This window comes from Lysinibacillus sp. NPDC096382, from assembly GCF_044762845.1.
Taxonomy (GTDB): domain Bacteria; phylum Bacillota; class Bacilli; order Bacillales_A; family Planococcaceae; genus Lysinibacillus.
On sequence record NZ_JBIWFC010000010.1, the window covers coordinates 53,678 to 166,390 of the forward strand.

Genomic DNA, 112,713 nt, shown 5'->3' on the forward strand with positions numbered 1-112,713 from the left:
CGGGCGGACGAATTAGTTCATTTTCACGCAAAACACCTTCACGTGTACCAGCTACATACGCTGTACTAAAATACATATAGCGTCTTAAGTTCGGCAGTGTTCGAACAAAATCATTGACCATCGTCGTACCATGCACATTTACCTTCCATGCTAGATCGCGTGGTACCGCTAAATCATAAATAGCAGCTAAATGCCAGAGCACCTCAATTTGAGGTACAATGTCCTGTACTGCTTGATTTTCAAGACCGAGATTCGGTAATGTAATATCTCCCTCTACAATACGAATAGAACAGTTTGGAAACTCCGCTACTATTTTTTCTCTTTCTAAATTTGCTTTTACAAATTCACCAGCTAAAACAATAGCGATGACTTCCTGTGATTGTTTTTTTCGTAATAACGCTCGTATTAATTGACTTGAAATAAAACCTGGGAAACCTGTAAAAAAATGAACCCCCATCTTTCATCCCCCCTGAACTTACCGCATCTTCCTAGTTTCTTTATCCATTAAGCTATAAATAATCGGTACAATATATAATGTCAACAAAGTTGATGTCACAAGTCCTCCAATTACTACAATCCCCATCGGTTGATTCATCTCTGTTCCTTCACCAATACCAAGAGCAAGTGGTAGCAATCCTAAGATTGTTGTTAGTGCAGTCATTAAAATTGGTCGAAATCGATCTTGGGTAGCCAGTAAAATCGCATCATACGTCGCCATTCCCCTAGCTTTTTGTTGATTAATATAATCGACAAGTACAATCCCGTTATTCACGACAATTCCAACTAGCACTAAGATGCCTATAACAGATGTCACACCAACTAACGTGTTCGTAGCAAACATTGCAATGGCAACGCCAATAATCATTAATGGTACTGTGAACATGATAACGAATGGATATTTGAATGATTCAAATTGAGCAGCCATTACGATATATACAAGGACTATTGCTAATGCCACGGCTAAAAGCATATCATTAATCGCACTATCGTAAAGCTCACGATCTCCACTAAAGACAACTTGAGTTTCAGTTGGTAATTTCGCTTTTTCTAATACTTTGTCCACTTTTGCTGAGATGCCTCCGAGCGATTCCATCGTTTCATACTCGACAAAAAATGCAACCGCTGCCGCCTGATCAGAACGTCTTATCGATACTGGTCCCTCTTGGACAGAAACTGTAGCAATATCCTCTAGCTTTACAAATAAACCTGCAGGGGAACGAAGCTGCATCGATTTTAATGACTCGATACTATCATTAAACACTTGTCCAAAGCCTGTATAAACAGGCAATACAGCACCATCCTCTGCCATTATTTGCGTAGTTAGCTGACCCTTCGTCATTTGATTGACCGTTTGAGCAATTTGTGCGGGTACAAATCCGTAGTCCTTCGCCTTTTCTCGGTCTACTTCGACTTGAATTTCTTTTACAGTAATATCTAAATCCGTAGATACTTTTGTGATGGCTTTTACCTTTAATAGCTCCTGCTGTAATTTATCAACAGAGCTTTGAAGTCTTTGCTCATCAGAGTCTGTTAACCTGAACGTTAATGTATTTGGTGACGATCCTGTTGTCGTTGAGACATTAAAGTTGATTTCAACTTGCTCACCTAGCTCTTTATGCAAATCTCGCTCAACCTCTTCTACAAATTCAAAAATTGAACGCTTCCTATCTGCTAGAGGAACAAGCTTTACATATAGTTCTGCTTGGTTTGCACTTGTTTGTCTCCGTGCTTGTGCCTGTTGCGTACCACCGATTAGGCTAACATATACGTCAACATCTTTCTCCTGTTTTAGGCGTTCTTCAATTTTCGCTACAACTTTTTCTGTTTCTGATACTGCTACCCCTTTTTCTAGATTTACACTAATGGAGGCAAACCCTTCATCCGTTGGCGGTAAAAACTCAGTACCAATTTTCATAAGCCCAAACAACGCAAGCCCAAAACAGACAACTGCTGACATTAGTACAAGCATACGGTGACGCAATACCCAAATAATTGATGTTTTGTAGCGCTTGTAAAAAGATGACTCAATACGTTTTTCGTAAATATTCGTAGATTTCATTTTTAAAAGACGACTTGCAAGCATTGGGACAACCGTTAACGCAACGACTAAAGAAGCAATTAAGCTAAAGGAAATAGTTAATGCAAATTCTGTGAAAATTTGTCCTATTAAACCTTCAATAAACATTACAGGAATGAATACTGCAATAGTTGTTAGAGTGGAAGCAGTAATCGCAAGTGCCACTTCCTTTGTCCCTTCTTTCGCTGCTGTTTTCGGATCCTTGCCAAGTCCTAAATGTCGTTCAATGTTTTCAATAACAACGATGGCATTGTCAACCAACATACCGATGCCAAGTGCTAACGCCCCTAACGTCATAATATTGAGTGAAAAATTTGCAAAAAACATTAAAACAAATGTAACAATCACTGAATATGGTATCGCAATGCCAATGATAATAGGGCTTTTCACACTACGTAGAAAGACAAACAATACGAACATTGCAAATAATCCACCTAGAAGTAAAGAAGATCCGATATTACTAATGGCTAAATCCACGTAGTTCCCTTGGTCCACTAGTACGTCTGCAACGATTCCTTGATATTGCTTCTTTGTTAATAATTCATTTAAAGCTTCTTTAAAAGCTTTTGAAACCTCTGCTGTATTAGCACCCGATTCCTGTAATACAGACATTAATACCGCAGGATGTTCATTTGCTCGTGTAGTAGTTACAGATTTTTGTTCCACACGTTCAACAGTCGCTACTTCTCCTACTGTTAATGCTTTACCATCTAGTGGATTTACTGAAATGATTAAATCAGCAATGCTTTCAAGCGAATTTATAGTGCTTAAAATACGTGTCGTTAACATCTTCCCGTCTGCCGTTAACACTGGTTCACCAGGAAGAGAAACATTGTTCGATTGAATAATTTGAATAATATCTGCTTGCGATAATCCTTTTTCAACTAGCATCGATTCATCTAAAGTTATTTGAACTTCTTCCATCAGCTTGCCAGAAATATTGACACTTGCGACACCTGCTGTTCGACGAAGTTCTTTTTCCAAGGCTTCCGCCAATAAACGTACATCTATATTGTCATTTTCCGCACGTAGTGAAAGTTGTATTATAGGAAATTGTGATGGATCAAATTTTAAAAAGTTAGGTTTCTCTGCATCATTCGGTAAAGGGGTCATATCGATGCGTTGTAAAATATCGAGCTGAGCATCATCAATATTGGTTGACCAATCAAACTCGAGTATAATTAAATTGGACCCTTCTTGAGAGGTAGACTGTAGTTTTTTTATCCCTGGTAAGGTGGCGAGTGTTGTTTCTAAGGGCTTCGTTATTTTCTCATTAACCTCTGTTGGACTTGCACCAGGATAATTGGTAACAACGATGCCTATAGGTGGACGTAATTCTGGAATAAGCGTAATAGGTATTTTCAATAATGAAACGCCACCTAATATAATGACTAACAACATCGTAACTATTGTAAAAACAGGCCTTTTAATAGAAAAATTACTAATGTTCATTATTACAAGCTCCTTTTAATCTCTTCCTTTCTATAATACCCGAACAGGAGGATATTTTATAAATTTGGTAACCTCTCCATGTATTATAGGTTTAATATATAGCACAACGCGAAAATTAGGAGATGCAATTTGTTTACTGAACCTTATATTTCCTAATACTGTATATATTCTACATAAAGCTCTAATTTCCCTTGTAAAAAAACACGAATCGCAACATGTCGATTCGTGTTTTTCATTATAAAAGGCTATACAGTTTAATGTCTTCGTTTTTATCAGCGAACCAACGCATAGCAAACTCATTTTCAAATAGGAAAACAAGATTATCAAAACGGTCTTTGACAAGCATTGAACGACCTGAAGACATCGATTCTTTAACATCCTCTTCGTTTTCAATCCATCTTGCAATTTTCGAACCAATTGGCTCCATCTTCACTTCAACATTATATTCGTTTTTCATACGATGCTCAAAAACTTCAAATTGTAATTGACCAACTGCTCCAAGAATAACTTCTTCTGTATGCAACGTTTTATAATATTGAATAGCGCCTTCTTGCACTAGTTGTAAAATCCCCTTATGGAATTGCTTTGATTTCATAACATTTTTCGCAGTGACACGAACAAATAACTCTGGCGTGAACTGTGGCAATTTTTCAAATTGGAATGTCTTTTTACTACCTACAACTGTGTCACCAATCTGATAAGTGCCTGTGTCATATAAACCGATAATATCACCAGCAACTGCTTCATCAACTGTTTCGCGGTCGTCAGCAAGGAATTGTGTAGATTGTGTCACTTTGAATGATTTACCTGTACGAGATAAAGTCATGTTCATGCCACGTTCAAATTTACCCGATACGATACGCACAAAGGCAATACGGTCACGGTGTGCAGGATTCATGTTTGCTTGAATTTTGAAAATGAAGCCCGAAAACTCCTCATGATCAACTGGATCAATAAATTGTTCATCCTCAGTAATTCGAGGCTGTGGTGTTGGCGCAAATTGTAAATATGTTTCAAGGAATGTTTGCACACCAAAGTTTGTTAAAGCCGAACCAAAGAAAACAGGTGTCAATTCACCACGACGAATTTTTTCTTCAGAATATTCATTCCCCGCTTCGTCAAGCAACATGATGTCATCCATTGCTTGTGAATAATAAGAAGTCACCTTCATAGGATGCTCGACTGCAAGTTCCCCATTATCATCAATTGGTAAGAAACGTTCTTCTTCCTCAGTACGGAATTGCTCGACACGTTTATTATAACGATCATAAATACCTAGAAACTCTTTACCCATACCGATTGGCCAGTTCATTGGGTAAGCATTAATGCCAAGTACCTCCTCAAGCTCTTCAATCAGCTCAAGTGGCTCTTTCCCTTGACGGTCTAGTTTATTGATAAAAGTAAAAATTGGAATACCACGCATTTTACAAACTTTGAATAGCTTTAAAGTTTGTGCTTCAATACCTTTGGCAGCATCTACGATCATGACAGCACTATCCACTGCCATTAACGTACGATACGTATCCTCCGAGAAATCTTGGTGACCTGGAGTATCTAAAATATTAACACGTGAGCCGTTATAATCGAATTGCATAACTGAAGAAGTTACAGAAATCCCACGTTGTTTTTCAATTTCCATCCAGTCAGATGTTGCAAACTTACCTGTTTTCTTTCCTTTTACTGTACCGGCATCACGAATCGCACCACCAAATAGTAAAAGCTTTTCTGTAATCGTCGTTTTCCCAGCATCAGGGTGACTAATAATGGCAAAAGTTCGACGCGATAATATATCTTTTTCTAAATTTGAATTCATCTCGTTATTCTCCTTTTTTCATACTTAATAATAATAAAAGAAGACTTGCCTCACTTACAACCTTTTTACATGATTTCCCCAAAAAAGAGGTTTTCATTTTGGCGAGGGACAATGTATAGTTTTCTCAAACATTTCGATGACTACCCTTTCTGTCCATCTACTCACTCGTTTGCTAACATTGTGACATTCACCAAAAGTACCCAAAAAGAAAACCCTTTAGTACGAACTAAAAGGGTTCTCTAAGTATGGTGAACTTACCGCATTTTTGCATGCTTTCCCGTTCACCCTATCAAGTACGCTCTAACATCCTCATTGGAGATCATATATTATACAAATTTTAAGTGGCCAGCTTCTATTGCAATATCTGCATCACTATGCGGATATTTCGTATTCTCAATAATTTGATAATCTTCATGGCCTTTACCAGCAAAAATAATCATATCCCCTGGTTCAGCAACCTCAATCGCATGACGCACCGCATCAGCACGGTCTCCTATACATGCATAATTTTCATGAAGCATCCCTTTAGCAAGATCACCTGTAATACTATCATAGTCCTCATAGCGTGGGTCATCTGTCGTTAAAATAACGTAATCAGCGGCTGATGCTTTTTCTGCCATTGCTGGACGTTTTGATTTATCACGATTGCCACCTGTACCAACTAGGAAAATAAGCTTCCCTTTTTTATATGGTTCTGCTGAAGAAATTGCCTTTTCAATGGCATCAGGTGTATGTGCATAATCAACAAAAATCTGCACTGGTAAATCTGAACAAACTTTCTCCATGCGGCCCTTCACTGGTGGTAATTGCTCAATTTGCTCAATGATTGTTTCCATTGAATAACCACGGCCATAAAAAGCTACCATAGCGGCAAGCACATTGTAGATATTAAATTCCCCGAGCAAATGCATTTTTACATGGTATATTCCCTCTGGCATTTCAACGTCAAAAGATGTCATGAAATCATGATACTCACAGTTAATAGCTCGGAAATCAGCTGTTTCATTTTTCAAACCATATGTCCATACAGGAAATGGTGTCATCGCTGCATAGCGCTCTGACCAAGCATCATCAGCATTTAACACTACAAATTTATTCTTTTCTAAGTCTTGTCCAAGTTGAGAGAACATTAAGCCCTTCGCATGGCCATATTCCTCCATCGTACCATGGAAATCAAGATGATCATGTGTAAGATTTGTAAAAATAGCTACATCATATTCTACCCCAGCTAGACGTCCAAGTGCTAAACCGTGTGAAGATACCTCCATAGTCATTAATCTGCAGCCTTCCATTTTTGCACGGAATATCATTTGTTGAGTCGATAATGCATCGCTCGTAGTATTTGCAGATTCATATAAAATACCATTTAAATTAAAGCCGATTGTTCCTGATAATGCCGATTTCTCACCCATACCATGCATTATATTTTGAATAATACCCGTTACTGATGTTTTTCCGTTTGTCCCTGTTACGCCAATCATTGCCATATCTTTCGACGGATAGTCAAAAAACTTTGCAGCTAACAAGCCAACTGCACGATCCGAATCTTTCACAATGACTTGTGCAATATTTTCTGCTAATGGTAATTTTCGTTCTGTTACAACAATTGTTGCGCCACCTTCAACAGCTTTCTGTGCATAGTCATGACCATCAACTGTAAAACCTTTTATACAAACAAACATACTATTTGGTTGCACACTTCGTGAATCAATTACAATATCACTTACTTGGTCAGGTAGCACTCCAATTATTTTTTTCAAAGGTAATGCATTCAACAATTCCTCTGCATACATTTCATAGTCCTCCAATCAATCTCTACATTCATTTCATCATTTATTGCTTATTCGACAAAAAATGACAAGATGAATACCCCCACATTCTAATGATCTTATTTTACTACTTATTCACCGATAAATAAAATGCCTGTACGAACGTTTTTAAAATGAAAACGCTATCATTTTAATATATTTTTAATATTTCACCGTAATTTACCTAACATATCAAAAAACGGCATTTATCGACAAGCACAATGGGAAATATACGTTGGAGAGCAGATCAATTTTGCCTCGGCAACATTTGTTGCTGTCGCTTCGCTTTCGCACAGAAAACATTTGTTGCTGTCGCTTCGCTTTCGCACAAATAAAGTGCCACAGGATGTGGGGTTCTTAGACTGAGTTCCCCTATTTCTGCGGGTGTCAAAAAAAGTGAGATGTCATGCCCGACACCTCCTTTTACTATTTCATGATAGTTCGCACAAGCTTAACCTTTTGTTTATATGGCGGAAAGAGAACATTCGTCTCTAACTTCGATGATTTTTTTAAAATAGATTTTGGATGGGTGAAGTTTTCAAAACTTGCCTTCCCGTGATATGCTTTTACTCCTGATGGGCCGACACCGCCAAATGGCAAATGTAAATTTCCTACATGTGTAATCGTATCATTAATACACCCTCCACCAAATGGTAATTCCTCCAAAAAGTACTGGGTAGCTTTTTCATGCTCTGAGAAAAAATAAGCTGCTAAAGGCTTTGGTAACTGACGAATCTGGTGAATAGCCAGCGGTAAATCATCATACATCATCACGGGTAAAATCGGTCCAAATAGTTCATCCTGCATCGAAGGACTTGACCATTTCACATAACCAATAATTGTAGGCTCAATATACAAATCATCACGATCTGTTCTACCACCAAATGTAATTGCGTCACGTTCTTCCACGATAATTTGCTGTAAGCGATCAAATTGTCTTAAATTCACAATACGACCATAGTCAGGGCTTTTTAATGCATTTTTACCATAGAAGGAACGAATCGTTGCTTTCAATATTTTCATAAATCGGTCATAGACATCTTTATGAACAAGAACATAATCTGGTGCCACACAAGTTTGACCAGTATTTGTAAATTTCCCCCAAGCGATTCTTTTCGCCGCTACTTCTAAATTGGCTGTTTGATCAATAATTGCGGGACTTTTCCCACCAAGTTCTAGGGCAATTGGTGTTAAGCGTTCCGCTGCTGCCTTTGCAACAACTTTTCCGACTGCCACACTCCCTGTAAAAAATATATAGTCAAAAGATGCATGAATAAGTGCAGTCACTTCCTCTTTTTCTCCCTCTACAACCCGAACATAAGAAGGACTAAACGTTTCTTCAATTATTTTTTTAACGATCGCTGCTGTATGCACAGATGTTTCTGATGGTTTTACAATAGCCGTATTACCACCAACAATTGCTCCAATTAATGGCTCCATTACAAGCTGGAATGGATAATTGAATGGACCAATGATTAATGTTACTCCGTATGGCTCTCTTACAATAAAGCTTTTTCCCACCTGGTATTGTATCGGTGTTTTTACAGCTTCAGGTTTCATCCATTCTTCAACATGCTTTACCATATAAGAAATACTATCTAAAACAATGCCAATTTCTGTTGCATATGCCTCAAACTCACTCTTTCGTAAATCTAAATATAGAGCATTCAAAATTTCTTTCTCATACTTTAAAATCATTTTCTTCAGATTTATTAATTGCTCTTTTCGAAATTTTGTACTTTTCGTCGCTCGTGAAAAATAAAATTGACGCTGTTCTGTAATCATATTTTCTACATCTTGTATCGTAAAATTCATAATAAAAGCACCTCTTTTTTTAAAATGGCGTACATAGTTTTTTCATTTCGAAACAAACTATCTTTGTCTATACGATACAACATTGACAATCAAAATTCCTCTTTCTTGAATGGACGGAATGTGTAGATGGTTTTGTGATTTTGGGAAATTTACAACTACATATTGAAAAATTGAAACGGGGGCTTAGACGAATGACAACAACAACAGGAACTTGGTGGGAGTCTATTTTTTCTGGACCATTAGCACACGGTATTTGCGAAGAAAAATTATTGCTATTGCAAGATGAGGCATTCTTATATCTCTCTACAGCAGCGAGTGAGAAAAAAGAAGAACCTGAAGTTAATTAAAAATAGCGCGTTATAGGAGGTTATTTCCTATAATGCGCTATTTTTTGAACTTTTAGGCTCAATCCCAAAAGTTGTTAAAACTCATCGGACGCCCCCAAGAAAGTGCCTATTCGGAACGGAAATCAACCATGTTATGTTACTGAGCTACTTCATACTTAAATGGATACAATTTGCTGAAATTGTGTTAATTCTACATCAAGACGGTTAATAGCTTCTTCCTCGATAGCAAAGCTCCCATCTTCTAATCGAATAATTTGTTTATCAACAATATAAACAGAATGTGCAATAGTTGTAGCTCCTAATACAGCTAAAACTGGTTTTAATGCATATTCTAAAGCGAGTAAATGTCCAATAGAGCCACCTACAGCAATTGGTAAGATAAACTTTCCAAGCAATGCTTTTTGCGGTAGCAAATCTAAATAAGTTTTCAATATTCCTGTATATGAAGCTTTATAAATTGGCGTCAAAAGTACGATAATATCTGCTTCTTCAACCTGTTTATTTTCTGAAACGATGGCCTCACTTGCAAAATTAGCCTTAATTAAGTCCTCAGCTGGCAATTCATGTACATAATTTGTGTGTACCGCTATTCCCTGTGCTTTTAAGTAATTTTCCACCTTTTCATGAATCGCCGTCACGCGTGAATTTCTCGAATTAGTGCCATTAATAATAATTGCTTTTGTCATATTAGCCACTCCTTTTTAACAAAGATAAATGTCCTTACACCCAATGCAATGTCTTTTCATATGGACGTAATGTAGCGCCTAAGTAACCTGTTTTACATAATCAAATGTTGCAGGCATATTTCCATTTTCTACATTACGTAACCATCCTCTAAAAATCAGTAGCCAAATCCTAATTTCATATTCCTTCCTCCTCAAGTTCAATAGAAATTCACAACATAAAGATAAAAAAAGGCTTCTATGTTTACGTTCGGAAAAAATCCGTTACGTAAAATAGAAGCCTCTAGATGTCTAGTCAACTCATTTTTTAAAACCAAGTATTCTTATAAACTTAATTTAACATAATGACATACAAAGTCAATAAGTTTTTTCATTTAATGGGATCATCACCAAACGTGTGGTTGATTTCCGTTCCGACTGGCCGCTTTGTAGCTGACGCTTCGCTTTCGCTACAGAAAACATTTGTTGCTGCCGCTTCGCTTTCGCACAGAAAAAACATTTGTTGCTGTCGCTATGCTTTCGCTACAGAAAACATTTGTTGCTGTCGCTTCGCTTTCGCACAGATAAAACATTGCCGCTGACGCTTCGCTTTCGCGCAGAGCAGAGCTTCCTGGGGGCGTCCGATGAGTCGCTTTTGGTGTTGCTGTCGCTACGCTTTCGCACAGAAAACATCCGCTGCGCTGAAGGGTCTCGGGCCAACACGATGTTGGTCACGAAGGCGTTATCACAGGATGTGATGCTTTTAGCCTTCGTTCCTCTATCGCTGATCCCCGAGGAGTCGCCCAGTCTCCACTCCAATCAACTATTTACATAGTGGACGTTTTAGCAAAAGTCATCCACAATTTTCGGTTATGAACCATTTAATAGTAGTTATAACAAAATCAAATATTTGCATAATGAGCCTGTATCACACTTATTATAATTAGTATAAGAACAAGTATATCTATAAATAGAAGGCTTAACAGTATTGTTATGGGTTCTGGTTCGCTTCATAAAAGGTAGTTCTGAGACCATTATTGGTGAATGGCTTTATCAAAAATAGCTTTTGCAGCATCCCCTATATGCTCTGACACTGTAGGATGGGGGAAAATCATATTTGCAAGAGTATGGGCCGTACCACCAGCATTTTTAGTAGCTAAAATAGCATTTAACATTTCTGTTGCCCCATCAGCAACAACACAAGCTCCTAAAATGCGTCCTTCTTTTTCCGTCGCAATAAGTTTTATAAAGCCCACTGTATTTCCTTCCATTAATGCCTTAGAGTTTGTATGTAAAGGCATTTGAGTCACCTTATAAGGTTCGTTAACCTGTTCTTCCAGTAATCCAAAAGTTGCAATTTCAGGATGTGTATAAACACAGCGAGGAATCAAAGCTTGATCAATTAGTGCCGGTTTATTCCCCAGAATATGGTCCACAACATAAATTCCCTCTGCACTCGCTGAATGAGCTAGCTGGAAACCACCAACTAAGTCACCTATAGCATAAATATGTGGCTGACTTGTTGCAAGATGCTCATTGACAGCAATCAATCGACCTTCGAAGGCTAGACCTAGCTGCTGGGCTATTTTTGTATTCGGGCGTCGACCCGTTGCAAACAAAAGATTTTCATATGTATAAATGCCTTTAGATGTATGAATTTCATTGCCATTAAAATGCTCAAATTGGAAATCTGTCACAAGCTCAATATCAAGCTTTTTCATCTTTTCACGAATTAGTGGTCGTGCATCTGACTCTTCTGTCTGTAAAATATCTTCACTATGATTCAGCACCGTCACCTTTGTTCCAAGCGGTGCTAAACTAAATGCCATTTCTACTGCAATAACGCCTCCGCCTATAATTGTTAACTGCTTTGGTAGCTCTGTCATATCGAAAAAGGTATCCGTTGTATAATAGGAAGAAGTCTCTATACCTTTAAAAGGTGGTACAAATGGTTTACTTCCGGTTGCTAAAATGATATCCATTACTGTAAATATCTCATTACCAACTGTTACAGTTAAATCATTAGATACTGCCGCTTCTCCTCGATAAAAGGTAATTTGATTGCTCAAAATATAGCCCTCAATATTCGTTAAAAGCTCGTCAATAATAGCATCCTTACGTTTCATCAATCGTGGAAAATTCACATTTACTGTAGGAGTTTCAATACCCCAGTCATTACCACGTTTTATTTCTTGAATGAGCTTACTATGCTCCAACAATATTTTCGAAGGAATACAGCCGACATTATAGCAGGCTCCTCCTACTTTATCGCGCTCTACTAAAGCGACCTTCTTGCCACTTTTTGCTGCATGAATGGCTGCTATATAGCCCCCAGGACCTGCACCAATAATTGCAATATCAAATTTTTCCACAAAATTCACCTCATTTACCACCATAGCATTTACAAAATTCGAATGCAACGCCATGTAATTTATAGTAAATTAAGAAGCATTTTGTCTACCAACTTTCTTTAAAACTCTCGATCTTAAGACCCATCTATATGGAGAAGGAGCCAATAAAGATAACAAAACGTAACTAGAATGCTCTTGTTGAATTTTGAGGTAGTTGTCTAACTACCCATTCATGCAAGCTAAAAAATCTCTCACTATTCTTTAAGAACAATGAGAGACTTTAATTATCAGCATTTTTACTATGATAGATGAAATATTTCATAGAAAATCTAATGCCATTGACGCGAGAAAGTATTGCTTCTTTTCCCGCAGGTATTTGCTCTGCTTCACGGATATTTTCCTTTACGCGGAAACAACGTAAGGTTAATAAATATTCCGTTCCCAAAAGCGTTGTTGAGCAATTGCTTTGACAAATTTTTTAGCGAAATCTTTGTCGCCAGTTGCTAACACAATTCCTGGCCCTACATTGGCATTAGACATATTAAAAAATGTCGTTCCTGATGTAGCTATACCAATCGGTTTGTAATGTCTATATGCTTCATTAATATAATTTACAATATGTGAATTAAACTTAGCCTGATTTTTTGCTCTTACGCCTACAACATATAACGAATCAAATAGTACCGCGTCCGTAGTAATAAATGTGTCACTTGCTGTTAATTGTACACCATCACTACTAGTAACAACCCCTAATCTGTCGGAAATAATACTGTATCGAACACCCTGTCTTGTCAAAAATTTCAGTATTTCGCCAACTTCATTTGCATCAAATCCATCACCTATTAGCACGCCTACCTTAAGTGTTTGGGGCATTTTTATAGTATTAGCTTGACTAAGTGCAGGTGATGCTAACGTGACATTTATTTGCTCGCCTTTTGGACGATTAACACCTACATTATCGGCCACAGTCGTTGCCATTGCTTTATCAACACGGACAAACATATCGACAACCTGTTGCCGAACAGACTTACTTTTCACCTTCCCTACCTCAAAACTAAAGGCATCAATGATATGCTGTTTTTCAGGAGGTGACATACTATTCCAAAACAGCCTCGCCTGTGAAAAATGATCATCAAATGATTTACTACGTGCTCGTGTGATACGTCCTTCAACCTTTTCTTCATAATGGACAAAGCCACCTTCCTTTGCCGTTGAAGTTGATGGTGTATTATTGGCCAAGGAATTTTTATGATAGCTCACTTTTCCTATATTAATAGTTTGACGACTAAAGCCATTGCGCTGATTGTTATGGAATGGACAAACGGGTCGGTTAATCGGGATTTCTGCAAAATTTGGTCCCCCTAAACGTATTAGCTGTGTATCTAAATAAGAAAATAGCCGCCCCTGTAAAAGTGGATCATTTGTAAAATCTATGCCTGGTACAACATTCCCAGGGTGGAAGGCGACTTGCTCTGTTTCAGCGAAAACATTATCCACATTACGATTCAATGTCATCTTCCCAATCTTTTTAACTGGCACCATCTCCTCAGGCCACAGCTTTGTTGCATCCAAAATGTCAAAATCAAATTTAAATTCGTCCTCTGGCTCAAGCATTTGTACACCCAACTCATATTCAGGATAATCACCTATTTCAATGGATTCCCATAAATCACGTCGTTGAAAATCCGGATCCTTACCAGCAATGATTTGCGCTTCATCCCAAATGAGTGAATGAACACCTAACACAGGCTTCCAATGAAATTTTACAAATCTTGATTTCCCCTTATCATTGACGAAACGAAAAGCATGAACACCGAAGCCTTCCATCATTCGAAAACTTCTAGGTATTGCACGATCAGACATATGCCACATAATCATATGCGCAATTTCTTGATTGTTCGCTACAAAATCCCAAAACGTATCGTGAGCTGAAGCTGCTTGTGGCATTTCATTGTGAGGTTCAGGCTTTACCGCGTGAATTAAATCAGGGAACTTAATGGCATCCTGAATAAAAAAGACCGGTATATTATTACCAACTAAATCATAATTGCCCTCATCCGTGTAAAATTTCGTCGCAAAACCACGAACATCACGTGCAGTATCCATCGAACCTAAGCTTCCAACTACCGTTGAAAATCTGACAAATACAGGTGTTTTCTTATTAGGGTCCTGTAAAAAGCTTGCTTTAGTATATTCCCCCATCGATTCATACAGCTCAAATTCTCCATGTGCCGCAAAGCCTCTCGCATGTACAACACGCTCTGGAATACGTTCATGATCAAAATGCGTTATTTTCTCTCGAAAGTGAAAATCCTCCATAATTGTTGGCCCACGAACCCCAGCCTTCAACGAATTCTCATCATTCGAAACTTTTAGTCCCTGATTCGTCGTCATCTTTTGCCCTTCATTATCGACACGAAACTGCTCTAACTGCTGATCCTTTGCATTCTCCTCCAAATTTTTGCGCTGATTCGACTTAGATTTATCCACGCAATCCCCTTTCATTCCAATACTCTTAATTCTCAATATACACTATATGTTTTTATGAAATAAACATGCTTCAAGGCATAGCTATAGGAAAACTTTCTCAATTATTTCTTGATTTACGACCAAATTCGAGCGCGAATGCTTCTAGATGATTCATTTTTTCACCAAAACCTTAGACATAAGTTCATCAAAAAGGTCCCATTTACACCTATGCAATTATATTTTTCTGGTTCATAACTAACATACTCTTTATTTTTTTCAATACATTTAACTATTCCAAACTCGTAAATATAGCCAAATTAACACATTTCCTAAGTCCTCAGGTTCTCACTTTTTTTCACAACACTTCTTGTTCATTTTTCAACTAACCTCCACCGTTAGCACAATAAGAAAAACCTTACTGTTGTTCCAGTAAAGCACCCCTTTAATGGAACAACTTTATTGTCACTCAACAATTCCTAATCGATCTTTTAATTTCGATGTTCTTTTCCTTTGCACTATAAAAATACCCCTTTAGATAACCATATCTAAAGGGGTATAATGGTACGACTTTATTTCACATCTAGGGAGTTAACTCGGAATCTTCTCCCTTTGGTTTAAGTGCAGTAAAAAGTCCAATTAAATTAGGTGGTAAACTAAATAATAAAAACTTCCAGTTATTCGTCATGATCGTGATAATCGTAAAAACAATAATAGACATAACAATGATGATTATGCCAAGCTTCACACGGGAAGGCTGCAACGTGACTGTACTGGACATACTAATGGACAAAACAATCCCAATTATTCCCCAGCTTCCTAGGTGTGTTAAAAGAAGGATACCTAAAACCATTGCGTTGCTTAATTCAATCCCAAACATGATTAAAGAAAAGAGAACATAAATCGCTCCTAATGTCACATACCATGAATAGGATTTTGCATTTTGCCAAATATGATAGTATAGCTCATCTAAACCTCTGTTTTCTCTAGCTTTTTTCCGTCCGAACCACCAGCCAAAGATTCCACAAATCATTCCTCCATACAATCCAATAATACCCCCGATAGAAACCTCCATAATTACATTTCCCCCTCTTCGAAAATAAACACTTCTTCAATCGTGCAATTGAAAGCTTTTGATATGTTATAGGCAAGTTCAATAGATGGATTGAATTTTCCTGATTCAATTGCAATGATTGATTGCCGTGAGACTCCAACTTGTTTCGACAATTCCTCCTGCGTAATCTTCTTCGATTTTCGTAATTCGCGAATTCTGTTTTTCATAAAGCCTCCTTTAAAAATGTAAAGTAAACTGTACATTCGTTAATAAGTAAAGTCTACTTTACACCTTCAAAAGTGTCAAGTTTACTTTACAATTTAATTTTTAGTTAATACAACAAATAACCACTACTAGGAGATATATGGAGGATATAACAAAAGGAGGGATCATCACCAAAACGTGTGGTTGATTTCCGTTCCGACTGGGCGCTTTGTTGCTGCCGCTTCGCTTTCGCTACAGAAAACATTTATTGCTGCCACTTCGCTTTCGCACAGAAAAAACATTTATTGCTGCCACTTCGCTTTCGCACAGAAAAAACATTTGTTGCTGCCACTTCGCTTTCGCACAGAAAAAACATTTGTTGCTGACGCTTCGCTTTCGCTACAGAAAACATTTGTTGCTGACGCTTCGCTTTCGCACAGAGCAAAGCTTCCTGGGGTCGTCCGATGAGCCGCTTTTGGTGTTGCTGACGCTTCGCTTTCGCACAGTCAAAACATTTGCTGCCGCTACGTTAACACTACGCTTTCGCACAGAAAACATCCGCTGCGCTACAGGGTCTCGGGCCAACACGATGTTGGTCACGAAGGCATTATCACAGGATGTGATGCTTTTAGCCTTCGTTCCTCTATCGCTGATCCCCAAGGAGTCGCCCAGTCTCCACTCCAATCAACTATTTACATAGTAGACGTTTTAACAAAAGTCATCCACAACTTTTGGTGATGAACCAAAAGGAGTCAAATAAAACTGTTAAAATACAATCATAATGAGCCACACAATAATTAGTTAAGACACTATACTCTGAACTTTACTTCGAGTAAAAGACACCAAAATCTCTTACTCGGGGTTTTTTAGGTTTGATAGCCACACGTTTTTTTGATACTCTTCTTCAAAAATCTGGCACGCTTGTGGAAAAAGAAAAAATCCTGCATATCAACTCAGGATTTTCAATCAAACTTTTTATATACGTCGCGACTTTATTTCAAATCTACACTCAATTTTCCTTAATTTACGATAAAACATACTTTTGCAATTGCGGATAGTAATGTATTTGTTGTTATTTTTATATTCACCTTAGTTCATCTTCAAAATATGTAAGTGCAAATATGAGTACAGACCTAAAAAACCTTGACCAGCAAGTGAAGTGACCTCAGTTAGATATTTGTCTAACAACCGGATTCGCTTCAAATTTGCCTATCAAGGTTTTTTTCATCACTATTCAGCTATATGTTTATTTAAATGCTTGAGCAGCTGCAACAGCTTTTTTCCAGCCTGCATAGATTTCTTCACGATGTGAGTCATCCATATTAGGTGTGAATTGACGATCTAAATTCCAATACTCACTAATTTCATCTGGTGATTTCCAGAAGCCAACTGCTAAACCTGCTAAATACGCAGCACCTAAAGCTGTTGTTTCGTTAATGACCGGACGATCAACAGGAACGTTTAATAAATCCGATTGGAATTGCATTAAGAAATTGTTTGCGACTGCACCACCATCTACACGTAATTTCGTTAGTGGAATATTGGCATCTGCTTCCATTGCACCAAGTACGTCTTTTGTTTGATACGCTAACGATTCTAATGTCGCACGTACAAAATGTTCTTTAGAAGTACCGCGCGTTAAACCGAAGACTGCACCTCGTACATCTGAATCCCAATAAGGTGTACCTAGACCAACGAATGCAGGAACTACATAAACGCCGTCAGCCGACTCTACACGTGCAGCATATTGTTCAGATTCTGAAGCAGAACGGAACATTCGTAAGCCGTCACGTAACCATTGAATAGCAGAGCCAGCTACGAAAATACTTCCTTCTAAAGCGTAAGTAACCTTACCATTTAAGCCCCATGCAAGCGTAGTTAATAAGCCATTCTCTGATTTTACTGCCTTTTCACCAGTATTCATCAACATAAAGCAGCCCGTACCGTAAGTGTTTTTAACCATACCTTCTTCAAAGCAAGCCTGACCGAATAGAGCCGCTTGTTGATCACCCGCAGCCCCTGCAATTGGAACAGCAGAACCAAAGAACAGAGCTTCCTCCGTATATCCATACACTTCTGAAGAAGGACGAACCTCAGGAAGCATAGAAGCTGGAACACCTAAAATGTCTAATATTTCTTCATCCCATTTTAAATCATAAATATTGTACATTAACGTACGAGAAGCATTTGAATAATCTGTAACATGGACTTTACCACCTGTTAACTTCCATATTAACCACGTATCAATTGTACCGAATAATAAATCGCCTGCTTCTGCTTTTTCACGAGCACCTTCAACATTGTCTAAAATCCATTTTACTTTTGTACCTGAGAAGTATGCATCGACTAATAAACCTGTTTTATCACGGAATAAATCATTGTAACCGTTTTCTTTCAATTCCTCACAAATAGCGTTCGTTTGGCGTGATTGCCAGACAATCGCATTATAAATTGGTTTTCCTGAATGTTTATCCCAAACAACAGTTGTTTCGCGTTGGTTTGTAATACCGATCCCAGCAATTTGATTTGATTCAATATTTTTTGCAGAGAGCACTGTAGCGATACAAGAAAGAATAGAAGACCAAATTTCTTCTGCATGATGTTCAACCCATCCGGATTGTGGGAAATATTGCGGGAATTCTTGTTGTGCAACGTGGAGAATGCTCCCTTTTTCATCAAACAAAATAGCACGTGAGCTTGTTGTACCTTGGTCCAAAGCTAAAATATATTTTTTTTCTGACATCGGACATACCTCCAATAATTTTTTTATTTCTTTCAGCAAATGTTTTCTGTAGCGAAAGCAAAGCGACAACTACAAATGTTTTCTGTAGCGAAAGCAAAGCGACAACTACAATTATGCCGAGGCATAATTGATTTACTCTTCACTTTTAACATTTTTCACTGTCATTTGAGCACTGATAAAAATAATAACTACGATAATAGCAAATACCCAAAATGTGATACTATTTTTCCCCTCAAAAATTTGTTGGAAGAATAGAGCACCAAAAGTACCACCGATAATTGGACCTACAACTGGAATCCATGCATATGACCACCCTGAGTCACGTTTACCTGGGATTGGTAAGAAAAAGTGAGCTATACGTGGGCCTAGGTCACGTGCAGGGTTAATTGCATAACCAGTAGGACCCCCTAATGCCATCCCGATGACTACAATTAGCATACCAACTAGAAATGGATTTAAACCATCCGTAATCGAATTTGTTCCCAATGCTAGAATACCTAAAACAAGTATAAACGTACCAATCATTTCTGAGATTAAATTTGATAATGGATGTTTAATAGCAGGCATTGTAGAAAATACAGCCAGTTTCGCTTCCGGATCTTTCGTACCTTTCCAATGTGGTAGATACATAAAATAAACGAGTATCCCCCCTAAAAATGCACCAATCAATTGTGCAGCAATGTAAGAAGGTACGTCTTCCCACGGGAAATTACCAATTGTAGCAAGCGCGATCGTTAAAGCAGGATTTAAATGAGCCCCACTAATACCACCAACAGCATATGCAGCCATAGCCACACCTAGACCCCAAGCAAATGTAATCACTACCCATCCACCGCCAAAGCCTTTCGATTTGTGCAGTGATACACCTGCAACAACGCCACCACCGAATAAAATAAGAATCATCGTGCCGACAAGTTCAGCTGTAAATGTTGACATACAAGAAGCCCCCTTTGTAATAGTGCACTTAGTAAAAAAATAAACCCACACTTAAACAAACTGCACGTTATAATGCAGATGATTAAATGTGGGTTCCTTTTCCTAACCACGCGCTTTTTAACTTATGTACATTGTAGAGAAAATAATATACATAGTCAACAATATTTTTGGAAATTTTCCCACAAGTTCTTATTTGATGTTGTAATAGCTACTGCTCCAGCTGATAACGCTTCCTCAATGCTTTCAACAGTGCGAACTAGTCCACCTGTAATAACAGGAATTTTTGTTCGCTGGTGTACCTCTGAAATCATTGAAGGAATGATGCCTGGTAATAATTCAATATAATCAGGCTTCGCTGATTCAATCATTGAAAAGCTTTTTTCTAGTGCAATCGTATCAATTAAAAAGACGCGCTGAATGGCAATAATCCCACGAGATTTTGCTTTTATTAACATATTAGATCGAGTGGAAATTATACCTGCTGGACGGATATCATTACATAAAAAATCTGCTGCAAAGTTATCCGTTTTTAAGCCATGAATTAAGTCTGCATGAATAATTAATTTTTTACCGTTACGATCTGCCTCTCGCTTTATTGACATGAGCAAACTAATATGCACTTCTAATAGAACAATGTATTCGAATCGACTATTTAATATTTCATCAAATTGCTTAACTGTACGTGCAGCGGGAATAATTTGTTGATTATTGAAATTCATTTGATTTCCCCTTTACATCAATTATGCCTCGGCATAATTACGTCCGGAATCGGCTTTGTGCTAGCACAAAGCATTCCTTTCCGTTTTCCGTGACATCCGCCGGAGGCTTAACTTATTTCAGCGGATGTTTTTTGTACCGAAAGCGTAGCGACAGGTACAGATGTTTGGACACCCGCTGAAATAAGTTAAAAAGTAGGCCGCCATTAAGACGACCTTCCTTTTTATTATAATGCAGTTGTAGCTCTTGTTATTTCTAAATTTAAATCTTTTTCATATTGTGTACGTTGTTCAGTAGACCAATGTAATTGTTTTGCCATTTCATCTAATACCGCGTCTTTATATTGTTTCACAAGAGCGATATTGAAGAACATATACGCTGTACGACGAATCATAAAGTCGTTTGGATGAACAACCATTTCATGATGAATACCATACAATAACTGGGCGTATAGCGCTTGTGGTAAAACAGGATGTTTTTCTTTAGCATAGTCCAAAACAGTATCCACATTAGAACCATAATGATGTGCTAAATGTTTTGCTTCCTCTTCTGATAATCCGATATCAACACCCATTTTTGTTCGTTTCGACACGAAGGCATGTAAGTTTTGGGAGCCCCCAACATCTCCACCGGAAATATGAATCTGCTTTGTATAGCATGGTTTTGATGCAATGCCAAATCGTTGTTCTAAATCTTGCGCAATCATATTTAAAACCGTTTCAGCCATTTTACGATAACCTGTTAATTTACCGCCAGCGATTGTCACAAGTCCCGAAGCAGATTCCCATACTTCGTCCTTACGAGAAATTTCAGATGGATTTTTACCTTCCTCATGTATTAATGGACGAACACCTGCCCAGCTTGATTCGATATCTGAATCAGTGACGTTAACTTTTGGAAACATGTAATGAATTGCTTTCATAATATAATCACGATCTTCTTGATGGATATTCATTTCACGCGCATCGCCTTCGTAAAATGTATCTGTCGTTCCAACATACGTTTTCCCATTTCGAGGAATTGCAAACACCATACGACCATCAGGTGTATCAAAATAGACAGCTTGACGTAGTGGGAATTTAGATTCATCAAAAACGATATGCACGCCTTTTGATAAAATTAAATGCTTACCATTTTGTTGTCCTTCGATAGTACGAACCTCGTCTACCCATGGACCAGCAGCATTTACAACTTTTTTTGCTCGAATATTAAATGCGTTATGGGCAATTAAATCTTGTGCTACGATACCATTAATTTTCTTTTCGTCATTGTATAAAAAGTTTTCTGCCTTTGCATAGTTAATGAGTGTAGCACCTTTTTCAATGGCAGCTTTGGCAACTTCGACTGTCAGACGTGCATCATCTGTACGATATTCTACATATACACCACCGCCGCGTAAGTCCTCGCCTTTAACCAAAGGTTCTTTTTCCATTGTTTTTGCAGGACTTAACATATATCGACGCTCAGAACGTTTAACCCCTGCTAAAAAATCATAGACACGTAAGCCAATATTCGTTGAGAATTTGCCGAATGTGCCTCCTTTATGGAATGGCAGTAGCATCCAAACAGGAGTTGTTACATGCGGTCCATTTTCATAAACGATCGCACGTTCTTTTCCTAATTCTGCAACCTCTTTTATTTCAAATTGTTTTAAATAACGAAGTCCACCGTGCACTAATTTTGTCGAACGACTAGAAGTACCAGCGGCGAAGTCTTGCATTTCAACTAACGCTACAGATAGACCACGAGCAATTGCGTCAAGCGCGATACCACAACCTGTAATCCCACCACCGATCACCAATAAATCGTATTCTTTACTTTGTAATTCTTCAATCGTTTGTTGACGTTGTATTGCTGAAGCTGTGCTCATAATGAAATTCCTCCTTATTTAAAGCGAAAAAAAGAGACCATTAAAGGCACATGTACAAATGTACATATGTTTTTAATGGTCTCTCAATCGCTCAAACCTAGTATATTAACTTAATTTCATTGTAGTCTTTTTAGAAAGAAAAGGCAAGGTAGATCGTCTAGAAAAATTACGAATACAACATACACTTTTCAATCATTTATAGGTTTAAATTCGCGTCATATGTACAGTTCAATTGTCATGGCCTCTGATATTATTCCCAAATACAAAAAATTTATTTATTTACATGTTTGAGTGGAACATAAAATAAATTTTAGTTGTTATTGTCGCATCGAAAAAGTTCCACTCCAATCAACTTAATATATGTCATACTTTTAATAATTGTTATCCCTACCTTTCGAGAAATAAAAATAGCAGGCTCTCCATTAACTAGTAATAGAAAACCTACTGATTGACCATCAATTATGCCTCGGTATAATTGTAGCTGTCGCTTTGCTTTCGCTACAGATAAACAATGTGTCCGGAATCGGTCTGTGCTTGCACAAAGAACGACTTTTTGCTGAAAGAAGTTAAAATATGTATTTTATCATTTCATGTATATTGCAATAAGGATTGTCACGGCTTTCCGTCTTACGAAGTGACATCATATCCGTGCAATTTTTAATAGCGACCTCATGGCGAAATGCGATAGGTGCAATGACTGACTCATCTGCTTTATGACGAAAATAACGTGTTACCCCAAGATGCTGCTCCATCTTGTCATTTAATACGGCACGAGGATACTTTTCAGATAGATCGACTTCTTCAAAATGCAACAATAGCCATAATTCGAATGCTTCATTTGAATAGGCAATATGAATACTATTCTCCTCACAAAAGTCATTAACTTCCTCTAATTGCTTTTCAGTTAGATCATCCTTATCAAAAACAATCCAAACCTCATCAAAATATTGGTAGCTTGAATCTCGATAGGCATGCTGGGCTAGCTTAATAGCCGAACGCTTGACGTTTTTTATTTTGACACTTACCATTTTTGAGCGCTTTAAAATACGCATTTGCTCAAAATAAATGCGTTCGGTTTCACCTTCACAATAAATTAAAACTGTATTACGCAGTGTTCGATTCCCTTGTTGACGCACTCTCACTGCTCAAATACCTCCACTTCCTATTAATTAAACCCGGCATAATTGCAGATAAATTGCCACAGGACGTGGCGTTCTTAGACTGAGTTCCTCTATTTCAGCGGATGTTTGGATACCCGCTCCAAAGAAGTTAAATATTGATCTGATAAATATTCATTAATAACCGGTGTAGCTCCAAATTCTCCTTTTAAGTAACGCTTGGCATAGGAAATATCCCCGCGTTTCTTCTGTAAATCTGCAAAATCAAATAAGGAGTATAACTCGGATTCATTTTTAAAGCTTTTATTCACAAACCATATTTGATCGGAACGTAGTGGCTGATCTAATAAATCAATTTCATGACTTGTGACAACAAATTGATTCGTAACATTACGCTTGCTGTTCATAATGGCCATTAAAAATTCGCAGATGGACACATGAAATGCTGTGTCAAATTCATCTATAAAGATTGTCTTCCCTTTATTGTATGCTTCGACCATGACACATGCTAAATGCAGCATACGGACTGTCCCCTTTGAATCCATCGTCCAATTGATCGTTTCTGTCCCGATCGGCGCGCCTACTTCATCGAACGATAAATAGTGCAAATCGATATCCACTTCTTGTATAACCTCTGAAGTGTCAAAATCATAGCCAATAGTATTTTTCTCTCTTCGCTCAACCCGTCTTGCCGTTACATCTTGAATAGAAAAGTCTGCAATCTTTAGTAACTTTATAACCTCTTTCTTAAAGGGTTCCTCTTCAAGTTTACGAATAAGTGGATGACTTGATAACCGATTTGTTTCATCTAAAAATAGTATTTTATGTAAAAACCAATCAAATATTTTCGTAGCATCTGGGTCATTAAAGACATTTAATACCGATAAGAAAGCTGTATTATCACGCGTATATTTTGTCAATTCTAGCGCAGTACCATCGGCAGTTTCATACAAATATTCCGTACCATCCCATCGTCTATTAAAAAGCTCCACTTTTAGAGACTTTGTCGTTTTAGTTAGACCTTCATAAAGAACCTGTGATGCATTATACTGTACCTCATAATCGTACAGTACCCCATCTAGTAATAACGAAATCATAAATTCTGTCGGTTGTTCTTGCTGACTTCCTAACTTAAACGGCTGGTAGGGCAAGCGTAGTTGTTTAACATTATTAAGATTTTCAAAGTTAAACAATAAAGAACGTAAAATTTTAATAGCAGTGAATAAGTTTGATTTTCCACTTCCATTTGGTCCGAAAATAAAGGCACTTTTAACAAGGTGAAATGAGTCATATTTCATCGTATGTGTATCCTTTAATTTTCGAATACGGCTTCCCGCCACCATTGAAAATAGGGTTTCATCCTTATAACTTAAACAATTTTTCACTCTAAAATCTACTAACATTTGTAGGCCCCCGTTCAATTCCACAGCATTCCTTTAATTATACTATAGGCGTAAAAAAACACCTATTACTCCGCGTAATACCAATAATACGATGCACAATTATTTACTGATGAATGCTAACTTTCCGTCTCCTTAAAAATATAAAAAGACGATTTCCCTTTTAGGGTAAATCGTCAAAGAATACACTGATCATCACCTACATATTTTGAGCCCATCCCCAATGAGTCACCCATAGTTGATAGAAACTGAAGTTGTTCCGATAAATCTTCAAAGTATAATGAATTCATTCACTAACGTGGGGTTGCTTTCCGCTTCGCTGGTCTCTATGGCGTCACCCAGTCCCCACTCCAATCACCTTTTGTATAATTTAATTAAATTCCCACTATCTTTTCATTTTGCAATACTTGCAATGTACGCTCTATGCCTTCCGCAAAAGTAGTTTTTGGTCTCCACCCTATCGCCTTTGCCAGCTTAGCGTTATTTAAAAATGAATGCTCAATATCTCCCTCTCTCGCAGGTGCATATTGAATTTCTAAAGGATGATTTAAATGCTGTAATAATAAAATGACTTGATGAATCGACCATGCCTCATTCGTTGATACATTATAAATGCCCTGTAATCTAGCCTGTACACCAGCATAAATAGCATCCGCAATATCATCTACATATATGAAATCTCGTGTTTGTTCTCCATCTCCATAAATCGTAAAGGGCTTTCCTTCTATACTGCTTTTTAACATGCTAGGAATAACCGCCGTTTCCCCCAGCATACATTGCCTTGGACCGAATACATTAGCAAATCTATAAATTAATGTTGGTAAACGATAATCTCTTTGCCATTTTTCACAGTATGTCTCACCAATACTTTTGTTTAATCCATACATCGAAATCGGCTCACTAACATCTGTTTCTTCTAATGGTGGATAGTGACTATCTCCATAAACAGCTGCTGACGAGGCAAAAACAAAATGCTTTACTTTATATTTTGACGATAAGAAGAGCATCTGACTAAGCCCTACAATATTCGTTAAAACATCCTTCACTGGCTCTTGCACCGATTTTTGAACACTCGTTTGTGCTGCGCAATGAATGACCACATCAAATGATGTTTCTTTAAAAAGATGCTCACAAACTTCATCTTCCACATTCAAAAGATAAGATTTATGATCAAAGTCGACATTGCGTAAATGACCGGTACTTAAATTATCAATAATATAAACATTTGCACCCTCTTTAAAAAAACGTCTCGCCACTGCACTACCAATAAAACCATAACCACCTGTCACTAATACATTCATCCCATCGCCCCCAAAAACAATATGATGTTTTATATGCAATAATTACTAAAATTATGCAAGCAACTTATTTGTTGTGTTATTTTTTGGCAATGTTTTAAGTATAAAAAAATGTGCCCGATATGAAATCGAGCACACTTTACAAAATTAAGCTGGGTTTACTTCCAGTTCAACTGTAATTTTGATGTCTTTCCCAACTAGAACACCGCCAGTTTCCAATGCAGCATTCCAAGTTAAGCCAAAATCTTCACGATTGATTGATGTTGTAGATTCAAAGCCATAAACTTCTTGGCCCCATGGATTTGTACCTTTACCATTAAATTCAGTATCAAATGTTACTGATTTCGTTACGTCTTTAATTGTTAAATCACCTGTAACCGCATATTCATCATTTGATTTTTTTGCAATGTTTGTAGACTTAAATGTAATTGTCGGATATTTTTCAGCATCGAAGAAATCTGCTGCTTTTAAGTGATTATCACGATCTTCACTACGTGTATTGATGCTAGCTGGATCAATTGTAAAGCTAATGTTTGCTGTTGTTAAATCTGCAAGATCTGCCGCTTCAATATCTGCTGAATAAGTATCGAATACACCTTTTACTTTTGATACCATCATGTGTTTTACTTGAAAGTTAATTGCTGAGTGTCCTAAATCAATGTTCCATTTTGCCATTATAAATTCCTCCAATTGGGTTGTTTTTATCTCGAATTCGAGATATATTTTAAAATATGAAGTAACTACTTAAATTATGTTTAAGGTTAAACATTTGTAGTTACTTCTTTTGCATCCTAGTTAAACGCAGTTACGAAAAGTTATTAATTACTTTATGTAACTTACTATATATTAATAATCTACTTACGTCAAGTTATTTTTAAAAATTTTTGACCCAGGCATTTTCAGAAACTACCTGAGCGATGTCTCCGGTTCAGAAATTTTACTCCAACTACTTTCTTTAAATAAAAAAAGAAGCTTCCCAATGAAATGGGAAAACTCCTTATCTATCTGCGTTTCACTAATTTACCTTGGACGACAAAACGATGGTCGTCACTCATGACAGAATCCTTACAAGTGGATAGTGTAAGAATTTTGTCTTCCGGTCCAATCTCTACATTCATTTCGATTGAAGAGCGTGCTTGAATGTCGTCTAAAAATTTTAAGTAAGTATCATTGCTCTTAAACTCTGTTTCAATGTAATAAAAATCAATGGTAGTTTCATATGCGGCAAAGATTTCAACGTTATAACCTTCATACAGTGTATCTAAATAAATGATAGGATGTTCGTTTGCATATTGCTGATTTAAGTAATTTTTAAGACTCCCAAACATCGTACTATTCTTCATGGCATGGCCGTACAAAATAGTATTTTGGTTTATGTTTTGCACATTATTACGATAGTCCATAAATACACTTCCTGCACGACTTTCTCCATCTTTAAAATTATGATTTAAATAAAAATCATTATTTTCAGCTTGTAGAATTGGATTATTGAGCTTTGTCCCGTCTGCAGAAATCCATCCAACAATATTATTATTTACCGTTAGTAAATCATTGAATTGTGGACGGATTGTAAATGGCTTTGTTGAGATTTCATCTGCTTTATCTTCTAAAGAAGCCAATGTTGTTTGGTAAATCGTTTGTGCTTCTTCCAATGATTTTGAAGTCTCATAGTACGTGTATAAGTACTTGGCTAACGCAAAGCCTGAGTATAAGAATATAGCTAAATATATAAATGTTAAAAACTTAGTTGCCCATTTTTTCATAGTATCACCAGTTAAATTGCAAGGGGCACCATGTAAAATCCAAACTGCTCATCCTCATTGAAAATGGCTTCAACCCCATAGACATCTTTAATAACTTCCCTTGTAATGACGTTACGTGGTGCTCCTTCGGCTATTATTTGTCCAGCTTTCATCAGAATGATTTGATCGCTATAGCGAATCGCCTGATTGATATCGTGATGCACCATAACAATTGTTAAGCCATATTCCTCATTTAATGCCTTTACAAGCTCCAATAACTCAATTTGATAATAAATATCCAAATATGTTGTCGGCTCATCCAAACATAAAATTTCAGATTGCTGTGCTAAAGCCATAGCAATCCACACTCGCTGACGTTCCCCACCTGATAAAGCCTCTAAATCGTTTTCTCGTTTTTCCAGTAAATTCGTGCAAGCAAGTGCCCATTCAATAGCTTTGACATCTTCCTCATGATTTCTTTTTAGCATTGAATGATGTGGTAGACGTCCAAAGCTCACTAGCTTTTCTACGGTTAAATCCTTCGGTACATCATTTTGTTGATAGACAATTGCTAGTTTTTTTGCAAATTCTTTTGGCTTGTAGTGCACCAAATCCTTGCTTTCTAACGATACATTCCCCGATATCGGCATATTGTTGCGGGACATAACATTTAATAATGTTGATTTTCCACAGCCATTTGGACCGATAATCGTTGTGATTTTGCCCTTTTGAATGATCGTCGATACACCGTCTAAATGATTTCGAGTATTATCATGCGATACAATAATATCTTGTATTTCCATGTCTTCTCACTCTTTTCGTAATAGGAATATTAAGAATGGCCCACCGATAATCGCCATAATGGTTGATGCTGGAATTTCAAGCGGTACAGCAATTGTGCGACCAATCGTATCTGCCACTAATATTAATAAAGCTCCAGCTAATGCTGTAAAAGGTATGAGCACCTTATGATCGTGTCCAACTATACGACGAGAAATATGTGGTACTAACAGACCGACGAACGAGATAACTCCTGCTACAACAACAGAAACAGCTGATAATAGTACCGCAACAGCGGCTATTAATAGACGAGCACGAGCTATATGAAAGCCTAGACTTTTTGCTGTTTTGTCTTGTAATACTAGGAGATTACACCAACTATATAATGCAAAGGAGGCTATTAATCCGACAGTACCATAAGTAACAATTGTTGATACGTCCTTCCACGTACGCATCGTTAAGTTTGAGCCTACAACGCTGGAAGCTGAAGTATTCAATGAACCGCCTAAACTAATGAAAGCCTCTGTTAACCCCGTGAACATTGCATTAATAGCAATTCCGACTAAAATAAGTTTCAATGGACTTAAGCTTGACTTCCATGACAACCCAAAGACGAGTGCGCAGGCAAATGCCCCGCCCATAAATGCTAATATAGGTGTCATAAAAAATAATGCTGGAAAGAAGGAAATAATAAAGAGCTGGACAAATGCCGCTCCTGAAGATATACCAATAACCCCGGCATCCGCTAATGGGTTACGCATAACTGATTGTAATAGTACCCCTGAAACGGAAAGTGCTGCACCAGCAAACAACGCAACAATGATTCGTGGAAATCGTAAATCTCGGATAGCCTCCATTTGACTATTTCCTTCATCAAATAATGCACCTATAAATTCAAAAAAGCCCATTTTAATGCTACCTGTCGTTGCTGCATAAACTGCTGAGACAAGTAATAATACAATTACAATTGAAAAGCTTACAATTTTTTTTGTCATACCGGACTTCCTTTTTCTTTTCAAATTCCATCATGTTACATGTACATCCACAACTTTTCCTAAGGGACTGAAACATAATTTTCTAATCAATTATGCCTCGGCATAAGGCTTAATAGAAATATTAGAAAAGCAAGGCTATGCTTGCGATACGAGCGACATTTCTAGTTTCTATTTACGATAGAAGATTTCCATTAGCTGTCCTAAAGCCTGTGGCACTTGTAAGGAAGCTGTAGTATCGAACAATTCTTCCTCCAAATCATAGACTTTGCCGTTTTTCACTGCGTTAAAATGCTTCCAAATATCATTCGTTGTAAATTCCTCGTCAAACATTTTTACAACTTCATCTGGCATACCGTGTGATAGTCGTAAAATAATATCAGGGTTACTATTATGCAAGTACTCCGTATTCGAAGACAAGTATTCAGCGTCCTGCCCTTCCATTACATTAATACCGCCTGCACGTTTCACAAGGTCTCCTGCATAGGAATTTTCAGTTGCAACTAAATAACTTCCTGGAATACCAAGTAAGATTAATACACGAGGCCCCTCTTTGTTCTCAGCAACTGTTTGTACAGCATCAATATTTTTTTGTAATCCATTCACTAGCTTCTCGGCTTGTTCTACGCGATTATAGCGTTCGCCAAGTGTTTTAATCTCGGAAAGCATGGCATCAACACTTTGAAAGTTTAAAAAATTAACTGGAATTTTTAACTGTTTGAATTTATCTTGTAAATCATACTCTAACGTTGAAACTGATAACACATCTGTTGGATTTAATGATTTAACAATCTCCATATCTGGCTCCATTGCGTTACCGATAGTAGGCAGTTCATCGAAACGTTTTGCTAATGTTTTTTCTGTTTCAGGCACTGCTATAGCGTCCAACTCAAGCTTATCTAGAATATCTGCAATAACAACCGTTCCTGCAATAATACGATGTTCATTCGCATCAGTTGCTTCAGTTGATGGTTGTGCTTTTTCCGTTGGTGTCTCTGTCTTTTCTTGCTTACTGCCATCACTACAGCCGACGACTACCAAAAGTAATGACATCATCGCCATTATGAGCAACCAACATTTCCAATTCTTTTGCATAAAGTCATCTCCTACTTATTTCTGTTCAGTCGCATCTTTTCTTGCATTTTTAAAACGGCTAACGAGCGACCAGCCCGATAAAATACAAATTACTACTAGCAATACTATCTTCACAATATTCAGCTGAGCAAGCTGCTGATCGACTTTTGAATCCTTCGCTACTTTTTCAGTAGTCTCCTCTTTAACATCAGCTTTCTCGGCGTCGTCTTCATCTTCAATAGGTGCGTCAAGTGTACGATCAAATGCTAACCGCTCTTCCTTAGGCACAGTTACAGTTGGCTGGAATGATGGCATTGGTCGTGATAACTGAGTCGGTTTTACAGGCTCATGTTGTGTTTCCAATGGTGCCTTTTTGACTTTCTCTTTAACAATAACAGGTTGCTTTTCACTAGCTACTTGCGTAGAGGGTGCTGTTACAGAGGGCTTACTTAAAAACTTCGCTACCTGCTGTTGATCAAATTTTAGATTTACGAAATATTGATGATGATAAGACATCTCAGGTATATCAACTTTAACCCACATTCGTATTGGCTTTTCAAAATTACTAATTTCAAATTCAACAATTCTGGCATTGTCTACAAGTGAAATAAACTTTGGCTCTACCTGTTTTCCTTGTTTATCTACAGTTAAGCCTGTTATCCAATTAGATTTTAAAATTGTCATGTGAGCATAATATTTGCCGTTTTTTTCTTTTATTTCTGCAACAGGGTTTACATATGTATTCATAATGGATTGTTCGTTCTTTCCATCTACTAATAATACGTAATTCATTGACCATTCCTTATCATAGATTTCTTCTGAAATAGATTCGTCAATTTCGTTTTCTGGAATAACTTCCTCATCCTTTTGCACAATTGTTGAAAGGGTTGTTAACTGTAATTGAAGCTCCTTGGAAAAAGGGACATATTCCTCAGAGGATGAAAATGCTACCTCACCTTTAATGATAATAGGCCGATGTAAATCCTTGACATCAAATTGAACTAAATTTTCAGTCTGAACGTTTGACGAAAGCTTATTTTCCTGCTGTTCGATATGTAAATCTCTTATACTCAATGGCTTCTTTATAGCCAAATTTAAGCTATATTGACCGTTCTTTACATCAATTGTCGCCAATTCGCTAAAAATATTGTCTTTCCCTCCATCTAGAGATGAAAAACTTAGTTCAACTTGATAGCTCCCATTTTCTAATACAGATTCTTCAGCTTTTGCCTGAAGCCATACACATGGAGGGAAAAGCATCAGTAAAAAAGTACTCAAAACGAATACTTGAACTATTTTTCTATTGCTAATCACTGTGTAAATTCCTCCAAATTCTTTAAGAGCACAGTAACTTCCTTCCTCAAATAAGTGAGAAAGGAAGTGGCTGTAACCGTACTATTTATTCATGTATTGTAATGAGCCATTTAAAATTTTTGCCATTTGTGTGCGTTTTAATGGACTGCTTGCATTAATAACAGTTTTGCCATTAGCATTTACAGATCCAGTCATGATTTTACCTGCATATAGGAACGCAAAGGCTTTTTTCGCTTCTTCACTTGTAACAGTTGCACCATCAGCATAATAAGATAAGCCTGGATCACCATAGTTCATTTCTTTTCCTGCAACATGTGCTACTGCACGGTAAATCATCACTGCTGCTTGTTGTCGAGTAAGTGTTCCATTTGGATTAAAGTTCTCTGCCTTCACGACAATTCCAGCCTCAGCTAAGGCATTGATTGCTTGTACACGTTCTGTATCAAGTTTCGCTATATCTTTAAATCCAGCATTTGTTGTAGAAGATAAGTTTAATGAACGAGCAATCATTAACGCAAATTGAGAGCGTGTAATATTGTCATATGGTTTAAAATTATCTTGACCCTTAACAATTCCCTTACTGTATAATGCTAAGATTGCTTCTTTATTACCATCATTACTAATATCTTTAAATGGATTCACCACTGGTTTCACTGCGCCTTCGACAGCAAAGCTAAATTGTACTTGATGGTTTGAGTCATAGTTCACGCCTTTTTCTGGCTCATTCACAACAATATGTAGCTGAGCATTTACAAGTTTCTTTAAGTCTGTCACTACAAATGAGTACTTACTAGTATTTGTTGTATCGTCTTGACTTACTAAAGTTGCTTCATTTCCTTCCACTTTGAATCCTTTAACATATTGACCTTGAGGGAATGTCATAGTAACTACGTTTTTACCATCTACTACTGATACGCCTACTTTTGGTTGAATATATTGCTTCATAATAGATTCTTCAGAAGTACCGTTTTTGTAAACAGTGATAGCCACTTCATTTACTTTAACTTCTTCTTTAACCTCTTCAGATTTACCGTTTTCTTCAGTAATAGTTGCTTCCTTATTTTCTACTGCTTTTAAATCAAAATCATACCACTTGTCCATATTAGCTGAAGCTACGACAACGTGAATTTTCGCTTGTAATACTTCACCAGCTACAACTGGGAAACTGTATGTAATTGTGCCATCTGCATTTTTAACTTCAGTAGCATCTACTAACTTATCACCTTGCTTTGTTTGTAAACCTGCGATCATTGGGGCAGATTTTGCTGCTACCGTTAATTTTGCCTCAAATTCCCCATCCTTCTCAACGATTGTGCCTGTTGTAACAAGATGAGAGCTAATTGCAGGTTGGGGTTCTGATGTACCCGGCTTAAAGATGTGGAAATCTACTATAGTATCAACATTTTCTGATTTAATTGCCCCTACTTTTACTTCAGTATTTGTAGTCGTTACTTCAGCTACCTTTGCAGATGCAAATGATGGTGCTGAAAGCGATGCTGCTAGCAATGAAGCTAGTACTATTTTTGTTGCGCGTGATTGTTGTTTTTTAGCCATTATTGACCCTCCGTTTTTGTTTGTATTTTTTTTCTATAAAGTAAAAATGCTGATCCAACTAATGCCACAATTAATAAATACGGTGTAACATCACTTGTTTGAGGATTCGGCACATGACTTTCAGAAGAATTTGTTGGTGCATTAGTAGTTTTCGTATCTGATGCTGTTGTTGTGCTTCCTCCAGATGCTGCATCAAATACTAGTGAAACGCTGTATTCGTGGTGATAATTAATATCGTCAATATCAATTTTCATAGAAGTCACAACAGGTTTCGTTAAATCTTTAACTGTAAATTTTACAGTACGAGTATCTGCTGCTTTATCTTCGCTTACTACAGTTGCTCCACCAGGTGGTTGGAACTTTGTGATCCATACACTATTTTTTAATGTAATTTGAACAGTAGCTGTCCCATTTTTCAATGTGACCTTTGCTGGTTTTATAAAATAATCATTGGCAATGGATACAGAGTTGCTCTCAGGTTTATTGACCTGATATTTTATCGAATGTGTGCCGTCAGCTAGTTGAGCAGATGCTTGTGGTAACGCAAAGTTATAAACAAACAAAGTTGCAAGCATGACGAACATCATTAATTTCTTCATGTGTTGTACGCCTCCTCTGAAAAATAATTGAAAGTAATTTATTGAAAACGAAAATCATTCTCATTTATGCTCTCATTACCAAGAATAATCGTTTATACCAGTGTATGTCAATAACAAAACCGAATTCGTCTTCGATATGTCAAATTACCTTCAAAAAAAGAAATATCACGTAAATAACATGTGATATTTCCTATATTTTTAATTAAAATGCCCATTCTATTTATTCATCTCAACTAGACATCTAGTATATTTAAGAAACTATTTCAATAATCGCTATAAGAATAAGTAGCCACCCTGAAATAGCGGTTGAGTGTTTTCCAATAAAAGTCTTTGTAAGTAAGACTCCAAAATGAACACCAGCACCTACTGTGATGAACGAAAAGACACCGATAGAAATAACTGTCCAAATCGCAGAAATACCATTGGCCCCAAGTGCTATTCCTCCCGCTAAACAGTTGGCTGATAAGACAAAGCCGAGCGTCATTGCTTCTCGAATTGAAATTATATAATTTTTATCCTCATCAAATACTTCAGGATTTCCCAATATTCCTTGTTTAGAAAAGCGACTAGATAATAAAGTCCATATCCCAATCGCACAAAGTAAAAGACTCCCTATTAAATTTGCGAAATCCGGAGAGATAAAATTAATAACTACGCTTCCAGCTGTTACTGCAGCGTATGTGACGATCATTGAAATTAGAGCAATTACCGCATTGGATAATATGGGTATTTTCACTCGCTTAATACCATAGGCGAGACCAATTCCTAAATTATCTAAGTTGGCAGCTATCCCAATAAGAATGATGGCTATCCAATGCATTCTTTTCCTCCTCAATAACGTAAAATCCATTCTCACATAGGATATGAAGGAATAAAATTTTTGTTCATCTATGTTTTGAACGGAGTGAAACGCGGAGAAATTGTGATTGCCCTTGATACAATAACTATTTCACATACTTTAACACCTTTAACACGCGGAAGACTTGATATTACTTACGTTTGCTCGTCTTTTACCCGCGGGTACTGTTATCCTATCGTTTAAACTTATTCAATTGTTTGGAAATCTTTTCAGCAATAATTGCGGTGACAACGGATGACTCTGCTACATGCTGTATTGCTTGTAAAGTTTTTGAAATGCTCTTTGCTATATCATTCGACTGATTAGATGACTCTATTACGACATTTGACATTTTTAATTTTGCTTTTTGTATTTCTAACATAGGTGATTCGATCAAGAATCCCGTACGTTGTAACAAGGATAACCGACGTTTGTTTAAACTATTGATTGTCCCTTCAAAAGGCTTAATGAGTCCGAGCAGCATTTTTAGCGTAGTTGTTTTTCCAGCACCGTTCGGGTCCAAAAACCCATAAATCTCTCCTTCCTGAACATAAAGATCAACTTTTTTTACCGAATTAATTGATCCAAACTTTTTGCTAAGATTTTGTGTTTGCACAATAGCCGATGTATTCATAGGAAAAAATCATTTCTGTTCAACTCAAACATTAATAAATTTACCTTTCTCAAATCTAAAGTGAGCCTTACGACAGCCTTAAATTAAAGATTCAATGGCTCTTAAACATGAACTTTTTTTCTTGTTCTATCTCGAATATCCATTTAAGATTTTCAATTTTTAAAATAAGCCAATTTGACAAAAGTAACAACCTTTTGATAACTTTAAGTTGTTACTTGTTAATATTTAGTTATATCTCATCCTATAATAAAGAGAGGGAGATTTTATGAGAGTCGGTAAATTATTAAAGATAGGATTGGCTTTAGCATTAATGTTCGTATTAAGTGCTTGTAGCTCAGATGGTGAAGGCACGAAAAATAAAGAAAAAAATGAAGTGAACTTAGCCTATGTTGAGTGGGATACTGAAATTGCCTCTACAAACGTAGTAGGACAAGTTCTAGAGGATTTAGGTTATGATGTAACACTAACACCACTAGATAACGGAATTATGTGGGAAGCTCTTGCAAAAGGAGAAGTTGACGGTATGGTGTCAGCTTGGTTACCACAAACACATGCCCCACAAGTTGAGAAGTACAAAGATAAAATAGTAGATTTGGGAGAAAACCTTTCAGGTGCAAAAATTGGCTTAGTTGTCCCTAGTTATATGGATGTAAACTCTATCGCAGACTTAACAGATGAAGCAGGTAAAACAATAACTGGCATTGATCCTGGAGCAAATATGACAGCAACTACGGAAAATGCTTATAAGGAATATAGTAATCTTGAAGGCTGGAATGTAGTGACCTCATCTGGAGGCGCAATGACAGCAGCCCTTACTCAAGCCATTGCGAAAAAAGAAGAAATTATCGTTACAGGTTGGTCTCCACATTGGAAGTTTAACGCATTTGATTTAAAATATTTAGACGATCCTAAAGGTATATACGGAGCCGAAGAATATATTGGTACATTTGCACGTAAAGGATTGAAAGAAGATAATCCGAGAGTGTATAGTGTTCTTAAAAACTTCCACTGGACTCCGGAAGATATTGAAAGTGTTATGTTTGATATTATGAAAGGCGCTGATCCTAAAGAGGCCGCAAAAAAATGGATTAAAGACAATGAAGATAAAGTGTCAGAGTGGACAAAAGATGCAAAATAAGCAAATATGAGTTTGGATATACTCGTCTAGCATTACATATTAGGAATAGAATTAAATACAACAAAATATCTTCTGCACTTTAGTAGATGGTATTTAGAAAATAATTAAAACGTTTAAATTCTGTCGTTAGAGGTTCAGCCAAAAAACATACTCTATGCAAATAAAAAGTCGATTCCCAGTACAATATTGGAGTCGACTTTTTTGTTTTATGCTGCGATTGTTAAACATTTGAATCAAATAATCTATGAAAGCATTTTGGTTCAAATTATGTACTTTTCCATATAAAACGCTTCGCACCTAGTATAACGAGTGATACAATGATGCCCCCAATAATCATCATACAAATAGAGATTAAGAGGCCGATTCCAGGCACTGATTCGTGATAGGTTATGATTGGTGATACGCCATATTGATGTGGAGAGATAGCAAACCTCATGATTTCTAAGTATGCGAGGTGAAAGCCAATCGAAGTCCAGATACTTCCAGTCCACAAACGGAGCAATTGCAAACATATTCCAAAGCAAAAAATTAATATGATATAAAAGATGTTAATGGATACTCCTGAAGTAAATCCAACGAGCGCTTGAATCAGGGCAACCGCTACAGTGACAGATACAAATAGTAAGGTTTGAAATAATACTGATAGCCAAGCGGCAAATCTATGACGTAAGACATCATATAGCATACCTCGCAATCCAAATTCCTCTGGCAAAGCTTCATAAAAAATAGCAAATAAAATATTGATTAGTAGCGCACCAAACCACTGATCGGGTGTATGCCAGTCTTCAATGACTATCCACCCTTGAAGACTGGCTATAATGAATCCCAATGAGGCCAGTGCACTTGCCAAGAGAACCCCAGTAATAAAGTGATTTAGCCTTTTCCAAGAATATACCGGCACCTTAGGTTTAACTCCTATCATCCGATAAACATGCTTATATAAATATAAAATAATAGGCACAACCAGCCCGCTCATCACAAGACCTTGGATAAAATATTGAGAATATCTTGATGAGTCGAACAACTGTGCAGAAACTTCACCGGAAAGAGAAGCTAAGAATAAACTAGCGACTAATGTTGACCATCCAGCGAGCATAAGAAGTTTCCATTTCATATATCATTTTCCTCCCATGTGCATTTTAATTAAGTTATTCAAATTACTTCAAACATCGAATATTGTACATACACTTTATATACAATATATACAAAGAGTAAATATTTTGCAAGCCCAATTATTATTGAAATTGAAATTTGCTGCCTGCTTCCTTCAGATTTTAGGTTACCACGGACACCCTTGCACTTAGTCAGCCACTACTTCTGTTTTCGTTGTTCGGGACTTGCCCCATAGATTGCGTCCATTATGGGCGCACACGAAAAAATCCATTTACGGATCAGTAAATGGATTTTTTCTAATGAAGCAATGAAGCAATGAAGCAATGAAGCAATGAAGCAAATTCATTATGATATTACTTTTGAAGACGTATCTAGATAAAAAAGTTTGATTACAATGCGCACTCAAAGAGTTTATAAAATGGATCATTGTCTTTCTTTCGTTCCCATCGATTTTTTTAATTAGACTTAACTTGGACTATCCCTCTAATTCTAAGTGCCTCTTGAAGAATATGAGAATAGCTTAAATCCAAGTCCTCGATTACTTCTTCACAAGCCAGTTCCTTTGACGTAATCTTTCCTGTTTTTCAATGTATAGTACACACGACATAAGGTTAAAATAATAAACTCAACCAAGAATCGAATAAAAAAAAGAGAAAGGTTTATCTAAATGCAATTGGCTCTGCTTATCCAAGGATAAGTACTCGCCGCTTTATCTGGCGGGGAGGCACAACGGGCATGGATTGCCATGGCTTTAGCACAACGGCCCGAGTTCTATTATTTTACTCAAATTTAATACCCTTCTATATTTAGAAGGGCATTTATAAAAAGATATATTTTATTCAGAATCGGATAAATTTTTAGTACTGGTATATAAAAGTGGACTACTTATAATAATTGGCATTAAAGCAGATACATTTTTTAGATTTTTAAACAATTTAAAATAACATTAGCTAAAACCTTTGAGCCCGCTGCTCCTTTTAAGTATCTTAAATCTTCAATTGATAACCAATCTAGTTCTTTTAATTTGTTAGATTTCGAGCGCTAAGTACATAAAAAAACGACTTACCTATCATAGGTGAGTCGTCTGAAATTTTCACGTTCCCGAAATATAAGGGGGGTTTCAGGTTCGTAATCATGAACTAGCAAACCTCTGGAGAAAAGTAGCTAAAGTTCATCCTCTCTACACTGTATTGTAGTCAAGGAATATTCTTTATATGATAATGATAATCATTTTCATTTAAAATGTCAACAGTAATCACATAGATATTTATATTTATTCAGTAGCAGTCTCCCACATCAAGAAGTATTCAATTCGGATGACTAAATTGAAGTCAATCGTTCTAACTAATTATGAAATTTTTATAAAAACGTTTGATCAATTAAAGGAGCCTTCTTCAACTAAACCTAACAACTAGCTTACTCCCCGTTATCGACCTAATCTCTCCAAAAATCCTGAATAAATGCATAAACGGAACTTGATTATCGCAAAATTTGGTTTGTTCAAATAAAATATTATGTGAGATTTCTCCAAATACAGTTGGGGGAACGCTCCTTTTTAATGAACCTTGCAGAAAAAATTTTTCCATCAGCAACTATTTTATAATGTAGGTCATTATTCCAACTTCCTATGTGTAGCTCTTTTTCTATAATTAGTGATTTGTTCCCTAATGAGTATGGTTCAAGTGCTTTTTTTATTAGTTGGTACAATTTTATATCTCCTTAGAGTTAAGTAGTTGATTACCTTATTTACTAAATCTCTCAAGTTTACATTAAAGTAGTTTTATATCTTGTTGGTTCAATTTATGTTTTGAATCATATTTCACACTTAGAAATAATCAAGCCACGAATGACCAGTTGGAAACTGTCTTTTCAAAGCCATTTTTAACCAATCCCTTTGTTTAGGCAGTAAATATGGAAGCATAATTTGTAAATCTTTAAAATCTTTTTCTCTAACCTTTGAGCTACCACCTTTATAAAGCAGTTGAATCTCGGGTCTCAGGTAAGGTATCTCATCATCTGTTCTTAAAAATATTTCCTCTAATCTTCTTCGAATAGATTTTTCTCTCCTGTATATCCAGGATTGTTGCTCTGTCTCTACTAACATAATTTGAAAAGCCCAGGGAGAACTACTGCTTTTAGTAGCCCAGATATCATTTGTGGTTTTTAAAAACTCGCCTTCTTGCCAAGGAACAAGTTTCCCATTCTCTGCTTTGTATAACATCCAATCACCTGACAAATGATTATAAGCAGTCAATTGTTCCTCTCGAAGTATTATTACATCTATATCATCATGTACCCTTGACTGTTTGCCTAAATGTAAATCTAAAGCCCATCCCCCTGCAATACCCCAATTAATTGGAATAGTAGAAAAGAGCTTATAAATTTCTGCTACGGTGATTGATTCCCAATTATCTATATCCGTCCTCATATAAATGTCCTCCTTGTAGCTTTGACTGCAAACGTTGATTTGCGTTATAAAAACCCCACCGTTTTGAAACAAAGCTTGATCTAAACGGTGGGATATTATTGATCTAAAAACGTATTTTTTTAAAGATTGAACAAATTTTTATCAAAGTTATCCTATATATTCTCTAAATGATTCGTATCATTTATAAAGTGAATTACCTTTTCCTGATCAGTAAGTTCTATTAAACTAATTCCTGTATCTCCAATTTTAAAATAATAATCCATGTTGATTGGCATTTGGTAAAAAGCACGTAATATATTATTAATTACCCCACCATGAGCAACAATCGCAATTCGTTCATATTTATTTCCTGTCACAATCTTAGAAAATATCGTTTCAATCCTCATTCGAAATTCTATGAATGATTCTCCATTTTCAAAACGGTCATGAAAAAATTTTGGCTCTGGATACTTTTTAGCTTCTTCAAAGGATAATCCAGCTTGTACACCATTATTAAACTCCATTAATTCTTCTTCCAATTGCACTGGGCACCCAATAGTTTCTCCTAATGTTTCGGCGGTTTCGCGTGCTCTTTTTAACGTACTTGCCCATATAAAATTTGGCGGGAAGTCATTTTTTACTTTTTGTGATAAACTTCCCACTTGCTTTCTACCTCTTTCCGTTAATTCAAAATCAGCTCTCCCTTCATGGACGTTTAAAATATCTGCTCCCGATTCTCCGTGTCGAATTAATAGTATTTGCATGACTTTTTCCCCCTTTTATCTTTTAAATCCAAAAATATAAAACTAAACTGCTCCATTAATTGAATACGAACATCGATTATGCATTTTTTTCAGTTATATATGTATTGAACTGACCTCGACGTTATTGAAAAGCGACTGCACTATTGAACACTTGCCCCCATTAGTCTAATAAGAAGTTTTATGTGTTACGTATTGTAACGTTCCCTTCCTTATTTTCTTCGTGGTTCCATTCAACTTGAATCTCAAATGTTCCATCTTTAAAAAATAAAGGAAATCTTCTACGTATCGATATCTGCATAGGAAGTTTATATGCGTTCTCTATATCTACCCAAACAGCTTTCCCCTCTGGAGCATCTTCCAAGAGTTTACCCTCGAAATCCTTTGTTATGTAATTAAATATCATATATCTATCTTTAGCGACTGGATTAACATATTCATAAAGCCCTTTATAAGTAAGGTTTCTAACTTCTAACCCAGTTTCTTCTTTTACTTCTCTAATAACACTCTCTACAATACTTTCAGGAAACTCAACTTTACCACCCGGTGGGATAAATCCTTTGAAATTGTCGTGCTGTCTATCCAGAAGTAAAACCTTCTCTTCACTTTGAATCATACAAACAGTCCATATTTTATAATTAATAGAATCGCTCATAATTACCTCCATATTTTTACATAAACATCACCATATATATCCTTCTTATTCGACTAAACTGCGTCATTAGTTTAAGTAGAAAAAGACTCTACCCCTTATTGAAGTAAAGCACCCGTTAGCCCTCCATGAAGCGCGAAAATAATCTCTTCACCACAGAAAATGAAAGATGATTAAGTTCTTTCATGGGAGTTGAAGAAGAACAACCCTATTCGCCAACTTGAAGCAAGTACCTTTTTTCTTTCCCATCATACTCAACAATCAAAATATCTCTTCTTTCTTTTGGGGAAAATATCTTTGCACCAACTGGTAATTTATTTGCCATCCCTTCAGATATTTCCCCTATTTGTTCATCTTTTATTAATCCTTCCTCTTCAATCCAATCTATACCCGTTTTATAAACTCTCCCATCAAATTCAAAGATGTCTGCATCTGGATTTAGTTTTAATACTTGTTCTTTACTTAAAACTCCCCCTTCATTCTGTCCAGGACTTCCTGAACAGCCAATTAATATAGAAGGTATTAAGAATAATATAAGAACAGTAGATAATAATCGCATAAACAGCCTCCTTTATATAACAGACGTAAATATTTAATAACCTGTTTCATCTTGTTTCTTTATTCAACTAAACTGCTCCGTTCGTTCAATAAAGAAAAAAAGAGCTACATATGCAACTCAATGATCTTCAAGAAAAGCACCCCGTTACTTTAAGTACATTTCTTCACAAACTACTTTATATTATCAATAAAATAGGTATCATAAGATTCTTTAAATATATAACCCAACTTTTTGGCTAATTCGGCAGATTCTGAATTCGCTCCATCCCAACTAGGGTAATGCCCTCTATCTAGACAATATAATATCAAGGCAGAGGCTGTGATAGTTGCTAACCCTTTTCTTCTATATTGAGGATGTGTAGCAATTTCAATCTCTATGCCATCATCATATATACTAAAAGATGTCGCCGCACAAACAACTTGTCCCTCATGTATTATTGCATAACCCATACCTCTATTGACAAAATCATCAATAGAATCAAATTGACTAACAAAGTCTTCGGATAGCTCATGGAAAGACGGTAAATTTACTATATTGTTATCAACCTTCTTAATTTCATAATCTTCCGGTAATGAAGTCAATATGTTCTGTAAATGTGTTCTATTGAAATGCTCTGGATCCTTTTTAAATCTGTATCGTTCAAATTTCTCAATCGCACCATTATGGACAGTTTCTATTCTATTTTTCCATTCATCTGAATCAACAATTGCAAGTGTGAATTCGGGGAGATTATAAAGCAATTCCTCAGCTGCCTTAGTATTGGGATCGCCAGCATAAAACACAAAAATCCCCACAGTTATCTGGGCAACTGTTGGATTCTCAAGGTTATCCACCCAAGCTGTTCCCATATGGCCTTGGAGATATGAAAGAACAATAGTGCTATCAATATTTTCAAACATAGGTACTAATTTTTTTCTTACTTCGTTATTCGCTTCATAAATCATTCAATTCCTACTTTCTTAATAGTATTATTACTTTCCATTCCCATCAATATTATCATAATAACCACACAGCAAAAGGGTATTATTGCCTCTTTTGAAATGTAATGTTAATTTTAGCACTGCCCCGTTAGCCATCCATGAAGTGCAAAAAGCAGCACTTCACCACAGAAAATGAAAGATGATTAAGTTCTTTCATGGGAGTTTAATAAGAAAAGCAAATCTAATAAAGAATAGTACATACTTATGATACGGTTCACCTTAATGTAGTTAGTTTCCATTATATATATATATCCTTACCAGCGATTCATCGCTATTTTCACCCAGACAACGTATAATAAGAGAAGCAGAAGAAGAATTCATTTTTCCTCTAGTTAAAAAAAGAGGTGCAATTACTTGAAACAGTTTGAAACAGCATTACCTGAGCAGTATGAAACATTAAAAAAACAGGCCAATTATACGTCTAGCTGGCGAGAACGTTTAGACGCAGTCGAAAAGTTATCGGCTTATCAACATGACAAAATCATAGATTTATTAAAAAATCGTATGCAGCATGATACTGTCAACAAGGTGCAATTAGCAGCCTATGAAGCACTCGCAGCGTTTGGTGAGGACGTAGAGAAGCCATCACCTGCACGTTTTGATATTATCAAAGGAACAGACAAAATTTTCCTTCGGGTGAAAAAGAGCTTGCCGAAGGATCATACAGTGGCAGACTTTGCGGATAAACTAAAACGAATGCGTTTAGATGTCTTTGATGCGTATGAAGGCGACAAAGGTGTAGAATTTATGAACTGGTTAGAGGAACGTTGGGCAAAACTATAATCAGTAGTTTTGCGATTTATGAAGGAAGGTCATTCTCTCCGCTTGTGGAGGGAATGACTTTTTCTTATCTTACACTGCGGTTCATCGAAACTCATTGTATTACTTCTTTTCTTTGATCATCTATCTTTATTGTTTAATGATAAAACAAACACCTTATTCAATTAACCTGCTCCGTTAGTACAATAAGGGGACTCGTCAGATTTACGCGGATTTACAACGATAAGACTTCAATTTTTATACACGTTTATTCATCAAAGACGATGGTGCAACATTACTTCAAATACTTCAAAACCTTTGCTATGACTGACTTTTAACAAAAGTGCATAAAACAACGCATAAACAATGTTCATAAGAAAAGCCACGAACGTTGATTTAACAACATTAGTGGCCTTTGCTCCAAACTTTTGTTTGGGAACGTTATTTTGTATGTGATTGTATAGCTTAAATAAACGTATCAATCGAACTCGATGTAGGTTTTACTCGCTGTTGTGCTTCTGCTTTTAAAGCATTGAGTGTTTATTTTACCCGACTTTAGATTGAATGTTTTTAGTGTTCTTTTTTAATCTCGTTGCATACCCAATCATAGTAAGTGTTATTGCAAGAGAAGCCCAATTGAAAGTGCCTAACTTAACTAAATCATAAGTAAAAGTGATAATAGCAAGAACTGCGATAGTATAAAAATAGTAAAGTAATAATTTCATAAGAAACACCTCATATATTAATATAATTCTACAGATTGTAACATTATTCCTTTTTTGTTTCTATATCAGTCAAATAATTTCTAAACAAGTTCCTAAAGCGTTGTTTGGGAACAATTCATTCCTAACGTTGTAAATCCGCATAAATCTGGCGAGACGCCAAAAAAGACAGATTATTTTAAATCTCCTTATTCCACTAAAGCACCCGTTAGCCATCCATGTAGCGCAAAAACCAGCGCTACACCACAGAAAATGAAAGATGATTAAGTTCTTTCATGGGAGTTCAATAAAAAAGGCTGTTTTCTTAAAGATTGTTGCTATAAAACAAAGGTAACTACTCTTGATTAAAATGCAATAATTTATCCATTGGTATATCTGATTCTTTGAAACCATACTTCGTTAACATCATTAGTTCTATTGCTTTTTCAGGGTTCTCTTGATAAAACTTTATAATTACTTCACAATGTGCCAATGCTAAGTGTTCTGTTAGCATACGTGCAAATTCACCGAGTATTTCTCTATGTTCATCTTTAACAGGTTCTTCAGAGAAATATGTAGCAGAGACATAGTTTGCACGCTTGTCATCTTCTTCATAAATTAACTCAGGAATTTCAAAATCATCAAATGTGGCAGGTCGAAATTCATCTAAAATTGCTAAAGTATAATGTTGATTACAAATTCGAACATCCCACACTTCAAAATCCTTTAATCTAATATTACGTTCAAAATAATCAATCAAACTTATACGTCCCCTTTCAAATTTATTTGACTGCTGATAATCTAAATTACATTTTCTTATTCAAATGTTCTGCACCGTTAGTACAATAAGAAAAAAGTGCTGTCTAAAACAGCTCATTGATCTTCAAGTAAGCCTCCGTTAGTTGAACAAGGTCGCTAATTTATCTAACCACTCAATTAAATCAATTATGTTTGAACTGGAGCAGCACTCCAATTAATCATATTTACACCTTTAATATTAATGTTTCCTAAACTTAAAATATGAGGAATATGTGCAAACATCCCAAAGTTTACACCCTTTTTATGTTCTTCTGTGAAGTAGGCTAATGCGTCTGATGGTAAAGCTGAACATTCTGGATATGAAATGATATCAATGACTTGAATTTCTTCATCAGGTATATCCGAAGCAGGACCTATATAATTTTTTTTATTATAGAAATACACAGCATTTTTATTTTTCATCAATCTTTCCGTTGGTATTTCATAAAACATCAAATCTTTTTTTATACTTACTCCAAGAGAATGTAATGTTTCGTAAACATAGTAAGGGTGAAGTGGTAGTAAAAAAATCACATCATTCCATAAACAATTTAATTTGGGGATACTTTTCAATAATAAGCTTGGTCTTTCTGGATGGTCAGAATACTTTTTTGAGTAAGTTTTATAAAGTTCGGGATGTATCAATTTTATCTCGTTAAGGGAAATAAGAACCTCACCCGTCATTTTTTTAGGTATCATATGATAAACGTAATCCATCAAATTTCCTCCCCATCAAAATTTAATTTTTTAAAAGATAGTTTTTTCAATCTCCTTTTATTCGCTTTCTATCGCTCATATTACCGAGTAAATAAGATGAAAAACGGACTGGCAATATATAGGATAACATATTATAAGATTTAACTTAGAAACAAGAAACCGCTAGAGAGTGTAATTCTTCTTTAGCGGTTTTATATTGTTCTGAAAGTTTTATCTTCAACTAACCTGCTCCGATAGTTCAATAATTTAAGAATAGATTTGCTCATAAATAAAAACTGAACTAAATTTAATAACTATTAGTTCAGTTTAAAAATACACAATAGCAAACATATCACCGTTTATAAACCTGTAACATTATCAATAGGTATGGACTTATACCATAATGGTTGATCCAAATTAAAATAGTCATGATCTGCTAAAATGAGATGGATTCTTTGCAATGCATCTTCAAAAGATTGTTCATCATATCTTTTCGTCCACACAATCGTAGAGATGATATTCATCGCTGCATAAAGGGCATATATTCGCCAAAATGTATCGTCTAGAGATTCTGTAAAATAACCATTTATTTGTCCAATACAAAATGGGATACTATGTCTTCTGCTAAATAAAGAAAGATTATAAAAATCATGATAGGGGTCACCAAAATCATAGCCATTAAAATCAATTACGCCATTGTATGTGTTATTTAGAACGATGATATGGCCCAGATGAAAATCATCATGGAGTAAGGTTATAGGTCGATCTTTAAAAATGTGGAAATTGTTTTCAATAAAGTTTAGTATTTTATGCTCGTTTGGCAGTTGATAGCTACCTTTTTTATATGCATTTAAATAAAAGCTGAATTTCTTTCTTTGAGCTTCTTCCCAAAGTATCGTTTGTGGGGCATGGGCATGTAGTTGATGAATTTTTCTTAATTCTTTCCCAGCAGCAAGACCTATATTAAATTGCTCCACATCAGAAAGATTCGAAATGAATTCATCAGCAGGGTATCCTTCAATATAACTTAATACCATGACAGAAAGATTAGCCTCTATCAATAAAGTACATTCTATGGCTTTATATGTTTGTACACCTTGTTTTTCTAATGCTTGAAGCAATGAAAATTCGATGGTTCGTTTTTCGTGATATTGTATGTCAGATAATCGTATAAAGTATTGATTTTGGCCGACGGTAACTATGTATTTTTTATCTAGTGAGTATCCTTTCTCGATTTTTTTTATAGATGAATACCCTTTAAGGCTCGATATGTGGTCTATTACACTTTCAATTAACACAGTCAATCCACCTTTCTCGCAACGAATAAGAATGAAAATGATACTATACGGTCGAGCGACTGTCAATGTTATGTTATTTTGGTTTTGTAATCCTTTTTTTTAAAATTACTCCTTGAAAAACGTCAGAGTATATTACGATCATCGTTATGACATACTTCAATTCATTATCGAAAGCAGTGGCATTTGAAAAAGTTGCTGTCTGTAAAATACAGGCAGCAACTTTCAACTAGAGTAGCTGTTATGATCTGTGCAAGCTACAGCAAATAATTTAATTTTCTATTTGTTTTTTTGCATACTCATTTTTTGAAATGCTTCTTTTTTTAAAAATTTCGTAACTAATAAACAGCGAGTGGCCCATAAGGACCTTCGATAATTTCTATTTTTGTTTCGAAAATATCTGTCAAAATTTTCGAATCCATAACCTCTTCTACTGTACCAAAAGCAGCAATTTGTCCATCTTTCATAGCACAAATTCTATCGGAATATTTGGCTGCAAAATTTATATCATGCATAACAGTCAGAATTGTTCTTCCAAATTCATTAGCCGCACGTCTCAAATGCTCCATCATTTGAACAGAACGAGCAACATCAAGGTTGTTCAGAGGCTCGTCCAAAAGTACATATTCAGTCTCTTGGCACAAAACCATCGCTACATATGCCCTTTGTCTTTGACCACCAGAAAGCTCATCTAAATATCTATTCTCTAAATCAGTTAAGTCTAAAAAATCGATATATTTAGAAATAATAACCTCATCCTCTATTGTTAATCTTCCCTTTGAATAAGGAAAACGTCCAAATCCAACTAGTTGTCTAATAGTAAGCCTAGTTACAAAATGATTTTCTTGCCGCAATATAGTCAAAATTTTTGCTAAGTCTTTTGATTTGGATCCGGAAATATCCATATTTGCCACCTGAATTTGACCTTCCTCCATATCCAAAAGTCTTCCAATCATCAAAAGTGTCGTAGACTTTCCAGCGCCATTTGGTCCAATTAAAGAAGTAAAACCCGCTTTTGGTATTTCAATATCCAAAGGTCCTATTTTTACCTTATCAGTATAGAACTTTTTAACATTATCAATTTTTATCATAAAGCCCTCTTCCTTAAAACTACAGTTAAAAATATTATTCCACCAAATAATTCGATAATAACTGAAACTACACCTTGTGCATGGAATACATGATACATCAAAAAATATGCACTCGTTAATATCAAAAATCCTATAGCAAGAGCCATTGGAAAAATATATCTATGATCATAAGTTGACGCCGCCTGATAGCTCAAAGTTGCTACTAAAAAGCCATAGAAAGTAAGTGGTCCAATCAAAGCTGTTGAAATTGACATCAAAATAGCAACTAATACAAGCGTATAAATTACACTAGATTGATATTTAACTCCAAAAGAAGTAGAAACATCCTTTCCTAGTGACAATATATTTAGATTCTTAGCATGCGCAAGAAGTAATAATGCTACAATTATTACCATAGGAATTACAATAGGAAAATAGGCTGAATCCGCATTATTAACAGAGCCAAACAATCTTGCCTGTAAAATATCAAATTCAGAAGGCGCAAGTAGTCTTCTCATGAAAGTTGACACAGAATTTAGCCCAGTGCCAATAATAATTCCAACTAAAAGCATAAGTTGTAAATTCCCGTATTTACCAGAAAGTAGCCATCCATAAAGAATCAAACTCATCAAGATCATAACAACAACTTGAAATAAAAATGATCCAATTCCACTAAAATTTATTAATGCACTAGCACCAAAGAAAAATATTGTACTAGTATGAATTGTTGAGTAAAGTGCTTCGAAACCTAAAAGTGAAGGAGTAATAATCCTATTATTCGTAATTGATTGGAAAGCAACAGTCGACAAGCTCTGACAAACTGCAGCAATAATCATTGCCACAAGAGCTACTATCCTTCTCATAACAACCGGGATAAAAGAAGGTGAATCTACTGGAACTGGATTGTTATAAACTAAAAGTCCATATGAAGAAAGAATGCCCAAAGCAATCAATGTTATTAGCAAAATCCAATAACGTCTTTCTTCCTTCTTAGAACGAAAAGCCCTAGCTGATCTATTTTCATTATGAAGGCTAGAATCGATTTCGACATTTTCTTTATTTCTATCTTCCAATGTGTTCATCGGTGCCTCCTTGGTTTTCTTTGTCTCAATAAAATGGTAATAAACACGACTGACCCCACTGTTCCAAGTATTAAAGAAACAGGTACTTCAAAAGGCATTATAATTGTTCGAGAAATTATGTCACAGGCAGTTATAGTCCCCATTCCTATCAAACATACCCAAGGTAAATTACTCCTAAGATCATCGCCTCTAAACATTGAAACAATGTTTGGGACAATTAGTCCCAAGAAAGGTAAGTTTCCAATAACAGCTGCAACAATACCAACTGCAAAAGAAATGAGAACAGTACCGAAAAGAACAATCCTGTTGTAATTAACGCCAAGGCTTGTTGCGACATCTTCTCCTAGCCCAGCTAAAGTCAATCTATTAGCATAAATAAAAATAAACAAAGTAACAATAACAATTAGCCATAAATATTCATATCTTCCCACCTGAACAGCCGCAAAAGAACCTACAAACCAAGTTTCAATACTTTGCGTCATTTGAAAAAAGAGTCCCATAAAAGTGGACACCGCAGAAATGACAGCTCCAAGCATCAATCCAATAATCGGGACAATTAAAGACGAACGAAGTTTAACTCTTCTTAAAAATAAAAAGAAAATCATAGTTCCTATAAAAGAAAAAATGATTGCACCAGTCATTCTTAGAACTAAAGTCGGGGCAGGAAATAATAAATAAACAAAAAGCAGCCCTAAACCTGACCATTCAATAGTCCCTGTAGTAGTAGGTTCAACAAAACGATTCTGTGTAATCAGTTGCATTACGAGTCCTGACATCGACATTGCAGCTCCAGTAAGCATTAATGCAACTGTTCTCGGAACGCGAGTTATGAAAAACATCTCCATTCCATCCTCTTGTCCACGTATATCATAAACTCCAGTAAACAATGATATAATGCCTAAAATAATAACAACTATCATCGTTAATATAAAAGGTCTTGTCCATATTTTATTGTAGTTATAAAACTGGGGTTGAGAATTTATCTCAACCCTAGAAGTTACATTTTTCAGCACTTTTTATACTCCTTTACACTACTTAGCTAAAGTATTTGCAAGGTTTTCAAACAACTCTATATAAGTCTGAATTGATTCATTTGTGTAAGTATCTGCAGGTGCATAAATAATATGTTTTTTAGAAACAGCAGTTGTTTTTTGAAGAGCAGGTGCGTTAGCAATAACATCCTGAGCAGGAACTGAATCTTTTTCACCAGATATTGCAGCATCACGATCTAATACGAAAAGCCAATCCGGATTACTTTGTGCAATAGCTTCAACAGAAACTTCATCACCTTTATGATCTGAAGTAGAATCGGCAACTTCTAATGCTGGTGCCCAACCGAAAATTTCATACATTGGTCCCCAAACACGTCCAGAATGAGGAGCTGCAAAACCAATATCCCCACCACCAACGATAACACTCATTACTTTATCTTTTCCGTTATAAGCAGATTTAGCATTTTCAATAACTTTATCAAAATCAGCTACCACTTGTTTAGCTTCTTCATTTTTATCGAAAATTTTCCCTAAAGCAATTGTAGAATTTTTAAGTCCATTTACTAAGTTTTCCCCAGGCGTAGCAGTTTCCTCAGAAACATCTACATTAAGATCAATAACAACTGCATTTGGCACTAACTTTTTGATTTCTTCGTAATAATCAGCAAATCTTTGACCGACGATTACAAGTTCAGGGTTTGCAGCCGCTATAATTTCAAGATTTGGTTCACGGTGATTTCCAATATTTTGAACTGATTCATCACTTACATATGGTGAATCCGCAGGCATTACATCCTTTGGAACAGCTGCTAGTTCAATTTTCCAATCAGCTAAAGTTTCAAAAGTTCTATTATCCAAAGCAACTACATTCTTTGGGTTTACAGGAACAGTAACAGTTCCGTGGGCATCAGTGATTTCAACTGTAGCAGGTTTAGCAACTTCTTTACTTCCATTATCTTCATTAGACTTTGACTCTTGATTAGATTTATTGCTTGAATCTGAACAAGCTACTAACATCAATGTCAAAACTGCGATAATACCAACAAATTTTAAAAACATAGATTTCTTCATACACATACTCCTTATTATGTAATTTATTTTGAAAATGATGAAGTCAATAGATTGAATTGGATAGTAATTGCTAGCCATTCCAATTGCTATTGATAATCATTTTCATTTAACCGTTCTGTGAAACAGTATAGTCTTTAATTCTGTGAAAATCTTGTGAAAAATGTAAGATGATAAATAAAGTTAATTTTTCACATTAAATATTGGATACAAGAAAGTAATGCGTGAAGTATTCTTTTTATAGTTTCCTTCTCTTCATTATCTTCCAAAAACTGTTTGGTTATCAGATTTTATAGAACAAAAAAACGAGCAAAACTAGTTGAAACTGTTTTTACTCGTTTTTTCGATTATGTTTAATATTAATTACTGTGACAAACTGTACACTATTCAATCATTGAATAGCCCCTGCCATGTATTGTTTGAATATATCGGTCTTTCTTCTCGCACTTTATCTTTTTTCTTAAATACCCAATATATAAATCCACTACATTTGGATTGACTGCTACGTCATATCCCCAAACCAGATTCAAAAGCATTTCACGACTTAATATTGTATTTTTATTCTTGATTAAAAATACAAGTAAATCATACTCGCGTTTAGTAAGCGGGAGATTTTCGCCATCCTTTGTCACAATATTACGGGATGAATCAACAAGGAGATCTTTAAACCGAAAGAAATCAGTCTCGTTTGGCTGGATACCGTCCCCTCTTCTTAAAATAACTTTTATCCTCGCTACTAATTCTTCTTTCACAAATGGTTTTCTTATATAATCATCTGCTCCTGCTTGTAATCCTGCTATGCAATCCTTGCTGGACATATTGTCGGTCACAATGATTATGGGTGTCGTTTTAACAACCCGTATTTGTCTGCAAATTTCCGGTCCAGATACACTTAACGAATCCCAATCCAATATGATAATATCCCAATCTTGCTCATATACTATATTTAAACCTTTGTTTTCATTGTGAAGTGTTAAAATGAAATAGCCTTCTTGATTTAGGCCGCTTACGATTTTCTTTGCTAAAGACCGTTCATTCTTAATTACTAACACCTGCTTCACCTACTATTCACCTCTACTTCATTTCATAAAATAATTTATCAAAAAAAAATATCGGATTTATAAATCTTAAATTTCTAATAAAACTATTATAACAACTCATCAAGATATATTTAGTAAAATTAACAATAAATGAGCATAAAATACTAAACTTCGGAATTAAACAGAAGAATACTTCAGTTATTTAACCAAAATATCGGTGAAACTGTTGACAGAAGTTTTTTTAGACTTTCAATATGTTTGGATGGTGAATTTTACTTTAGTAGATTGTTTAAAAAAGTAACTGGAATACCGCCAACGATATATGTAAAAAGTAACTGTTTGAGAATCGGTATTGCTCAAGGTTTAGACTTTAAGATAATCTAGTAGCAGTAGTTGATTTTATAAACACCAGGAGATGGACAAGACGATTATGAGAGAAGGTTGCTTTACAATTAAAAAGAATTGCGAGAAGCAAAACTAAATTTAATTATTGGTGATTTTTCACATTCCTTTCTGAATGAAACCTTTAAACAAATAACTTCTTTACGAGCTCATATATGATGATTTGGGACTTCTCCCAGCGAATGCTCTCTACGAACAAAATACGTCTGCAATTTTGTTCTCAAAATATACCAAAGTTAAACACAGACCATATTTGGAATCGAATGTTACAATGATTTACTAGAAGTTGAGTAAACACAGTCTAATTTACGTTCAATAAAAAATAGGAATGATATACCAGTTGTACAAAATGGGAAAATACAGTTGATAGATAACTGGTTAATAATAAGTTGGACTCCTCATGAAAGAATCCAAATTGCGAAGGAGATACTATCAACATTAAGGTAATTATTATAATCAACAGTGAGCAGGCTTGTATCTGGGATTCTCCTGCGGGCTAACGTGATTAAATTTAAAATTTAACATCAAAAAGAGAAAACTTATAATAGAAAATTACTTTTAAAATTAAAAAACCCGCCGTTTTGAAAATAGCCTAATCAAAATGAGTGGGTTCGATTTAATATAAATATATTTTAATATAAATCACTTGCTTCATACATAATTTCCTTTAAAGGTTTTCCGAATATCTCTTCTAAAATATTTTGTAATCGAAATCAACCACTTCCAAATCATCCGTAATTTCATTAAACCTTTTTTGATTCAAAGTACAATTTTAAATTACTTTTTCTTAATTTATTAGCTTCTTTAATTAAGTCAACTTTTTTTTGATGTATTTTTTTTAGTGAGCTTATTGCATTTTCTACGATTGTCGGAGCATCGTTTCCTAAGTTAGGGAAATGCTGATTTAAATATTCATATAAAGCCTTTTTTTCAATATTGGATGGAACGCTAGGTGCTAGAGGCAACTCGAATGGTGATTTGTTATCTGCCAATTGTTGAGGAGTATTATATATAAACTGAAAGGCATTTTGTAACATCCTTTTTTTCCTTTCATCAGTCACCTCATACACCCCTTGTGAGTCAAGAGTAATTCGGTCAAATTCAACCATTACTAGTTGGTCTGGTTTTCTATTTTTTGTTCTGTAGTACAGCATAACCTTTAAAACATCCTGCTCTGACAGCTCCTTTATTTCTTTAAATCTCCCATCTTTAGGATTAGGAATCTTATAAATTTTATTTTCTTTAGAAATATACAACCATTTTATACCACCCATAATCAATCCTCCTAAAACAACAAGAACATTAGTTCTCTTCTGAATTATAATGCTTATTTGACTTTTAACTATACAAAACTTTCAAATAAAGATTGATTGAAAGTATGCTGCGAGCATTTATATTATAAATAGAAGAAACTTCACTTATTTTCATACATTTGAGTAAAAAAGTAGTATTGAGCCTTCATAAGATTAATGTTTTTGGAAAAAAATCCACGAGTTAATACCCCATGGATTTTCTATTTAAGTGAAGTTGAATTAATTAAACGCTTCTAATATATTTGCGATTTTTCATTTTCTCAAATCATCTGCTTACTACAATGCATCTAGAGCTAAGTAATACAATTATTAGCTGTATTTTTTTGAACGACATCTTTTCAATATTTGTCTTTGTACCAGTTTCAATATCAGTTTGAATGCTCTATGGAGAAGTATAGCCATATCTTCTGTGAAAATCCTGTGACTTCCTTTCAGTAAAGGAAAATATAGGTATTGTAAATCTAAGTAAAAATAGAACCACCAATCAATATGATTGGTGGTTCTTAATTTTTAACTATAAATTATACAACCACTTTTTTGTGGCAAACGGGTATCTCTTTCTATCATTAATTGTTGAGAAATAACTATAAATAATTAAACTAATTTATTGCTTCGCTGGAATAAACCCAGCAGCTTCTGCTTCTTCTTTCGTACAGAACATCTCCTCTGCTACTGTATTTTCATAGTCACGTTGCCCTGGCATATGAAAAATTTTGTTACCTTTGGAGTTAATATTTCCTTTGATTTCACAACTGCCCTTGTTGTTATTAGTATTCGATTTATCCTCATTTATGTTAGACTGCTTTCCTTCTTTTATTGCAGCATAATATACATCTTTATCGTATCCGCGATTCGTTACATAGTCTTCAACTGACCAAATACCAATAGCAGCTTTTTGCGCAGTTTTTTGAATAGATTTAAACCAATCTACATGCTTCGTATTTGGATTATAAATATATGCCACGCGAGCTAATCCATTTTTCAATAGTTGCTCTTGAATACTAATACCATCTTTAGTATAAACATATGCTAGTAACCTTTTATATTTATCACGATATGAAACGTCAAATTCTAAATAAACCTTATCTTGACCAGCTAGTAGCTGCTTTGCAAATTCTTTAGCTTCTGGCCCATAAGGTTGCTCTCCTAACGTTTCGTGATTAGTTTCAGGGGTATCCACAAGAAGAAAACGTACTTTTTCTGAGCTACCCTTATATTTTATTCTTATTGTGTCGCCATCAATTATATCTTGTAGTTCGTATTCTTCAAATTTACTCACATCGTGCTTTTCAGCAGTTTCCTTCGTTGAAGCTACAATTCCTTGTATATCTTCAGTTTTGATAATATCTGTGTTAGTTTCTTCTGTACATGCACTTAAAAGCAATGTAGAAAAGAACAAAGCTAAAAAGAATTTTTTCAAATCAGTATCCTACTTTCTTAAAAATAAAATATATTATTTATTTTCCTATACCCCCTCTTTTAAGAATTCAAATAATATGATTCCAAGTTAGACAATACCTCCGTAATAAACCGATTTAATCCTCTGCCGCTGATTTCTTCCAGCTACTTTATAAGTTTCAACATTGTCTTTCCTATGAATAGTATAATTTCTGATCCTACCTATTCATAAAATCAAAAATCCCCAGTTAAATGATAAACTGAAGACCAGAAAATTTATCTGAAAATTAAATACAACACAACAGCCAAAATAATTGTTCCGCTAGTGATTAACGTCTTAATATCTTTGTCACTCATTTTTATACCTCTTTTCTAACATTTATTAATACTTTATTTAAATCTATTATAGTCCACTAAGATCAAAATAAATTTGATTTATTGTCAGCTGAAGATTTTTTCAATAGTGATTAGAGTATTACCCTACTCATTAAAAAATCTTCAGTTGCAATAACCGAAGATCATAATAACTATATAGTTAAGCAATATTTACATATCACACTTGATACATCATTATTCTACACCAGTTAATATGTACACTAAAAGAATCCTTTACTCATTAAAAGTCCTTAAAGTTTTCACGATGTTCCTATTGTAAAATATCAGGCTACTACATTCAAGTTATGTAGTTGCAATGGCAACCCAATGATTTGGAGATCCTTCAACAAGCTGGACTATTTTCTATCCCATAATGTGTTTGTATGTCCTTATTTTCGGTATCCATTTCTTGTTGTTTAAGTGTATGAGTATACAAAACAATCGGCTTTAACATACTAAAGCAGAGCCTCCTCAAATTATTGAAGATACTCTGTTCATAGTGGTCCGATGATCCGCTTTGACGAACAAATGCTTTTTACGAAAGCGTAGCGGCAGCAACAACAAAAGCGGAGGAAACGCGCGATGAATGGCGATCGCTGATAAAATGCCAAGAATCGCTGATAACATCATGAAAATCGCTGATAAAATGCTGATAATCGCCGATAACGTCATGAAAATCGCTGATAAAATGCCGATAATCGCCGATAACGTCATGAAAATCATTGATAAATTCCAAGAATCGTTCCCAGTCAAAACGGAAATCAACTCTCATTTTGCCGGAGAGCATAGTAAACAGAACCTCCTCATATTATTGAGGAGGTTCTGTTATCTATTTTATACTCTGTTAAATCTCATTATGTGATTTTGGTTTTGGTCCTAGCTCTTCGGGTTCAATATCAGCAAATGTCTCGCCCTCTTCTTCCAAGTCACGCATACGATGTGCAATACGGGATGCGGCAGAAGCTGCAATACTGCCAACTAAATCATCTAAAAACGTATTTACATGATGTCCAGGTTCTGTATCCAACTTCTTAATTATACCTATTTTTTGCTTATCTAAGTGTCCGAAAGTCGTTACTGCTATGCTACCATATGTAAAAACAGATCCAAGTGCGATTGTTTCATCCACACCAAATAAACCCTCATCGGATTCTATTATTTGCTGTAATGGTGCCGATAATAACTTTTTCTCTGCAAGCTCATCTAATTCAATCCCTACTAATAAAGCATGTTGAACTTCACGCTTACGTAATACACGCTCGACAGAATGAACACAGTGGTCTAACGTTAAACCTTTATTATAGGATTTTTGCATTTCATAAACGATTTTTGCAATATCCTCTAACGATACACCACGCCGAATAAGTGCAGCTTGAGCTGCCTTCGCTACTTCATCAGAGTGTATGCGAGTATTTTTATCATGCATAACTATCCCTCACTTCGATTTTATTGCTAGAATAGTGCTAGCCCAACCTATTATACCTTTACTTTGGGTATATGGTACAATCTCGTTACAAACACGAGAAGGAGTGTCATCATTGGATAAGGGAACTGTACAGGATTTAAAGTTCTATAGTGAAGCGTTACAGGAGGAATTACAGCTCTATATTTATGTTCCTGCAAATTATTCTCCACTATATAAATATAATATTTTAATTGCATCAGACGGAAAAGATTATTTCCAACTTGGAGGTATTACAAAACTTGCCGATGAACTTATCGATGACTATGAAATCGAAAATTTAATCATTGCCTTCGTTCCTTATAAGGACATTAAGGATCGACGCCATAAATATATTCCAAGCGGAGAGCAACATGAAGCATACCTTCGTTTTTTAGCTCATGAGCTTGTGCCGTATTTAGATGCTGAATATGCAACATATCAAATGGGAATGAGTCGAGGGGTCATTGGTGACTCAATGGCTGCAACCGCTTCTTTAATGGCCGCATTAAAATACCCAAGTATTTTTGGCAAGGTTATTTTACAATCACCGTATGTTGATGAAGATGTTTTGCAAGCTGTAGGGAATTTTAAAGATCCAGGTGCAATTTCCATTTATCATATTGTCGGTAAAGAAGAAGATAAAGTTGTCACGATGGATAAAACAATTAAAGATTTTTTAACACCAAATCGTCAGCTTCATAATCTCATGATAAACAAAGGATTTTCTACATTTTATGAAGAATTTGATGGCAATCATACATGGAAATATTGGAAACCTGATTTACGCCGCGCATTAATTGAAAATTTTAATTAATTAAGACGATTCAAATTACGAAATCGGAAATTTCTGTTATACTTAAATTAAAATTTGTTTATTTTCGGGAGGTAATGGCCTATGAAATATGGTATTGTGGCATTTCCATCAAAAAAATTACAAGATTTAGCGAATACTTATCGAAAACGTTACGATCCTCATTATGCGAAAATTACTCCGCATATAACATTAAAGGACAGCTTCGAGGCTACGGATGAAGATATTCAATCTGTCGTAAAACAATTAGATGGGCTTGCTGCCAAATATGCACCTTTAAACATTCATGCATTACGCATAAGTTCATTTTTCCCAACAACAAATGCGATTTATTTCCGTATTGAACCAACTGAACAATTAACAACATTATACCAAGCTCTAGAAGAAAAAGTACCTGTTGGTGAGTCAAAACACGTATTTGTACCTCATATTACTATTGCTCAAAAAATGACAGATTCCGAGCACGATGATATCTTTGGGCAATTACGTATGACAGGTGTTGACGAAAAAGATACAATTGATCGCATTCATCTTTTATATCAATTGGAAGACGGCTCGTGGACAACATATGAAACTTTCCGATTGACTGGAGCTGAGTAATCTGTATAACGTAAAGATTGTTGAAACAACAAAAGAACATGAGGATGCGTTTGCAGTCCGCAAGCAAGTTTTTGTTGAAGAGCAAGGTGTGCCGCTTCATCTAGAATGTGATGCCGAGGATGCATCTGCAACGCATTTCATTATGTATGAAGACAATGACCCTGTAGGTGCTGCACGTTTACGTAGTATCGAGGACGATGCCGCAAAAATTGAACGTGTTTGTATTTTACAAGATCAACGCGGCAAAAAACTAGGTGCTTTAATAATGAAGGAAATGGAGAAACACGCCATTTTAATTAATAAGAAAAAACTAAAACTTCATGCACAAAGCTATGCTATTCCGTTTTATGAAAAGCTTGGCTATACGGTAACATCTCCTGAATTTATGGATGCTGGTATCCCACATCGTGCTATGGAAAAAATAATTTAACTTTTTTCGGTAAATATTTCTTGTTACAAAAAACAAAGCGTCAGCTACAGATGTTTTGTGTAGCGAAAGCGAAGCGTCAGCTACACATTCTCCACCTCTATATGTGGTGAGATGAATGCGGGTTTAAGCTTATTTTCAGCAGGTGTCCAAACATCCACTGAAATAGCGGAGATCATTCTATGAACGGACGCAATTATGCCGAGGCATATTTGATCAAATAGGGTGTTACGAAAATGCTGAAGCATTCGTAACACCCTTTTTATTGCACTACAAAGCTTTAAAGGTTGATTTATAAATGAAAATCCATTTAAATCAACCTTTTAGATATATTGCTTTGCCTAGTAGATTCATGTTATTTCATCATTTTTGTAATTTTATCTAAATCTAGTGAATTACCATCTTGAATAATTGATTGTACTAACTTATCTTCAAGCTCTTGTGTAATTTGTCTTTTGGACATTTTACTTACGCGTCGTACGATTTTTCTTACTTGTTTTTCATTTTTAAAATCAGCATGTTGAATTTCATTTGCTAGAGCAAAGATTTCATCCATTGATACTCCAGTTTTTTGTTCAATTGAATTAAAAAGTGAGCGATTCATGTTCCCCCTCCTATCAGTTAAAATTCAAATTTATTCCTACTCTCATGCACGAAACATATGACAACTAGTGAAGGCTTTAAACTTTATTCAGAAAATGGAGCACTCTGAAGAAAAGCTAAAGCCTCTATCTACTGTCACAATCAATTCGCCTCGGCATAATTGCGTTCGGAATCGGCCTTGTGCTTAGGCCTGCACGAGGGCCGACACGATGTCGGTCATTTCGGTAATGCCACAGGACGTGGCGTTTTTACCGATGCAGGTCAGTTAACCGTTATCGCATGGATGCGATGATTTTAGGCTAACATCCTAAGTGAACTTCTTTCCGATTCCGAAACATCCGCCGGAGGCTTTAGGCCAACACGAGGTTGGTCACTCAGTCGTTGCCACAGGACGTGGCGTTCTTAGACTGAGTTCCTCTATTTCAGCAAATGTTTGGACATTCGCTGAAAAATAGCTAAACCCGCATTCATCTCACCACCCTATAAAGGTGGGAGACTTCTGCAGAAAGAAGTTAATCAAATTATATGCAAGCAGCACCTACAATGATCAGAAGAATGAATAGGACAACAATTAAGATAAATGTTGAACTATGTCCATGTCCGTAACCATAGTAACCGCCATAGCAACCGTCATGGTGACCGCCATAGTAACCTCCATAATCTCCTCCGTAACAACCATCAGCATGCCCTCCATACGGATGCGCACCCCAGCCTTGATATCCCATAAAAATACCCCTCCCTTCTACAACCTATCATATGTTAGCGTTGTAAAAATGGGTGGGGTATTCGTCTAATCAACATTTCCTTTAGGTTTAAATATTAATGCTCCGATAAAGCCAAAAACAACTGCAGAACTGATTCCTGAGCTTGTCACCTCAAACATCCCAGTTAACACACCTACAAGCCCATGTTTTTCCGCTTCAACAATCGCACCTTGCGTTAAGGAATTTCCAAAAGATGTAATAGGAACAGTTGCTCCGGCACCAGCAAAATTAATGAGTGGTTCATACAAACCCATTCCGGCAAGAATTGCACCAGCTACGACTAGAGTACTCAATGTATGTCCAGGTGTTAATTTACCAAAATCCATTAATAATTGACCTATGGCGCAAATAATGCCACCTACAAAAAATGCAAACACAAATGTCATAACCATAGTTTTCGCCTCATTTCATTGTAATTTCAATCGCATGCGCCGTACATGGGATTGTCTCGCCCTGTTGAAATGAAAGCGGAGACAATAATGCTCCTGTCGCCACAAGAAGTACTCGTTTATAGGTACCTGCTCGCATCTGTTGAATCACATAACTAAAAAAAACAGCTGCCGAACAACCTGCGCCACTTCCACCGGATTGGAATGTTTCATCCTGTCCATAAAACTCTGCACCTGCATCACGTAAAGGTTGTAACTCCTCACTCTTTATGCCACTTTCAACAAACATACCTTTTAGAAGTTTTAAGCCAAGTTGACCTAAATCACCTGTTAAAATTAAATCATAGTGGTAAATTTTTTGATTACGCTGTTCTAAATGTGATTGAATCGTCTGAAAAGCAGCTGGTGCCATCGCTGCGCCCATGTGAAATGGATCATCCATACCGTAATCAACCGATTTTCCAACAGTTGCTGCTTCAATAGAAGGGTATTCTTCATGATGTTTACCAATTAGAGCATATCCAGCAGCCGTTACCGTCCATTGAGCTGTTTGGGGCTTTTGTGAGCCATAATTGATTGGATAGCGGAATTGTCGCTCAACCGCATTGTGTTGACTAGATGCACCGGCTAACGCTAATTTGGAGGCACCTACTTCTGTTAAAAGGCTCGCAACAATTAATGAAGATATAGAGGTGGCACACGCTGAGAATAATCCGATAAAAGGAATGTCTAAATCTCTGGCCGCAAAATTGGTTGGTGTCATTTGATTAATTAAATCGCCGCCCATAAAATACTCAATGTCTGCACTTTTCACGCCTGCTTTTTTCATGGCGAATTCACAGGCTTCTTCAACCATTTTTCGATGCCCTTGTTCATTTGTTTTCATTTGCCAACGTTCATCATCGAAGGTCGCATCAAAATATTGACTAAATATACTGCGTTTCTCTAGTGGACCAGCTACCACACCACCTGCTATTAAGGAAGGCTTCGATTGAAAGACAATTACCATGAAACCACTCCTATCGTCACAAGAATGAATTTAATAAGTGCTATAAAAAAGGCGGAGACAACACCAAATAATACAACTGATCCAGCTAATTTAAATAGATTTCCACCGACACCAAGTACTAATCCTTCAGTTCTATGCTCAATGGCTGCAGAAACAACAGCATTACCAAACCCTGTTACAGGCACAGCGGATCCAGCTCCAGCAAATTGACCAATTTTTTTATATAAGCCAAACCCTGTTAATATCATGGCGAAAAATATCATTGTTGCAACTGTTGGATTTCCGACTGTCGCTTCGGTAAAATCAAAGAATATCATATAAAAAAGGGATACGGCCTGTCCGATTGTACAAATAAGTCCACCTACTAGAAACGCCTTTGCAACATTTTTAAAATAAGGCGGTTTCGGCGTGACATTTTGCTCTAATTGCTGGTATTGTTCTTTTTCCACTATGTTTCCTCCTTTGCAAGCTTTTTCAATTTCTTAATTTTATCTTTCAGTTTATTATCTTCAACTTGTTCCCTTTTTATTTTATTGGCTTCATAAAATATTTTATAATCAGCTGAGACAAAAACATCTTTGTTTGGATATTTTTCATCAAATTTCTTTTGCAACTTTTTCTCTAATTTAGTCTTTTTCCACTTATCCCACGGTTTAATTTGCACAGCCACAAGCATACTATTGTCATATTGAATAACCGTTGTTTTGTCTACAAATTTCTGTTCTTTTAAAATGGCTTCAACTTCCTTTTCATTTTCCGGTGAACCATAGACAATAAATTTTTCTTTTTCACCGCAACCACTTAAAAGCGATAAACTGACTAATAGAGGTAACATTATTCCTAACAGCTTCAAGCTTTTACCCTCCTTTTCTTTAAAGTTTCTCCAACCATAAAAAAACTATTCATTTAACTATATATACGAATGCCCGAGTCCATTTTTCAGAAGCACATATTGTAGAAGTAGTAACAAGGAAAGGAGGTGACAATATGGGTTGTGGTAAGCCAACAAATCCTATTGGACCAATCCATTCAGCAGGCTGCGTTTGTGACGTAGTACGCGCTATTTTAGACATTCAGAATCAAGCGGTGAGAGATGAATGTCAACCATGTACAGCTAACTGTTTCTTAGAACCACTTGGAGGCATTGTAAGTCCTGCACGCTCTCATGCAGATACACGTGTATTCATGTTAATTACAAAAGACGGTACTCCTTTTAAAGCATTTTTCAGTTCACCAACAGCAGATCCATGTATATGTACATCCGTATTTTTCCGTGTAGAAGATATGTTCGATGAGTGCTGCGCTACTTTGCGTGTTTTAGAGCCTTTATGTTCATTTGACTCCAGCGAAAGTACAGTAGATCTATTAAGTCGAGATGGCTGCTGTGTCAACATGAAAAAAATATGTAAAGTAGATGATTGGAATTCAACTGAGAGCTGTATCACTGTCGATTTATCATGCTTCTGCGCTGTACAATGTATTGCTGATGTTGACTTAGGGATTTGTGAATAGTCTCTTCACCTTTGACACACTACACATAAAAAAAGTGTACAGCATCCTCTGCTGTACACTTTTTTCATAAGGTAGGTAATTGTTTACCTCGCCATAATACTTGATCTATGTCCTCAAAATAGATAATCTCTTGCGTCTTTAATTCGAAAGAAGTAAGCATCAATGAATCGGTCTGTACATCAGATGCACTACCACGTAATTCTCTACCATCCTTTAAACATATAAGTAACGGTTGATACGCTTTTTGTCGAAAAGGCTTCTCTAAAAATTGAAGCTGCTTTAGTAAATACGGATCTATTTGTACTTTTTCAACTACTTCTTCTTTTTTTTCAAAAGTTTGCTCATTGAAACAGCCGTCCTTTATATACACTGACGTACTTTCATCCAATTCAAGCTCATGTAGCATCTTAGAAATATTTAAAAAATATGATGGTGACTTTATAAACAAGCGTGGCTCTTGACCCACATTACTCACTTCCCTTTTTTTCATACAATATGCAAAAGGAAGAAGTTTGGTTCTCAACCTATTTGACTTAAGAATACTGTCGCTAAACCTAAGTAAATTAAAATACTTGTAATATCATTTAATGTTGTAATGAATGGACCTGATGCGACAGCCGGATCAATCTTCATGCGATGCATTAGTAGTGGAATAAAAGAACCTGCAAGTGTTGCTACTAAAATAGAACCACAAAGCGCTGCTCCTACTAGCATTCCAAGAATCAACTCTTGTTTCCAAACATAGATAATGCCGATCACAATCAGCCCACAAACAACTCCAGACATTAAACCTGTACCGGCTTCACGTAGTAGTAATTTTAGCTTGCTATGTTCTTCGACATCGCCTGTTGCAATACCTCGAATAGCTACCGCTAGTGCCTGTGTTCCACTATTTCCTGAAGTACCTGAAATGAGAGGGATAAACACTGCGAGTAACGCAACCTGTTCTAACGTTGCCTCAAACTGTCCCATCAAATTTGCTGTCAACATCCCTAAAAATAATAATATGACAAGCCATGGTAAACGCTTTTTAGCCGCTTGAAACGAGGTTGTATCAAATTTATCCATATCGGAAATACCCGCTAATTTAGAGTAATCCTCCGATGCTTCCTCATCAATAACGTCGATAATATCATCGACTGTAATAATCCCTAGTAATTCACCTTTATCGTCAATAACTGGTGTCGCTAAGAAATTATAGTCCTTCATAATTTGGGCAACCTCTTCTTGGTCATCCCCTGCGTGCACCATCACAACACGTTCATTCATAATTGAACGTATGAGGGTATCTTCATCAGCAATAATTAAATCACGAAGTGTAATAACACCTGTTAATCGATGTGCTTCATCAACGACAAATATATAATAAATGGTTTCGGCATCTGGCGCCTCTTTCCGTAAAATCGCCATCGCTGAACGAACAGTAGAATTTTCTGGTATCGCTACATATTCAGTCGTCATGATAGAACCAGCTGTACCTTCGTCATAGCTTAATAACTCATTTATCTCTTCAGCTATTTCCTCATCCATCATGCCTAAATAGCTTTCACGTTGTTTCGTATCCAACTCATTTAAAACGTCTGCAGCATCATCTGCATACATGTGAGAAAGCATTTCTGCACCATATGACGGATCCATCTCAGCTAGATACGCTGTGTATTCATCATCATCTATTTCGATTGCCTCAAAAATATCAGCCATTTCCGTCGGAGACAAGTACGAATAGATGATCTTCCTTATATCAGGTTCCACCTTCTCATAAAACGTTGCCTGATCATATGGATGAAGCTCTAAAAACTCATCGCGGAATGCGTTAATATCATGTGCTTCGAGCATTTCTCGCAATCGTGCCTCGTCGAACTGCACATCATCCTTTTCATTTCTTTCCTCTATCATGCTTGTCCCCTCCTTCCGAGCATTAAATCATTGATACGGGCAATGCCGTAAATCTACCTTATATATAATAGAATGTATTGTGCCTTTTCTGCAAACCCTTTTTTTACTACATAGCAACCTACATCATTACCCTATCTAATTGGATAAATCTAAAGGTAAATGTTTCTATTTTTCACCCGTTACCATAACGTGTGGTTGATTTTCGTTCCGACTGTGCACTTTGTTGCTGCCGCTTCGCTTTCGCACAGACAAAACATTTGTTGCTGCCGCTTCGCTTTCGCACAGACAAAACATTTGTTGCTGCCGCTTCTCTTTCGCACAGAAACTAGCGGTACCAAGCCAAATAACCCTCTACATTACTATATCCTACAAACACTTTCTTTTCTGTTAACGTGCTGTTAAGAAAAGACTATACTTTTACTGAGCTATAAAATGATAAAGAGATGCCCGTTTGTGCGAACATCTCCTTACTTATATAACATATTCAGTAATAGTTTTCACTCTTAGTGAACTAATGAAGTCTTCGTTCATAGATAGGTTATTGTGTCAAGCTTCAAACTAAGGAGTCATTCAATAATCTCTGCATATCTACATTTAAGTTACTTTTAAATTGTAAACGCTCATCTGTCAAAGGGTGAAGCATCTTTAAGGATACACAGTGTAGGGCTTGTCTATTTATATGATCGCGACTTCCTCCATAAAGTTCATCTCCAACAAGTGGATGTCCTATATAGGCCATATGCACACGAATTTGATGTGTACGCCCTGTGTGCAACTTTAGCTGTATATGTGTCATCGGTTCATCCTGTAAATAAAAGCGCCTTAAAATGGTCACGTCTGTATGTGCAAATTGACCATCCTCACGTACCTCTCGTTCAATGATACTCGTCTCCTTGCGTCCAATAGGAGCAATAATTGATTGTACATCTTGTGCCACATGTCCATGTACAATGGCTTCATATTGTCTACAAATTTCTCCATTGCGCTGTGCAAGTCCCGTTAAATGATGAATATGAGCATGTTTGGCAATGCACAGCAAACCAGAAGTATCACGATCAAGTCTCGTTACGATATGAGCAGTTGATGCTAGACCCTGTTGCTGAAAATGACCACACACTAAATTAGCTACGCTATATGTTGGATGCTCACGCGAAGGAATCGTGCTCTGATGTGCTGGCTTATTAAGCACTAAAATCGTTTCATCTTCATAAATAATAGAAAGTTCACCATGTTCAACAGCGAGCCCTTCACTTTTTTCTTCAAGAGGAAATTTAACTTCAACTCGGTCCCCAACGCGAAGAGGATGTCGAACATTGCGTTCAACATCATTCACGGTCAGTAAGCCTCCATCAAATTTAATTGCCGTTAAAGCTCGCTTGGAGATGCGCCATTCAGTTAAGGCTTCCCTTAGTAGCTGGCCTTCCTTTTCCGCTATAAAATGCAGTGTAAATCTTGTATCCATTTTACTCATTTGCCACGAATGACTCATGTACACGTTCCCAGAATGGGAATGGACGGAAACGAGCAAAACGTACTCTTTCAGTTGCTACATTAAAAGCAATCGACTTCACATCGCCTTGCGTAACTTGTAAATGATCAACAGTCATATTAAAGTTTTGTTCATTTACTGGACGTAAAACACAGTGATGGTGTGCTGGTAAAATGAGTGGAGAACCAACTGTACGGAAGACACGGTTATTGATAGATGCTATCTCAGTAATTTGGAGTGCCGCTAAAGTTGGGTGAATAATTGCTCCACCGAGGGCTTTATTATAAGCTGTACTACCAGAAGGAGTTGACACACAAAGACCGTCTCCACGGAAACGTTCAAACTGATTACCATTTAACTCAACATCCATAACAAGCGTGACATCAGGTGATTTTATAGTTGCTTCATTTAACGCTAAATACGTATTGGATTCTGCATTATGATGTTCCACCTTTACCTCTAGTAGTGGATACTCCACAACGTTAAAGTCCTTTTTGGCAATGGACAAAACAAGCTTTTCTAATTCAGATGGCTTCCAATCCGCATAAAATCCTAAATGTCCCGTATGGATACCTACGAAGGCAACCTGATGTAGCATATGAGCATATCGATGAAAGGCATGGAGTAAAGTGCCATCTCCTCCAATAGAGATGACAATTTCAGGAGCTTCTTCATCATAAGTTAACCCAAAGTCCTGCAAATACGTTTTAGCTAGCTCCATTAATTCGTTCGACTGTGCATCTCTACGTGATTGAATGGAAAACTTCATTTTGTGTCACGCTCCTTCTCCGATAATAAATTAGGATTCGATGCCTCTTTGTATTCACTAAAATAGGCCTGCGCTTCTTGTATCTCACTACGAATGGACGACATTTCCTCATCCAATCGGAAGGCGGCCTCTGCTGCACTTTGAAGGCGATTTTTAATTTCCTCGGGGAACATGCCTTTATATTTATAATTTAAAGAATGCTCAATAGATGCCCAGAAATTCATAGCTAGTGTTCTTATTTGAATTTCAGCTAATACCACTTTTTTCCCTTGTATCGTTTCAACAGGATATTCGACAATCATATGATATGATCGGTAGCCACTTGGCTTATTATGTGTAATATAGTCACGCTCTTCCACTACACGCATATCTTTACGTTGACGTATTAGTTCCGTAACTGTTGAAATATCATCTACAAATTGACACATAATACGTAAACCTGCGATATCCCCTAACTCATCACCTAGCTGTTTAGAAGGTTCAAATGCGAGTCCTTTTTCTAATGATTTATCGTATATACTTGCTAAAGGTTTTACACGTCCCGTTACAAATTCAATTGGTGAATTTGCATTAACAATGCCAAACTGTGAACGCATACCCTTTAATTTTACTTTTAACTCATCTACTGCTTGTTTATAAGGACTTAAAAATATTTCCCATTGTCCCATCGCAAAAACCTCCCGACAATCGGTATCGAACAAAACCAACACCGTCTGTTCGTTTTGTCTTTTTATTCAGAAAGAATTGTCTTGAAGTGGTGTTCCACCGCTTGGACAAATTCTGCCCCATAATTGTAATTTCCTTCAATATTATACACGAGCATTTCTAGTTCATCGTAAAAATTAATAAGCTCAATAACTTCCGTACCTAGTTGTAGCTTTGGATTTTGCTTTTTTTGCAAAATATGTACAAGTTCACCCCAACTACTCGGTGGAAAACGCAAGTAATGATAATTCTCTCCTGCATCAAGTAAATAAATGAATGCAAAGTCATCAGAGTCTGCTATTAATTGTGCAGCAGGTTTTAACTGTAAATTTGCTTCAATGTCGTTTAAACTAAAATGAAGTTGCTCGTTTTCAAAATTCAATGTTTCTATTGTATAAATTTTACGCACATGCGGTTCCCCTTTTCGTCGTACTCTTCCTCTTATTTTAGCATAGAGGGTAAATAGTTGCAGTGTGTAAATATTAAATCAATGAAATAACGAACGAAACTTTTTATTATAGCGTGTAGTTGATTTCCGTTCCGTCTGGGCGACTTCCTTGGAGATCAGCAATAGAGGAATAAAGGCTAAAACACCACATCCTAAGATAACAACCTCGTGACCAACATTGATGCTCTATTACAGCTACAAAGCGCCCAGCCGGAAAGGAAATCAACCCCATGCCATGTTGATGAACCTTTCCACTAATCAACACACGAAAAAAATAAAATAAACAGGTGATCATAATGGTACAAGAACTTGAAATAGAATTTAAAAATCTCTTAACAAAGCAACAATACGAGCATTTATTGCAAGCATTTAACATTCCCGAAGGTGCTATTCATCGCCAAACAAATCATTATTTCGACACACCTTCCCAAGCTATTCGAAAACTACAAAGTGGGCTCCGTATTCGACAAATCGGCAAATATTTTGAATGTACTTTAAAAGAAAAAAATGCAGAGCACGCTCATTTAGAAACAACTGACGAACTAACTGCTGAGCAAGCTAAGAAAATGCTTGTTGGAGAAGGTTTTTATGCCCAAGAGGTAGCAAAAAGACTAGCTCTCTTCAACATTCCTTTAAAAAATTTAGCAATATTTGGTTCACTTACAACCGATCGTGTCGAAATTCCTTATAGGGATGGTCTTCTAGTATTCGATCATTCTTTCTATTTGCAGTGCGACGATTATGAGGTAGAATATGAATCAAAAGATGCAATAAAAGGAAATGCAATCTTCGACGAATTTCTACAGCAATATGGTATTGAAAAACGGGCTACAGATAAAAAAATCGCACGTTTCATGAAAGCATTACAAATGAATAAATAACAGTAGCTTAACTAGTATACAAGAAAGGGTGACAACTCCTTGGATATCCAATCACTCAGAACTTTATTTGAGATTCAAGCATTACAAACACTAGGATCTTCAGAAAATTCATCGTCAAACAATCTTACAGACAGCAATGCTATTTTTTCTGATATGATTAGCGAATTGCTAGGCGACTCAACTACTACTAATAGTGCAAAATTATCTAGCTTGCTCGGGGGTGTATCAAGCGCTTCATCATTGATGAACCAGTTTAGTAGTTTAAATGGGTTAGCTGAAAACATGCAAAATAGTGCGTATCAATCATTACTTTATAGGGGTTCTAATGACGTCTTTATACCTTCTGCTGTACAGGCGGCATTAGCAAATACACAATCTAGTACAAAGCTCGACTCCTATGTTGCGGACAATGTAATTGGTTCAACAGCGTATGCCAATTCACTAACAGGTGCGAACAAATACGCTTCGATTATTCAAAAGGCAGCAACTACATATAATGTACCAGAGAAGCTCATCGCTGCAGTGATTAAGCAAGAGTCCAATTTTAATTCAAGCGTGGTTAGTCATGCTGGAGCACAAGGATTAATGCAATTAATGCCAAAAACAGCGCAATATTTAGGGGTTACAAACGCCTTTGATCCTGAGCAAAATATTATGGCAGGTGCAAAATATTTACGTCAATTGCTAGATAAATTTGATAATGACCCTACATTAGCGTTAGCTGCTTATAATGCAGGATCTTCACGCGTTACAAAGTATGGTGGCATTCCTCCTTTCAAAGAAACACAGAATTATGTCAAAAAAGTGATGAATTACTACACAGCTTAATCGTTTAAACATTGTTAATACAGTCTTTTTCGGCAAATTTCACCCGCGTGGTGAAATTTGTGCTTTTTTAGCGAAAAACATTTCGGAAGAGCGCTTTGTTTGTGTTAACGAAAAGACGTTGATAGAATGAAGGTAGTCACAAGAAATTCACATTTGTAAAGATGACCAAGTATAAAAATATACTTTACGATATAAAGAATTAAAGGGGCATTTAATTATGAATCGAAAATACACTGTTCCTTATGAGGAGCTGGGGGCTGAAAAGCTTTCAGAGCTAATCCATGCATTCTATAAAAGAGTTGCTCAGCATCCTGATCTAATTCCAATCTTTCCGAAAGATTTAACAGAGACAGCACGCAAGCAAATTCAATTTCAAACACAGTATTTAGGTGGACCAAATCTTTTTACTGAGGAGCATGGACACCCAATGATGCGTGCACGCCATATGAATTTTCCGATTACACCTGATCGTGCCCAAGCTTGGCTTGAATGTATGTCCGAAGCGATGGATGAAGTGGGGTTGGAAGGGAAGTTCCGAGAAACATATTATCAACGTTTAGTATTAACAGCTCATCACATGATTAATACACCAAATGACGATGAGGGGGAATTGTTACGTGAATAATATTCAAATGCTGCAGAAGCCAACTCTTGAGATTTCTACTGCTAATAAGCCTATTGAATTGTATATTTTCGTAGATCCACTTTGTCCAGAAGCTTATAATATGCAAGCCATTCTTCGTAAGTTACATTTAGAGTACAATCATTACTTTACATGGCGCTTTGTGCTAAGCACAGAGCTTGCCTCTTTGAATTGTTTAAGTAAACGTGTAAAAGGTTGTTTATCGGGTATTGAACTCGACATTAATCATCCTGTCTTACCATCTATCGCTATTAAAGCGGCAGAGTTACAGGGCAAACGTGTCGGTGCACGCTATTTGTCGAAACTACAAGAATATGTATTACTAAACCAACAAGATGTCAATTCTTACGCTACGCTGTTAAAAATTGCGGAAGATGTTCAATTAGACATGAATGAATTTTCTGCAGACTTTGGTTCAAAGGAAGCAGCACGTGCCTTCCAATGCGATTTATACATTAAACGTGAAATGGAAGTTGATGAAGTGCCTAGCATTGTGTTTTTCAATGAATGTATTGAAGATGAGGGTCTAAAAGTTAGTGGTAGCTATTCCTATGAAGTTTATGAACATATTTTACAAGAAATGATGGATGAACAGCTTGTGCGTCAACCATTGCCAACAATGGAAGAGTTATTTACAAAATTCCATACACTTTCAACAAATGAAGTAGCTTTCATCTACTCATTAACAGAACAAACAGCTGAACGCGAATTAAAAAAGCGTATGCTGCAACAAAAGATTGAACGAATTCAGACAAATCACGCTACACTGTGGCGTATTAAATAAAGCAATTATACTATTATTCTAAGCTCCTAATAATAAAAGCAAGTGAAGAAAAAAACTTCACTTGCTTTTATTTGTCTTTTTAGCCTCATCATTAACTTTCTTTCGGATTAAACAAACTTAAAGTAAATAAATGCACAACCTCATCTATCATCTCATCAATATCCGGATTAATATGTTCATTTATATAAGGTAATGTCAATTGAAAAACTAAAATTGACGACAGCAGAGAATAGAAAAAATTCGCAGTATATTTAAAGTTCCCTTTTGGAATTTTCCCTTGCTCATGTAATTTAATTAAATAATTTTCTAAATGTTGAAATAACTTATTCGGGTACTCAAAAAACATTTTTTCAAATTCTTTATCTTGTTGAATCTCACGCATAAGTACCCAAATAGTTTCCTTGACAGGAATGTTTTCTTCAAAATAAGCTTGTGCCAAGATTTTAAGATCTTGCTCTATATCACCTGTAAACGCCTCTTCTATTTTAGGAAAATAATCTCTGTCTGTTTTATGTGAAATAACACTCTCACGAAACAAATTCTCCTTATTTCCAAAGTGTCTAAAAAGTGTAATGTGATTCACACCGGCACGTTCAGCAATTTCACGTGTAGAAGTTCCAGCAAACCCTTTTTCTCCAAAAAGCGTCAATGCAGCATTAAGAATTTTTTCTCTTGTCTTCAGCTTTGCCATTATACCCTCTTTCCTCCTCCGACCATAATTTGCTCAATATTATATCGGAATTAAAAAGTGATAGCAATCAGTTGCATTCAGTTTAAGCAATTATGCCTCGGCATAATTGCCGCTTTCGCACAAATAAACAATGCGTCTGGAATCGGCTTTGTGCTTTGGCCTGCACGAGGGCTGATATTGGTCATTTCGGTAATGCCACAGGATGTGGCGTTATTAGATTGAGTTCCTTTATTTATTTCGAATGTTTGTACATCAGCTCAAAAAAGTTAACATTTCTTAGCAGCTTCAAAGTTTCGTTCTCTTATATATTTCTTCATTCTTCTTGCATTTATGCCATTTAAATAAGCGAAAACGGCACCAATTAACATGACAATTGCTCCAAATCTAAAAACTGCTTTATATGCTAAAGAAATATGATCCTTCATTATTTTTTCTAACGCTGGATAAAGATTTATTATTTCCTTTCTTTCAATAGCGAATCTTTCCTTAATTTCAGCATGTACTTTATCTGGTGAAGATTTTAGTACTTTTTCCTCTTCGTCCGTTAACTTATGTAAAACGTCTTGTAGTGACGATTTATTTTCTGTTACCTCATTTTTACTTTTTTCGAATTGAAGCTTTAGCTTTTCCTTCGTATTATCACTAAATTTACTTATCTCAACCTTTTCGATCATTTCATTTTTTGCTGCTTTCATTTCGTTTTGCATCATATGCTGTAGCATCACGACTAAAATTGCCACGCCAACCGCAGCCCCAATGACACGACTTACTTGAAATAACCCTGATGCAATCCCAGCCTTTTCTTCGGGAACCTGCAAAATGAGTGCTATTGATAATGGGCTAAAGATTAAACCCGATCCTAAACCAACAATCATTAAAACTCCTACAATAACCCAAACCGATTGATCTGATGAAATAAAACCTAACAAGTAGGTTCCTATACTAAATAGTACATAACCAATGACACCAAACCATAATGTCCCCCATTTATTTGCTTTAGCTGCAAGAGGTGTAATGAGCATTGTCGCTATAGAAGATGAGCTAAGTATTAAACCCGCCTGTATCTGAGAAATTCCGTTTACTGTTGTTAAATAAAATGCCATTAAAAAGTAGACACACATCATCCCGATTCCTAAACATAACAGTGCGATATTCCCGCATGCAAACTGATAGTTTTTAAATAACTGAACTGGAAGCATTGGATCTTTATTTTTTGATTCAAACTTTACAAATAATAATAAGCCTATAACACTGCCAATTAAACAACATAGTACAAGTGGTGATGACCACCCAACTTCCTTCACTTGTAAAAGACCGTATATGAGTGCAAACAATGAAATACTAATTGTTATCATACCCATCCAGTCGATCTTCTTAGAGGCAGTAGAATCATACGATTCATGTACAAAATAATGAATTAAACTCACTGCTAAAATCCCTATCGGTACATTAATATAAAATATCCACTGCCATGAAAAGTTCTCTGAGACTACTCCTCCAATTGTCGGTCCCAATGCAGTCGATACCCCAGCCATTATTCCAAATAGTGCCGTTACAACACCAACCTTTTCTGCCGGAGTATGAACAAGTACTAAAGGGACACATACTGGAACAATCATTGCTGCCGCCAAACCTTGAATCGACCGAAATAAAATTAATAACCCAATAGATTGTGATAATCCACATAGAACTGACGCAATTACAAACAAAATAAGCCCTATTTGAAATATTTTCTTTCTACCAAATTGATCTGCAAATCTTACCGCCGTTAGCAAAACAACACCAAAGGCAATGTTGTAGCTATCAATCACCCAAGAAATTTGATCAATTGTCGTTTCATAGTATGCTGTAATTTTTGGCAAAGAAACATTCACAATTGTGGTGTCCAATAAAGCCATAAAAAAACCAAGAGCCGCAGCAATTACCGGCATCATATAACTTTGTTTACTCTTCACTTTCTAACCTCTTTTCATAAAATGTAATCATTTGATTGCATTATAAAGAAAAAATAAAATGAATGCAACTGGTTGCATTCATTTTATTTATAGATTAGCTCTATTTATTTATCGGAACATTTTCTAAAAATAAAAGAAGCGCCACTATCCTCGACAGATAGTGACGCTTCTTTTTCACAAAGGGGATGGGAGAAATGTTCACGTTCAAACAAAGGGGTGTATGTTTGTTTTGTGATTTATTTCACATGAATCAATTTATCATGGAATAGTAAATATAGCAACAAGTCCGATGATAGATTCACAAATTTGTCAAATAGAAAGCGATTACAAACAGTATTTTTCCAAGATACACATTTTAAACCATTTAGAAATCAAAAAAAATCATTATTCCTTAAATTTTTATTATTTAATTAATCATAGAAAAAAGGCTGTAGTGAAATACCTACAGCCTTCGAAATTAATTATTCAACAATAATTTTTCTAACTCATTTAAACGTTCTTCAAATACTTTACATGCATCATCAATCGGTTTAGCAACGTTCATATCAACACCTGCTGCCTTCAATACCTCAATCGGGAAATCAGAACAACCTGCTTTTAAGAAATTATTAATATAACGTTCTACAGCTGGTGTACCCTCTTCTAAAATCTGTTTACTTAATGCTGTTGCAGCTGATTTACCTGTAGCATATTGATACACATAGTAATTATAGTAGAAGTGTGGAATACGAGCCCATTCTAAGCCGATTTCCTCATCTACAACAATATCCTCGCCGAAGTATTGTTTATTTAAATTATAGTAAACCTCTGTTAAACGCTCCGCTGTTAAAGATTCACCATTCTTATCCATTTGGTGGATTAGGTGTTCAAATTCAGCAAACATTGTTTGTCTGAAAACAGTACTTCTGAAGCCATCTAACCAATGATTTAATAAATAAATTTTCTGTTGTGGATCTTCAATTGTGTTCAGTAAATAATCATTTAACAGTTCTTCATTACATGTCGAAGCTACTTCAGCCACAAAAATAGAATAATCACCATAAACAAACGGCTGATTTTTACGTGAATAATAACTGTGTACACTATGGCCAAATTCATGAGCTAGTGTGAACAGATTATTAATATTGTCTTGCCAGTTCATTAAAATATATGGATTCGTTCCATAAGCACCTGAAGAGTACGCACCACTGCGTTTCCCTTTGTTTTCTAAGACATCCACCCAACGATTTTCAAGACCACCCTGAACAATGCCTTGATATTCCTCACCTAGTGGCGCTAAAGCCTTTACTAAAATATCCTTCGCTTCGTCGTAAGTGACTTTCATATCGACTTCCTTAACGAGTGGGGCAAATAAATCCCACATATGCAGTTCGTCCACACCTAAAAGTTTCTTACGTAATGAGATATAGCGCTGCATAGCTGGTAAATGCTTATGGATTGTTTCTACTAATTGGTCATAAACACTTTCTGGAATGAAGTTGTTAGACATTGCTGCGTGGCGTGCAGAATCATAATTACGGATACGCGCGTTTACATTATGCTTTTTAACATTGCCAGTTATTGTAGTCGAAAACGTATTTTTAAAGTTACCGTAAGTTTCATACATTGCTTTAAAGGCATTTTCACGAACAGTGCGATCTTTACTTTCTAGAAACTTAATATAGTTACCGTGTGTTAGTTGCACTTCTTCTCCATCTTCATTTTTCACTTTAGGGAAGACTATATCTGCGTTGTTTAACATACTAAATGTATTGGAAGCAGTACCTGTAACCTCAGACATTTGTGCAAGTAATGCTTCCTGTTCTGCTGGTAAAACGTGCGGACGTGCCATCGTTATTTCTTTTAAAGATTGCTTGTACAGTTGTAAGTCTTTGTTTTCTGCTAAGTAATGTTCTATTGTTTCTTCACTCAATGATAAAATCTCAGGTGTTAAAAACGATAGAGCAGCTGAGATACTAGTCGCTAATGTTTGAATACGACTATTCATATCCTGGTAGAAGCTATTTGTCGTATCTTGGTCATAACGCATATGAGCATACGTATAAAGCTTCATTGTACGTTGGTAAATATCATCGTGATAAGTTAGAACTGTTAATAATGCATCTGCTCCATTTTTTAAAGTACCTGCATAGCTAGATGCCTTTTTTGCTATTTCTCCAACTTCTTTATACTCTTCTTCCCAAAGTGCGTCAGTTGCAAATATATCCTCCAAGCGCCAAGTTAACTCTTCTGGAACTTCGTTTCTTACTAAAATTTGATTACTAGCCATGTGCCAGCCCCCTTAATATGTTATCTTTTCCTATACTCTCATATTTTCTCAGTATATTGTGGCAATTGCAAATAAATGTGCGTACATTTGCTCACAAATATCAGAAAAACGATTTTCTTCATAACTTTCCGCCAGCACCATTCCGTAATTTTTGATTGCTTGTACCGCTTGATTTGTTACCTCTACATTTTGTTCGATTAAAAACGATCGAATAGTTCTCCCGTCTAGTTCATGAGGTTCTAATTGTAATCGACGACAAAAATAAAGGAAAATCGTTTGCCACTCAATAGAAAACATCGGTATCGCTTCTGCATTTTTTACCGGAACACCTACGTAATCAGGCATTGCAGTTAAAGTAAAGCGTAACTCATAATTACTTCGTAAAAATGAATCTTGTACCCCATTTTTACGAAGTAATAATCGTTGGTATACGAATTGTTTACAATGCTTTTTATAAAGCTGCCAATAAAGTTGAAATTCTTCTTTCGTAATTGGCTTAGGCTCATAAAAAGGGAAATATTGCTTGTTAACCGTCAGTTCCTGTACTTTGCCTATAAAAGTATGCCCCTGAACATGAAGAAGATTCGTCCAATAAATAAACCTCGAAGTGTTTGCATCATAGGTCACCAAATAAGCCAAGCCTTGTGCTGTGACATTTATTATCTTTTGCATAATTGGAGAAATAGAAATTTTTTGAATACCTTGTGTAGATTGTTTTTGAGGTGTTTGAAAAAGCCACAATGGCTGTATAGAATTTTTCTCATATCCAGATGTACGCAATTGCCACTTTTCATGTGAAATTGTGCTACATTGAAATTCAATAGCAATTTGCTGTCTCTCCTTTATTAAAAGCATATCTGGTCGCTGTGCAAGTTTCTGTAAATAAGGCTCAAGCTTTACTGTATGCCCGAGTTTTTTCAGCCATTCAAATAATTGTACTTTTCCTTGTAAATGAAGTTTTGATTCACCCTCTGCAAATAACCGCTCACAACTACTATTAGCAATATGAGCGAAATGAGGGATATTATATTGGCCAATCTTTAATTGGACAGGCTGTTGGCATTGGGGACAATAAAATTTCATCTGCCGCCTATATCGTTGTAATGCTTCCCTTGAATACTCGTATGGGAGGAAAATCTGCTGAAGCTCGTTATAGGCCATAAGCATAAAATCATCTCCTTTTCGATTAATTGTAAAGGAGTGTTTTAAAAGCAACAAATAAAGAACGGCTTTTTCTTGAAATTTAAAAATTGCTATCTTTTTAATTTCTAAATAAAAAGACTGTAAACAAACTTGATAATCACCAAGTTTGTTTACAGTCAAGTCACTCCAATTCAAGTACTCAATACTTTAAATAAAATATTTTCGTACTGTTTCAAAGCAATTGATTTCCATAATTTTTTCGCCATATTCCTCTAAGCGATGAATTGTGAAATTTGATGGTATTAAAAATTCTTTAATAACGGCATTTCTATCGTGATGATTTAGTTCTTCATTTGCGTTTGTGAAGTCAACTACCAGATAGTACCAATTTTCATATTTAAATAATGAGGAATCCACTAATTCATCTGTCATGCGTTTCGCTACAGGGATTAACTCATCAATATCTTTAAATTTATAAACATAAATATCTGTATCCATAAATAACTCTGACTCATCTAAGTCACCAAACTGAGTTAGTTGACTGAGAAGATCCTCTCCAACGTCCTCAAATGGGGCAAACATCTCTTTGTGTTCGCCAAATTGCGAAGAACCATCTAAGGTTTCACCGTCTTTTAAAATATGTGCACGTGTGACAATGATTTCTAAGCCTACTTCAGACGCATTGATATGAATCCAAATAGGACCTTCTACATCAAAGTAATCCTCAGTGTTTACTTCATCAATCATATCCCAAAAAAGTTGTTCACCCTTTGCTCGATTGTACCAAATTTCTTCACGACTATAGCCGCGATCCTCTATATCATTGTACGTAATAAAGAGCTTGAGTGTATTTTCGTTTACACGTTCGATGTCCACTAGACCTCATCTCCCTTCACTGTCATTTGTCGAAAAACAGTTTTGTTTCATTAGTATGCTTTTATTCATTGTTTTTAACCTCATACTCCGTTTTTGTTTTTCAACCTTTGACCACACTACAGTAAAACCGTTGAGCAACCGAAATCAAAATTTTATTGTCCACAGTTGTCTCTAATTATATTGTATGCTGTTCTGTCATAAAATGAAAAGGATATACACCGTTTCAACAGAAGATATTTGAATTATTGAAATTGTAGTAAACTATTAAGTTAAAATCAAGTTTAACATACTTTACGGAAATATATGACTTTTCCCTACTATTTATTATACTTTATATAGAAGGTTTTACATAAGTAAAACACAAAAAAATAGATGTCACAATATGCTTGATGCATATGTAACACCTAATACTTATTCTGTGCAGAATATGGAGATATTAGTTCACCATACGCTGTGCTTCTTGTAATTGATACGCACGAACTTTACGAGGTAGAAAACGACGAATTTCATCCTCATTGTAGCCAACTTGTAAACGTTTCTCATCTAAAATGATTGGACGACGTAATAAACCTGGATACTCTTGAATTAACTCATATAAACGTTGTAATGGTAAGCTTTCAACATCAACATTCAGTTTTTGGAAAATCTTTGATCGAGTTGAAATAATTTCATCCGTACCATCCTCTGTCATACGTAAAATTTCTTTAATTTCACTAATGCTTAATGGTTCGGAAAATATATTACGTTCTGTATACGGGATTTCATGCTCCTCTAACCATGCTTTCGCTTTTCGGCAAGACGTACAACTTGGTGATGTAAATAAAGTTACTATCATACTGACACATCCTTTCCTTTTAATCATTATCTATAAACCAGTGTATTAAATTAGAATTAATGTAATGTAATCTACATACCATTATACAGTACTCTGTGATGTTTGAATATAGTTCCAATAAAAAAAAGAATAACCCTATCCCACGAAATTTTCTGTCTTTTTATATAACTTTTCAAAGCAGTTACTTCTTGGTATATCTAAATGAGCTACTAATAATATTCCCATTCGTAGCACATTTTAAACACTCATATCCGATTATTTTTGTTCTCATTTAAAAAATTTAAACGAGAATATTGTCAGTTCAGTGCGTACAATATAGACGTATATTTACTAATATTGGTTGCATTTTCAAATAAATAGCCCATCACCATAACGTTTGTTTGATTTCCGTTCCAACTGGCGCTTTCCAGGGATGCTGAATAGATAAAAAAACCAGCGATAATAGCATATAATTTTTTTTCAATAATGAACACCGCCAAAAGTCTGACTTTACGCACTTGCATTTCACTGAGCCTTTATAATATAATTTTTTGCAATCAATCAATTATGTCTTTGGTGAGTTCACCTCATCTATACAGATGGAAGACGGTTATTGAACTAAATAAAAAACGCTGACGAAGAGTAGTACATTTGCATTTTACACGTTTAGAGAGTCTGTGGTTGCTGCAAACAGATCGTGTAAGCATTTGGAATGGACTTCCGAGTTAGCTTTGTGAACGGCTTAGTTTCCTTACCGAAGTCTATTAGCAGAGCTCGTCCCCTTCACGTTACGAAGTAGAGTGGCCTGTTTAGGCAAGCTGGGTGGTACCGCGGATTCAAACATCATTCGTCCCTTCATTAGAGAACTAATGAGGACGCATGATGTTTTTTTATTTCGGTTCATCACCAAGAATTGTGAATGACTTTTATTAAAACGTCTATTACGAAATAGTTGATTGTAGTGGAGACTGGGCGACTCCTTGGGGATTAGCGTCACAGATGAGACCCTGGAGCGAGCAGCGCGAGTGAAGCGGCTCATCGGACGCCCCCAGGAAAGCGCCCAGTCGGAACGGAAATCAACCACACGTTTTTGGTGACGACTCTTCATTTTGTCTTTTATGTAAAAATAAGGGACTTAAATTCAAGGAGGAAATGACAATGACAACTATTTTTTCAGGCGTACAGCCAACAGGTATTGTAACTCTAGGGAATTATTTAGGTGCGTTTAAGCAATTCCCTGCATTACAAGATGAAGGTGATGCTGTTTATTGTATCGTCGATCAGCATGCAATAACAGTGGCACAAGATCCAAAGGAATTACGTCAAAATATTCGCAATCTAGCAGCTACGTATATCGCTACTGGCATCGATCCTAAAAAATCTACATTATTTATTCAATCAGAAGTGCCAGCACATGCACAGGCAGGCTGGATGCTACAATGTGTCGCATCGATTGGAGAGCTTGAACGTATGACACAGTTCAAGGATAAATCTCACGGTAAGGAAAGCGTATCTGCCGCTCTACTAACATATCCACCATTAATGGCGGCAGACATCCTTTTGTATAATACAAACATTGTCCCTGTCGGTGATGATCAAAAGCAGCATATAGAGCTTACTCGTGATCTAGCAGAGCGCTTTAACAAACGTTATGGTGACGTTTTAACGATTCCTGAAATTCAATTACCAAAAGCAGGGGCTCGTATCAAATCACTACAAGAACCAATTAAGAAAATGAGTAAATCTGATCCAAATACAAAAGCGACAATTAAGCTTTTAGATTCAGCGAAAGATATTGAGAAAAAAATTAAGTCGGCTGTTACTGACTCTGATGGTTTTGTGGCATTTGATGTGGAAAATAAACCTGGTGTTTCTAATTTACTAACAATCGAATCTGCGATTTCAGGCGTATCTATTGACGATCTTGTAAAAAAATACGAAGGCGTTGGCTATGGTGGTTTCAAACAAGGTGTGGCAGCAACGGTTATTGATCACCTAACACCAATTCAAGAGAAGTTCTATAATTTGGTAGAATCCTCAGAATTAGATATTATTTTAGATGCAGGTGCTGAAAAGGCAAATGCAATTGCAAGTGCTACATTAAAACGCATGGAAGAAGCAATGGGCCTTGGTCGTGCACGTCGCTAAAAAGAAGACTTTATCATAAAGATGATTGTAAGAGCTTGGCCAAAAAGAGAGTAACTTAAGAGTTACATCTTATCTTTTTCAATTATAGTTTTATCATAACCAAGATCAAGCACAACAGCGCATAACACAACGGCTGATCCAATGGCCATATAAAATGCTGATGTTTGTGCCATGAACTTAAAAACTACTAGCCAGGAATATCCGAGCGTCCGATAATTCAAATACAAAATGAGATTCCCTACTGAGAGAATCAATAAGCCATAGCTCATTAAAAATAAAAAGAGTCGGAACAAGATAAGGACATCCTTTCTATTTCTTCTTAATTATCATCTATTCACAAAACTATAAAAAAAGACGTCAGCCATGTAAATTAGGCTGACGTTTTTTTTGTTGATCATATCAAATAACGTAAGGTTCTTCTGGCAAAACGAGGGGTTGATTTCCGTTCCGGCTAGGCGCTTTGTAGCTGCCGCTTCGCTTTCGCTACAGAAAACATTTGCAGCTGACGCTTCGCTTTCGCACAGAGCAAAGCTTCCTGGGGGCGTCCGATGAGCCCCAAGGGGTCGCCTAGCCTCCGCTCCAATCAACCACTTTACATAGCATGTATCTTTTGACATGACACTCTAATTTTTAATAATAAAAAAAGTAGGGATGATGAAATCCCCACTGATTATAGTTTTACTTAATTATTCCTCAATTTTTTTGAATAGTAGACTAGCGTTGTGTCCACCAAATCCAAGTGAGTTACTCATAGCATATTTAATCTCTGCTTTTCGAGCTTCATTCGGTACATAATCTAAATCACAATCTGGATCTGGATCTGTTAAATTAATAGTCGGTGGTAAAATGCCTTCTTTAAGTGCTAGCGCTGTGAAAATAGCTTCAACACCACCAGCTGCACCTAATAAGTGACCTGTCATTGATTTTGTAGAACTCATTGCAAGATTATAGGCATGTTCACCAAAGACTGTTTTTACTGCCTGTGTTTCAAATAAATCGTTATATGGTGTACTTGTTCCATGTGCGTTAATATAGTCTACTTGTGAAGCTTCTACGCCTCCATCAGTTAAAGCTTGCATCATTGCACGAGAAGCACCTTCTCCTTCTGGAGCTGGAGCGGTAATATGATGCGCATCCCCTGTTGCACCATAGCCAAGAACTTCTGCGTAGATTTTTGCACCGCGTGCTTTTGCGTGCTCGTACTCTTCCAAAATAACAATACCCGCACCTTCACCGATGATGAAACCATCGCGATTCTTATCGAATGGACGGCAAGCTGTTGCTGGATCTGTATTTAAAGATAATGCAGTATTTGCGCAGAAGCCTGCTACTGCCATCGTAACGATTGGCGACTCTGCACCACCAGAAATCATAACATCTGCATCGCCACGCTCAATTACTTTAAAAGCATCCCCAATGGAGTTTGTACCTGAAGCACAAGCAGTTACTGAACAAGAATTAATGCCCTTTGCCCCAAAGTGTATCGACACTTGGCCTGAAGCCATATCTGGAATCATCATTGGAATAAAGAATGGACTTACACGTCTTGCTCCGCGCTCTTGGAATGTTAAAAATTGTTGTTCGTATGTTTCCATACCACCGATTCCAGAGCCAATCCAGACACCTGCTCGTGGTGCTAGTTCTTCATCGATTGTTAATTGTGCATCTTCCATCGCCATGATAGACGCTGCTAAGGCATACTGTGTAAAGCGATCCATTTTACGAGCTTCCTTACGTTCAATATACTTTTCAATATTGAAGTCTTTCACTTCAGCGGCTATTTTCGCTGCGAAAAGATCTTTATTTAAACGTGTTAACTCGCCAACGCCAGATTTTCCTGCTTTAATGTTAGTCCATGTTTCTTCGATGCTATTCCCTAGTGGTGTAACTGCGCCAATTCCTGTAATTACTACTCGTCGTTTACTCATTGTCTTACTCCCCTCAAGCATTTTTCGTTTTTTATTTTCCCCATCTAATTGTAACGGCACCCCATGTTAAGCCACCGCCAAATCCAACAAGTACTAATAAATCATCATCTTTAATCTTACCTGCCTCAAGCTCATCTACCAAGGAAATACCAATAGACGCTGCCGATGTATTACCATATTTATGAATCGTTTTCGACATTTTTTCCGGTGGTAGTTCTAGACGCTCACGAGCAGATTCCATAATTCGAATATTCGCCTGATGCGGCACTAAAAAATCTACGTCGTCTTTTGTTAAACCTGCTTTTTCTAAAACGTTTACAGCAGATTCACCCATTTGACGAACTGCAAACTTAAATACTTCACGGCCATTCATAGCGATTGTATCCTGCTGTGTTAAATACAAATTCTTTCCACCTGTACCGTCAGCTCCAAGCTCAAATGATAAAATACCTCTACCTTCTGATACTGGACCAACAATTGCTGCACTTGCACCGTCACCGAATAACACAGCGGTATTTCGGTCTTCCCAATCAAGTACCTTCGACAGCTTTTCAACACCTACTACTAAGACATATTTATAAGCATTTGATTCTACAAATTGCTTTGCTGTCACTAAACTATATATAAACCCTGCACAAGCAGCTGCTTGGTCCATCGCAGCTGCATTGACTGCTCCAATTTGCTCCTGAACCATACATGCTACACTTGGAAAATTTTGATCTTGTGTTACTGTTGCTACAAGTATTAAGCCTATTTCCTCTGGTGTAATACCTGCTTTTGCAATAGCCTCTTTTGCAGCAGCTACTGCTAAATCTGAAGTTTCTTGGTCATCTGCTGCAAAACGGCGTTCTTCAATCCCTGTGCGAGTTCGAATCCATTCATCCGAAGTGTCCATCATTTTTTCTAAATCAAAATTTGTAACGACCTTCTCCGGAACGTATTTGCCAATTCCTATAATACCAGCGTTCATTTAGCAACCCCTCTGCTTTCTTACTATCAATTATTAGTAACTGGTCTTAATTATAACTCATAACGAAGGAGAGGTGCAAGATGAATTAAATTTAACGTTCCTCATTACTAACGTGGGGTTGATTTCCGTTCCGACTTGGGGCATCCGATAAATCCTAAGGAATCACCCATCTGGAACGTAAATCAACTTATATACATTGCATACGATTTAACAAATGTCATCTCCAACTTTTAGAGCTGATGCAAGAAAAAGCAAACTTTTGGGGATAAGTGAAGCTGAAAAATTTAAAAATGGCGGTTAATGAAAAAAAGCTGCAATAAATCTGCAGCTTTAGCTTTGTTCATATATAAATTATCAACAACGTAAAAGTCGATATCGTAAAAAGATGAAAGGTGGCTCTCGCATGAATCTGCGTATGTCCAATCTATTCTCTAATAGGTCGTTAAGGATCATATTCTCTTTGGAACATTTAATGCTCTGAAGAAATCGCTTGATGTGTTGCAGTACAGAAGGTTTCAAACGACGTGTTGTACATTTCTTTTTGTTAGGTTTGCTACCGTAGTTGTATCAACGTTATGGCTGACGCTTTAATGGTCTGGTGTTGCGGTGGTGCTTTCGGTTCAATAAACAACGTTGAGTAATACGCATCCGCAATGGTAATTAAGTAAATCACAAAAAGTAATTGTTTCATTCAATGGTTCAAAATTTCATTTCTCCCTTTTTTCAGTTCTATCAATTCGAATTGTCTAGTTATAATACGAATGATATGTAAAAAAGTTTCAAATCAAAAATGACCAACGCACAGATGACCCAATTCGGTATGAGATACGTTAGAACTCAACATTAGTTTGAATAAAAGATAACCATATGCTAGCCCTTTTCACCATAAAATAAAATTGCAGTGAGTATGAACTCTAATACTACAACCTTTTCTTCACTAGTTCTTTTTCTCTATAACTTCTTCACTCATTAAAACAATGATAATAATTATACATGCCAACAATAACGAAAAAATCATGTTCTACATTAAAGTAGAATCAACGAAAAGATACACTTCGTGAAACTGGAAATCGAAAGGTGACATGAACCAATCGATTATTTTTCCAAATTCAAACAACCACGACTCTCTAGCAATCAGCATTTACGACGTCTTCGAATTTCGCTGATACCAATGAAATTGCACGAAAGTACAAAAGTAGGATTATCGTTGTGACAATTTCGCCATGTTTCACAGAAAAGGTTTTTTTTTTTTCGATTTATGTTATGATATGATAATGATATAAAAAAGTTCGGTTGAGGTGAAATTAATGCGATATATCGTAACATTCATATGGTCATTCCTACTAGTTTCAATGTTAAACTACGTAGTAAGTTCTGTACTTGGTGTAGATTTTGATTTCCCAACTGCTGTTGTCACATCAGTTGTATTTACAATTCTTATTTTCATCATCGGTGCAGTTATTCCAAACGAGTCAACTCCAGAAGCTGCAGACAATCATTAATTCAACTAGAAAAAACCTGTTTCGCTCAATGCGTAACAGGTTTTTTTGTTATTTTTCAACTATGCAATGGCCATCATGCATTCTAATGTGCAATGTTTCACCTGGTAATACTTCACCTCGAAGCAATTCTTTTGCAACCGCAGTTTCAATATAGCGTTGCACGAAGCGTTTTAGTGGTCTAGCGCCAAACTGAGCATCTGCTCCTTGTTCTACAACCCAGTCAATTACATTTTGTTCTACTTGTAAAGTAATGTCTTGCTCTGCAACTCGTTTGACAAGCTGTTCGACATATTTCCAAGCAATCGCTGTGAAGTGGACATCCGATAACGCATGGAACATAATGATATCATCCATACGATTTAACAGCTCTGGTTTAAAGTGTTGACGCAGTGCAGCCATCACTAAATCCTCAACTGCAACATCGTCTTCCTTCGCTTCCATTAAATAGCTTGAGCCAATGTTAGAAGTTAAAATGACCACTGCGTTCGTAAAGTTGACCATACGACCTTGGCTATCCGTAATGCGTCCATCATCTAATATTTGCAGTAAAATATTTGCAACATCAGGGTGGGCTTTTTCAATTTCATCTAATAACACTACTGAATATGGATTTCGGCGAACAGCTTCTGTTAATTGACCACCTTCTTCATAGCCAATATAGCCTGGAGGTGCCCCTACAAGACGTGATACACTATGTTTTTCCATATATTCACTCATATCAATGCGAATAAAATGATCCTCAGAATCAAACAGCTGTGCCGCTAGTGCCTTCGCAAGCTCTGTTTTACCAACACCTGTTGGCCCTAAGAATAAAAAGCTACCAATTGGTCGATGCGGGTCTTTAATACCAGCTCTAGCACGCCATACCGCTTCTGTAACAAGTTGTACAGCATTATCTTGTCCGACTACACGCTCATGCAATGTATCTTTTAAGCGCAATAATTTTTCACGCTCACCTTCTACTAATTTCGTCACCGGTATCCCTGTCCATCGTGAAACGATAGATGCAATTTCATCAGCTGTTACCTCTTCACGTAAAATACGTGATTCTGTACCATTCTCAAATTGTTTTTCCATCTCTTGAATTTCCTTTTCAAGCGTAGGAATTTTCCCATGACGTAGTTCGGCTGCTTTATTTAAATCATATTTACTTTCTGCTTCATCTAAATCACGGCGGTATTTATCAAGTTTTTCACGTTTTTTCTGAATGCCATGTAACACTTCTTTTTCGGTTTCCCATTGTTTCAGCATGCCCACAGAAGATTCTTTCAGCTTTTTTAATTCCTCACTGAGTTGCTCTAATCGCTTTTTACTCGCCTCGTCCTTTTCTTTACGTAGTGCTTGTTCCTCAATCTCAAGCTGCATAATACGGCGTTTTACTGCATCCAATTCCTGTGGCATGGAATCAATTTCTGTTCGAATCATCGCACATGCTTCATCGATTAAATCGATAGCCTTATCTGGCAGGAAACGCTCTGTAATATAGCGATCTGAAAGGCCTGCTGCTGCTACAATCGCACGGTCATGAATGCGTACTGCATGATGTAATTCAAAGCGCTCTTTCAAGCCGCGTAAAATGGAAACGGTATCTTCAATAGATGGCTCACGTACAAGTACTTGTTGGAAACGACGCTCTAAAGCAGGATCCTTTTCAATATACATACGGTATTCATCTAATGTTGTAGCCCCGATACAATGTAGCTCACCTCGTGCAAGCATTGGCTTCAGCATATTCCCAGCGTCCATCGCACCATCCGTTTTACCTGCACCAACAATCGTATGAATTTCATCTATAAATAAAATGATGCGCCCCTCTGAGTCTTTTACCTCTTTTAAAACACCTTTTAAGCGCTCTTCAAATTGTCCACGATAACTAGCACCTGCTATCAAAGCACTCATATCTAACTCATACAGTATGCAATCCTTTAACCCCTCAGGCACATCGCCCTTTACGATACGTTGGGCTAACCCTTCTACAATTGCTGTTTTACCAACCCCCGGCTCACCTATTAAAACAGGATTATTTTTCGTTTTACGTGTTAAAATACGAATAACATTCCGAATTTCTTCATCACGGCCGATTACCGGGTCCGTTTTTCCATTTTTTACCTCTTCAATTAAATTACGTCCAAATTGTTCTAATGGTTTTTTGTCATTAGTTTGTTGAAATTGCATATTTAGCACTCCTTTTCAATAATGTTAAGCGGAATCCCGTTCGCCACTCTGTTTCACAAAAATGTTTGACCTTTTTTGACTAACTTTATTTTACAACACACGACAAACCTCCGCAAAGAATTAGCCCTAAAATTTATCCCCTTATAACTGGAAAATTACGTTATAATAAAGTATGTTTCTTAGATTTAGTATCAAAATTGCTCACCATCCTTTTGTAAGAATTGACAATTTTTCACAAAAAGAAAGCGATGTGTTGGAAATATGGTTATAATGGATAATATACAAGAAAAATTTCACGATCTTTTTCAAAAGCACGGTGTTTTTATTAAAGTAAATAAGGATAGTAAAATTTTTTTAGAGGGCGAACGTGCGCAAGAAATTTATTATATAAAAACAGGAGCTATCTCGATTAGCCAGGAAACGGAGAATGGGAAGGAATTAACCATTCGTATTTGTGGTCCTGATAGTATTATTGGAGAAGGCTCATTATTTTGTAACCTTACGTATAATTCTATGACTGCTAAAGTTTTAGAACCCTCTAGTTTATATGTTCTAAGCCGTGAATCATTGGAACTTTTACTAGTAGAACAACCTAATTTAATGGTGGAATATATGAAGTGGTTGCAAACAGAAAATTTAAAGCATCAAAGTCGTTTGCGCGATCTAGTTTTAAATGGTAAAAAGGGCGCTTTATTTTCAACACTCATCCGTCTTTCGAATACTTATGGTAAGTCTTTAGAAAATGACACAATTTATATTGACATCCCATTAACAAATACAGAAATCGCTAATTTATGTGCAACGAGTCGAGAGATGATTAATCGCATGCTTAATGACTTAAAGAAGCACAATATCGTCTCCTTCGAAAAAGGTTATATAACTATTCACGATCTACAATTTTTAAAGGATGAAATTGCCTGTGAAAATTGTCCGTTACAAATATGTCGTATTGATTAATACACTTACATACGAAATCCCCGCCTACCGTAATAAGCGGGGATTTTGTGCTATTAAAGCGTGGCTCCAGCAAAGCGAGGGGTTGATTTCCGTTCCGGCTGGGCGCTTTCCTGGGGGCGTCCGATGAGCCGCTTCACTCGCGTTGCTCGCTCCAGGGTCTCGGGCCAACACGATGTTGGTCACGAAGGCGTTATCACAGGATGTGATGCTTTTAGCCTTCGTTCCTCTATTGCTGATCCCTGAGGAGTCGCCCAGCCTCCACTACAATCAACCACATCTCATAGCGTATGTTACTAAATTTCATAGTGATAAAACAATAAACTATAACAATAATGTTTTTCTGTGCGAAAGCGTAGTATCCGCAACACCAGATGTACAATAGTGTCATTATTATAAGTTTCTTCTGTTTGGTGAGTAGCTCGGAACAGAAACAGCAAAAATCCCTGCTTACTGTTATAAGCAGGGATTTTTTGTTGTGCTTTAAGTGGACTTAGCGTACACCTAATGCCATTTTTGCATAGCGTGACATTTTATCTTTTGACCAAGGTGGATTCCATACAATGTTGACATTTGTACTTTTTACCTCTGGAAGCTCACCTAAAGCTGTATTCACTTGATCAACAATAACAGGTCCAAGCGGGCAACCCATAGAAGTTAATGTCATTGTAACAGTTGCTACACCTTCTTCATCTAACTCTACATCATATACTAAACCTAAGTTGACGATATCAATACCAAGCTCAGGGTCAATTACATTTTCTAATGCACCTAACATGCTGTCTTTCATATCTTGATCCATCTGTATTTCTCCTTCCGTCACAGTGTTAACTTAATCATAGCAGATGTATCTTATTATGCCAAATGCTGTGCAAGCCATTCAGTTGCTGCTAACATACCGTCTCGAGACACAGCATGACCCGCTCTTTTATTTGCTAAGAATTTTAAGTCTTCTGGATTTTTTTCATAGTATTTGCGTAAAGATAAATAAAAATTATACGTTTCATTAAAAGGAACGGTTTTATCTAATTCCCCATGCCAAAATAACACAGGTCTTCCTGCGAATTTTTCTGGTGTTAGACTGACATCATATTTAGCAAGAAGCCCATTCGTTTGTTGTACTTCTTCTTCGGACATTGGCCAATTCACACCGCTTTTAGCAAATTGCTGTAATTGATACTCCGCTAATTTAAGAAATCCTGGCGCACCCATACATACTGCTGCTGTATTAATCCAGTCATAACGCTTTAAACAGCCTGATGTTACAATTCCACCCATCGATGTACCAGCAACGCCAATTTTATCATTCAATAATAATTTTTTATTCTTTAATTCATTATATAATTGTTCAACTTCATGAATAGAATTTAAAACGATATCCCAAAAATGTAAGCTCATTTTCATCTCAGATAGACCTTCACTACGGTCGCCATGTAATTTTGCATCTGGTAATAGGACACGCACCCCCCTGCCTACTAATTGGTATGCATAATGTAAGTTATGTTCTTTTGCACTCATAAAGCCATGTAAAAAAACCACAACCGGGGTTTCTTCATTCATATTTTCCGTATGTATATGTAATAAAGGAATATTTCCCCACAATTCTTTTTCAACAATCATCTTTGTCACTCCCAATTTTTGTCTCATCTTTATGTTAGCAAACTTTTCTCACTGTGACAAAATTTTGACGAATGGTTTACAAAGAGATACTATTCAAATTATATGAAAGGGGCAATAAGCTATGAAACCGCATTTAATCGTTTTGGACTTAGATGGTACGTTATTAACAGACCAACAACAAATTTCAGCAAAAACTAAAAAAACATTATTGCAGGCAAAAGAACATGGCCATCAAGTGATGATTGCTACAGGTCGTCCTTATCGTGCGAGTGATATTTACTATCACGAGCTTGGCCTTACAACGCCCATCGTGAATTTTAATGGTGCTTACGTCCACCACCCAAAAAATGCTGCTTGGCAAACTATGCATACTCCTATTGATTTAGGCGTAGTGCATGATGTCGTCGATTCCATCAATAGCTATGAATACGAAAATATCATTGCTGAGATTAAGGACGATATTTATGTGCATACAGAAGATGAACGGATATTAAATATTTTTAATATGGGGAATCCAAAAATTACTCTTGGAGATCTCTATACTCATTTACTTGATGACCCAACTAGTTTACTAATTCAAGCGAATGAAGTAAATTCCATGATTATTCGTGATCATTTACAGGCTGTTCATGCAGAGGTTATTGAACATCGCCGTTGGGGTGCACCACTTCACATTATTGAGATTGTTCACCGTGGCTTAAATAAAGCAGTAGGAATCGCTCATGTAGCAAAAGATTTAGGAATCCCACGCGAGCGTATTATTGCATTCGGTGATGAAGATAACGATTTAGAAATGATCGATTATGCAGGTATCGGTGTAGCAATGGGCAACGGTATTCCTTCTTTAAAAAATATTGCCAATGAAATTACTACAACCAATAATGACGATGGCATCGCTAAAATACTCATCGATCGCTTGAAATTAACCTAGTTAAGTAGTAATTTGAACATAAATACCCCATTTTTTTCTGTTTAACTTTATTCAAGAGTACTCTTTATTCGATGGGTACTTATTGAATAAAGTTAAACATCCTAGGTTGCAATTATATTGAAACTCGATATGATAATATATCTATATAATATTTCATTCGAAATAGTTTTGAGAAACCTAGAGTGGAAAGTGAAAGCTCGACACTTGTTCACCTGTTATGTAGTATAGGTATTTGAAAACTTCTCATATAGAATATTAAATTAGGGGGACAAATGATGAAAATTTTTACTGATAGTGGATGCGATTTACCAAAGTCTTACTATGAAGAAAACAATGTTGAACTTCTTCCACTACGAGTGCAATTGAACAATAATGAATATGATGATGTCATTTCAATTGATTCCAAAGAAATTTACGATGCTATTCGTCAAGGTGCTCGCCCAAAAACATCCCAAGTATCACCAGAGATTTTTCTCAACCATTTCGAAAATCTAGCAAAGAATGAAGAGGAAGGGATTTATATTGCCTTTTCATCGGAATTATCAGGCACCTATAATACTGCGGTCATGATTCGCAATCAAGTGCAGGAGCAATATCCCTCCCTTAAATTAGCTATTATCGATTCTAAATGTGCTTCACTTGGTTTTGGCCTAGTAGTCGAAGAAACGGTTCGACTTCGAAATACAGGTGCTTCATTGGAAGAAATCGAAGCAAAAATCACAGCTCTTACCCCACAAATGGTACACTTATTTACGGTTGAGGATTTAGATTACCTTGCTAAAGGTGGGCGTGTATCAAAAGCAAGCGCATTTCTTGGAGGGCTCCTAAGCATTAAACCAATTTTAAATGTAGAGGACGGTAAGCTTGTGCCGATTGAAAAATCTCGCGGGCGCAAAAAAGCCATCGCTCGCATGTTAGATTTAATGCAAGAACGCGGCGATGATTTTTCTGATAAAATTGTTGGTATTAGTCATAGTGATGATGTGGACTTTGCCAACGAAGTAAAGGCTTCTATCCAAAAAAGATTTTCGCCAAAAGCCATTCAAGTAACAATGATTGGCTCAGCAATAGGCTCACACGTTGGACCAGGTACAATTGCTATTTTCTTTACGAATAAAAGCTATCAAGCTTAACAAAAACCCCCTCAGCACTTAAAAAGTGTTGAGGGGGTCTATCATTTTATCTTGTATTAACTACCTGTAAAATCATTAAGGGGTGAAGCACCCTTTATGATTGAGCATCTTGCTCATTACGACGTACTTTACCTCGTCTAATAATAACAACTACAAATCCTATGAATATAACCCATACTAATCCTAGTGCTACCATATAAGGTACATTTAATCCTTCATCATTTCTAACTTGATAAACCTCTACCATTTCACGATTTAAAATAACCGGATATACGTCTTTTTCATTTATACGAACTTTTTCTTGATGGATAATACCATTTAACATTTTACCTTCCCCAAGTTGAGCAGGTGTTAAATCAACGCGTTGTGTTTTACTAGTGTTGTTAACCATGATGACCCATTTTTCTTTATCGGATGTACGTGTAAATACAAGTAGGCCATTTTCATTGGTAATAACGTCAAAATCACCTTTGCGTAATGTCTCAGATTTATTACGTAACGATTGAACATTTTTAATATATTCGATTAATTCATCATCTGTTTTAAAGTTGAAAATTTGGTGCGTATCTGGCTTTGTTTCCCCGTTCATCGCAATTTCTGTACCATATTGCACAACTGGAATTCCTGGCATCATAAATAAAGCACCCATCGCCATTTTCAAACGCGTTGGTGGGAACATATTTTCTGTTGCAGAATCAAATGTGAAACGACGCGTTTCTAGGGAATCCACCATAATTTGAGTTGGCTTTTCACCCGTAAAAGGTTCCATCAACTTAGAAGAATCCATATCAACATTTTTAAATATATTACGATAAATATCAGCCGTAGCCGGTGAAATACTTGCATCAAAGTTTGCATCACTTTCTTCATTCGAAATCACATAGAGCGATTTTTTCGAATCTTTTACTGCTTTAATCACTTCATTGATAAATCCTGTATCGACACCAGCAATATTTGTTAAACGCACCCCACCAACATTATATGTAGAGACAAAATCTGTTGCTGATTTAATAAGTGCTTCTTGTACATCTTTGTTTGTTAAGTCCCACTGTACTTGTCCATTATTTGTTGAAGCAATCCAATCCTTTTTCGCTGGATCTTTTGCCCACTCATGATTCGGACTTACGTTGTTTAGCGGGAAATCAACCATGATCGATACATTTTTAGCTTTATAGGCCTCAATGACGCTTTGGAATTCCTCAGATGTACCAAAATGACGCTCAATTGTAGAGTAGCTCGTCGGCATCGATCCATCATATTTCTCAGTGGTAAAAATCGGACCAATAGAAACGATTGTAAAGCCCATCTCTCCGATAAATTTTAGTTTTTCCTGTAAGCCTACAAAATCGCCTCCTGCAAACTTAGTAGGGTCTTGCGTATTTGTATCAAAATCGTTAGTGCCCGAACCATTAAAGAAACGGTCAACGAGTAAATCATAGATGCTTTCTTCTGCAATCGTTCTTGTCGATGCTTCATCAGCATACGCAATTGGTGTAGCACTCACTAATGAAGTTGCTAGTAAAAGCGATGCAGCTGTCGCACTTATCCACTTCTTGAATTTCACATTTATTCCCTCTCTTTCAAACCAATCCATCGTCATTTTACCAAATAAAATAGTCACGTCGCTATCATTTAAAAATATTTTCCGAAAATGCAAAATTAATTACGACAAAAAGGTGTCAACTTTTACTATCAATTCATTCAGTGGCTCGGGCGGGGACCCGAGCAGTTTTTCGAGTTACCTGAGCACTTCTTCGGCTAACCCGATCAGTTTTCTTACCTACCCGAGCACTTCTCTGGCTAACCCGATCAGTCTTTTAAGCTACCTAAGCAATTTCATCTTCTCTCCAAAATAAAAAGCCGTGAAGCGAAATCTTCACGACCTTTCCAAATAATTATGCTAAGAAAGTTTGCCCCATTGGTAGTTTGAAGCCTAAATATAATGTAATGAATAAGAATACTGCAAATAAAATCCAAAACATACCTGTTGGTTTATTTTTCTTTTGACGAACTAATACCATTTCCATCATCCCAATAACTAAAATACCGCCTAGGAATTTAAAGCCGTAGAGCATACCCATATTATAATCCATGCCTTTAATGAATAGTGCCCCACCAGTAATGATAATTAAAATGTAGAATAAACGTAATGTCATATGTAAGCCTTTTGACTGCTTGCCCATTAATGCTGCAATTAAAAAGATTACGATTGCAACTACCCAAGTGGTAATATGCAAATGCGTTTGGCTAGTTAAGAAATTCATTATTTTCCCACCTCATATTCTTTTTTCTATCAAACTCTATCCTACCATGTGATGGAAAGGGTTTCAAACATTACAATAGTGTTCATGTAATATACAACAATTATGCCTCGGCATCATTGTTGCTGTCGCTTCGCTTTCGCACAGAAAACATTTGTTGCTGTCGCTACAGATAAACAATGCCGAAAAGGATAAAAATCCGCGGAGGTAAACTCACGCGGATTTGGAGTATTATTCAAAATGATTTACTAAAGTACCGATGCCCTGGATAGACACTTTCACAGTATCTCCAGCTTTTAAGAATTGTGGCGGATTCATGCCTTTGCCAACACCCGCTGGAGTACCCGTTAAAATAACATCACCTGGCTCTAATGTTACATGCTGAGATAAAATCGATACTAATGATTCTACAGTGAACATCATATCTTTTGTTGAGCCGTTTTGACGCACTTCATCGTTCACTTTTGTTACCACTGTTAAATCTTGTGGATTTGGAATTTCATCTTTTGTTACAAGGTAAGGTCCAAGTGGACAAGTTCCTTCCAAGCTTTTTCCTAAGAAAAATTGCTTATGTTTTTCTTGTAAATCACGAGCTGTTATATCATTGGCAATCGTGTAGCCAAATACATAATCATATGCTAAGTTTTTCGGAATATTTTTACCACGCTTACCAATGACAACTGCTAATTCGCCTTCATAATCCATTTTTGATGAAAGATCAGCATGAATAGAAATTGTTTGGCCATCAGCTGCAATAGCAGTCGGAGATTTTGTAAATACCATTAAGTCTATTGGAGCTGCCTCTGTCCCCATTTCTTTAGCATGTTCATCATAGTTTTTCCCAATACACATAATGTTTTTTGGTGTACGTGGAATCGGTGATAACCACTCGATCACTGTAAATTCACGTTTGAAACTTTCTGCACGGTCTGATTTTTCAGCGGCTTCTACTAATTTACGAATCTGTTCAACAAAATCAAAGCCTAGAGCAATGCCATCTACAATTGAACTTGAAAAAGAAGGGAGAACTTGAAGTTCATTTTGAATAGCGAGTACATCCCATACCGCTTCTTCTTTTTTTACTTTTGGTCCAAAGCTTACATGTCCACCTAATTTAAACGATAAAATTTTCATGATTTTCAGAGCTCCTTCTTTTTTCTACATGATACAACAAAATTATAGAAATTGCCTTACTTTTACGATAACTATTTTTATTCCGAATAATTTGTGTTTTTTCACCATAACGTGTGGTTGATTTCCGTTCCGACTGGGCGCTTTGTAGCTGACGCTTCGCTTTCGCTACAGAAAACATTTGTTGCTGACGCTTCGCTTTCGCACAGAAAACATCCGCTGCGCTGCAGGGTCTCGGGCCAACACGATGTTGGTCACGAAGGCGTTATCATAGGATGTGATGCTTTTAGCCTTCGTTCCTCTATCGCTAATCCCCGAGGAGTCGCCCAATCTCCACTACAATCCACTTATATCAATTTCGCCTTGACGTAATTGCTTCTGAATTTTGAATTGTGCCCGCACAATTCATTCCTTTAAAAATTCATGACATCCGCCAGAGGCTTTATCTTCATAATGAAGATAAATAACATACGGTTTAACATTTACTATCCCAAACAATTAATAATAAGCTAAATCGCAATTAATTATTCTTATTAAACAAGACGTGTTCATTAACTTTATGTTGCCCTCACATTGAAAATGAACGCTAATTTCCACCGCAGATTGTGCGTTTTTTTGCACGAGAGTCAAGCCCTCAACAATTACCCTGCTTTAGTTTTCATCTTATACGTTAACTTGCGCCATAAAGCCTCTAACGGGCCTTGTTGCCATTTCGCTAGGCAAATTTCTGCCACAATCATTTGGACAATAATAATACCGACTGCAATTAACACACCTGTTGCGACACTCACTTTTCCATACAAGCCAAATCCAAATTGATAAAATAAACATGTTCCAATCATTGATTGAAGTATGTACATCGTTAATGACATGCGCCCCATTTTTGCAAAAGGACTAAGCAGCCTTGATATAACTGGAAGTAAACAAAGTAAAACAATGAGCCCCGTATAGCCAACTGCTAAAATTGGACCACCTATGTATACTTTCAAGTAGTCTAGCAAATAAGTACGCGTAAACATGACTGGTAAGCTCTTAATAAAAATGCCAACTGCTAATCCAGCTATTGCTAATGCCAGCCAAAGCCATTTTAGCTCCTTTGCTCGTTCCACTAAACGCCATTTAGATGCCGCGGCACCAATTAACATAAATGGTAAAATTGTAAATAACGCTACAAACCACATGCCGATCCCCGCCTGAACAGATAAATCGGTTAAACGTTGCATAAATGCATCCATCCAACTGCCCGTTCCGTAAGAAATTATCGCCTGCTCTACCGAAGTAATATCTAAATACTCATCAATTTTCATATTAAAATTAATATATCCTACAATAAATAACATAAAAACTTGCATAACGCCGTTAATCACAATACCTATTGACATTAACCAAATAGGGTGAAGACGTAGTAAAAGCAATAAAAAAATGCCGCAAAATGCATACATCATCAAAATGTCGCCCCACCAAATGAGCACAGCATGTAGCAAACCAAATACAAATAATACAGAAAGTCTTCGCAGTCCTATTGCATAAAAATTTTGTTCACGACTTTGCGCTTTCTGCCACTGCATAGCGAGTCCATAGCCAAATAACATGGCAAACAGCGGATAAAAGCTACTTTGTACATAAATATCTAAATTTTGCTGCCACACTGTATCAGATGGTGTTGTAAACCATGATGCCAAATCAATATATGGCATCGGCAAATAAAAGGCAAACATATTAACGAGTAAAATGCCTAGTAAGCTAATACCACGCAAAATATCTAATGTTGCGACGCGCTCCTGCAACATTGTCGGTTTAAACTCCACAAAATAGCCTCCTCTATGTATACGGCGAAAACAGAGCTCTCTAACATTCATTCCTTTATATGAAACGCTATCAGATAGCCCTGTTTACACCGTGTTCACTTATGCATGTAAAGCCCGTTCAATATCGAATAAATATAGAACCTTATCACTCACTTTTATATGAAGGATAGATTCAATCGCCTCACTATAAACTCTCAGCTGAACACCATATCGGTTTAAAAGTTCCTTTGTTAGCGCTGGCTCCTCAGCAAAATGTGATTGAATACGATCTGTTTTATAATCAAGCAAAATCCATTCACCATTCTCATCCTCAAATAAGCAATCAATAATCCCTTGTACAATTTGAGCGTCGCCATCTTCATCTACCCTACTAATCGTAAATGGCAGTTCTCTTCGGATTGTTTTTGCTTTTTTAAAGCGTTGTCCAATATCTGTTGTAAAGAAATTATATATTTTTTTCCATGGGACAATCTTCCCCTCCGCCTCGGTCAGAAGCTGTCTTGCCACTAAATTAGCGACAAACTCCTTAACCTCCTGTACATCCGTAAAGCCGTTTTGAGGTACATGTTGCATGACTGTATGGACAGCTGTTCCTATTTCTGCACCTGTCAGCTGTTTGTCCTGTAAAAAGGTTGGACGGGGCGCAATAGTCGTCGTTTTTTGCTTAGAAGGTACTGAAAAGTAATATTCAGGCTCCTCCTGTCGCTGTAGATTTTCTAAACGCTTTATTTCACTTACAGATGTTTTTGAGCGTTTTTGTGTTGATTTCTGAAATGCATAATGTGCTTGAAAACGCATCGTAATTTCCGACAGCAATGCTTCGTCCTCTGGCGTTTCTAGCAATGGCTGTACCTCATCCTCTAACGCCTGTATATCATACGCAAAATGGCTTGTTTCAACAGCTCGTACCCACCAATGCGATACGTCTTCAGATGCCTTATAGGAGGAAGAAGCAATTTTTGCAAAATCTGCATGTCTCGCAACTGCAGGCCCAAGCCAATCAAAGTAGCTATTAGCTCTCGCGCGTAAATACTCTTGTAATGGGGCATCCACAGGTAAACTTTGAGCATCCTGCCAGTTATCGAGCGTTTTACGCCAATTTTTTACGGAGCCTACTAAAATAAGTCGCTCCTTCGCACGTGTCATCGCTACGTATAATACACGCATTTCCTCAGCCCGCATTTCAAGCTCCTTTTTCTCCTTTAGCGCTAAAAATGGTAGAGATGTATACGTAATACGATTTTCTGGATCAATTGCCTTCACTGCAAGGCCAAAATCTTGATCGAATAAATATGGATTGTGGAAATCCATTTTATTAAACGGTCTCCCCATCCCTGCAACAAAGACAACAGGGTATTCCAAACCTTTTGAAGAGTGGATCGTTACAAGACGTACAACATCGTCCTTTTCTCCAATCGATTTAGCTGTTCCTAAATCATCTCCACGCGTACGCATACGATCAATAAAACGTAAAAAGCGAAATAGTCCTCGAAAGGCTGTTTTCTCATACATTAAAGCACGGTCATGTAAAATGCGTAGGTTGGCCTGACGTTGCTTACCATTTGGCATAGCACCAACCATCTCATAATAATGCGTGTCTAAATAAATTTTCCAAATTAAATCTGACAGTGAACCACGTCGTGCTAAATCTCGCCAGTTTTCAAATGCTAGCATAAATCGTTGAAGCTTCACAAAAGTATCTGATTGCACACCATGCCCATCACTTCGAATAAATTGCCTTAATGCATCATAAAATGGTGCTTTTTTATCTGCTAACCGTATTTTTGCTAGCTCATTTTCTGTTAAGCCAACAAATGGTGCACGGAGCACTGAAGCTAAAGGGATATCCTGATATGGATTATCGACAACCTTTAGTACATTCAGCATAATCATGACTTCAAGCGCATCAAAATATCCTTTAGAGGACTCCGCATAGAGAGGGATTCCCGCAAGCTTAAATTCCTCAACTAAATCAGTTGACCATGTCATTGAACGCATTAAAATCACAATATCACTATATTTTAATGGACGTTCTGTCTTCGTTTTTGTATCGAATACGGTTGTCCCATCCTCCATCATCTGCCGAATACGCTCAATGATAAAACGTGCCTCATACTGTGATTTTTTTAATTCCTCTAGTTCAGAGGCATCGCTTGCAATGTCTTCCGTCTCTTCGTCCAATGCCTCTTCTTCAGGAGGATGCATGATGACTAGCTCTACCGGAACTTCTTTATCATCATACGGCGCTGCTGGCTTTAATGAAGCATTTTCATCATAAAGAATTTCCCCTACACGCTCACCCATAATTTGTGCAAATACATAGTTTGTAGCGTTCAACACTTCTTTTCGACTACGAAAATTAGCGTTTAAATCTATACGCATTCCCGTTAAATCTGGGGCCTCTAGAAACTCACTATATTTTCGCATAAAAAGCTTCGGTTCTGCTAAACGGAAACGGTAAATACTTTGCTTCACGTCCCCAACCATGAATAGATTTCCATCTTGCTCACTACCTGTTTTCACAAGCTGCAATATTGTTTCTTGAAGCATATTTGTATCTTGATATTCATCAACAAGTACTTCTTTAAACCGTTGTTTCAAATCTAGTGCAACAGGTGAAGACTGTAAGTTACCTTCAACTTCTACAGTTAAAATTTGCAATGCGAAATGCTCTAAATCCGAGAAATCAATAATTCCTCGTTCTAATTTTGCCATGCGGAACTGTTCACTAAAAATATTTGTTAATTGGACTAACGTTCCGATCGTCGGACCCATCAATCGTATTTCTTCAAGCAAGCGTGCAGGAGTACGCACAAAATAAGTCTCTTTCAGCTTATTGACAATTTTTTTAGCTGACTCACGTTTTTTCTTGGCAAGCTCTTGTAGCTCCATATCTACTAAAGTATCCTTTGATACACGCTTTAACGTTGACCATTTCACCGTACCAAAATAATCAAAGAGTTCCTGCCATGTTCCTTCACGACTAATACGAATACCTTCCTGAATCATGGCAAAATCCATTTCTGCGGTTTCAGCATATGGAGCAGGTCCCTCGGGCTGTAGCGTAATGGCACGCATTTCAGAAATTAAAACGAATGCCTCCTCAAGACTATGCTTGACTGTTAACTTTACATATTTCGACAGCTCTAAATCATCAATGGTCACGTCCGCAGCTAAGTCATATGTCTCTGGTAGACTACGAAGCCATTTTAGAGGCTCTGCATGTACACGAGACGTATCATATAGCTTGCTTATTAATGTTTCAATAGCTTGATCATCACGATCCGACGTAAAGCTATCAACGAGACGGTAGATTGCTTGAACCTGTGCCTCATCCTCAGAATCGTAAGCATCTTCTAATACTTCTGCCAATATATCGTCCCTTAGCAACGCAACCTCCGCCTCATTCGCTATACGAAAGCCTGGGTCAATATCTAACATATAGGCATACTGTTTAACGATTGCTAAACAGAAGGAATGCAGCGTTGAAATTTGTGCTTTATTGACAAGGCTTAGCTGGCGTCGTAAATGGTTGGAAGTTGGATTTTCTGCAATAGCCTTTTCAAGCGCCTCCGCCATACGGTGACGCATCTCAGCAGCAGATGCATTTGTAAATGTAACGACAAGTAACTCATCCACATTGATGGGATCCTCTATCGCAACTACCTTTTCAATCATGCGATTAATAAGTACTGCCGTTTTACCAGAGCCTGCCGCAGCCGATACAAGTGTATCCTGACCGCTTGCATAGATGGCCTTCCATTGGTCGTCAGTCCACGTTACTTCCGCTGGCTTTTCGGGTATTTTTTGTACCAACTTACTTCATCTCCTTCCGAATTTTCTCAACGATATCATTCGGTTTTGCTTGCTGTAACTGACGATAGCTTTGCTTGCCATCAGATGGGTCGAATTGACAAACAGCTGTAAATTGACAGTAGTCACATGCTGTTTTTGTTTTAAGTTTATAAGGACTAATGGACGTATCCCCTGCTAAAATTCCATCACCAGCCTCTTGATGCTTGCGCCGTACAAAATGCTGTAGATTTTTCATATCATTAACAGGTACAATACGCGACTGAGATTCTGACGGTGTCCCATCTTTCTTCATATAGACAGGAATAATTTTTGAATGCCCACTCGATTCCTCTAATTGCTCATCCATCGATAAAATGGCCTCCGCATTTTCTGACAAAAGACCTTTCATTTTGTATTGTTTTAAACGGTCTTCTTCAATTTCACTATCACTTAAATCCTTATCAAGCTTTAGCATTGGATTGTGGACATGTACATAAAGAACCCCAGCTGGCTCCGCCTCACCTGGCAGCCAATAAGAAGCGTTTTCCATCGCCACATCTAAATACGTTAGTACCTGTAGAGACAAACCGTGGTAAACCTCATTCAAATCTAAATCACGAGCGGATGATTTATAATCGACGATCCGTAAATAAGAGCGGTCATCAATAGACGCACTATCCACTCTATCAATACGACCTCGCATAAACATTTTCTTACCACCTGTTAAATCTATTTCAAGTGGAGGAAGCTGTTCATTTTGCCCCGGTCCAAATGATGCCTCAATGGCAATTGGCTTAAAGTGAGATACATTCGCATGCTGTGTAAGTGCCGTCATTGTTCGCTCGACAATACGAATAAGTTTGCGTTGAATGTAGCGATAACGTGCGCTTGACAGTAAGATTTGATGTGAAAATACCGGCACAATTTGCTCTACAGCTTGGCGTGCTAATTGTTTAATTTGCTGCTTTGTTAAACGTATCCATGATAGTTGCAGACGGTGTGTCTCTTCAGTAATCCATTTCAATGCCTCATGGAATAAATCACCCATTGCAAATGTTTCTAGTCTGTACTCTGCCCGCTCTTCTAGATGAAGTCCATACGTTGTAAAATGAGAGAATGGGCAACGGAAATATTTCTCAATACGAGACACGCTAGATGTTAGCTTTTGACCATATAATTCCTGAGTGATGTGGTTTTCTAATGGTTCTGCTTCATTTTTATGAGTGATTGGATGTAAAACTCGATCATAAATAAGTGCCCAATAAGGGTCTTGTTTATAAAATTTTTGTAAAGCAAGCCACTCTGGCGCTAGTTCTCGACTATGTTCAGCTTGACGTTTTTGCACCATTAAATGTGCTAAAGCTGTACGTGGATGGCGTAAATACGGTAATGCACTTTCATCCAATAGTTCAATTGGATCGATTACAACTCGCTCGACCTCGACACCGCTCAAAAGGCCTGCCGTTTTATCATTGCCGATAATTTTCTTTATATAGAGTGAAGACAGTAGCGCCTTGCCCTCTTCATCTGCCGTTGGATAGGACATATATAATTTATCGGAGGATGTCGTTAAAGCTCGATATAGCAAGAAATTTTCCTGCAGTAAACGATTTTTAGATGTTGGCGCCAGTTCATAGCCAATTTGACTAAACCATTCACGTTCGTTATCTGACAGCAATCCCTCATAATCCATACGAGTTGGATAGACTCCATCATTCATTCCTAAGACAAAAGCGACTTTTATATTCGATAAACGAGCTAAATCAACTGTCGCTACCATAACTTCATCTAATGTAGGCGGGATACGCGAAAATTCTAATGTATCAAAGCCCTCGTCTAAGATTTTCGCCGCTTCCTCTACGGACATCTCCTGCTCACCAAACATATACACAAACTGATCGAGCACTGCAATCCATTCTTTCCACGCTTGATCATGCTCACTTGCAGCTAATGCATCGCCTCGATCAAGTTCACGGTCTTTCATTGCTTGAAGCTTTTCATAAACATTTAAATGCTCAATCAACTCAAATAAAGCTGTCGCTACATCTCTACCTGTTGTCGCCACTTCCAGCTTGTCCTGTAATGATTTAAGCGGCTGACGAATTTCGTTGCGAATAGCCTCGATTTCTGCCTGCATTGCACGTTCTTCATCCGTCTGCACTCGTGAATGGAATTCTAGTCCACGATACTTTTTGAAAAACCATCGAGCTTCTTCAAACCAGCGCTCTCCAAAAACGCCCTGTGCTAAACAGTAGTTTTCTAAACGATCCGCTCGCTCACGCCAAACATTTAATTCTGCATGTAACGGGAAAAATAAATCTGTTTTCACACTACGAAAAACCGGTTCATACTTCCAATTGGAAGTAATAACCTCTAAAGCAGATCGACTAAGTTCAATTAAAGGGTGATGTAACATCGTCTTTTTCGAATTTGTAAAAATAGGAATTTCATATTGTTGGAAAATTGTTGTAATGAGCGGGTCATAGACTTCTGCTTGTCTATAAAGAAGTACTATATCTTGATAACGATACCCTTTCTCTCTCGTCAGCTTTGTTATTTCCCGGGCAATGGCATGTATCTCCGCACGTCGATTAGATGCTTCAAGCACCATTACATCACCTGAAGTTTCTTTCGTTTGAGGCACCATATCAGCAAAGAGAGCTTCCATATGTTGTAAATCACTAGACTGGAAACGATACGTATTATAGAAGTGCAATGGTGCTTCAACTTCAATGCCTTCTTCATATGCAATATCGTGTAAACGTTGGTTCGTAGAAGCGGCTTCATGGAATAAAGATTGCTCATCATAAACTTCATCGATATGGTCAAAGGGAAGAACTACCGTTACCTGTTTTGTCACCTTTAATAACTCTTTTACAAGCTCTAATTCTCTTACCGTAAATGCTGTAAAACCATCTATATAAATTGACGCCTGCTTCATCGTCTCGGAGCATTTTAGTTGCTCGGTTAAAATCGGATAATACCCCTCACTATCGACATATGTCGTGCCAAGTCGTTCCTCCAAAGCTTGCAAAACTACTTGTAAGTCATTCGTCTTCGCTTGCAATGTATTTGGCGCATCAATGGCTTGCAAAGATGCTGTCACTTCAGCTAGCACCGAACTATTTACACTATAACGACTAAACTCTCGTAATAGCGATTCAATTTCCTCCGTAAAGCCTCGTTTCCCAGCTGCTTGTCGAAATAATGAAAACTCACTTTTTTGTTCCTCTAAAAGTTTGCGAATAAGCATTCGATAGCCATAGCCATTTACTTCTTTTCGAGCAATACCACCCGTTTCCTGTAATACTAGCCATGCTAATCGTTTAAATGTCATGACCTGCGCACGGATTAAGCCTTTCAAGTCATGCTTATTCGTAAGCTCATACTCCGTTGAATAAGACATTTGGTCAGGTACAATCACAAAAATTGGATGACCTAACGGATCTGTTTTTAGTTGCTCGACAATCTCTTGATGAATAAACGTTGATTTACCCGTTCCTGAACGTCCTGATACAATACGCAATGTCATGTACTTTTCTCCTCCTGTTAATATATCTATATCAATTATGCCTCGGCATAATTGCGTCCGGAATCGGCTTTGTGCTTAGGCCTGCAGGATGCAGCAGGTCAGTTAGCCGTTATCGCAAGGATGCGATGATTTTAGGCTAACATCCTTTATTAACGCCTGTCCGATTTCCGTGACATCCGCCGAGGCTTTAACTTCTTTCAGTAGATGTTTGTACACCCGCTAAAAAGTAACTTAAACCCGAATTCATTACAACACCTATAGAGATGGGAGCAATGTTAGTCGTAAATACACGGGCTTTGCTGGTCTACCTGAGCAGTTTTTGCATGGACCCGATTACTTTGATGGTTCCCCCGAGCTTTTTGCTTCTCTAACTTTGCATTTTACTATTTTATCTAAACGCTGCTCCACGTTTCTCGAACATCGCCTTACCTTTATGAATGAAGATAAAAAACCCCTTCTCTCATTTTACATGATAAAAGGGGTAAGATGTGCATATTCAACTTTCAACGTTGATGATTTTTCGTCAATTTTCTCGCATGTTTTAAGTCTCTTTCTACCCGGGCATTTAATCGTTTCTCCATAAACTTGCCAACCCACCAAAGCAAGACAATCGCAACAGCTGCAATAATCAGTCTAACAGGGCTCGTTAGGAGAGACTTTAAATCGTAACCAAGTACGCTCATTCCTAAAATCATAACGAACTTCCCAGCCAATAACACCACAAAATAAAACTTTTTATGAATATGAGATAGACCCGCTACAATGTTTACAATGATTGAGGGGGTAAAAGGAAAACAAAGTAACACGAACAGAGGACTAATACCATTCATATCTACCCATTTAATTAGCTTCTCTACTTTTTTACTGCCTGTTACAAATCGAAGCTTTGGATGCTTGCCAAAATGTCGGACAAGCAAAAATACCGCATATGAGCCCGCTACGGATCCTATCCAGGATAATAAAAAACCTAACCATAAACCAAATGCGCTCGCATTTGCGACAACGAACACGACCAAAGGTAAAAATGGAAAAAACGCCTCTATAAACGTTAAAAATAAACCAATGACCGGGCCAAGCGTTCGATATTGTGCCGCAATCTGCTCAATATTATCTACAGTAAACCATTCACTCAAAATCGACACCTCTATTTATATTGCAAAATCAAATGTAAAATCGTTAACTTTTCCGAAGTATTTTTATACTCATGTGGTTGATGTCCTGAGAATACTAGTGTATCCCCTTCTTCTAGTAATTCATGCATCTCCCCAGCAGAAATATTGGCCTGCCCTTGGATTACAGTCACAGTTTCCTCTACCCCTTCTGTGTGGGCTTCACTTCTACTGAAAGCACCGGGCTCCATTTCAATCCTATAAAGTTCCCAGCCACGATCTGGATTATAAGGAATAATGGAATACACACGATATCGCCCCTCATCTTCATCTACACGTGGCGCATCCTTACTACTATATTTCATGAAGTGTGCTGTTGGTGCTTGTAATAATGAGGAAAATGAAGTACGCATTCCCGCAGCAATTTTCCAAATCGTTGATACTGTAGGATTTGCCTCCCCTTTTTCAATTTGGGCCAGTTGAGCTTTACTTACCCCTGTAGCTTTGGCAACATCATCTAAGCTTAAATGACGTTGTTGCCGGATCTTCTTTAATTGAAATGCCAAATTTCGACTCATTTGCTCCATTTTTTTTCACCAATTTCTATTGTTTATTTTATCAGACATATGTATACTTTAATAAACACAACTAACTATCAGACTATTCCATTATTAGTATACATGGAAATTTTTAAGAAAGGACGATTTATTTATGACAAGTACAACCGATTTTCAGAATGAAACAGCAAACATGCCAGACGATAGCTTTTTACAAGGCGTTAAAGATTGTGTTCCCACTTTACTCGGTTATATAAGCATAGGACTCGCTTTCGGTGTTGTAGGTTCCGCTTCTGGGTTATCTGTATTCGAAATTGCACTATTAACTATACTCATCTATGCAGGCTCCGCACAATTTATCTTTTGTGCACTTCTTTTAACAAATAGCCCTGCTTCTGCTATTATTGTAACCATTTTTGTTGTAAATCTACGCCATTTATTAATGAGTTTAACATTAGCTCCGCACTTTACACGCTATTCCATGCTAAGAAATGTTGGTTTCGGCACATTATTGACGGACGAAACATTTGGCGTTGCTGTTACAAAGCAAATGCAAAGCGGGAAATTACATGGCAAATGGATGGATGGGCTGAACATAACTGCTTACTCATTTTGGATTCTTTCTTGTGTAGCTGGCGCATATTTAGGACAGTGGGTAGCAACTCCTGAAAAGTGGGGTCTAGATTTCGCATTGGTTGCTATGTTTGTGGCACTTCTTGTTCTCCAACTTAACAGTGTAGGTAAAAGTAAAATAATGCATTATCTTATGTTAATAGGCTATATGGTTGTCATTATGTATGGTCTTTCTTATATTGTGCCCTCCCATGTGGCTGTTCTTCTTTCAACAGTTATTGTAGCAACTATAGGGGTGGTGACAGATAAATGACGACAACTACTACTATGGTATGGCTCATCATTGGCTGTGCACTTGTCACTTGGCTACCACGTATTATTCCTTTTATTTTCGTTCGAAATGTAAAACTACCTGAGGTTGTATTAAAATGGCTAAGCTTTATCCCAGTTTGTATTTTGAGTGCTCTTGTCATCGAAAACTTATTGGATACAGAAAGCGGAAAAATTGTTACATTAAATTGGCCCGTATTGATTACCTTTGTGCCAACCCTTATAATTGCAATTATTACCAAAAGCTTATCTATTACAGTTGTAGCGGGGGTTATCATTATGGCAGCCGTAAGATTCTTCATGTAAAAAGGTCAGTCTTAAAAGTGAGAAAGCTATCACTTTGGACTGACCTTTTATATTAATTTTTGTTTTTTTTCATTTTACTTGCTAGCCAAAAGCCTACTGTTAACGAAAATGCATCGATTACGAAGATAAGAGGCGGCGAAGTATATCCTGCATAGACAGACGCCGCAATAAGCGCAATTGCCAATATTAAGGCAACATACCGATTATACGTAATTCTAGTAAACAATAATACGAGTAATGCTGGTAAAAATAACGCTAGCATCATTTTCCCAAAAACATCCATCATATATCCCTCTGCTCAGCTAGTAATAATCCAATGCGATAATGATCATTGCTATATATAACATGCTGTGTTAAGCGTATTTCATTGTTACGATCTATTACTTCTAGACGGCAATGTGCAGCATTTAATTGCAAAGCCTCGTATAAATCATTTTCAGTAAAAATGGTCTGACCGTTTACTTTACGAATACATTCTCCTGCCAGTAAGCCCATTTTTTCAGCAGGTGAATCAGGTAAGACAGCCGCAATAATAGCGCCCTTTGAATTTGGTGCAACCGCATAAATGTCTGTTTTATCTTGCAGCGCATAGAAGATTGTGATAATGATACGAATCACTGCACCAATTACCAACGTGATAAAGCCAATTAACGGCTCCAACGCAGCAACAAGTCCACCTACTAAAATTAACTGCCCTAGTATTAGCACCGCTCGGCCAATTTTAGGCAATTGCAAAGTCGGCAATTCTTTTCGAGTAAGCTTTGAAAAGCCTATGACGAGTGGAAATAGTACAAGTGCAAAAGTACTCTCCCCTAATGTAAATTGTGGCCAATATGGGAAATCTACAGGAATAATATCACCAGGTATTACAAAGAAAATTGGCAATATCCATACATTTCTTGAACGATAGACAATTGCCTGCATACCTCGCTTCGTCTTTTCAACTCTCGGTGTCGTTACCTTCATTGCTGTTCGACGAATTAATATCCCCTCAGCAATCACACTTAGACCTGCTAAAACCGTAATCGTTATAATGGAACCATCTAATAAATTTACACCTTCTAAAGAGATTTTCCACCAAGAAAATGTCCAATTGTAATGGTACATCAACCACATTGCTAATGTCGCAAGCCCCATTGTATAGATAGGTGAAAGTGCATTAATGAAGAACAGTAATAGTGCCAACGCAGAAATAGCGATTAAATTCATTAAAAAAGCTTTAGGCACTGTTAAACCTAAACCAACACTTATGAGTGAAATGAGGAGGGCATTTAGCCACCCAAATTTCCATTGACCAATTAGCTCTGTCCAACCCCAAATAATACGTCTATTAAAAAACTTCCGCTCCTGTTTTACACGACTATAACCTAATAAAACCGCAAATAACATTGCGATATACATTAATGGGTTGATTAAAAAGCGGCCAATCGCTGTTACAATTTCTATTAAAATATCACTAACCATACGAACACCCGCCGTTTCTATCTTGAATACTATGATTTTATTGTATCAAACGACTACACTCTTGCGTAGTACAATCTAGCAGAAAGCCTTCTATTCTTATTTTTTTATGTATTCAGCGGATATTAATTTAAAACGTTGCAAGTATGTCGATTACCATTTTTATGAATTAAGCCGAACATTCGAATATTTCTTGTAACTTAAATTTGTAATAAGTGTCTAATAACTAGGAGGTGTTATATTGAAAGTTCTTAAAAAGATGATATTTATTTCTGTATTTGCTTTGTTGATATCTTCTTGCAGTAACTTCACTTTTCTTAAAGGGTGTCCTGATGGGGAAATTGAATGGGTGGATGTGTTGATGATTAACGATATACAGTATGAGCATCATATTCCAGAGCCAGTGAATGAAAATCTTCCTATAACGATTGAAAAAGGTAAAGAACTTGGTAAAGTGACATATAAAATGGCTGACAGTGCATGCAGTAATCACAAGATGCAAAATGGTGATGCGACATATTTAAAAGAAGGAACAATCATTTCTGAAATAAAAGGATATCCATCTTCCTTGATTATTGCTGCAAATAATGATGTTTATGTAGCCAACACAAATAAAAAGGCAAAAACAGTAGGAGAACTTTACCCTATGGATCATTTGGTGAAGAATATCTATTTTGAAAGCACTGAAGATGGCAAGAGAATACACACATTCTCACAGTCTTCTAAGGATACGTTCCTAGCCGCATTTTATGAATTAAAATTAGAAGATGTACAATCATTAATTGATGTAGGTAAGCTAGAAGATACACGTATATTTTTGGGGATTGAACTTAATAATGGTGTTTCATTTAGGCAGCTTTACTGGAGCGACTCTAATACATTCCAGAATGGAGCAATTGGGAACGATAAGATAAAGGAAGTTATTAACTATGAATTATCAAATCTAAAAAAATAATACAAGTAATATAATAAAAATTCCTACAATCATGAGCTGTAGAAGTCGCTATTTTTCAAATTGTGCTATCAAAGTTGTTTCTACAGCTTGAGACGGAAAAGAAAGCATTTTAATCAAACTTTGTTCAATGTGCTTTCTTTTCATTTGATGATTTGTCAAATTAAGTGCAACAATTGCTCATTAAAAGCCTCGTTTGCAGTTTTCCAACCAAGACATTTTCTTGGTCGGTTGTTGATATAGTTTAATGATTCTGTTAGTTCTTCTGGTGATACTTCTTCAAAATTTGTTTGCTTAGGGAAGAACTCGTGAAGTAATCCATTCCCATTTTCATTACTTCCGCGCTGCCAAGAAGAATAGCATCCGCAAAATAAACATCAATTTTCAAGTCATTTTCTAACACTTTATAGCAGCTAAATTCTTTACCTCGGTCTTGTTGTGGCTGTTTTTATAGCGCCTTTGGGTAATTTAGTATGAAGTAGACGTACTGCTCTTTCCATTGATTGAGCTGAGCGATCCGGTATCAAAAAGCCAACATACCACCGTGTCATTTGCTCAATAAATGTTGCTACACAACCTTTTGCTTTCCCACGTCTAGATACAACTGTATCTAACTCACAATGTCCAAAGGTTTCACGTTTACGTACTTCTTTTGGGCGTTTAGAAATTGGTGTACCAATGTTAAATCTTCCTCTTGTTTCGCGGGGCTTTTGGCGCTTTCCTTTTTGACGGAGAACGGTTATAGGCACTTCTAAAAGACCATCGTAAATCCAGCGATAGATGGTTTTAAAACTCAGCTGTCCTTGATATAAACGGCCGACAATTTGTTCAGGCGACCAAGTATCCCGCAACTTTTCTTGAACAGCTTCTTTTACTTCTGGCGTATATTTTAACTTGGCACCACAGTTGGATTTATTTTGTTGGTAACGTACTTGTGCTTCGTCAGCCGTACTACCGGCGTGGCGTTTTATTTCTCTGGAAATCGTAGAAGGTTGACGATTTAAGAGTTTCGCTATTTTACGAATCGAATAATCAAGTTCCAGGTATGTTTCTATTTTTACACGTTCTGATATGGTAAGATGAGTATAGCTCATAACAATTCCTCCGTTTGAATGTTGGTGTGGTAACTACATTCTACACGAGGTCGTTATGGGCTTCCTTTATGTTGACATCTGGGTGTTGCACTTAATATTACAATCCATCATTTATAAAAAATGATTTTTAGAATTACTTTTAATCAAACTTTATTCTAAACAAACTAACCTTTAGGTCCTGCATCTTCGTCAGCTGGTGCTCGATATTTTGCTCCATCGCCCATTACTTTTCCGAGGAGTTTCCTTATTTCTTAACCTTCGGCTAGATAAATGGCAGAACCCATAACCATTTTTATCGTATTATTTGGGTTAACCAGCTGGAAAAATGCAAATAAAAAAGTCGAGGAATAAATCCTCGACTTTTCTAGGTGCCTAGCGACGTCCTACTCTCACAGGGGGAAGCCCCCAACTACCATCGGCGCTAAAGAGCTTAACT

General features: G+C 36.7%; 97 protein-coding genes, 4 pseudogenes and 1 other annotated feature (1 of these 102 running past the window's edge). Of the genes and pseudogenes, 19 read left to right on the top strand and 82 right to left on the bottom strand.

What is annotated here, in order from left to right; genetic code table 11:
• The 5 genes from ACIQZA_RS15035 to ACIQZA_RS15055 all read right to left on the bottom strand — a co-directional run.
• Window positions 1-457: the 5' portion of an SDR family oxidoreductase gene (locus ACIQZA_RS15035; RefSeq protein WP_402882307.1), read on the bottom strand. 629 nt of this gene lie to the left of the window's left edge; the window shows 457 of its 1,086 coding nt (coding positions 1-457); its start codon is at window positions 455-457; the stop codon falls past the left edge of the window.
• A gap of 18 nt (window positions 458-475) precedes the next feature.
• A complete protein-coding gene (locus ACIQZA_RS15040) occupies window positions 476-3,529 on the bottom strand; it encodes an efflux RND transporter permease subunit (RefSeq protein ID WP_402882308.1) in 3,054 nt (1,017 codons plus the stop codon).
• Between the two features lie 235 nt (window positions 3,530-3,764).
• Window positions 3,765-5,342, bottom strand: a complete 1,578-nt coding sequence (locus tag ACIQZA_RS15045; protein WP_400939133.1) for a peptide chain release factor 3 — start codon at window positions 5,340-5,342, stop codon at window positions 3,765-3,767.
• A gap of 326 nt (window positions 5,343-5,668) precedes the next feature.
• A complete protein-coding gene (locus ACIQZA_RS15050) occupies window positions 5,669-7,135 on the bottom strand; it encodes a UDP-N-acetylmuramoyl-L-alanyl-D-glutamate--2,6-diaminopimelate ligase (RefSeq protein WP_402882310.1) in 1,467 nt (488 codons plus the stop codon).
• A gap of 441 nt (window positions 7,136-7,576) precedes the next feature.
• The gene (locus ACIQZA_RS15055) at window positions 7,577-8,965 is read right to left on the bottom strand and encodes an aldehyde dehydrogenase (RefSeq protein ID WP_400939138.1); all 1,389 of its coding nucleotides are present in this window, start codon (window positions 8,963-8,965) and stop codon (window positions 7,577-7,579) included.
• 191 nt (window positions 8,966-9,156) lie between these two features.
• Here ACIQZA_RS15055 and ACIQZA_RS15060 point away from each other — a divergent pair, with 191 nt between their 5' ends.
• Complete coding sequence (locus ACIQZA_RS15060) at window positions 9,157-9,312, top strand: hypothetical protein (RefSeq protein WP_185903571.1); 156 nt, start codon at window positions 9,157-9,159, stop codon at window positions 9,310-9,312.
• Window positions 9,313-9,467: 155 nt separating this feature from the next.
• Here the strand turns inward: ACIQZA_RS15060 and ssuE are convergent, their stop codons facing one another.
• From ssuE to ACIQZA_RS15170, 22 genes and pseudogenes are all read right to left on the bottom strand, one after another.
• On the bottom strand, window positions 9,468-9,998 hold the full coding sequence (gene ssuE, locus ACIQZA_RS15065; protein ID WP_400939140.1) for an NADPH-dependent FMN reductase: 531 nt from the start codon (window positions 9,996-9,998) through the stop codon (window positions 9,468-9,470).
• A 1,010-nt stretch (window positions 9,999-11,008) separates the two neighbouring features.
• Window positions 11,009-12,346 carry a dihydrolipoyl dehydrogenase gene (gene lpdA, locus ACIQZA_RS15070; RefSeq protein WP_402882312.1) on the bottom strand — a complete coding sequence of 446 codons (1,338 nt, stop codon included), beginning with the start codon at window positions 12,344-12,346 and terminating at the stop codon, window positions 11,009-11,011.
• Window positions 12,347-12,748: 402 nt separating this feature from the next.
• Window positions 12,749-14,830 (bottom strand): catalase, encoded by a 2,082-nt coding sequence (locus ACIQZA_RS15075; protein WP_400939146.1) that lies wholly within the window; start codon window positions 14,828-14,830, stop codon window positions 12,749-12,751.
• Window positions 14,831-15,374: 544 nt separating this feature from the next.
• Complete coding sequence (locus tag ACIQZA_RS15080) at window positions 15,375-15,866, bottom strand: hypothetical protein (protein WP_400939148.1); 492 nt, start codon at window positions 15,864-15,866, stop codon at window positions 15,375-15,377.
• Window positions 15,867-15,868: 2 nt separating this feature from the next.
• On the bottom strand, window positions 15,869-16,072 hold the full coding sequence (locus ACIQZA_RS15085; RefSeq protein WP_400939150.1) for a helix-turn-helix transcriptional regulator: 204 nt from the start codon (window positions 16,070-16,072) through the stop codon (window positions 15,869-15,871).
• 1,223 nt (window positions 16,073-17,295) lie between these two features.
• Window positions 17,296-18,792, bottom strand: coding sequence for a glycerol kinase GlpK (gene glpK / locus ACIQZA_RS15090; protein WP_142510797.1), 1,497 nt, complete (start codon window positions 18,790-18,792; stop codon window positions 17,296-17,298).
• A 132-nt stretch (window positions 18,793-18,924) separates the two neighbouring features.
• The gene (locus ACIQZA_RS15095) at window positions 18,925-19,728 is read right to left on the bottom strand and encodes an MIP/aquaporin family protein (protein WP_400939152.1); all 804 of its coding nucleotides are present in this window, start codon (window positions 19,726-19,728) and stop codon (window positions 18,925-18,927) included.
• A gap of 155 nt (window positions 19,729-19,883) precedes the next feature.
• Entirely contained in the window at window positions 19,884-20,447 is a 564-nt protein-coding gene (locus ACIQZA_RS15100; protein WP_142510799.1) for a glycerol-3-phosphate responsive antiterminator, read from the bottom strand.
• A 224-nt stretch (window positions 20,448-20,671) separates the two neighbouring features.
• Window positions 20,672-22,315: a glycerol-3-phosphate dehydrogenase/oxidase gene (locus tag ACIQZA_RS15105; RefSeq protein WP_400939155.1), complete on the bottom strand. Its 1,644-nt coding sequence runs from the start codon at window positions 22,313-22,315 to the stop codon at window positions 20,672-20,674.
• Between the two features lie 566 nt (window positions 22,316-22,881).
• Window positions 22,882-23,457 (bottom strand): RloB family protein, encoded by a 576-nt coding sequence (locus tag ACIQZA_RS15110; RefSeq protein WP_402882316.1) that lies wholly within the window; start codon window positions 23,455-23,457, stop codon window positions 22,882-22,884.
• Between the two features lie 89 nt (window positions 23,458-23,546).
• Window positions 23,547-24,836: an AAA family ATPase gene (locus ACIQZA_RS15115; RefSeq protein WP_400939160.1), complete on the bottom strand. Its 1,290-nt coding sequence runs from the start codon at window positions 24,834-24,836 to the stop codon at window positions 23,547-23,549.
• Window positions 24,837-25,207: 371 nt separating this feature from the next.
• Complete coding sequence (locus ACIQZA_RS15120) at window positions 25,208-26,134, bottom strand: NAD-dependent epimerase/dehydratase family protein (protein ID WP_142510803.1); 927 nt, start codon at window positions 26,132-26,134, stop codon at window positions 25,208-25,210.
• A gap of 144 nt (window positions 26,135-26,278) precedes the next feature.
• Window positions 26,279-26,806, bottom strand: coding sequence for a YceI family protein (locus tag ACIQZA_RS15125; protein ID WP_400939162.1), 528 nt, complete (start codon window positions 26,804-26,806; stop codon window positions 26,279-26,281).
• 326 nt (window positions 26,807-27,132) lie between these two features.
• Window positions 27,133-27,894 carry a class B sortase gene (srtB, locus tag ACIQZA_RS15130; RefSeq protein WP_400939164.1) on the bottom strand — a complete coding sequence of 254 codons (762 nt, stop codon included), beginning with the start codon at window positions 27,892-27,894 and terminating at the stop codon, window positions 27,133-27,135.
• An 11-nt stretch (window positions 27,895-27,905) separates the two neighbouring features.
• On the bottom strand, window positions 27,906-28,676 hold the full coding sequence (locus tag ACIQZA_RS15135; protein WP_400939167.1) for an ABC transporter ATP-binding protein: 771 nt from the start codon (window positions 28,674-28,676) through the stop codon (window positions 27,906-27,908).
• Window positions 28,645-29,648: pseudogene (locus ACIQZA_RS15140) on the bottom strand (FecCD family ABC transporter permease). The gene ACIQZA_RS15135 and the pseudogene ACIQZA_RS15140 overlap by 32 nt, the downstream one beginning before the upstream one ends.
• Window positions 29,649-29,816: 168 nt before the next feature.
• Window positions 29,817-30,740 carry a heme ABC transporter substrate-binding protein IsdE gene (gene isdE, locus ACIQZA_RS15145; RefSeq protein ID WP_402882319.1) on the bottom strand — a complete coding sequence of 308 codons (924 nt, stop codon included), beginning with the start codon at window positions 30,738-30,740 and terminating at the stop codon, window positions 29,817-29,819.
• Window positions 30,741-30,755: 15 nt separating this feature from the next.
• A complete protein-coding gene (locus tag ACIQZA_RS15150) occupies window positions 30,756-32,033 on the bottom strand; it encodes an NEAT domain-containing protein (RefSeq protein WP_402882321.1) in 1,278 nt (425 codons plus the stop codon).
• 81 nt (window positions 32,034-32,114) lie between these two features.
• The gene (locus tag ACIQZA_RS15155) at window positions 32,115-33,587 is read right to left on the bottom strand and encodes an NEAT domain-containing protein (RefSeq protein ID WP_402882323.1); all 1,473 of its coding nucleotides are present in this window, start codon (window positions 33,585-33,587) and stop codon (window positions 32,115-32,117) included.
• Entirely contained in the window at window positions 33,587-34,186 is a 600-nt protein-coding gene (gene isdC / locus ACIQZA_RS15160) for a heme uptake protein IsdC (protein ID WP_402882325.1), read from the bottom strand. Before isdC ends, ACIQZA_RS15155 begins: the two co-directional genes overlap by 1 nt.
• A gap of 250 nt (window positions 34,187-34,436) precedes the next feature.
• Window positions 34,437-35,006: a manganese efflux pump gene (locus tag ACIQZA_RS15165; RefSeq protein WP_142510811.1), complete on the bottom strand. Its 570-nt coding sequence runs from the start codon at window positions 35,004-35,006 to the stop codon at window positions 34,437-34,439.
• Window positions 35,007-35,364: 358 nt separating this feature from the next.
• A pseudogene (locus tag ACIQZA_RS15170) lies at window positions 35,365-35,658 on the bottom strand (ATP-binding cassette domain-containing protein); the annotation flags it as partial.
• Window positions 35,659-35,923: 265 nt separating this feature from the next.
• Between ACIQZA_RS15170 and ACIQZA_RS15175 the strand changes: the two are divergent.
• Complete coding sequence (locus tag ACIQZA_RS15175) at window positions 35,924-36,796, top strand: glycine betaine ABC transporter substrate-binding protein (RefSeq protein WP_400939180.1); 873 nt, start codon at window positions 35,924-35,926, stop codon at window positions 36,794-36,796.
• Window positions 36,797-37,061: 265 nt separating this feature from the next.
• Here the strand turns inward: ACIQZA_RS15175 and ACIQZA_RS15180 are convergent, their stop codons facing one another.
• The 7 genes and pseudogenes from ACIQZA_RS15180 to ACIQZA_RS15210 all read right to left on the bottom strand — a co-directional run bounded on the left by ACIQZA_RS15180 (window position 37,062) and on the right by ACIQZA_RS15210 (window position 43,232).
• Entirely contained in the window at window positions 37,062-37,910 is an 849-nt protein-coding gene (locus ACIQZA_RS15180) for a CPBP family intramembrane glutamic endopeptidase (RefSeq protein ID WP_402882327.1), read from the bottom strand.
• A 369-nt stretch (window positions 37,911-38,279) separates the two neighbouring features.
• Window positions 38,280-38,545, bottom strand: a pseudogene (locus tag ACIQZA_RS15185) (aminoglycoside adenylyltransferase domain-containing protein); the annotation flags it as partial.
• Window positions 38,546-39,734: 1,189 nt separating this feature from the next.
• Complete coding sequence (locus ACIQZA_RS15190) at window positions 39,735-40,337, bottom strand: nucleotidyltransferase domain-containing protein (RefSeq protein ID WP_400939187.1); 603 nt, start codon at window positions 40,335-40,337, stop codon at window positions 39,735-39,737.
• A gap of 152 nt (window positions 40,338-40,489) precedes the next feature.
• Entirely contained in the window at window positions 40,490-41,080 is a 591-nt protein-coding gene (locus ACIQZA_RS15195) for a histidine phosphatase family protein (RefSeq protein WP_402882329.1), read from the bottom strand.
• Between the two features lie 178 nt (window positions 41,081-41,258).
• Window positions 41,259-41,732, bottom strand: a complete 474-nt coding sequence (locus tag ACIQZA_RS15200) for an 8-oxo-dGTP diphosphatase (protein WP_402882331.1) — start codon at window positions 41,730-41,732, stop codon at window positions 41,259-41,261.
• Between the two features lie 205 nt (window positions 41,733-41,937).
• On the bottom strand, window positions 41,938-42,288 hold the full coding sequence (locus ACIQZA_RS15205; protein WP_400939192.1) for a hypothetical protein: 351 nt from the start codon (window positions 42,286-42,288) through the stop codon (window positions 41,938-41,940).
• Between the two features lie 170 nt (window positions 42,289-42,458).
• A complete protein-coding gene (locus tag ACIQZA_RS15210; RefSeq protein ID WP_400939195.1) occupies window positions 42,459-43,232 on the bottom strand; it encodes a GNAT family N-acetyltransferase in 774 nt (257 codons plus the stop codon).
• A 390-nt stretch (window positions 43,233-43,622) separates the two neighbouring features.
• On the opposite strand from ACIQZA_RS15210, the gene ACIQZA_RS15215 reads away from it, so the two are divergent.
• On the top strand, window positions 43,623-44,051 hold the full coding sequence (locus tag ACIQZA_RS15215) for a HEAT repeat domain-containing protein (protein WP_400939197.1): 429 nt from the start codon (window positions 43,623-43,625) through the stop codon (window positions 44,049-44,051).
• A gap of 521 nt (window positions 44,052-44,572) precedes the next feature.
• On the opposite strand, the gene ACIQZA_RS15220 is transcribed toward ACIQZA_RS15215, so the two are convergent.
• From ACIQZA_RS15220 to ACIQZA_RS15280, 13 genes are all read right to left on the bottom strand, one after another.
• A complete protein-coding gene (locus ACIQZA_RS15220) occupies window positions 44,573-44,752 on the bottom strand; it encodes a hypothetical protein (RefSeq protein ID WP_400939200.1) in 180 nt (59 codons plus the stop codon).
• A gap of 331 nt (window positions 44,753-45,083) precedes the next feature.
• Window positions 45,084-45,488 carry a hypothetical protein gene (locus ACIQZA_RS15225; protein WP_402882334.1) on the bottom strand — a complete coding sequence of 135 codons (405 nt, stop codon included), beginning with the start codon at window positions 45,486-45,488 and terminating at the stop codon, window positions 45,084-45,086.
• 185 nt (window positions 45,489-45,673) lie between these two features.
• Window positions 45,674-46,243 carry a group-specific protein gene (locus ACIQZA_RS15230; protein ID WP_400941892.1) on the bottom strand — a complete coding sequence of 190 codons (570 nt, stop codon included), beginning with the start codon at window positions 46,241-46,243 and terminating at the stop codon, window positions 45,674-45,676.
• 338 nt (window positions 46,244-46,581) lie between these two features.
• Window positions 46,582-47,520, bottom strand: coding sequence for an aminoglycoside phosphotransferase family protein (locus ACIQZA_RS15235; RefSeq protein ID WP_400941889.1), 939 nt, complete (start codon window positions 47,518-47,520; stop codon window positions 46,582-46,584).
• Between the two features lie 335 nt (window positions 47,521-47,855).
• Window positions 47,856-48,608: an iron ABC transporter ATP-binding protein gene (locus ACIQZA_RS15240; protein WP_132363875.1), complete on the bottom strand. Its 753-nt coding sequence runs from the start codon at window positions 48,606-48,608 to the stop codon at window positions 47,856-47,858.
• Window positions 48,605-49,669 (bottom strand): iron chelate uptake ABC transporter family permease subunit, encoded by a 1,065-nt coding sequence (locus ACIQZA_RS15245; protein WP_400941886.1) that lies wholly within the window; start codon window positions 49,667-49,669, stop codon window positions 48,605-48,607. The genes ACIQZA_RS15240 and ACIQZA_RS15245 overlap by 4 nt, the downstream gene beginning before the upstream one ends.
• Window positions 49,666-50,682 (bottom strand): ABC transporter permease, encoded by a 1,017-nt coding sequence (locus tag ACIQZA_RS15250; protein ID WP_400941884.1) that lies wholly within the window; start codon window positions 50,680-50,682, stop codon window positions 49,666-49,668. Before ACIQZA_RS15250 ends, ACIQZA_RS15245 begins: the two co-directional genes overlap by 4 nt.
• A gap of 18 nt (window positions 50,683-50,700) precedes the next feature.
• Window positions 50,701-51,732, bottom strand: a complete 1,032-nt coding sequence (locus tag ACIQZA_RS15255) for a siderophore ABC transporter substrate-binding protein (RefSeq protein ID WP_400941882.1) — start codon at window positions 51,730-51,732, stop codon at window positions 50,701-50,703.
• Between the two features lie 380 nt (window positions 51,733-52,112).
• Window positions 52,113-52,790, bottom strand: coding sequence for a response regulator transcription factor (locus ACIQZA_RS15260; protein WP_400941879.1), 678 nt, complete (start codon window positions 52,788-52,790; stop codon window positions 52,113-52,115).
• Between the two features lie 1,124 nt (window positions 52,791-53,914).
• Window positions 53,915-54,445: a hypothetical protein gene (locus ACIQZA_RS15265; RefSeq protein ID WP_400941876.1), complete on the bottom strand. Its 531-nt coding sequence runs from the start codon at window positions 54,443-54,445 to the stop codon at window positions 53,915-53,917.
• A 643-nt stretch (window positions 54,446-55,088) separates the two neighbouring features.
• Window positions 55,089-55,904 carry a thermonuclease family protein gene (locus ACIQZA_RS15270; protein ID WP_400941874.1) on the bottom strand — a complete coding sequence of 272 codons (816 nt, stop codon included), beginning with the start codon at window positions 55,902-55,904 and terminating at the stop codon, window positions 55,089-55,091.
• Window positions 55,905-56,792: 888 nt separating this feature from the next.
• Entirely contained in the window at window positions 56,793-57,044 is a 252-nt protein-coding gene (locus tag ACIQZA_RS15275; RefSeq protein WP_402882339.1) for a hypothetical protein, read from the bottom strand.
• 57 nt (window positions 57,045-57,101) lie between these two features.
• On the bottom strand, window positions 57,102-57,683 hold the full coding sequence (locus ACIQZA_RS15280; RefSeq protein WP_400941868.1) for a phosphatidylglycerophosphatase A family protein: 582 nt from the start codon (window positions 57,681-57,683) through the stop codon (window positions 57,102-57,104).
• Between the two features lie 112 nt (window positions 57,684-57,795).
• Between ACIQZA_RS15280 and ACIQZA_RS15285 the strand changes: the two genes are divergently transcribed.
• The 3 genes from ACIQZA_RS15285 to ACIQZA_RS15295 all read left to right on the top strand — a co-directional run bounded on the left by ACIQZA_RS15285 (window position 57,796) and on the right by ACIQZA_RS15295 (window position 59,542).
• Window positions 57,796-58,515 (top strand): alpha/beta hydrolase, encoded by a 720-nt coding sequence (locus ACIQZA_RS15285; RefSeq protein WP_142510250.1) that lies wholly within the window; start codon window positions 57,796-57,798, stop codon window positions 58,513-58,515.
• Window positions 58,516-58,596: 81 nt separating this feature from the next.
• On the top strand, window positions 58,597-59,112 hold the full coding sequence (locus ACIQZA_RS15290; RefSeq protein WP_400941866.1) for a YjcG family protein: 516 nt from the start codon (window positions 58,597-58,599) through the stop codon (window positions 59,110-59,112).
• A gap of 1 nt (window position 59,113) precedes the next feature.
• Window positions 59,114-59,542 (top strand): GNAT family N-acetyltransferase, encoded by a 429-nt coding sequence (locus tag ACIQZA_RS15295; protein ID WP_400941900.1) that lies wholly within the window; start codon window positions 59,114-59,116, stop codon window positions 59,540-59,542.
• 352 nt (window positions 59,543-59,894) lie between these two features.
• Here ACIQZA_RS15295 and ACIQZA_RS15300 read toward each other — a convergent pair whose 3' ends face one another.
• The 6 genes from ACIQZA_RS15300 to ACIQZA_RS15325 all read right to left on the bottom strand — a co-directional run bounded on the left by ACIQZA_RS15300 (window position 59,895) and on the right by ACIQZA_RS15325 (window position 63,157).
• A complete protein-coding gene (locus ACIQZA_RS15300) occupies window positions 59,895-60,143 on the bottom strand; it encodes a stage VI sporulation protein F (RefSeq protein ID WP_132363905.1) in 249 nt (82 codons plus the stop codon).
• 520 nt (window positions 60,144-60,663) lie between these two features.
• Window positions 60,664-60,867, bottom strand: a complete 204-nt coding sequence (locus ACIQZA_RS15305) for a YjcZ family sporulation protein (RefSeq protein ID WP_142510253.1) — start codon at window positions 60,865-60,867, stop codon at window positions 60,664-60,666.
• 65 nt (window positions 60,868-60,932) lie between these two features.
• Window positions 60,933-61,292 (bottom strand): stage V sporulation protein AE, encoded by a 360-nt coding sequence (gene spoVAE, locus ACIQZA_RS15310; RefSeq protein ID WP_402882377.1) that lies wholly within the window; start codon window positions 61,290-61,292, stop codon window positions 60,933-60,935.
• A 16-nt stretch (window positions 61,293-61,308) separates the two neighbouring features.
• Window positions 61,309-62,304: a stage V sporulation protein AD gene (locus tag ACIQZA_RS15315; protein ID WP_402882342.1), complete on the bottom strand. Its 996-nt coding sequence runs from the start codon at window positions 62,302-62,304 to the stop codon at window positions 61,309-61,311.
• Entirely contained in the window at window positions 62,298-62,753 is a 456-nt protein-coding gene (gene spoVAC, locus ACIQZA_RS15320) for a stage V sporulation protein AC (RefSeq protein WP_402882345.1), read from the bottom strand. The genes ACIQZA_RS15315 and spoVAC overlap by 7 nt, the downstream gene beginning before the upstream one ends.
• Window positions 62,753-63,157 carry a YhcN/YlaJ family sporulation lipoprotein gene (locus ACIQZA_RS15325; protein WP_255505270.1) on the bottom strand — a complete coding sequence of 135 codons (405 nt, stop codon included), beginning with the start codon at window positions 63,155-63,157 and terminating at the stop codon, window positions 62,753-62,755. Before ACIQZA_RS15325 ends, spoVAC begins: the two co-directional genes overlap by 1 nt.
• 134 nt (window positions 63,158-63,291) lie before the next feature.
• Here ACIQZA_RS15325 and ACIQZA_RS15330 point away from each other — a divergent pair, with 134 nt between their 5' ends.
• Window positions 63,292-63,816, top strand: coding sequence for a CotY/CotZ family spore coat protein (locus ACIQZA_RS15330; protein WP_132363913.1), 525 nt, complete (start codon window positions 63,292-63,294; stop codon window positions 63,814-63,816).
• A gap of 64 nt (window positions 63,817-63,880) precedes the next feature.
• Here the strand turns inward: ACIQZA_RS15330 and ACIQZA_RS15335 are convergent, their stop codons facing one another.
• From ACIQZA_RS15335 to ACIQZA_RS15360, 6 genes are all read right to left on the bottom strand, one after another.
• Complete coding sequence (locus ACIQZA_RS15335) at window positions 63,881-64,282, bottom strand: hypothetical protein (RefSeq protein WP_255505271.1); 402 nt, start codon at window positions 64,280-64,282, stop codon at window positions 63,881-63,883.
• Between the two features lie 53 nt (window positions 64,283-64,335).
• Window positions 64,336-65,712 (bottom strand): magnesium transporter, encoded by a 1,377-nt coding sequence (gene mgtE, locus ACIQZA_RS15340; RefSeq protein WP_400941854.1) that lies wholly within the window; start codon window positions 65,710-65,712, stop codon window positions 64,336-64,338.
• A 553-nt stretch (window positions 65,713-66,265) separates the two neighbouring features.
• A complete protein-coding gene (locus ACIQZA_RS15345) occupies window positions 66,266-67,174 on the bottom strand; it encodes an RluA family pseudouridine synthase (RefSeq protein WP_400941436.1) in 909 nt (302 codons plus the stop codon).
• A gap of 1 nt (window position 67,175) precedes the next feature.
• Window positions 67,176-67,970: an NAD kinase gene (locus ACIQZA_RS15350; protein ID WP_132363921.1), complete on the bottom strand. Its 795-nt coding sequence runs from the start codon at window positions 67,968-67,970 to the stop codon at window positions 67,176-67,178.
• Window positions 67,967-68,638: a GTP diphosphokinase gene (gene yjbM / locus ACIQZA_RS15355; RefSeq protein ID WP_132363923.1), complete on the bottom strand. Its 672-nt coding sequence runs from the start codon at window positions 68,636-68,638 to the stop codon at window positions 67,967-67,969. Before yjbM ends, ACIQZA_RS15350 begins: the two co-directional genes overlap by 4 nt.
• Window positions 68,639-68,700: 62 nt before the next feature.
• Entirely contained in the window at window positions 68,701-69,084 is a 384-nt protein-coding gene (locus ACIQZA_RS15360) for a UPF0738 family protein (protein ID WP_402882348.1), read from the bottom strand.
• A 335-nt stretch (window positions 69,085-69,419) separates the two neighbouring features.
• Between ACIQZA_RS15360 and ACIQZA_RS15365 the strand changes: the two genes are divergently transcribed.
• From ACIQZA_RS15365 to ACIQZA_RS15380, 4 genes are all read left to right on the top strand, one after another.
• Window positions 69,420-70,004: a CYTH domain-containing protein gene (locus ACIQZA_RS15365; protein ID WP_400941426.1), complete on the top strand. Its 585-nt coding sequence runs from the start codon at window positions 69,420-69,422 to the stop codon at window positions 70,002-70,004.
• 39 nt (window positions 70,005-70,043) lie between these two features.
• Window positions 70,044-70,832: a lytic transglycosylase domain-containing protein gene (locus tag ACIQZA_RS15370; protein ID WP_142510262.1), complete on the top strand. Its 789-nt coding sequence runs from the start codon at window positions 70,044-70,046 to the stop codon at window positions 70,830-70,832.
• 217 nt (window positions 70,833-71,049) lie between these two features.
• Window positions 71,050-71,457 (top strand): globin domain-containing protein, encoded by a 408-nt coding sequence (locus ACIQZA_RS15375; protein WP_132363931.1) that lies wholly within the window; start codon window positions 71,050-71,052, stop codon window positions 71,455-71,457.
• Window positions 71,450-72,259 carry a DsbA family protein gene (locus tag ACIQZA_RS15380; protein ID WP_132363933.1) on the top strand — a complete coding sequence of 270 codons (810 nt, stop codon included), beginning with the start codon at window positions 71,450-71,452 and terminating at the stop codon, window positions 72,257-72,259. Before ACIQZA_RS15375 ends, ACIQZA_RS15380 begins: the two co-directional genes overlap by 8 nt.
• A gap of 91 nt (window positions 72,260-72,350) precedes the next feature.
• Here ACIQZA_RS15380 and ACIQZA_RS15385 read toward each other — a convergent pair whose 3' ends face one another.
• The 6 genes from ACIQZA_RS15385 to spxA all read right to left on the bottom strand — a co-directional run bounded on the left by ACIQZA_RS15385 (window position 72,351) and on the right by spxA (window position 80,025).
• Window positions 72,351-72,950 carry a TetR/AcrR family transcriptional regulator gene (locus ACIQZA_RS15385; protein ID WP_400941422.1) on the bottom strand — a complete coding sequence of 200 codons (600 nt, stop codon included), beginning with the start codon at window positions 72,948-72,950 and terminating at the stop codon, window positions 72,351-72,353.
• 266 nt (window positions 72,951-73,216) lie between these two features.
• Window positions 73,217-74,905 carry an MFS transporter gene (locus tag ACIQZA_RS15390; protein WP_402882352.1) on the bottom strand — a complete coding sequence of 563 codons (1,689 nt, stop codon included), beginning with the start codon at window positions 74,903-74,905 and terminating at the stop codon, window positions 73,217-73,219.
• A gap of 457 nt (window positions 74,906-75,362) precedes the next feature.
• Window positions 75,363-77,174: an oligoendopeptidase F gene (pepF, locus tag ACIQZA_RS15395; RefSeq protein ID WP_402882354.1), complete on the bottom strand. Its 1,812-nt coding sequence runs from the start codon at window positions 77,172-77,174 to the stop codon at window positions 75,363-75,365.
• A 48-nt stretch (window positions 77,175-77,222) separates the two neighbouring features.
• A complete protein-coding gene (locus tag ACIQZA_RS15400) occupies window positions 77,223-78,497 on the bottom strand; it encodes a competence protein CoiA (protein WP_402882356.1) in 1,275 nt (424 codons plus the stop codon).
• 27 nt (window positions 78,498-78,524) lie between these two features.
• Window positions 78,525-79,193 (bottom strand): adaptor protein MecA, encoded by a 669-nt coding sequence (mecA, locus tag ACIQZA_RS15405; RefSeq protein ID WP_400941414.1) that lies wholly within the window; start codon window positions 79,191-79,193, stop codon window positions 78,525-78,527.
• 436 nt (window positions 79,194-79,629) lie between these two features.
• Entirely contained in the window at window positions 79,630-80,025 is a 396-nt protein-coding gene (gene spxA, locus ACIQZA_RS15410; RefSeq protein ID WP_024362527.1) for a transcriptional regulator SpxA, read from the bottom strand.
• Window positions 80,026-80,630: 605 nt separating this feature from the next.
• Window positions 80,631-80,865, top strand: a binding site (T-box leader).
• 300 nt (window positions 80,866-81,165) lie between these two features.
• On the opposite strand from spxA, the gene trpS reads away from it, so the two are divergent.
• Complete coding sequence (gene trpS / locus ACIQZA_RS15415) at window positions 81,166-82,155, top strand: tryptophan--tRNA ligase (RefSeq protein ID WP_142510269.1); 990 nt, start codon at window positions 81,166-81,168, stop codon at window positions 82,153-82,155.
• Between the two features lie 62 nt (window positions 82,156-82,217).
• On the opposite strand, the gene ACIQZA_RS15420 is transcribed toward trpS, so the two are convergent.
• The 3 genes from ACIQZA_RS15420 to ACIQZA_RS15430 all read right to left on the bottom strand — a co-directional run bounded on the left by ACIQZA_RS15420 (window position 82,218) and on the right by ACIQZA_RS15430 (window position 85,053).
• A complete protein-coding gene (locus ACIQZA_RS15420; protein ID WP_142510270.1) occupies window positions 82,218-82,448 on the bottom strand; it encodes a YuzI family membrane protein in 231 nt (76 codons plus the stop codon).
• A gap of 393 nt (window positions 82,449-82,841) precedes the next feature.
• A complete protein-coding gene (fabF, locus tag ACIQZA_RS15425) occupies window positions 82,842-84,083 on the bottom strand; it encodes a beta-ketoacyl-ACP synthase II (protein WP_142510271.1) in 1,242 nt (413 codons plus the stop codon).
• 31 nt (window positions 84,084-84,114) lie between these two features.
• Window positions 84,115-85,053: a beta-ketoacyl-ACP synthase III gene (locus tag ACIQZA_RS15430; protein ID WP_400941410.1), complete on the bottom strand. Its 939-nt coding sequence runs from the start codon at window positions 85,051-85,053 to the stop codon at window positions 84,115-84,117.
• Window positions 85,054-86,360: 1,307 nt separating this feature from the next.
• Here ACIQZA_RS15430 and ACIQZA_RS15435 point away from each other — a divergent pair.
• Window positions 86,361-86,555, top strand: a complete 195-nt coding sequence (locus ACIQZA_RS15435) for a YjzD family protein (RefSeq protein WP_402882359.1) — start codon at window positions 86,361-86,363, stop codon at window positions 86,553-86,555.
• Between the two features lie 48 nt (window positions 86,556-86,603).
• On the opposite strand, the gene ACIQZA_RS15440 is transcribed toward ACIQZA_RS15435, so the two are convergent.
• Entirely contained in the window at window positions 86,604-88,730 is a 2,127-nt protein-coding gene (locus tag ACIQZA_RS15440; protein WP_402882361.1) for an ATP-dependent Clp protease ATP-binding subunit, read from the bottom strand.
• Window positions 88,731-89,000: 270 nt separating this feature from the next.
• Here ACIQZA_RS15440 and ACIQZA_RS15445 point away from each other — a divergent pair, with 270 nt between their 5' ends.
• On the top strand, window positions 89,001-89,687 hold the full coding sequence (locus ACIQZA_RS15445; RefSeq protein WP_400941403.1) for a Crp/Fnr family transcriptional regulator: 687 nt from the start codon (window positions 89,001-89,003) through the stop codon (window positions 89,685-89,687).
• Window positions 89,688-90,177: 490 nt separating this feature from the next.
• Here the strand turns inward: ACIQZA_RS15445 and ACIQZA_RS15450 are convergent, their stop codons facing one another.
• Together ACIQZA_RS15450 and ACIQZA_RS15455 are read right to left on the bottom strand one after the other, a co-directional pair.
• Window positions 90,178-90,486, bottom strand: a complete 309-nt coding sequence (locus ACIQZA_RS15450) for a metal-sulfur cluster assembly factor (RefSeq protein ID WP_100545611.1) — start codon at window positions 90,484-90,486, stop codon at window positions 90,178-90,180.
• A gap of 53 nt (window positions 90,487-90,539) precedes the next feature.
• The gene (locus tag ACIQZA_RS15455) at window positions 90,540-91,304 is read right to left on the bottom strand and encodes a prolyl oligopeptidase family serine peptidase (RefSeq protein WP_402882364.1); all 765 of its coding nucleotides are present in this window, start codon (window positions 91,302-91,304) and stop codon (window positions 90,540-90,542) included.
• Between the two features lie 121 nt (window positions 91,305-91,425).
• Between ACIQZA_RS15455 and ACIQZA_RS15460 the strand changes: the two genes are divergently transcribed.
• Window positions 91,426-92,235 carry a Cof-type HAD-IIB family hydrolase gene (locus ACIQZA_RS15460; RefSeq protein WP_142510277.1) on the top strand — a complete coding sequence of 270 codons (810 nt, stop codon included), beginning with the start codon at window positions 91,426-91,428 and terminating at the stop codon, window positions 92,233-92,235.
• 275 nt (window positions 92,236-92,510) lie between these two features.
• Window positions 92,511-93,368 (top strand): DegV family protein, encoded by an 858-nt coding sequence (locus tag ACIQZA_RS15465; RefSeq protein WP_402882378.1) that lies wholly within the window; start codon window positions 92,511-92,513, stop codon window positions 93,366-93,368.
• Between the two features lie 94 nt (window positions 93,369-93,462).
• On the opposite strand, the gene ACIQZA_RS15470 is transcribed toward ACIQZA_RS15465, so the two are convergent.
• The 8 genes from ACIQZA_RS15470 to ACIQZA_RS15505 form a co-directional block, all read right to left on the bottom strand.
• Window positions 93,463-94,932, bottom strand: coding sequence for an alpha-amylase family glycosyl hydrolase (locus ACIQZA_RS15470; RefSeq protein WP_402882367.1), 1,470 nt, complete (start codon window positions 94,930-94,932; stop codon window positions 93,463-93,465).
• Window positions 94,933-95,263: 331 nt separating this feature from the next.
• Window positions 95,264-95,632, bottom strand: coding sequence for a YisL family protein (locus ACIQZA_RS15475; protein ID WP_400941392.1), 369 nt, complete (start codon window positions 95,630-95,632; stop codon window positions 95,264-95,266).
• 228 nt (window positions 95,633-95,860) lie between these two features.
• Window positions 95,861-96,763: a fumarylacetoacetate hydrolase family protein gene (locus tag ACIQZA_RS15480; RefSeq protein WP_400941390.1), complete on the bottom strand. Its 903-nt coding sequence runs from the start codon at window positions 96,761-96,763 to the stop codon at window positions 95,861-95,863.
• A gap of 638 nt (window positions 96,764-97,401) precedes the next feature.
• On the bottom strand, window positions 97,402-98,568 hold the full coding sequence (locus tag ACIQZA_RS15485) for a DUF418 domain-containing protein (protein WP_402882370.1): 1,167 nt from the start codon (window positions 98,566-98,568) through the stop codon (window positions 97,402-97,404).
• Window positions 98,569-98,667: 99 nt separating this feature from the next.
• Window positions 98,668-102,384 carry a helicase-exonuclease AddAB subunit AddA gene (gene addA, locus ACIQZA_RS15490; RefSeq protein WP_402882371.1) on the bottom strand — a complete coding sequence of 1,239 codons (3,717 nt, stop codon included), beginning with the start codon at window positions 102,382-102,384 and terminating at the stop codon, window positions 98,668-98,670.
• Window position 102,385: 1 nt separating this feature from the next.
• Window positions 102,386-105,895, bottom strand: coding sequence for a helicase-exonuclease AddAB subunit AddB (addB, locus tag ACIQZA_RS15495; RefSeq protein WP_402882372.1), 3,510 nt, complete (start codon window positions 105,893-105,895; stop codon window positions 102,386-102,388).
• A gap of 503 nt (window positions 105,896-106,398) precedes the next feature.
• Window positions 106,399-107,028 carry a TVP38/TMEM64 family protein gene (locus ACIQZA_RS15500; protein ID WP_142510284.1) on the bottom strand — a complete coding sequence of 210 codons (630 nt, stop codon included), beginning with the start codon at window positions 107,026-107,028 and terminating at the stop codon, window positions 106,399-106,401.
• 11 nt (window positions 107,029-107,039) lie between these two features.
• Window positions 107,040-107,591 (bottom strand): helix-turn-helix domain-containing protein, encoded by a 552-nt coding sequence (locus tag ACIQZA_RS15505; protein ID WP_323653037.1) that lies wholly within the window; start codon window positions 107,589-107,591, stop codon window positions 107,040-107,042.
• Window positions 107,592-107,715: 124 nt separating this feature from the next.
• Here ACIQZA_RS15505 and ACIQZA_RS15510 point away from each other — a divergent pair, with 124 nt between their 5' ends.
• Window positions 107,716-108,447 (top strand): AzlC family ABC transporter permease, encoded by a 732-nt coding sequence (locus tag ACIQZA_RS15510; protein WP_142510286.1) that lies wholly within the window; start codon window positions 107,716-107,718, stop codon window positions 108,445-108,447.
• Window positions 108,444-108,770: an AzlD domain-containing protein gene (locus tag ACIQZA_RS15515; protein ID WP_142510287.1), complete on the top strand. Its 327-nt coding sequence runs from the start codon at window positions 108,444-108,446 to the stop codon at window positions 108,768-108,770. Before ACIQZA_RS15510 ends, ACIQZA_RS15515 begins: the two co-directional genes overlap by 4 nt.
• A gap of 52 nt (window positions 108,771-108,822) precedes the next feature.
• Here the strand turns inward: ACIQZA_RS15515 and ACIQZA_RS15520 are convergent, their stop codons facing one another.
• Window positions 108,823-109,053, bottom strand: coding sequence for a DUF2198 family protein (locus ACIQZA_RS15520; RefSeq protein ID WP_400941433.1), 231 nt, complete (start codon window positions 109,051-109,053; stop codon window positions 108,823-108,825).
• A complete protein-coding gene (locus ACIQZA_RS15525; protein WP_400941377.1) occupies window positions 109,053-110,234 on the bottom strand; it encodes a PDZ domain-containing protein in 1,182 nt (393 codons plus the stop codon). The genes ACIQZA_RS15520 and ACIQZA_RS15525 overlap by 1 nt, the downstream gene beginning before the upstream one ends.
• A 238-nt stretch (window positions 110,235-110,472) precedes the next feature.
• Between ACIQZA_RS15525 and ACIQZA_RS15530 the strand changes: the two genes are divergently transcribed.
• The gene (locus tag ACIQZA_RS15530; protein WP_402882376.1) at window positions 110,473-111,186 is read left to right on the top strand and encodes a hypothetical protein; all 714 of its coding nucleotides are present in this window, start codon (window positions 110,473-110,475) and stop codon (window positions 111,184-111,186) included.
• A gap of 155 nt (window positions 111,187-111,341) precedes the next feature.
• Here ACIQZA_RS15530 and ACIQZA_RS15535 read toward each other — a convergent pair.
• A pseudogene (locus tag ACIQZA_RS15535) lies at window positions 111,342-112,277 on the bottom strand (IS30 family transposase).
• Window positions 112,278-112,713: the final 436 nt, after the last annotated feature.

Coding starts and splice junctions, on each gene's coding strand:
- ACIQZA_RS15040 (WP_402882308.1), bottom strand. CDS start 3,529: ATGAACATTAGTAATTTTTCTATTAAAAGGCCTGTTTTTACAATAGTT.
- ACIQZA_RS15045 (WP_400939133.1), bottom strand. CDS start 5,342: ATGAATTCAAATTTAGAAAAAGATATATTATCGCGTCGAACTTTTGCC.
- ACIQZA_RS15050 (WP_402882310.1), bottom strand. CDS start 7,135: ATGTATGCAGAGGAATTGTTGAATGCATTACCTTTGAAAAAAATAATT.
- ACIQZA_RS15055 (WP_400939138.1), bottom strand. CDS start 8,965: ATGAATTTTACGATACAAGATGTAGAAAATATGATTACAGAACAGCGT.
- ACIQZA_RS15060 (WP_185903571.1), top strand. CDS start 9,157: ATGACAACAACAACAGGAACTTGGTGGGAGTCTATTTTTTCTGGACCA.
- ssuE (WP_400939140.1), bottom strand. CDS start 9,998: ATGACAAAAGCAATTATTATTAATGGCACTAATTCGAGAAATTCACGC.
- ACIQZA_RS15075 (WP_400939146.1), bottom strand. CDS start 14,830: ATGAAAGGGGATTGCGTGGATAAATCTAAGTCGAATCAGCGCAAAAAT.
- ACIQZA_RS15080 (WP_400939148.1), bottom strand. CDS start 15,866: ATGGAGGTTTCTATCGGGGGTATTATTGGATTGTATGGAGGAATGATT.
- ACIQZA_RS15085 (WP_400939150.1), bottom strand. CDS start 16,072: ATGAAAAACAGAATTCGCGAATTACGAAAATCGAAGAAGATTACGCAG.
- glpK (WP_142510797.1), bottom strand. CDS start 18,792: ATGTCAGAAAAAAAATATATTTTAGCTTTGGACCAAGGTACAACAAGC.
- ACIQZA_RS15095 (WP_400939152.1), bottom strand. CDS start 19,728: ATGTCAACATTTACAGCTGAACTTGTCGGCACGATGATTCTTATTTTA.
- ACIQZA_RS15100 (WP_142510799.1), bottom strand. CDS start 20,447: ATGAATTTCAATAATCAACAAATTATTCCCGCTGCACGTACAGTTAAG.
- ACIQZA_RS15105 (WP_400939155.1), bottom strand. CDS start 22,315: ATGAGCACAGCTTCAGCAATACAACGTCAACAAACGATTGAAGAATTA.
- ACIQZA_RS15115 (WP_400939160.1), bottom strand. CDS start 24,836: ATGTTAGTAGATTTTAGAGTGAAAAATTGTTTAAGTTATAAGGATGAA.
- ACIQZA_RS15120 (WP_142510803.1), bottom strand. CDS start 26,134: ATGAATGTATTAGTGACAGGTGGTTATGGTTTTATTGGTAGTGCAGTG.
- ACIQZA_RS15125 (WP_400939162.1), bottom strand. CDS start 26,806: ATGGCAAAATGGAACATTGATTTAGGACACTCAGCAATTAACTTTCAA.
- srtB (WP_400939164.1), bottom strand. CDS start 27,894: ATGAAAAAATGGGCAACTAAGTTTTTAACATTTATATATTTAGCTATA.
- ACIQZA_RS15135 (WP_400939167.1), bottom strand. CDS start 28,676: ATGGAAATACAAGATATTATTGTATCGCATGATAATACTCGAAATCAT.
- isdE (WP_402882319.1), bottom strand. CDS start 30,740: ATGCAAAAGAATTGGAAATGTTGGTTGCTCATAATGGCGATGATGTCA.
- ACIQZA_RS15155 (WP_402882323.1), bottom strand. CDS start 33,587: ATGGCTAAAAAACAACAATCACGCGCAACAAAAATAGTACTAGCTTCA.
- isdC (WP_402882325.1), bottom strand. CDS start 34,186: ATGAAGAAATTAATGATGTTCGTCATGCTTGCAACTTTGTTTGTTTAT.
- ACIQZA_RS15165 (WP_142510811.1), bottom strand. CDS start 35,006: ATGCATTGGATAGCCATCATTCTTATTGGGATAGCTGCCAACTTAGAT.
- ACIQZA_RS15175 (WP_400939180.1), top strand. CDS start 35,924: ATGAGAGTCGGTAAATTATTAAAGATAGGATTGGCTTTAGCATTAATG.
- ACIQZA_RS15180 (WP_402882327.1), bottom strand. CDS start 37,910: ATGAAATGGAAACTTCTTATGCTCGCTGGATGGTCAACATTAGTCGCT.
- ACIQZA_RS15190 (WP_400939187.1), bottom strand. CDS start 40,337: ATGAGGACGGATATAGATAATTGGGAATCAATCACCGTAGCAGAAATT.
- ACIQZA_RS15195 (WP_402882329.1), bottom strand. CDS start 41,080: ATGCAAATACTATTAATTCGACACGGAGAATCGGGAGCAGATATTTTA.
- ACIQZA_RS15200 (WP_402882331.1), bottom strand. CDS start 41,732: ATGAGCGATTCTATTAATTATAAAATATGGACTGTTTGTATGATTCAA.
- ACIQZA_RS15205 (WP_400939192.1), bottom strand. CDS start 42,288: ATGCGATTATTATCTACTGTTCTTATATTATTCTTAATACCTTCTATA.
- ACIQZA_RS15210 (WP_400939195.1), bottom strand. CDS start 43,232: ATGATTTATGAAGCGAATAACGAAGTAAGAAAAAAATTAGTACCTATG.
- ACIQZA_RS15220 (WP_400939200.1), bottom strand. CDS start 44,752: ATGAAATTATTACTTTACTATTTTTATACTATCGCAGTTCTTGCTATT.
- ACIQZA_RS15230 (WP_400941892.1), bottom strand. CDS start 46,243: ATGGATTACGTTTATCATATGATACCTAAAAAAATGACGGGTGAGGTT.
- ACIQZA_RS15240 (WP_132363875.1), bottom strand. CDS start 48,608: ATGATAAAAATTGATAATGTTAAAAAGTTCTATACTGATAAGGTAAAA.
- ACIQZA_RS15245 (WP_400941886.1), bottom strand. CDS start 49,669: ATGAACACATTGGAAGATAGAAATAAAGAAAATGTCGAAATCGATTCT.
- ACIQZA_RS15255 (WP_400941882.1), bottom strand. CDS start 51,732: ATGAAGAAATCTATGTTTTTAAAATTTGTTGGTATTATCGCAGTTTTG.
- ACIQZA_RS15265 (WP_400941876.1), bottom strand. CDS start 54,445: ATGGGTGGTATAAAATGGTTGTATATTTCTAAAGAAAATAAAATTTAT.
- ACIQZA_RS15275 (WP_402882339.1), bottom strand. CDS start 57,044: ATGCTCTCCGGCAAAATGAGAGTTGATTTCCGTTTTGACTGGGAACGA.
- ACIQZA_RS15280 (WP_400941868.1), bottom strand. CDS start 57,683: ATGCATGATAAAAATACTCGCATACACTCTGATGAAGTAGCGAAGGCA.
- ACIQZA_RS15290 (WP_400941866.1), top strand. CDS start 58,597: ATGAAATATGGTATTGTGGCATTTCCATCAAAAAAATTACAAGATTTA.
- ACIQZA_RS15300 (WP_132363905.1), bottom strand. CDS start 60,143: ATGAATCGCTCACTTTTTAATTCAATTGAACAAAAAACTGGAGTATCA.
- ACIQZA_RS15305 (WP_142510253.1), bottom strand. CDS start 60,867: ATGGGATATCAAGGCTGGGGTGCGCATCCGTATGGAGGGCATGCTGAT.
- spoVAE (WP_402882377.1), bottom strand. CDS start 61,292: ATGACATTTGTGTTTGCATTTTTTGTAGGTGGCATTATTTGCGCCATA.
- ACIQZA_RS15315 (WP_402882342.1), bottom strand. CDS start 62,304: ATGGTAATTGTCTTTCAATCGAAGCCTTCCTTAATAGCAGGTGGTGTG.
- ACIQZA_RS15330 (WP_132363913.1), top strand. CDS start 63,292: ATGGGTTGTGGTAAGCCAACAAATCCTATTGGACCAATCCATTCAGCA.
- mgtE (WP_400941854.1), bottom strand. CDS start 65,712: ATGATAGAGGAAAGAAATGAAAAGGATGATGTGCAGTTCGACGAGGCA.
- ACIQZA_RS15345 (WP_400941436.1), bottom strand. CDS start 67,174: ATGGATACAAGATTTACACTGCATTTTATAGCGGAAAAGGAAGGCCAG.
- ACIQZA_RS15350 (WP_132363921.1), bottom strand. CDS start 67,970: ATGAAGTTTTCCATTCAATCACGTAGAGATGCACAGTCGAACGAATTA.
- yjbM (WP_132363923.1), bottom strand. CDS start 68,638: ATGGGACAATGGGAAATATTTTTAAGTCCTTATAAACAAGCAGTAGAT.
- ACIQZA_RS15365 (WP_400941426.1), top strand. CDS start 69,420: ATGGTACAAGAACTTGAAATAGAATTTAAAAATCTCTTAACAAAGCAA.
- ACIQZA_RS15375 (WP_132363931.1), top strand. CDS start 71,050: ATGAATCGAAAATACACTGTTCCTTATGAGGAGCTGGGGGCTGAAAAG.
- ACIQZA_RS15385 (WP_400941422.1), bottom strand. CDS start 72,950: ATGGCAAAGCTGAAGACAAGAGAAAAAATTCTTAATGCTGCATTGACG.
- pepF (WP_402882354.1), bottom strand. CDS start 77,174: ATGGCTAGTAATCAAATTTTAGTAAGAAACGAAGTTCCAGAAGAGTTA.
- trpS (WP_142510269.1), top strand. CDS start 81,166: ATGACAACTATTTTTTCAGGCGTACAGCCAACAGGTATTGTAACTCTA.
- fabF (WP_142510271.1), bottom strand. CDS start 84,083: ATGAGTAAACGACGAGTAGTAATTACAGGAATTGGCGCAGTTACACCA.
- ACIQZA_RS15430 (WP_400941410.1), bottom strand. CDS start 85,053: ATGAACGCTGGTATTATAGGAATTGGCAAATACGTTCCGGAGAAGGTC.
- ACIQZA_RS15435 (WP_402882359.1), top strand. CDS start 86,361: ATGCGATATATCGTAACATTCATATGGTCATTCCTACTAGTTTCAATG.
- ACIQZA_RS15440 (WP_402882361.1), bottom strand. CDS start 88,730: ATGCAATTTCAACAAACTAATGACAAAAAACCATTAGAACAATTTGGA.
- ACIQZA_RS15445 (WP_400941403.1), top strand. CDS start 89,001: ATGGATAATATACAAGAAAAATTTCACGATCTTTTTCAAAAGCACGGT.
- ACIQZA_RS15450 (WP_100545611.1), bottom strand. CDS start 90,486: ATGGATCAAGATATGAAAGACAGCATGTTAGGTGCATTAGAAAATGTA.
- ACIQZA_RS15455 (WP_402882364.1), bottom strand. CDS start 91,304: ATGATTGTTGAAAAAGAATTGTGGGGAAATATTCCTTTATTACATATA.
- ACIQZA_RS15460 (WP_142510277.1), top strand. CDS start 91,426: ATGAAACCGCATTTAATCGTTTTGGACTTAGATGGTACGTTATTAACA.
- ACIQZA_RS15465 (WP_402882378.1), top strand. CDS start 92,511: ATGAAAATTTTTACTGATAGTGGATGCGATTTACCAAAGTCTTACTAT.
- ACIQZA_RS15475 (WP_400941392.1), bottom strand. CDS start 95,632: ATGAATTTCTTAACTAGCCAAACGCATTTGCATATTACCACTTGGGTA.
- ACIQZA_RS15480 (WP_400941390.1), bottom strand. CDS start 96,763: ATGAAAATTTTATCGTTTAAATTAGGTGGACATGTAAGCTTTGGACCA.
- addB (WP_402882372.1), bottom strand. CDS start 105,895: ATGACATTGCGTATTGTATCAGGACGTTCAGGAACGGGTAAATCAACG.
- ACIQZA_RS15505 (WP_323653037.1), bottom strand. CDS start 107,591: ATGGAGCAAATGAGTCGAAATTTGGCATTTCAATTAAAGAAGATCCGG.
- ACIQZA_RS15510 (WP_142510286.1), top strand. CDS start 107,716: ATGACAAGTACAACCGATTTTCAGAATGAAACAGCAAACATGCCAGAC.
- ACIQZA_RS15515 (WP_142510287.1), top strand. CDS start 108,444: ATGACGACAACTACTACTATGGTATGGCTCATCATTGGCTGTGCACTT.
- ACIQZA_RS15520 (WP_400941433.1), bottom strand. CDS start 109,053: ATGGATGTTTTTGGGAAAATGATGCTAGCGTTATTTTTACCAGCATTA.
- ACIQZA_RS15525 (WP_400941377.1), bottom strand. CDS start 110,234: ATGGTTAGTGATATTTTAATAGAAATTGTAACAGCGATTGGCCGCTTT.